This window comes from Dolichospermum sp. FACHB-1091, assembly GCF_014697585.1.
In the GTDB taxonomy this organism is placed as follows: Bacteria; Cyanobacteriota; Cyanobacteriia; order Cyanobacteriales; family Nostocaceae; genus Dolichospermum.
The window spans coordinates 1-113285 of the sequence record NZ_JACJSB010000014.1; the positions used below are offsets into that span (position 1 = coordinate 1).

Below are 113285 nucleotides of genomic sequence, written 5' to 3' on the forward strand. Positions count from 1 at the left end.
ACTGAAACTCCGATTTTTTTAGCAAATTCATGAGGTTTAAACATAAAGTCACTCATAGGTGTGTCTATGAGTGTACAGGTTTGTCTATTAAATTGTCAACTTAGGACAAGCTCACCGATATTATCACTATTTCCTTATTCGCGGCAATAGCAGGCGCAAAGGATTGGGAAGATATTACGGAAGACCTTACCTTATCCTTTTATCCTTTCTGAAATTTCAGCCATGCCTGTTGTAGATAAGCAGGAGCAGGATTAGTGGCATCATAAATGACAATTACATTAGTTAAAGGTCTGCTGGGAGGAACTAAAATAGTATTTTTGGTGGCTAAGGCTCTAGAAGCCCCACCATCTAAATTCATAGCTTCGTAACAGCCTATTGCTTTCATGGCCTCCGCTTCTTCCTGCAAAGAGAGGGCGATTTCAAAGTTAGCTAAAATCAAGTTTTTCCGGTCTTGAGTGAAACCAATGGCCGTTCGGGTGCTATTACCCAACACAGAGGGATCTTTAAAACCTTCAATTTTGGGGTTGAGCCAAATTTCCCCCTGTCGCAGTAATCTCGGTCCACCAGTTAGGGAAAACCAATGTTTATTCCATTCTGGTCTACCTTCTACTCTTGCTGTCACCATTTCCGGACTGTTACCAATTCCTAAGCCCAAGGTAGTACCAAAGTTTTCCCAAGGACGGTATTTCAGAAATTTTCCCCCTGCTACCATGTTACCTATAACTGTTTTTTGGGGATTTTTGGCGGAAAATGTGCCATTGGCCACTACTGTAGCTGCACAACGCAGCACTAATTTATCAAATTCTTCATCACCACTGGTTTTTTGAATTGTATTAGCAAAGCTGGCATTTTTGGCTAAACCCATTGTAATTAAGTTTTTTGGATCTGTGAGGTCAACTATGGTCTGATAAAAAGGGATACCATTAATTTGACTTTTGCTGACCTGTACAACTTGTCCGTAACTGGGTAATGTGATTGTTAATCCCTGTGCTAAGGTTGCTCCACTCAGAAATAAAAAGGATCTACGGCTGATTTTATTAATTGGCATAATTGATTTTTATTAACTCTGATTTCTTCTTTCTTTTTGTTTCTGACTCCTGACTCCTATATTTTATGAATAATTGCTATATCATTTTTCACAAGCCCTATGGAGTCCTGAGCCAATTTACTCAAGAAAGTCCTCAACATATCACTCTCAAACAGTATATAGATATTCCTGACGTTTATCCTGTGGGGCGTTTGGACTGGGATAGTGAAGGATTGCTATTGTTAACAAATGATGGACAGTTCCAGCATCGTCTTGCTCATCCCCGATTTGGTCATCAACGTACCTATTGGGCGCAGGTGGAACGCATTCCTACCTTGGATGCAATTAATCAGTTACAAACTGGCGTAAAAATTCAAGATTATCGCACTGCCCCCGCCCAAGTTAGGTTATTGTTAGAAGAACCATCGGTGACACAACGCATTCCCCCCATTAGATTTCGTAAAAGTGTTCCCACGGCTTGGCTGGAAATTACCCTCACTGAAGGCAAAAACCGCCAAGTTCGTCGTATGACGGCCGCTGTGGGTTTTCCAACTTTACGGTTAATTCGGGTGAGTATTGCTAATATTCAATTACATGATTTAGCACCAGGACAATGGCGAGAACTTACTCCCACAGAACTCACTAGGCTTAATTATGCACCGGAAAAGTAAATTAATCTACTGTCATACTCAATACCTTCGCTATTTTTTTATAAGTTGGGTTGAGCGCAGTAAAATCCAAGGGTTTGTGCCTATAGCACACTACGTTAACATACTTAAACCCAATCTAGGAATCAAGCTTTTGTGAATTTTGCCCTTAGGTAAAATACCAGTATTATCTCATATATTATCAATGCCAATTGATTCCTGAAACAGGAAAATCAAGGAACTTCTATGATGCTGATTTGCCCCCAGTGTACATTTCCCAACTCTGATCATAATAAATTCTGTCAAAATTGTGGCACTTCCCTAACTGATAAAATCCGCCTTGATGCTAATAACGATATTGTATCAGATACAAATCGTTTTTACGATGGCAATATACCGTTAAGAGATATTCAGTCTCAACATATGCAAACTCTGACACAATCAGAAACTACTTATTCTCTGTTGTCTGTGTCAGAAATATATACGGATACGGTGGAAGTATCGTCTGGAGAAAATCCTGATTCTTCACTGACTATCTTGCAATTTGACAATCAAACGGAAGACAGAATTGTCAGTGATGAGATTACAAATATACCGTCATCCCCTCCGTTAATTAGTTGGGAATATGCGGCATATACTGATACTGGTCGTCAAAGAAATCATAACGAAGACTATTTTGCTATTGATAGCAAAGTTCACAAACAAGAATTACCAGAAGGTGCTATTCTCACAAAGACGGGTTTATATATTCTCTGTGATGGTATGGGGGGTCATGCGGGAGGTGAAGTGGCCAGTAAATTGGCTGTGAATACTATCCGTAAATACTTTCAAGAAACCTGGACTAGCGCGGAATTACCTAACCAGGAAAGTATTAAAGAGGCGGTTTATTTAGCTAACCAAGCCATTTATGACCTGAATCAACAACAAGCCCGTTCGGGAATGGGGCGCATGGGTACTACTTTGGTAATGTTGTTACTTCAGGATCAGCAAGCAGCGATCGCTCATGTGGGAGATAGTCGTATTTATTGCCTAACTCACAGGGAAGGACTAGTACAACTAACTATAGATCATGAAGTCGGTCAAAGGGAAATTTCCAGGGGTGTAGAACCAACTATAGCTTATGGCCGTGCCGATGCTTACCAACTCACCCAGGCTCTTGGTCCACGTGATCAAGATTACCTCCATCCCGATGTATCTGTTTTTGATATTCATGAAGATATGCTTCTGCTGTTGGTATCAGATGGTTTATCAGATAATGAATGCTTAGAAACTCATTGGCAAACTCATCTTCAACCTTTATTGAGTTATGATAGTGACTTAGAAATGGGTATTCAAGATTTAATTGAGTTGGGCAATGAATACAATGGTCATGATAACATTACGGCTATACTTTTACGAGTAAAAGTCTACCCATCTTAGTCCGCTTTGTCCTCAATTTAGTTTTTTGTTCTCAGGCTTTAGGTTGTATTGTGATTACTTTGACCCTATTAGAAAAAATCACAAAAACGCCGCTCCAGCAGTGGTACTTTGAGGATTCTACCGTCATTCGCATTGGTCGGGCGGTGGATAATCACGTTGTTTTGACTGATAATTTAGTTTCTCGGTATCATTTGGAACTGAAATTAGTTACCAGCACTAAGGAGGAAAATTGGGAGATCATTAGTCAAGGTACTAATGGAACTTTCCTGAATGGTTGTTTAATCACTAAATCTATAATAACTAATAATTCTCTCCTGCAATTGGCGACAGGTGGCCCTTTAATCCAGGTACAAATTTTGAAATTATCCCCGACATTTGCTCCCCCTTTATCCTCCTCTGCTGGGAAAATTAATCAGGGTATAAAACCAGTGTTTTCCGGTTCTCGTTGTACCCATGAGGGAAATGATCCGGGAAATGTCTTTTGTGTTCATTGTGGCCAACCAATTTTGGTACAAAATACTATTCGCCATTATCAAGTATTACGCACTTTGGGAAAAGGCGGGATGGGTACTACCTATTTAGCTTGGGATTCCACAGGTGAGACTACCAATATACCACAATTACTAGTATTAAAACAAATGAATGCTGATATGGCAAAAATTCCCAAAGCACGAGAGTTATTTGAACGAGAGGCAAGTATTCTCAAGTACCTTACCCATGAGGGAGTTCCTAAGTATTATGACTTCTTTGTGGAAGACGGTAAAAAATACTTGGCCATGGAATTAATTCACGGACAAGATTTAGAAAAACGGATTTTGTTAACTGGACCTGTGATACCTCAACAAGCGATCGCCTGGATGGTACAAACTTGTGATATTCTGGATTATCTTCATGGCCAAGAACCGCCACTAATTCACCGGGATATTAAACCAGCTAATTTAATGGTGCGGAGTGGCAATAATACTATTGTGGTTTTGGATTTTGGCGCTGTCAAGGAAATTGGTACAAAACCGGGAACAAGAATTGGTGCTGAAGGTTATTGCGCTCCTGAACAGGAACGCGGACAACCTCTTACCCAATCTGATTTATATGCTATCGGTCCAACGCTAATTTTTTTATTGACTGGGGAAAATCCTTTAAAATTTTATCGTCAAAAGGGGCGAAATTTTCGCTTTGATGTTAAAGGTATACCCACCATTACTAATCAATTAAGACAGGTGATTGAATGCGTTACTGAACCTTTACCACGAGATCGCTATCGTACCGCACAAGAGTTAGCTCAGGCATTAAAATCAGTCAGCAGATAGAAGAACTTGATGAGCGGTGAGGTTCAATTCGGGGAAAATTAGTGAAATTACTTGCTCATTGTCTCTAAAATGCTTTATTTGATATTCATCACCCGTTAAAGAAAAAACCGATACGGTCGGTTTTTTTTGGTTCACGAACGAATTTAGAAGCGCCAAAAGGTTGATAATCAACAATCCAGTATTCTTTAATCCCCATTTCTTCATAATCACTATATTTTCTATAGTAATCAACTCGCCAATTTGTACTGACAACTTCAATAAGTAATGGTACGGAATCACTTTGGACAACAGTTGACTCTTTCTCCCATAAGGGTTACTAATTTGGCTTTCGGTAAGGCTTGAACCATAATTTATCTGCCTTTATCAAGATGCCTGAGTATGTTACGATACTGAATGATCTATTTTTATTGTGCTAAATCTATAATAGAATTATGGCAGAATTTCACCCACCATTAAAACAATGACAATCAGGCAAAAACCCATTGCCATGTTAACGGTAGGGGCATTTGCGCCAATCTGTACTATATAGAGATAGCTAGTATACAATAAATTTTTAGTCGTCGTCCCATGTTTCTACCGCCAGTAAATCCCCAATTGGATCTTGGGTGCTAAATCCAAAGTCTAACAACTCTTGTTTCCAGTGTTGCCACTCATCGCCATAGAGTAAGGCAATCTTCCAAATTCTATCATTGGGTTTGATAATATTGGATTCTACGAGTGATTGCACGTTACGTTGCAATTTCACCATTGGGTGAATTACTTGCTGAATCATAACCTCGGTGTATTTCAGATTTTTGTGTGTAAATGCTTGATTAAAACAGCTTTCCGTTAGCAATTATTACCTGTGCGTGGAGCAATTGATGGTTTGGCAAAGCTAGTCTTAACTTTTCCAGTATACCATAACTAATGATAGTAAATTGCTTGAGAATTCGGTTTTGTACGGTAATCACCACCACTAAAAGCCATTGATGCCAAACAGTAGTGATAATTATATCCAGCCAGCCTTAAAAAAGGTTTTTAGTCCTGTCATAGTTATCATAACGCAGTTATGATAACTATGACAGGAATTTTTGAATTTTACTTGTGGGATAAATGTTTTGGTGGAAAGATCCTTAACTTATGGTTGTTAATCTCTGTATATTGGTGATAAGTCGGATATATTTTGGCTAATTCTTTCTGATTTACCAATATCTTCATACCAAAGCTGAGGATTAGTTTCAATAAAATTAATCATCATTTGTTCGCATTCGTCTAAACTTAAATCAACTACTTCCACACCATGAGATACCATGAACTCCTTAGCACCAGGAAAAGTTTTTGATTCTCCAGCAATTACCTTTTTGATCCCGAATTGTACCACAGCGCCAGCACATAAATAACAGGGCATGAGTGTTGAATAGAGTGTTGTACCTATATAGCTACCAATTCTCCCGGCATTACGGAGACAATCAATTTCAGCATGAGTGATAGGATCACTATCTTGTACCCTTTTATTGTGTCCTTGACCGATAATTTTGCCATCTTTGACAAGGACAGAACCAATGGGAATTCCTCCTTCTTGTCTACCTTGTTTAGCTTCAGCAATTGCAGCTTGCATAAATTCGTCCATTTGTCAATTCTCCTGAAGAAAAAATAACTGCTTGAGATGCTTCCCCGTAGAAAACTAATTTTTCCTACGTCCTAACACTTACTGATACGGAACAATAATCAGATGATGAAAATCAATAATCATAAATTAGCGGCTAAAAATATTAATACCAGGTTTTTAGAGCAAAACTTGGGCAATAAGGGTAAAGAATGGGTTGCAGCCTGTGGTATAATCGTTTTAATGCTGGGTGGTTGCACCAGTTTGAAGCAAACATCCTCACAAATTCAACCCGATAATGCTCAAACGCAAAAAAACACTGCACCCGCAACAGAAATTGCTCCTCCTCCTATCCTATCCTCCTCTGGAGATCCTAACTTTGTCGTTAAAGTAGTACAAAAAACCGGCAATGCTGTAGTTCGCATTGATTCAACTAGAACCGTCACTACTCAAGTTCCCGACCAATTTTCTGATCCCTTTTTTCGCGGCTTTTTTGGTGATAGAATCCCATCACAACCCAGAGAAAGAGTAGAAAGAGGTAGCGGTTCTGGGTTTATAATTAATTCATCTGGACAAATTCTCACTAATTCTCATGTTGTAGACGGTGCTGATTTAGTTACAGTTACTCTTAAAGATGGCCGAACTTTTAAGGGTAAAGTATTAGGAGAAGACGCGATAACAGATGTCGCAGTTATTCAAATTGATGCGAATAAATTACCCGCCCTAGCTTTAGGTAAATCTGACACTTTACAACCAGGAGAAGCTGTGATTGCTATTGGTAATCCTCTGGGTTTAAATAATACTGTTACCTCTGGAATTATTAGCGCCACAGATCGTTCTAGTAGTGATATTGGTGCGAGTGATAAGCGCGTTGATTATCTACAAACAGATGCAGCAATTAACCCCGGAAACTCCGGTGGACCATTATTAAATGCCCGTGGTGAAGTTATTGGCATGAATACAGCAATTATTCAAGGCGCTCAGGGTTTAGGATTTGCCATTCCTATTAATACTGCCCAAAAAATTGCCGAAGAATTAATTGCTAAGGGTAGAGTTGATCATCCTTATTTGGGAATACAAATGGTAACACTCACACCGGAAGTCAAGGAAAAAATAATTACTAGATTTGGTGATAAAATAAATTTAGCCGCAAATCAAGGAATTTTATTGGTTAGAATTGTTCCTAACTCACCTGCTGCTATTGCTGGACTCCGTCCGGGAGATGTCATTAAAAGTATTAATAATCAACCAGTTTTGAAAGTTGATGAAGTTCAAAAATTAGTAGAAAATAGTAAAATTGGTATTCCTTTACAAGTGCAAGTTGAGCGCAATGGCAAAATTTTTCAAGTTTTAGTGAAACCAGCGCCTTTACCAGTTAACAAGGATAGTTGATATTTGGTTAGTTGCCTGTTGATTTCTTGCCCAGATATATTGTCTTCCTACCCCCTGGGTAAAATTACCACGATTATAAAAAGCGATTCACACTATCATCTGAAACGTCTCCCAATATCTCTGCTAACCTACAGCACCCTGCAAACTTTGGCTCTGACAGCAAAAAATAAGGTGTAGAGGTCTAGATTGCATTGCGTTGTGGATGGTTTAGTGATTTCTCTAATTGTCTGATACCTATACTTATGACTAGATTACCCATATTTATCAACGCACTATTTTGTTACTCTGTCAATGCGTAACTCCTAGTAACAAGAAATTGGTAAACTGAAAGCCAATTATCCCAATTGCTAACCTATAGAATGAGGACTGATGAATTAGTTTTGTTAACGACGGCTAATTTATCGCTAACGTGATAAAAGATCAACTTAACCTTAACTTTTACAATAGGAATATTTCACAAGCATGATTCAAGAGCGCGTATTACCCACATTTAATAACGCCACAGTCCAAATTAGGAAAGAAGAAGGATTGGGCTTATACGAAGATATGACACTAGGTCGTTTATTTGAAGATAAATGTGCCGAAATGTATTATAGAGGAAAGATGTTTGGTTTTGTCCACCTATACAATGGACAAGAGGCGGTTTGTAGTGGCATCATCAAAGGAGCAATGCGTCCTGGTGAAGATTTCGTTTCCAGTACCTACCGTGACCACGTTCATGCTTTAAGTGCTGGAGTACCCGCACGGGAAGTTATGGCGGAATTATTTGGTAAAGCCACAGGTTGCAGTAAAGGGCGCGGTGGTTCTATGCATATGTTTTCTGCCCAACACCGGTTATTAGGGGGTTATGCTTTCGTCGCTGAAGGTATTCCTGTGGCTGCTGGTGCGGCTTTCCAGTCCAAATACCGTCGGGAAGTTCTGGGAGACAAAACCGCAGACCAAGTAACTGCTTGCTTTTTTGGTGACGGTGCTGCTAACAATGGTCAATTTTTTGAAACCTTGAATATGGCAGCTTTATGGAAATTGCCAATTCTCTTTGTGGTAGAAAATAATAAGTGGGCAATTGGTATGGCTCACGAACGAGCAACTTCCCAACCAGAAATTTACAAGAAAGCCAGTGTGTTTAACATGGTGGGTGTGGAAGTGGACGGAATGGACGTTTTAGCAGTCCGTCAAGTTGCTCAAGAAGCTGTAGCCCGCGCTCGTGCTGGTGAAGGTCCAACTTTAATTGAAGCTATGACCTATCGCTTCCGGGGTCACTCTCTGGCGGACCCCGACGAACTCCGCAGTAAGGAAGAAAAAGAATTTTGGTTTGCTCGTGACCCCATTAAAAAGTTAGCTGGTTATTTGCTGGAACAAAATCTAGCCACGGAAGCAGAACTCAAAGATATTGAGAGGAAAATTCAGGGTATTATTGAGGAAGCTGTTAAATTTGCTGAAAGTAGCCCTGAACCTGACCCTAGCGAGTTATATCGCTTCATTTTTGCCGAAGACGAATAAATTAGGGACTGGGAACTAGGGATTAGGTAATGGGTAATGGGTAATGGGTAATTGGAACTATCAACTGTCAACTAACCAAATAAAATCATGTTTACCATTGACATTCAACAAAGACAATACAAAACCTACATCTTGTCGGATAAAACCGCTGGTACACAAATAGAAGTAGTTCCAGAAAGAGGCGGTATCATTACTAGTTGGCTGGTTCAAGGTCAAGAAATTTTCTATATGGACGCTGAACGCTTTACTCATCCTGATTTGAGCGTTAGAGGTGGTAATCCCATTTTGTTTCCTCTTTGCGGTAATTTACCTGATAATACTTATAATGTTGATGGTAAACCGTATACCATTAAACAACATGGTTTTGCGCGGGAATTGCCTTGGACAGCAACGGAGCAAAATACAGAAAACAAAGCCAGTGTTACCGTAGTTCTCAATAGCAATGAAGAAACAAAGGCCGTTTATCCTTTTGATTTTCAATTGGCTTTTACTTACGAACTCCAAGGTAATACTTTAGCAGTCCGTCAGGAATATAAAAATCTGTCATCTACACCCATGCCATTTTCCGCTGGTTTCCACCCTTATTTTCTCTGTGGGGATAAAAATCAGCTAGAGGTGGAACTTCCCTCTGGAGAATATCAAGACAACAAAACCAAGGAATTTCACGCCTTTAATGGCAAATTTAACTTTAGTCAAGATGAAATTGATTTTGCTTTTGGTGGACTAACTGCTAAATCTGCCGCTGTCACAGATAATAGTCGCAAATTCAAGCTCACCCTCAATTATGATGATTTTACCACCTGGTTGGTATTTTGGACTGTAAAGGGCAAAGATTTCTATTGTCTAGAGCCTTGGAGCGCCACCCGCAATGCTTTTAACACTGGTGATAACTTGACTGTTTTAGCGCCAGGAGCTAGTTGTACTGCGGCTTTCCAATTAACAGCAAATTTTTTCTAAAAACCCCTTGACAAAACCATGGCTGTTTATGGTATATTTATAAAGTTGGAAAAACAGCAAAAGGGTCGCTAACTCAACGGTAGAGTACTCGGCTTTTAACCGATTAGTTCCGGGTTCGAATCCCGGGCGACCCATTTTTTAGGTTAAAGTATAATTGCATGGGTTGTACTGTGATTAATAGACATCTGGTGAAAGGAATTGCGGAAAAGTGATTTAGAGGGTGTTTGAAAAGTCATGATTGATGTATCAAATATTTTTGATCCCTCCCTAACCATCCCTTGGTAAGCAGGGGGTTTTCATTTTCTAAATTCTAGCAGAAGAAAGAGCGAAACTTTTACTATTATTCGCTCTTTTTTCCGTTCATAATCTATTGAATTACTATTTAAACTCCAACCTTGTAATGAGTCGGGATTAAAAGGATCATAAACGAAATAGTCTCTAGTTTTAAATGTGTTTTGATAAAGATTCTTTTTGGGTCCTAAGTCTACATTTTTAGTGGAAGGAGACATTAATTCAATGATCACATCTGGATAGCGTCCTTCTTCTTCCCATACTACCCAACCTTGACGGGATCTATTACCATCAACATTCAGGACTGCGAAAAAATCAGGACCTCGAAAATCGTTGTTTTTAGCTTGCTTACTGCTGTAATAAATAAACATATTACCACCAGTAAAGAAATCATTGCGGTCTGACCATGCTTGTTCTAGGGAATCAATTCAAACATTCATGGCTATGCGGTGACGGTTACTTTCCAAGGGAACTCCATCATCAAATATTAAATCAGTTGGGGGTGGAGTGGGTTGCCAATCAGGAACAATTTCTACTGGGGGAGTCTGGTTTTCAGGAATGTTAGTTAACATAAGACAACCTAAGAAAGTTTATTCAATATGGCTATTTGCTGATACAAAAATGTTAACATAAGTCTCAGGTTGTTAAAAAGCTATCTTTTACTTCTGACTGTTAATTTTCATTACCTAACCTATATTCTCCTAAAATATAAAACGATAAGCGTTAATAAATATTATGCGTGTAGTAGCTCTTGTACCTGGTTCAATTGATAACCAAATTCTTTTCTTTGCCACTCTTGATGATCTGAAGCGTTATTATCCTCACGCACAGATAGATGTTGTTGTAGAACCTAAGTCAAAGGCTGCTTATCGGGTAAGCAAGTCTGTTCACGATGTATTAACTTTTGATTACAAAGATCGTAATAGTCTAGCTGATTGGGGTAACTTCGTTGGTATGATACGCGATAGAGAGTATGATGTTGCTATTATCGTCGGACAAAGTTGGTTTGTAGGTTTCTTGATGTGGTTAACAGGAATTACGACGCGCATTGGCTACCAAGGCCAAGGTGCGGTTTTTCTGACTGATCGAATCGTGCCAAATCTATCCCAGTATGTAGCAAAGACGTATCATGATTTACTAAAGGCTTTGAAGATTGATACTGATTGTCCAGGATTATCTGTAAATGTGCCTAAAATAGATATTGAATGGGCGCGAGGTGAACAAAAACGCTTAGGAGTAAGCGAAACAGGTTTTATCCTCATTAATGGTGGTGGAGCTAGTTTAGATACAACTTATCCTGAAGAAAATTGGCAACAAATTATTGAAGCTTGTCAACAAAAACAACCGGATTTACCTATTGTGGTCATTAAAGAAGCCAATAATGAGCCTTTAGTCAAATCACTTTTACAAAGTTGTGACAATATTCAAGTTACTTCCCCCGAAGATATTGGCAAATTAACTGCTATAATTGCTGGTGCTAGTTTAATGTTGTCTGTAGAAAATAGCTACCTGCAACTGGGCGTAGCAGTAGAAACATATACAATTGCCTTGCTTAATTCTACGGAATCATTAAAATTATTACCCACCAGTGAAAAAGTCTTGACTATGACCTCACATACTGGGAAAGTAGCGGATATTTCACCCCAAATAGTATTAGAAAAAATTTGGGGAGGTTGAATATTATCAACTGTGGGTTTTGGATTTGGGATTTTGAATCTCAAATCCCAAATCACCAATTTTATCAAGGAGATGTCTAATAAGTGTTATCAGTGCTGCATAATGGGAGTAGGAATTATATTTCGCACCAAATAGCAAAGGAGCAAAGTTTGAGATTTTGATTTTGTCTTTTTGATTTTGTCTTTAGGAGTTACCTTTTTCAATCATTTCAAAGAAAGCATCATCTAATTCATAACCCAAAACTTGTGCTAAAGATTTCAGTCGAGATGGACTAACAATATCTTGTTTGTGCAACCAATCACTTAAAATAAATATCTTCTGCATCAAGAATATTTCTAAGGCTTCTGGGTTGTATTGGATACCTTCTTTGGAGCTAAACTGATGAGGTACTAACATGGCCGCATAACGAGCTAATTCTCCTGCTTTCCAGTCTAGTAAAAATGGCAACCACGGATATTTAGCATCGAGACGGACAAACCACAGTCTGACCTCTGGAATTTCCGATAGTTCTCGTGGATCATTTGCGACTCGTTCATAATTAATGTCTAAACGCAATTGCTGTTCATAGGAGGAAATTTTTCCCTCTTGGAGTAATGGTTCAATCACCATTAAAGCAGATGACAGATCCAAATTATAAATGGAGTCGTTGTTGAGGATGATTGTGATGGTCATAACCGTTTATTTTCTGGCTCAACAGTGGTGAAAATCCAGATTAGCAGCTTTTTACCCCCTTGAGATGGACATTTACAGGAATTTTCTCCGCAAATTGTCAGGAGAACAATAATCACGCCAAAGATCTTGCCAACTTTGATATTATATGGCCAATGAGCGATCGCCTTTTACAATTGTTATTAATTGATCCCGATCCAATTTTTCGTCTCGGACTAAAGGTAACATTGGAAACTATTCCCAATTTACAAGTCATAGCAGATGTTCCCACAGATACCTCTGCCTTAAAGGTTATAGCGGAAATATTGGCTGTTAATTCTCAGCAAATTCACTTAATAATTTTAGCATTAGATAATCAACAGTTAGGAACGCAATTCTGTAGACAACTAAAAACTTTATACCCTTATATACCTATATTAGTTTTAACTAGCACATCTCAACCGGAACTAATTATATCCGCCAAAGCGATAGGAATAAATGGCTATTGTCCTAAAGGGGTTTCAATTTCTCAATTAGTCCCGATTCTTGAGCAGGTAGCCAATGGAGGTTATTATTGGTTTGAAGATGGAAAAATATCTAATTTTACCTCATTTTCTCTAGCAGGTAAGTTGCGAAATCAGTTACAAAATTCAGGAATTAACTACATTGATGATACTTTATATCAAGTTACAGAACAATTAAAATTACCGGGAATAACGCTATTAAATAAAGCAATTTTAGCAGGACAAAGACGGGAACTTTTAGCGGCTCGTTGGTTTGTTAGCAATTTATTAAAATTACCACACAAAAGGCAGAATTTACCACCAGAAGAACCTATTAATCAAGTAATTATTAAATCAGAGACACAACCTTTAATAGATATACCATCTGGAGTGAGTTCTCAACAATTACAATCTGAATTATTAACATTATGTTTAAATAAACTGAAATTTCCTTTAGAAAATCTCACAGATACACCTTTAGAAATTGATATTCTCCGAGAAGATAAAAAGCGAGAATTACTTGATATTATCCTTCATAAATTTTTTCAGCAGTTGGATGAAATTCGGAATTTTAATTTTAATAAAAATCAAATATTGAATTTAAAAGAGCAGATTTTAGTAGATTTATGGCAATTTAGTATTACAGATTTCTTTAGTAATTACTCCCGTATTAGTTTGGATAAACAAGAGATAAACCTAGTTAAATTCCTATTAGATAAAAACACAGACTTACAAAAAGAGATCATTAAAAAAGTTCCATTATTTGGAGATTTTTTATCTTATCTGCTACTATTCACAGATTTATATATTGATAATGTTTCTTGTCCCTTTGGTAGTAAAGAAGCTCAAGCTCAAGCATTATTAATTTTAGAAAATTTATTGATTCATATAGCTAATAATGTAATTCAACCATTATTAAATAACTTAGCAGACGTTGAAACAATCAAACAAAACTTTTATCACAGACAAATGATTTCGACTAGAGAAATTGAAAGATTTAGAAATAACTTATCTTGGAAATACCGATTAAATCAATATATAAATGAAGCCCAAACAATTTTTGAAAGTCGTTATGAATTATTTGTTTTTGCACCTCGTGGTATTGCTAAAATATCAATTTATGCTCCTCGCAACCAAGAATTAGCGGAACTTTCTGGTATTCCCCTAGGAGTGACATTAATGCTAGAATTTCGAGATGCTATTACTCCCCGTTTACAATCATTATTAGGGTTTTTAGGAACTGGAATTGTTTTTGTACTAACCCAAGTTATTGGCCGGGGTTTAGGTTTGGTTGGAAGGGGTATTTTACAAGGAATTGGTAGTGTGTCTTTGACAGAAAAAGGACAACGGAAAAATAGAGAATAGGGTGAAAAATAAGCTGTACTGCATTTTATTTGTATAATTAAAGCTAGTTTATATAATTATAATTATATTAATAATAATAGCGGGTAGGATGCCCGCACCACATTTAATTTGTATAATTAAAGCTAGTTTATATAATTATATTAATAACAATAGTAGCGGGCAGGATGCCCGCACCACAAGATTTATACATATTACGATTGTACAATTTAGTTGTGTAAAAGCTTATAAATTCCAATCACGACGAAAATTAAAGAAACTTGCTAATAATTCTTGAACAGCATGGTTTTTATTAATTCTCTGTTTATGCCATTCTCGTGCTGTGGCGATGAGAATTTCTGATAAACTGGGATAAATGGGTGATAATTTTGCTAAATGCTGAACTTTGATATTTTGGTTTATTGCTAAACTAATTATATTAATCAATTCTCCTGCTGCTATTCCTAAAATAGAACATCCCAATATTTTACCATTTTTAAAAACTATTAATTTACAAATTCCTGTAATTTGTCCTTGAATTTGTGCGCTTGTAGCTGTTTTAAAATATTGTTTAAAAACTAAAACTTGATTTTGAGGATATTGACTTTTTGCTTGAATTTCTGTTAAACCAATTTGTGCTACTCTCGGATAGGTATAGATTCCCCAAGGAATACAGTGATAATTAACTTTTACTGTCGGAAAAAATAAGGCATTTTTTATGGCAATATTAGCCTCATAATTACTAAGATTCTGAATATTATAACCCCCAATTACATCACCACAAGCATAAATACGATGATTTGTCGTTTGTAATTTTTCATTGACAACTAAGCGGTGTTGATGATATTTTATTCCCACTGCGGACAGGTTGAGATATTCTAAGTTTGGTTGTTGTCCGGTAGCAATGAAAATTTCATCAGTTTCCATGGCTTGATTTCCTGCTTGTACCCATTTTTGATTATCTATATGTCGAACTTGGGTTACTTTTGTTTGTGTTAAAACACGCACACCATTAACTTCTAATTGTGCTATTAGTAATTGATTTATTTCTGGGTCAAGATGAGGAATAATACTGGATTTTTTAACTATTAAGGTAATATTACAACCAAACTGGGCTAAAATTTGGGCAATTTCTATACTTTCGGGAATACCACCAAGAATTACCCAATTTTTAGGTAATGTTGTTTTTTCTAAATAGTCCCAAATATTGGTTAAAGTCAGATATTCAATAGTATCTAATCCAGGAATATTAGGAATTAAAGGACGTGAACCATTAGCGAGTAAGTAAGTGCGACTATACAACCGTCTTTCATTAACTATGAAACTCAAAGGAGAAGATTGAAATTGACCATTACCAACAATAATATCAACTCCTTGGGCTGCTAAATTAGCAAGGGAATTGATTTGAGTGAGATTTTTTGAAACAGAAATAGCATAGAATAAGGACTTTTTCCAGTTCAGAGATATTGTATTTTCGTCAATTCCTAGACTTACTAAATTACGAGATTGTTGGATAATTTTACTAATTTCACTCAGTACATATTGATGATTAAAATAGTAGTTATGGGAAAAATTATCGCTGACAATTAAAGCCACTTTTGCATTTAATCCAGTAGCATTTAAAGCGGCTTGGTATGCAGCAATAGTGTCACCAAGAATAACTATATCATAATCAATATTGGTCATTAGTTAATTGTCCAATCTTTTCAGGGCTGTTAATAAGCGTTGGTGATCAGATTCAGTACGGACAGCGACGCGGAAAAAACGATCACCCAATTCTTGAAAACTTAAACAATCACGAATTAAAATCTGGTGTTGCTGAAGTAATTTTTTTTGTAACTGAGAAGTAGACTGCTGACATTCTACCAATAGGTAGTTAGCAGAGCCTTCTAGGGGGGTGAAACCAGGAATTGAGGCTAACCCTTGGAATAGTTGATTTCTCGCCTCTGGTAGCCATTTCCAGGTGCGATTTTGAAATTCTGTATCTTCGAGAGCCGCGATCGCTGCCTTGGCTGCTAAAATATTTACAGGCCAGGGATCTCGCCATGATTGCCATTTTGCTAGACGCTGGGGGTGAGCGATAGCATAACCTAATCTTAAACCTGCTAGACTGTAGAATTTAGTAAGCGATCGTAAAATCACTAAATTATCATATTCTTGCACCAATTCAATCAGACTTTGTTCCTCATCAGGGGGTAAAAAGTCCATAAAAGCCTCATCCACCACCACCAAAGCAAACCGTTTTAAATAAGGTAGGATAGAGTCCCGTGAAAACAACTTTCCCGTCGGGTTATGAGGATTATTCAGGAGTAACCCATATTCCGAAGTCAGAAATCTGAAATCTGGAAACAGAGAAATATTCTCCTTTGACGGTATAGCCTTTGTCCCCGTTCCCAAATCCAGAGGAAACTCCAGCAATTTAGCATTATAAGCCGCCAGAGTGCGGTAATAATCCCCAAAAGCCGGAGTGAGTATAACGGTTGCTGCTAATTGCGCTAATTCTCTACCAACCAGAGTTAATAATTCTGCTGAACCATTACCTGGCAAAATCCAATCAGCAGCTATTTGATGAAAGTGACCCAGAGCCAGTCTGAGTTCACTATATTCCGGGTCAGGATAATGCCTGAGATTATCCAGTTGGGACATAATTGCTGCAATGACGCTGCTAGGCGGTCCCAACGGGCTGATGCTGGCGGAAAAATCCACAATAGCATCCGGGGAACAGTCAGCTAACGCCGCCGCCCAGGCTAAATTTCCCCCGTGTGCTGGTTGTGGCATCAAAAATACTCTCCCTAGAACAAAACTTACTCTTTTGGGGGTGCTACTCTTTCTCTAAACTGTTTCCCAGCGGAAAAAGCGGGAACTCTGGTAGCGGGAATTTCCATTTTTTCGTTCGTTTTGGGGTTACGTCCCTCACGAGCTTTGCGTTCCCGTGATTCAAAAGAACCAAATCCCACTAATGTCACTTTATCACCAGAAGAAACCGCTTCCACAATGGTTTCTATAGCAGCAGTTAAAACAGCATCAGCCTGTTTCTTCGTAACGTTAGCTTTTTCCGCCACTGCATCAATTAATTCGCCTTTGTTCATATCAAACTCCTAAAGTTTTACCAGATATTCTTTCAAGATGCACCCTTTCGCATCTTTACGTAAATCTCTGCTTGTACAAATACAAAAATCGTTCCTGGAGAGTATTTACACTCAAAACCGCCGTAAATCCCATTGACTCGACTTTTCAATGAATCATTCTAAGGTGTTGTAGCCCGAAGTGGATAGGTGAAACTATTAATTTATATAGATTTCAGGATTTTTTGTGTTTTTTACCTGTTTTTTGTAGTTAAAACACCCTATTTTCATAAATAAATACTTAGTGGTGCCAGTCTTTAGTCCTTGGCTCTTGCGAAACATCTTCTCCCTCTCCTCCTCTTCGTCCCCTACTCCCTTGGTTTTGCTCAACTCTTCCCAGGTTAACTTTTTCTCCTCTATGAGCATAATTCTGCTGGGAATCATCCCAAACCCTTATGTTTACATATTAATATTTTATCAAACTCTTGTGGGGTGGGCATCTTGCCCGCCCTATAACTATTTTATTACCCCAAGTTGCTATTTATTTACAGCAGTTTTCATGTATTTGTACCACAGGCTAATTTTTCTATTCCTTTCTTCCTTTGCGTCTTTGCGCCTTTGCGTGAGATATAAAATGTGGTTCATTTACCCGAAAACTGCTGTAACTTTCGACTGGTCATCATGGCAGATTTTTTGGTGATTTTCAACTTTCACCCTATCTCCTCTTCCTGGAGGTTGTAGTTAAACCTGCAAAAAATTAATATTGATATAGCTTCATGTAGTTACAACGAGAAAAAAGGTTTGGCGCTTTCAACCAAACCTCCATAATTGCTGTGCTTAACAACGTACTTAATTAATTTAGTCCTACTTTCCTGATAGATCATCTTCCTATGGGGTGTGTCCAAATTGTCCTAGAAATGATATAGCATTGTCATCACAGATATTGACAATACAAAGGGTAAAGTATATAAAATTCTACCACGTAAATTAAACATAAAAAAGGCTTGGGTGTTAGCCAAGCCTCTATATATACCAGGTGTTTACCATATATAACTACTTTAAACCGGATGTTATTGCTATTCATCATTCTTTAAGATGTTTACAAAATCGACAAAATATGATAATTAACGAAACTATAGTGTTTTTAGCTGTTTCCCTGTTACTTGATCTGAAATAAAAAAAAGACCCTGAAATTATTTTCAGAGTCCGTATACGTTTTTCAGGCATTAATCAAAGTTAACATTACTCAATTTTCATAAATATTTCTACTACCTAAAGTAGAATTAAAGAAAATATTTGTGCTTTTGGTGAGTAAGAAGTTACAATAAAAAAAGGCTTAGTGATTTACCAAGCCTACATATATACCAATTGTTTATCATAACTACTGAATGTACATTAATTGATGCTGATAGTCATCTATCTCAAGTCTAAAGTATGTATATCAATATTCACGAAATCTGTGATGGGGTGATGAGAAAGAACTAATAATATATAATATTATACTTTTGGGATTTTTTCTCACATAAAGAAAAAGGTCTAGCGTGAAGCTAAACCTCATAAAAAGCAGTTATTCGACACACCAGGATCAATGTAAATCTATTTCTCTTTTTTTGCATCTCTCTATGGAGTGTATTTACTTGTCTAGAAGTATGCTATGAACTGAGCCATTTAAAAAAATCTTAATATTTGTTATCTAAAATTACATAAATTAAATTTATGACAATTATGACCATAAATTCGCAAACACTACCACTAGTTAAAAATCCCGAAAAACTAGAAAATCGTCTAGGGGAAATTCCTCCAGAACCGGGGGTTTATTTAATGAAAGATGGCAGCGATCGCCTAATATATATAGGTAAATCTCGTAAATTGCGTTCTCGTGTCCGTTCCTATTTCCGCGACTCCAGCAATAAAACGGAACGTATCAACACGATGGTCAAATTAGTGACAGAAATTGAATTTATCGTCACTGATAGCGAAGCCGAAGCATTAGCACTAGAAGCGAATTTAATTAAACAACATCAGCCATATTTTAACGTTTTACTCAAAGATGATAAAAAATATCCCTATCTTTGTATTACCTGGTCAGATGAATATCCGCGTATTTTTATAACTCGTAAACGTCAATTAGCAAAACACAAAAAAGATAAATACTACGGACCTTATACAGATTCCGGTTTATTACGGGAAATTGTGCATTTATGTAAACGCATTTTCCCCCTGCGACAAAGACCACAACCCTTGTTTAAAGATCGTCCTTGTTTAAATTATAATATAGGTCGTTGTCCTGGAGTTTGTCAAAAATTAGTTTCTCCAGAAGAATATAGAAAAATTGTCCAAAAAGTGGCGATGGTTTTTCAAGGAAGAACTCAGGAATTAATTGATATTTTAACAGAACAAATGGAAAGGGCTGCGGAAGAATTGGATTTTGAAAATGCGGCGAAAATCCGTGATCAAATAGTTGCTTTAAAATCCCTAAATGCAGACCAAAAAGTATCCTTACCTGATGATACAGTATCACGAGATGCAGTGGCCTTAGCCGCAGATAATCAACACGCCTATATTCAATTATTTCAAATTCGCGCTGGTCAATTAGTTGGTCGGTTGGCCTTTGTTGCTGACTCTCACCCTGAACCTGGAGAAATTTTACAACGAGTTTTAGAAGAACATTACCAAACAGCGGAAAATATAGAAATTCCTAGCGAAATTTTGGTACAACATGATTTACCAGATAGTGAAATTCTGTCCGATATTTTGACAGAACGTAAAGGCAAAAAAGTGACAATTTTAGCCCCTTTGCGACAAACTAAAGCCGAATTAATTGAAATGGTGGAAAAAAATGCCCAATATGAATTACAAAGAATGCAAAAATTGGCAAGTAGTAATCTACAAGCGACTCAAGATCTAGCTACGATTCTCGATTTACCAGATTTACCAAAACGTATTGAAGGTTATGATATTTCCCATATTCAAGGTACTAATACTGTCGCTTCTCAAGTGGTATTTATTGATGGTTTACCAGCCAAACAACATTACCGACATTACAAAATTAAAAACCCTAATATTACAATTGGACATTCAGATGATTTCGCTAGTTTAGCCGAAGTTATTCAGAGAAGATTTCGTAAATATATCGCAAATCCCCAATTAACAAGATTAGGTAATTCTGACTGGCCTGATTTAATTATGATTGATGGTGGTAAGGGTCAATTATCTGCTGTTGTGGGTATTCTAACAGAAATGAATTTATTAGCAGATTTGCAGGTTATTAGTTTAGCTAAAAAGCAAGAAGAAATCTTTTTACCAAATTCATCTCAACCTTTAAAAACTAATCCAGAACAACCAGGAGTACAATTATTAAGAAGATTACGAGACGAAGCCCATAGATTTGCTGTGAGTTTTCATCGTCAACAAAGAAGTGATCAATTAAAACGATCTCGTTTAGATGAAATTCCAGGTTTAGGACAACATAGACAAAAGTTACTATTAGCTCATTTTCGCTCCGTTGATTATATTCGTCAAGCGACATTTACACAATTAACCGAAGTTCCCGGAATTGGTTCCCGGTTAGCGCAAGATATTTATGATTATTTCCATCCTGTTTAAATATCTTTTTTAGGAAATACAAACTAGAGAATCAGGAGAACTTACAAGTGAATTGTCTTGGATGATAGTTAGTTTTGTATTATTGGTTAACTTTGTAAATACTATGGTTTTAAGAGATGAAAATTAGCCTGTGTATGATTGTCAAAAACGAAGAAACTACTCTACCAAGGTGTTTAGGAAGTGTAAAAGGTTTTGTTGATGAAATTGTGGTTCTGGATACGGGTTCAACTGATAAAACTCCTCAAATTGCTGAACAATTTGGAGCTAAGGTTTATTATTTTACTTGGAATAATAATTTTAGTTCGGCTCGAAATCAGGCTTTAAAATATGTGACCGGTGATTGGATTTTGGTTTTAGATGCTGATGAAACTTTAACCTCAGAAATTATTCCTTTACTGAAATTAGTTATGGTTAAGGAAGAATATCTTGTTATTAATTTGGTGCGTCAAGAAGTCGGTTCTACACAATCACCTTATTCTCTGGTTTCTCGACTATTTCGTAATCATCCAAATATATATTTTGATCGTCCTTATCATGCTTTAATTGATGATAGTGTGACGACAATTTTAACTCAAGAACCATCTTGGGAAGTTGGTTATTTACCAGGGGTAGCAATTCTCCATACTGGTTATCAAAAATCTGTGATTAATGCAGTGGATAAATATGCTAAGGCCTCCGCCGCAATGGAGGAATTTTTTGCAAATCATCCCCATGATGCTTATGTTTGTAGTAAATTGGGGGCTTTGTATGTGCATAATCACAAAATTAATCAAGGTATGGATTTATTAAATCGAGGGTTAAATCAATTAATTGCTAATCAAGTTAATGAAGATATAAATTATGATATTTTGTATGAATTACATTATCATTTGGGAATTGGTTATACACATTTACAAGATTTATCCTCAGCTATTCATCATTATCAAGCTGCGGTAAAATTACCTATTTATCCACTTCTAAAATTAGGAGGATATAATAATTTGGGAAATTTATTAAAAAATCTGGGAGATTTACCAGCAGCAAAAATTGCCTATGAAACAGCTATCAAAATTGATCCTAATTTCGTAATTGGTTATTATAATTTGGGGATGGTATGTAAAGCTATGGGATTATTTTCCCTGGCTATTGATTGCTATAATCATGCTATTAATCTCAATCCTGATTATGCGGAAGCTTATCAAAATTTGGGGGTTGTGTTGTTGAAAATTGGTCATGTTCCCGCTAGTTTAGAAGCTTTTGAATATGCTATTTCTCTCCATGAATTGCATAACCCTGATGAAGCACAACGACTTCATCAGGGTTTACAGGAAATGGGTTTGTTCTCATAGCAGAAGTCTCGTCGCCCCTTTAGATACAGCACTTCCCGATGTTATGAGGTACAAGAACCCCACCCCCAACCCCCTCCAATATCAAAAGTTTATCCTTTTCTTCCCCCCGCAGCGGGGGGATTGAGGGGGTGCGAGGAGGGGGCAAATGAAGTATCTCATTCAAGTGCATACCGCTATATGTACCGTTATTATCAGGTCTATTACCAAGATTCCTGTTCCCTGTCCATAACGACAATTTTTAACCCCAACCTACCTATCTTCCTGCATACTTCTGACAATTTTTGTTACCATTTTCCTGGGGATAAAGCGAATACATTTCGCCATTAATTTATTAACAAAACCAGGAATAATAATTGTTTTTCCCTGAATTAAACCATCATAACCAATTTGGGCGACAGTTTCCGCATCCATCATTTTTTTGCGTTTTAGTAGTTTAGAATCTGCCATTCCGGTTCTTTCATGAAATGCAGATGCAGTTGAACCTGGACAAAGAACAGTTACAGTTATACCTGTACCTTCTAACTCATTAGCAATAGCTTCTGAAAAAGATAAAATATAAGCTTTTGTCGCAAAATAAACCGCCATTAATGGACCTGGTTGAAATGCAGCCGCAGAAGCAACATTAAGAATTTTACCATGACGTTGTTTAACCATTTCTCTAAGAAATAATTTGGTTAAATGGGTAAGACAAACCAAATTTACCTGCAACATTTCTAGTTCAGTATTGAGATTGGTTTCATAAAATAATCCATGATTACCAAAACCTGCATTATTGACTAATATATCAACTTTAATACCAACTTGTTGTAATTCTGTAAAAATTTCTTCGGGAGATGTGGATATAGATAAATCTTTGGTAATGGGTTTAACAAAAATCCCAAACTCTTCTGCAAATTCAACAGCTATTATTTTAAGTCTTTCTCCCATCCTATCTACCAAGACAAGATTGTAATTTTCATGAGCAAAAATTCGGGCTAACTGATAGCCAATACCACTAGCTGAACCAGTAATTAAAACAGTTTCCCGACATTTTATGTTCATTTTTAAAAAGTGAATTACATTAATAAAATAGGCACAGTTCAACTGTGCCAAGGGAATTAGACAAGACTTAAAAAGCCAGTTTGCACTAGGTAAGATGTGTAAGTCATCAACAATTGAGAATCAATAGGAGGACAAACAATAGAACTGCCTTTTAATGCTTCTAGAGTTTTTTTACAACTAATAATTGGTCTTCTAGCTTGTAAATACAAATCGGGAATAGTGATTTGTTCATCTGACCAACGTTCTAACAAAAATGGCCGCAAAGTATATAAAGGATTGTCTGGAGATGTGACATTATTAATTAATTCTGCTTGCCATTCTTGGTATGGAATCATCTTTAATGAAAACCCAAAAGAACGCACCCAATCAACCAAAGATTTTAAAGAAGCGGGTTGAGGATGTTGTAAATGGAAAGCTTTACCTACAGATGTTTCTTGTCGAGAAAGATAAACAACAGATTTGCTGACATAATCAACAGGAGACATATCTAACATATAATCTACATCGGGGAAAGAACCCATTTGCAGACAACCTTTAATCATTAAATTGATGAAATCATGGGTATTACAAATTCCGGTTTTGCTATCCCCAGAAATTAAAGGAGGTCTGTGAATAGTAATAGGTAATCCTCGACTACCAGCAATTTTTACTAACTTTTCTGCCACCCATTTAGTTTGGGAATAACCGAGAAAAATACCTTCCCAATCATCAAAATTATCTTCTTCTTTAACTATCTTACCAGCATAAGCACTAGACTCAAAAACAGCAACACTAGAAACATAATGAAATGGTTTAACTTTGGTTTGACAAGCTAAACGCAAAACTTCCTGTGTACCTAAAACATTCGCTGTTTTTAGTGCTGAGTAAGGATAAACATAATTCAGTAAAGCTGCACTATGATAAATAGTATCAATATTAGCAGCTAGATGTTGAAATTGTTCTGGGTTAATACCCAAATGTGGCTGTGATAAATCACCAATAATGGGGATAATGCGGTGAGTATATTTATCCTGCCAAATTCCATATTGTTGCAAATTATTTTCTAATTTGCTTTTCCCCTCTTCCACATTACTAGCACGCACTAAACAATAAAGAATTGCTTCACTAACTTCTAGTAATTCCTTGATAAGGAAAGCACCTAAATAACCTGTTCCTCCGGTTAAAAAGATATTTTTGGGGTGAGAAACAAAAACCGTATTACCTACGGGTTGAATGCTGGGGTCTAGGACAGCTTCCGCAGCTAAATCTAGGAAAGGGGGAGCAAAATTAACAGCAGAATTTGTACCTGAATCTGGATCTTTTCCTGAAGAATCATCACTTGATTCCTCTGACAACCGCTGAGAAAGGGCGGCAATGTTGGGATAATGCCAAAGTAAAATAGGAGAGGGTTTAAAACCTAGTAATTCTTCTAATTTACTAATAATAATCATGGCTTGAGCAGAATCTAAACCATAATTTTCTAAGTTTTCGTGAACATCAATTTCTGCGGTTGTAACTCCAATAACTTCCGCAAGATGAGAAACTAGAAATGCTTGAATACTTTCAGCAGTATAAGACTGTTTTAAATTCATTTTTACTTCTCCAATGTAGAGGAAATTGGTTGATATTGACTGTAATAAGGAGGCATTTGCAAACCCTGAATTTTTAAACTGTGGGTACGATATAAAAATCCAGTTCCCTTCATAATTTGGTTAGCAACATCAACAACATGACGTTGATTAGGTTCTGATAAATATGAACCACGCACCCAGTCATTAAAGCCACCCATAGCTGGTCCGCACCAAATTTGATAATCAACTTCTCGACCTTTTTCCCCAGTGCTAGACCAGCGGGAAGATAACCCTAAATACCATCTAAAAATTAAGGCCATTTTCAGTTTAGGATTATTAACAGCTTTACCCAATTTTTCAGGATTTTTTTGGGATAAATAAGCGGCTGTACCTTCCCAAACTTCGGCGATACTTTTCCGAAAAATTTGTTTTTCTAACTTTTCTTTTTCGGCTTTGGGAATATGTTCAATAGAGTCATAATTGCGGTATAATTCATAAAGTTTTTGCGCTCGCATGGGGAACATTGTCCCCCGTTTGAGAACTTGTAATTTCACTCCCATTTCAAACATATCGGCTGCGGGAGCCATGATCATATCTGCCATTTCTGCTTGTGCTAATAACTTTTTAGTATGTTCACAAGCACCAGATTCAACACAAGATTGATTAATTGAACCAGTCACTATATAAGCCGCACCCATTATAAAACCAGCTAATGCTGATTCTGGTGTGCCAATGCCTCCAGCGACTCCAATTCTAATAGGAACTGAGTAATTATATTGCGCTTGAATTTCATCTCTGAGAGCAATAATTGAAGGTAATAAACATACTAAAGGACGATTATCAGTGTGACCTCCAGAATCAGCTTCAACGGTAATATCATCAGCCATTGGTACTTGGCTGGCCAAATTTGCCTGTAGTTCGGTAATTAATCCTTGCTGAAGTAATTCTTTGATAATTCTCGCGGGTGCTGGTTGCAAAAATTTAGTTGCAACTTCTCGACGGGAAATTTTAGCAATGACCTTATTTCTGATATCAATTTGATTGGCTGCATTCAATCTTAACCCAGCAACTCGATAATAAACAATATTAGGAGTTAAGTCTAAAAATGCAGATGCTTCTACCGTTCTGACACCATATTTTAGATATAAATCTACAGCGCGACGTTCAATAGCTGGTTCATTGGGACTGTGAATTAAATTGAAAGCATAAGGTCCATTTGGTAAGGCTTGTTGAATAGAATTAATGGCAGATTCTAAACGTTCTGGAAGTAAGCCACCGGCACCAAAAGAGCTTAAAATCTTTTCTTTTCCTAATGCAATTACCATCTTTTCAGAAGCAATACCACCAGCCATTGCTCCTGTCATATAGGCATATTTTACACCATAAGCAGTAAGAAAACTAGAATCACCAAGTTGTTGTAAACGTAGAGGTGGCAGTGAGATTAAAAGTTCAGGTTGTCCAGATGAACCATTATCATTAGGTGCTAAATAACCATCATTAGTAACACCAATTCTCCCTGCTATTTTGATAATATGACAAGGTTGATCTAATGTTAATAGTTTATCTTTGATGGCATTTTTTTCAAAGCTAATACAATCTAATGAACCTTTCCAAATTTGGTTTTGATGATGATTCCAGCCGAAAAAACCAAGTCCATTATCATGTTGATTTCGTACCGTCTCGATTGTTTTCACGGTAGTTGTTCCTCAATGTATAAGCAAAGGATTTGAAATGAAGAATTTAGTTCACCCAGAGACGCAGAGGCACAGAGAAAGAGCATTAATCTTTTTACCTCTAGGTGTAATTTTCAGGCTATTTCTGAATACAGTTCAGTTAAGCATTTTTTTATTCCCTCTGTGTCCTCTGTGCCTCTCTGGTTTGTTAAAAAAAGAGCTTTACACTTAACACTAAGTGGATTATTTCTCTTCGTTGAGTAGGTTTTGAGCGCAAGCTAATTGTAATTGGATAATTTCGCTCATTTGCTGACTAAAATCTTGTCTAGCTGCTAAGAAACTTGTGTGCGTTTTAGTTAATTTGGCAGTGTTGTTACTCAGGGCTTGATACTGAGAAATCTTTAAATCATTCATGCTAATTTTTTCAGTAGGTTCTTGGTTTATGTTTGGCTTTAAGATTTTTGTTGACTCAAAGAATTTTAGTTTCTTTGACAATTCTAAACCGTTCTCCATGATAGTTTTCATGGATTTTTTTTCTGGTTTGTGTTTAGGTTTAGGGTAAATCTCTGTGGGTGCTATTTTCTCCGCTGTCTGTAGGGAATTGATGATTTTATACTCTTGATGAGGAGAAATTTTTTGCTTTTGGTTATTAGCAAAAATTTGACTATTTTCTGCATTCAAAATTGCAGAAGTCATGGAATTACCACCTAATGTAACTTTCCTCAGTGTTAATTTATTCTGTTTATTATTCTCTGAGGATAAGTCATATAAAGGAGCTAGATTTAATTTTACTTGATGACTTAATAGTTTAGCTAAGGCTTTAATTAGGGAACTATGATCATCTGTACCACGTCGGTTTAGGGATACGGTAATATGTTCTTGATTACCAAGATTTTTACTTATCCAACGCGAACAAATACCACCAGCACCAGCTTCAATAAAGATTTTTGCTCCGTCTGCATAAACACGATTGACTAAGCGCGGAAAGTCGAGTTGTTGACATAATCCTGTGGCAATATTGTGAGCAATTTGTTGACTCTCAAGTTCAATTGATTGATATTTAGCAGCAGAATAAAACTTAATTCCCGGTATTTTTTGTGCTGGTAAAGTGTATAATTTTTCCAGTTCTTGAGATTCTGATTGCATTGCTTGACAATGAATCACATGATCGAAAGGAGCGGGAAAAGCATGACAACCCAGGGTTTTAATCACTCGGTTACAAGCTGCTGGTTCACCAGCAATTAATACTTCTTCTGCTGTATTAATTTGTGTTAAATAAACGCGAGTTTCATTTTTTAAACATTCTCTAACCTGGGCTGGAGTAGCCATAAGAACGTAGTTATTCCACAAATTATTTTCTGGAGTTGTGAGATTTTTTGGTAGTCCCCAATACTCACGCACAGCATTTTTTGCCCCAGATAATCTATCTCCAAATAAAGCTGAGGAGTTAAATGTGTGACTGACTTCATAAAAATTGCTCCATACTCCTTGAGCAACCATCATACTAGTTTCACCTAAACTATATCCAAAAATATATTTAGGTTTAATTTGAAAATCTTCGGTAATAATTGTCGAGATTAATCTGGTAAAAAGCACTTCTGCTTCAAACATTGCCAAAGAATCATCCAGCAATTTTTTTTCTAGAGTTTCCAATTGTCGAGTTGACAATTTACTCAAACTTCTAGGAAATACCAGTTTTTCAACATCTGCGGCTCGTTCGTAAAGACTTTTGATAATCACATCATCAAAAACTTTAGGAAATAACCGGAAAAGACTACGACCAATGCCAAGATAAGTATTAACAGCAGCAGGATAAATATAGGCTATTTCTCCATTTTTACCCAGTGGTTTTGGTGTGAAATAACTACCTATGGGAGTTTGCCAATCTTTACCATTTGCAAAGGCACTAGTTACACCTTTTTTGGCAGAATTAATTTCTTTAATTAATTCTTTTTGGTTGCGTCCAGTTAGAGATAAAGTGTATTTGCTTTGAGAATGTTGTTGAAATTCAACAAAGGTTTGACTAGCAATCTCTTTGAGAGAATCAGCATTTTCAATTCTTGCTTGCAAATGATCCAATGCTGCTAATAAGCTAGATTGATCATCTGCTGCAATGGGTAATAAATGCAAAGGTCTTGATTCTAAATATGTGCTACTGCGCTCTGGTTGTTGGGTTTCTTCTGATAAAATGATATGGGCAAAAGAGCCGTCACAACCAATACTATTAATGGCTGAAATTCGAGATTTGACCTCTTTTTGCAAAAACCAAGGTCTAGACTCTGTAGCAACATAAAAAGGACTACCTTTCCATACTTGCGGTGTTTTCACTCCAGACCAATTGGGAGTTCCGGGAATATATCTGTGGTAAATACTCAGTGCAGTTTTAATTAAACTGGCAATTCCAGACGCAAGGAAGGTATGACCAATATTAGATTTAACGCTACCTATAGCGCAGTGTAAACCATCTCCAACGGAGGGATAAGCTTGGAGAATACCATTAATTTCGGCCTCGTCTTCGGCAGGAATACCACTAGCGCAGACTTCTAAATAGTTGACTTCTTGAGGTTGGATACCTGCTTGTTGAAACGCTTGTTTGCAGACTTGAGTAATGGTGGTATCATCTATAGCCATAGATGCAGATTGACCAATACTAACAGCATCAATAACTGCATAGATGCGTTCCTGATTTTGCAATGCGACATCATGACGTTTAAGAACTACCGCACCCGCACCTTCTCCCACATTCCAACCGTCGGCTTTTTCGTCAAAACTTAAAGTATTGACTCCTGTATTAATTTTGCCAAATTGACTTCGCAATAAGACGTTTTCTACCCCACCTGCTAAGTCAACAGCACCCACAATTACAGCATCTACTTCATTAGTATCTAGCAGCATTTGCGCTAATTCTAAAGCTTTAAAAGCAGCGGTTTCTACGGCACTAATTGTAAAAGATGGACCTGAGAAATTCCATAGAGAGGAAATGCGACTAGCCATAATATTGGTAACGTAACTGAGATATTCACTAAGTTCAACTTGATTGTGAATACTATCTTGAACAATACTTTCTAATTGCTGAATTTTTTCAGGTGATAAAGTGATTTCTGCGCCATTTAAACCATCCTTAATTTGCCAGGATGAATTCCATCTTTGCTGTAATTGGTGAACAGATAATTCTGTATCTGCTGCAATAATCACGGCTACATTACTATTAGGTGAAATTTTCGCATCTTTGAGAGCGCGGTCAGCAACTCTTAATAATAAGAGTTGTTGAGGGTTGATATTTTCAACCTCATTGGGAGGAATTTTGTAAGCGAAAGTATCAACTTCAAAATTATCAATATAAGCTCCTTGTGGTACTTTTCCAACTTCTAAACCATACGCTTGTAGTAAAGTTTCTTGTTGATTAATACCATGCCATCTTGATTCTGGTAGAGGAATAAAATGCTGTTTTCCGTCATAAATACTGCTCTCGAAGGCATCTAATTCTTGACATTCACCAAAAAAGGCATCCATACCAACAATTGCCATTTTTGCGGTCTTCTGTTGCTGAATATTCATCTGCTTACTTCCCTGCTTCTAGAATGATATGAGAGTTTGTACCACCAAAACCAAAGGCGCTTAAAGCTGCTTTTTTAGTTCCTTGACTTGGCCATTTAGTAGGAGTTCTGACAATGTTTTGTGAAGAGATAACATTATTTTCAGAACCTATAGGTTGGGTCACATTAATAGTAGGAGGAATCACACCATGGGACATACTTAAAATTGTCTTGGTTATGCCTACCATACCCGCAGCAACAAGTAAATGACCAACATTTGTTTTGGTTGAACCTACTAATGGAGTTGCTTTATATGGACTAAAAAAGCTTTCAATTGAGTTAAATTCGGTGGTATCTCCTAATAAAGTACCTGTAGCATGGCACTCTAAATAATCAATAGTTTGGGGGTTAAGTTTAGCTTCAGAATAAGCTCTTTGATATGCTAGAGTTTGACCTTGAGAATTAGGACTAAGAAGATGTTTACCTTTACCATCATTAGATAACCCATTACCACAAATTGTGGCTAAGATATTGTCACCATCTCTAATAGCATCACTGTGTCTTTTAAGCATTACCATTCCTATGCCTTCGGAGGTAATTAACCCACGTGATGACTTATCTAAAGGACGACTAATGCCATTATCTGGATATCCTTGAATACCAGAAAATAACATTCTGACAAACAATGGATCTGCACAACTAATCGCACCAGCTAACATTAAATCAGCTTTGCCAGATTGCAGATAATGGGATGCTAATTTAATGGCATAAAAAGATGATGAACAAGCAGCATCTATACAGAAATGAGTTGCAGATAAAGAAAATGCTTTAGAAACTATAGCAGCAGGTAAACCAGAAACCATAGCATTATATGGCGATTTTTTGATGCCATTATTTGTTCCTGGTAAATGAAAATCCTGATTCTGCAAAAGTTCACTAATTGCAGGTTCAATATTTTGCTGATAAATAGGAGAAAATAAACTATTAGAAGCTTTGGTTGGAAATCCCAAAGTTCCTAAAATTACGCCACATTTTGAGAGTGCAGTTTGATTTTCTAAGTAACCACTATCAATAATTGCCTGTTTAGCGGCATATAGTGACCATTTAAAACTATTGTCCAGACTTTCAACAAATGATGCTGGTAAATTGTACTCACTAGGATCAAATTCAAAATTGCGGATAAAACCGCCTTTAAGGAAGTAGAATTTTTCTGGTGTTCCTTTTTTATTGTCGTAAAATATAGCGGGATCTATTCCCAAATCCGCTACAGTTATAGATGATGTGGAATCTTTTTCTTGTGTAAGATTCTGCCAAAATTCTTCGGGATTATTAGCATCGGGAAATAGGCAAGATAACCCGATGATAGCTATTTTTTCCACTTTTGAAATCCTCCTTGGGGAATGAGGGAAAGAGATATTATTTAATCTTTTCCCTACGTTATTTAGGATTTACGCGATTCCCCAATGTTTACGGATTTATGGACGCAGGAAGATAATTAAGAGAAATGAACTAGGAAGAATGGAAGGAAGATAGAAAATTGTGGTTTGGGTTGATGTAATACCAATTCTGTGTAAAGATGCACCCAATTTAAAGATAAACGAACCACGGAGGCACAGAGGACACAGAGAGAAAAAAGGTTAAAAGTTCGGTGCTGCCTCAGAAAGAAATGGTATCAGGAAACCTAAGATTTTGGTGAATTTGTTGGGTTTCACTGTCGCTTAACCCCATCTACGAGATTTAGGTTTTTACTTTTTATTTAACATTTTCATTGGCCAAATTACGGCTTTTGCTTTTAAGATTCGGGAGTAGATTTTTCCTTGATGATTGTGAATAATGAAGTTGACAGTTACACCTGTGTCGGTTTTTGCTATGATTTCACAGGAAACATAAAAGGGGATGTTGAATGGTACTGCTAAAAACTGTTCACAGTATGTTAATTGTCCTGGTAAACAAACTTCTTGATGGATATGATTTAACCATAACCATAATGTTTGGGTACTTATATCAATGATATAAGGATTGTGCCATTTAACTGGAAATTGTCCTTGTTCTTTGGCTGTGATTTCTTGCCAACAACATTCGGCTGTGAGTTTTTCTGGACTAATATTTAAAACTCTGGTAATTTCTTGGAATGCTGGTCCGTGAAATAGGGATAAATCACCATTTTGATAGAATTCTTTACCAGTGCTAGTGACTATATGATCTTCTCTAAGATCCATTGCTTCATAAATGGGGGCTTCTGGCAGATTTTTTACCAGTTTAATTAGAGAACTAAAGTGATAATGAGTTTTTCCTTCAGGGGTTTTGCTCAATATTTTGGTTTGAAATTCTACAAAATCACCATCAACTTTGGCAACTTCTTGGATTTCTAAAATATGTTCCTCAGCCAAAGTAGAATTAAAGGTAATTCCTTTTAAAACTTTGAAGTCTTGACAACTAAAATATCTATAACCTGGATAAATTTCTTCACAGCCATTAACCATCCATGATTTGGCACAGGTAGCTGGTAAGACTGGTGAACCTGCTATTGTATGATCATGTAAAAATGGATTTTCTGCTAATGTCATTCGTCTGCGAATGCGATAGCTGCGAAGTTCTGAACCTAAAGGACTAGGTGATAGTTTCATCGGACTACCAATGACAACTTGTGTATGATCTTGATAGGCTGGATGTAGTTCATTAACTAACATTTGTGTACCAACTTCCACAGGAATAATATCAATTCCTCTTTCTGCAAATGCTTTTTTTAATTGTGGTGTTACCATCCCACTATCCCACCCTCCCCAATTAATTGCGACTACATGACAATTAGGGTGATGTTGTTTGATTAAATGCGCCGATTTATTCAGAATTTCATTGGCTATAGCATAATCAGTTTGACCAATATTTCCATAAAAACCACTCACGGAAGAAAACAATACTAAATGTTCTAATTGTTGGGAATTAATACAACTGAGCAGATTTTCTAAACCCTGAACTTTAGCTGTATAAACTTTCTCAAAATCATCTTCTGTCTTTTTTTCAATTAATTTATCTGCTAAGTTACCGGCACCGTGAATAATTCCGGTAATTTGACCTACTTTCTGAGAAATTTCTTGCAATTTTACTTTCAAATTTACAGTGTCAGTCACATCAACACTAATATATTCAGCCGTTCCTCCTGTAGCTGCAATAGCCGCTAATGTCTTCTTAATTTCTCGACTAGAATTAATTTGATTAAATATCTTTTGTACCATCATGGGAGTTGGTTTTTCACCCTGAGAAATCAAATTTTCCATAATGCGCTTTTTCAAGGCAGAATCTTCCAAACAATCCCGCGCATATTCTGGTTCTGTAGTGATTTCTGAACGACCTAAAAGAATAAATTTACAACGTTTTTGTTGAGCTAATTTAACAGTACATTGAGCAGTGATTCCCTTTGCTCCACCACTGACAACAAAAACAGAAGATGGAGTAATTTCAACAATTGCAGTCATAAATCCTCACGTAAAAAATCAAATCAAAATATCAAACTCTTACTTTGTGCGACTCTGGGTGAAAAAAGTCATCTCATGGTGGGCAATGCCCACCCTACAAATTATTCAGCCTTAGCAACCAGTGTTACTCGTCCTTGATTACCATAACCAACTTCGCCAATATAGCGATTAGAATCGTGTAATTCAGCGACAATATATTGAGCAGATTCCTGATGATCTAAAGTGGGCTTTAGGTCAATTGCTCTAAAAAATACCTGTGGCCATTCCCACCGCAAACTCTTTGTTAAACCAAATAAACCGGCAGCAATTGCACTGAAATTAGTTTCATGTCCTAACCCAAATTTACCATCAAGATGAGCGACTGTGCAGAAGCTTGTTCTTCCTGCTAATGATGCTGCATTATTCAAAGTTACTTTCAAATGTTTTGCCATTAAAAACACTTGTTTAATAATTGCTTTTTCTGCTTCTGGATAGGAAATATGACCAGGTTTTTCAGGTTGAAATTGAGGATGTAGGTGAATAAATGCCCCAATTGATCCATGTTTAGTAATCACACTTTGCAATAATAATTGCAGATGTTGTTCACTCATGTTTGCCAATGTAATGCGAGTAACACCTGCTGGTAATGGTAATTGTGTAGGAATTAAGGATTGGGGGAAACTCAAAACTACAATTTTCCAACTTTGTGCTACTAGTGCATCAACTAATTTTGTGGTAGTTAAAGAACCATCGTCCGTAATTAAACCAATGTGTCCTGCTGGTAGTTGTGCTTCCAAAAAATCTGGTCTGGGTAAGGTTCTTAGTTGAACTGGACGACGGGGAAGATTAGGGTCTACCATAGGTGGTGGGGTTAAATCCACTGTTATAGTGGACTCCACCCCCGCGCAGCGATTAAGGGGAGTTACCGGGTTAATATCAAACTGCGGCTTTTTTTTTTCACCTCCCACCAGTGATTGGAGGTAGTTAACGATTTGCCCAATTGTCCGTAAATCTCCCAGTTCTTCTATATTAGGTTTGGGTAAATTCGGATATGCTTCCTGCATTGCCCCTAGTATTTCTACTCGTTTAATGGAATCTATACCTAAATCGGCTTCCATGTCCATATCCAGTTCCAACATTTCCACCGGATAACCCGTTTTTTCGCTGGTAATGTTTAACAGAGTTTGGGCTAAATCAGCATATTCGTTACTGTTTTCGTCAGGTTGAGAACTGGGAATTGAAAATTGGGGAATAATAATTGGTTCTGCTGCTAATTCCTCTATTATCTCTGTGGGAATTTGAGGAATAATAATTGATTCGGCTGGGATTTCTGTTGTTAATGGATTCTGTTTTTGCAGATATTCGACAACTTGACCAATGGTGCGCTTTTCTGCTAGTTCTTCAAGGTTTGGTTTGGGCAAATTAGGATATAATTCTTGCAATCCTCCTAAAATTTCTACTTTTTTAATAGAGTCAATTCCTAAGTCTGCTTCCATATCCATATCGAGTTCTAACATTTCGATAGGATAACCTGTTTTTTCGCTGGTTATAGTTAATAAATTGTTGGCTAAATCATCTAGATTAATGTTATTAACTACGGGTACAGTTTCAGGAATTAATGCAATTGGTTCAGGTTCAGATTCAATTATCTCGTTAATTACAGGTTCGATAACTTTATTGACAGTTGAAATAGGTATTTCTAATTCAACTTTTGGCTCAACTTTTGACTCAATTACTGGTACTGGTTGGGGGGGAATAATAGTAACATTAGCAGCAACAGGTGCTTCTTCAGGGGTAGATAGGGGAATAAAAGCCGCCGTTTCTTGAGTTTGAGAAATCAGTTGAGAATATTCTTCTTGAATGAGTTGGAAAAAGTGTTTGGTATATTCTATTTGTTCCCGCAAATACTGTTCATGAATGCGGAGGGTTTCACCTTGTTGAGAATGAAACTGCATCATACTGCGTTCTAAGCTTTCCATGATTACCTGCTTAATTTGAGCAGCTTCAGCAGAAGATCTAACATTAGCAAATAATTTATTTTGCTGCTGCATTAATTGAAAGAATGTTTTGGTGTATTCTATTTGATGGTTAAGATATGTGCTGTGAACTTCTAAATTCTCGCTTTGGTTATATTGAAACTGGCTGAGAAGTTGTTCCAAACTGGTGAGAATTTGTTGGCAATTTACAAGTTGATCTGGTGTTTGCATTTTATCTCTAGATTGCTGTGCGAACAATTCTGCAATGGATCTTTTCTCTGGTTCTTTAATGAGAGTTGCAGTATTCATCTGTGGTTGTAACTGAGTTGCCATGACAGGTTGTTTTTTATGTCCATTACCGTTGCCGTTATGTCCATTCGTTGAAGGAATTTTGATAATTTCTGAATTATCAATTTCTAGACTTTTCAATTCTGGAATTTCTGGACTTTTAACCTCCTGAACTCCTGAAATTTTATCTCCATTCTGCAAGCTTTCAATAAAGGCATTTTTGGTTTTATCGGAAATGTAGTTAATGCCAGTTAATTTGACATTAAGAGTCTTTTTAGCCGCAATAGTAGGTAATACGGGAGGAAGTTGATAAGGGTCAAGATTGCCGAGATTCATGCCGATAACGCGCAACTCAACTACAGCTTCTCGCAAGGAGCGATCGCTATTTTTTTGTGGACTAGGATTCAGAGATATAGTAATATGAGGACGATCTCCTAATATCTCTTTCACCAAATTACTTAAAACTCGTTTTGGTCCAAATTCTACAAAGCAATAACCACCGGCACCATAGATATTTTCAATTTCTTGTTTAAACAGCACTGAACTAGCCAAATGGCTTTCCAAATTCTTTTGAATTGCTGTGGCATCTTGGGGATAATGTTTACCAGTGACATTACTAAAAACGGGAATTTGCGGATTTTTAAAAGTTACTGATTTAGTAGCAATAGCAAAGGATTTTTGTGCGAATGCTATTAATGGAGTATGAAAAGCCGCAGACACAGGTAATAAAACCGCACCATATCCCAATTTTTGGCAAGCATGATGAATTTTATCAATTTCTAACTTTGGACCTGCTAAAACAATTTGGGTGGGAGAATTGAAATTAGCAATACTCACTTTAGGAAATTGCTTCAGTAGCGGTTCAATTTTGCTGATATCTTCCTTCACCGCTAACATACTACCAGGGTCATGATCTGGGTCCTTTGGTGCGGCCATGGCTTGTCCTCTAGACTTCACCAAGAACAAATAATCAGCCTCACTCAATACTCCAGCAGCCCACAAAGCCGTTAATTCACCAAAACTATGGCCTGCGGTGAAATCTGCTTTAAAGCCAGCTTGCTGCAAAATTCCATACAACCCGGCACTGAATACACCAATGGCAGGTTGGGCATATTCGGTTCTTTGTAAAGCTGCAATTTGCGCTTTTTTCTCAGTTTCATCAAAGGTAGAATGAGGAAAAACAACTTCAGAAATCGGTTGCAAATTACTTTGTTTTAACAAATTATCCATCTTGCCATATAACTGCCGCAAGCTGGGGAAATTCATTACCGCTTCTCTTCCCATTTCCAAATATTGAGAACCTTGTCCAGAGAATAAAGCGACAACTTTTCCAGACAATTCCATACCAGAGGAACGGTAATAAATACCTTGAGGATGTTCCCAAGATGTTGCGTCAGGCTTATTTTTTAGTAACTCAATACTAATTTGCAGCAACTTACAAGCTTCTTGTAAATTCTCGGCTATAAACCCAATTCTTACCGCTGTTTTGGGAATAGTTAGCGATTGACACTCTTGCAATAATTGAGAATAATATCTTTCTCCATCATTAGCTTGCAAATTATTAAAAGTTGCCTCTAACTTACTAATTAATTCAGCTTGACTAGCACCAAATAATAGCATTTCACTAGAGTTATTATGTAAACGATAGGCATTTCGTTGTTCTGGTTCATACTCTTCTAAAACAACATGATAATTTGTGCCGCCAAAACCGAAAGAACTCACCCCTGCACGTCTGGGAGTTTCACCTTCTGCCTTAATCCAGGGTCTAGTTTGAGTATTTAGATAAAAGGAGGAATTTTCAATATCTAATTTCGGATTTGGTTCATTAATATTGATTGTCGCTGGTAATATTTTGTGATGCAATGCTAGGGCAGTTTTAATTAAACTAGCTGCACCTGCGGCGGCTTTTGTATGTCCAATTTGCGATTTTACACTTCCTAAAGCAATGTGTTGTTTTTGGGTATCATGCTTCCCAAAATAATCTTTTAAAGAACCAAATTCCGTAGGATCTCCAGCCATTGTTCCCGTACCATGGGCTTCCATTAAACCCACAGTTGCTGGAGAAAAACCAGCATCATCATAAGCCCGTTCTAAAGCCTTAACTTGTCCTTCTTTTCTAGGGGCATAAATACTCTTATAGCGACCATCGCTAGAAGTACCAATTCCCTTAATTACCGCATAGATTTTATCGCCATCTTTTTGGGCATCTTCTAAGCGTTTTAAGAGAATCATGCCAATACCTTCACCTAACATCATTCCGTCAGATTTAGCATCAAATGGTTTAACATTATCGCTAGGACTAACAGCCGGAGTTTTGCTAAAAGAAATGTAGGCCATGATGGTATTATCGGTGTCTACTCCACCCGTTAACATCATATCGCTACGATGTTCAACTAATTCACTAATGGCCATTTTTAATGCCCCGAAAGAACTAGCACAAGCAGCATCAACTACACAATTTGTACCGCCAAAATTAAATCGGTTAGCAATTCTTCCAGCCACAACATTTGCTAACATTCCAGGGAAAGCATTTTCATCCCATTTGACATAGGCAGATTTGATTTTATCAACGATTTTCTTAGTATCTTCGTCAGATAAACCACTGCTTTTGAGAACTTTTTCCCAAATTGGATATTCTAATCTAGCAGCTAAGGGCATTGCTAATTGTTTGCCCATTGCTACACCTAAAATAACTCCAATATTCTCGCGGTTAAATTCACGAGAATCACCATAACCTGCATCTTCCATTGCTTCTTTTGCAACTACTAAACTTAATAGTTGAGAAACATCTGTAACTTCTAAAATGCTGGGGGGAATGCCAAATTCCATGGGGTTAAAATCAACTTCGGGAATGAAACCACCACGTTTACAATAGGTTTTATCTTCTGGTGTTCTTGGATTAGGATCATAGTAATCTTCCACACTCCAATGACTTGAAGGAACATCAGTGATACAGTCAGCTTTATTAACAATATTTTGCCAGTAATCTCTTAAATTTCTCGCTTGAGGCATTAAAGAAGCCATACCAATAATAGCTATTGGATTTGCTTGTAGTTTTCTGTTAATTTCTTTATTTGACATGGAATTTTCTGATAATGTGCCGTTATTCATGTTCATTTTTTTTTCCTTTATAAACCTAAGTAAAGCCTGTTCACAACTATTAATTTCGGCTTCTAATTCCGTCAAGGAAGTATTTATTGTGTCTATCTTTTTTGGGGGGTAAGACATCATGGCATAGACTAATCTTGAGTACCGTAAATTGTGCAGCACAATACGCTATTAACAGGTATTTATTCTATCTATATTAGTGCATTTATCCCAGGTAAGTTTAAAGGCTTGACTTGAGATTAATACTACAGAATATATACGCCATTTTTTTGCGACTGTTGGATTTTTGAACCAGTTTTAGAACCTTTTGTTCATGAATAAATACTAGACAATACTGGATTTTTGATATTGAGAAAGTGAAGATAGAAAATCCCCGACTTCTTTATTTAATCCTGTGAATAAATTATGATTTCTTACCAGAAGTATGAGACCTGAATGCTATGCTGACTCCTTAAATTACAGGTATGAAAACAGAAGGGCTTCTATTTCTTAATCATTGAATGTTTTACCCAGTTGATAATCACATTCTGTATATTGATAAATGCCTTGACCAGTTTTTAAAGTCCAGGATAACCTATTTTAGATGATTAGACTCATAAAAGCTGCCAAAATCGTTACAAAAATAATCAGCACTCTGTGGCAAATTCTCTAAATAGTGAAAAAATACTTAAACAGTTTTTTAAGAATCTAGCAGTTTGTAACTTGGAGAAATACAAAACCCCGATTTATTAAGGAATAGGTTTTGTTTCTTTAGGTAATTCTGCTCTAAAAAACTGAATGAATTTTAGTATTTATTCTGTTTCTTGACATCAAATCAACAGTTTATTTTTCATCTATAAATGTTGAATTAATAAAAAGACTAACATAGTTTAGAGAAAATGAATAGTTCATTTTTGCTAATTTTTGGAGAAAAATATTTATTAATTTACCTCCTTGTACATACAAATTAATTACTTGAGTATAATTGAAAACCGCATTTTTGATAACAAATTCTTGGTAATTACGGTTTTAACATCAATGTTTTCTTGATAATTCAAGAATTATATCTAAATTGTTTCATAAGTAACTAATCCATAAATATACAAGGGAAATATTTGAACATATCCGGGTTTTTTTGAGCAAACTATCATAATTAATCTCTAATTTTTGATGAATTTATAAGATAACTCACCTTTTATAGACAATTGGTTATTTATAAACCAAAGATTAATTTTTGTCTTTGATCATGTCAATAATTGATAACAATACCAGATCAATAAGTTCTAACATTAAATAGGAAAATTCTGCATATATTTAGTAAAGTTTGCTAAAATAAATACAAATTTTTCTATTAATTTATGATTAATCAAAGATTTTGATGAAAACAAAGAAATTTAGTTGACAATATCAAATTTATTTGAGATACTTGCAGGTAAGTTTATTCATTTCTCTAAGTTATGAGCATCATTAATGCTTAGGAATTGAAGATTTTTATTTCTGATCAGGACTATCGTATTTTAGGTTACTTAATTAAATGCCCATCCAAGATAAAATTGATAGCATAACGTGGCATTAATCATCAATTATTTGCAGTAAAATCTACCTTGATTCTAGGTTAATTTGGGTATTTATAACAGCGAGAAATGCTGACAACAATTCATACATAAATAATTAGACATATCGCCTCTATAAAGGCAACAGAGGATAAGTCTATAACCATTACGAGTATTTTCTGAAATAACACCATGGGAATAAAAATATGGCACTAAATAAACCAAGCCAATTATTCAAATTGACTGCGCTAAAGTGGAAAATAATTTTGGCAACTTCTCTAACTTTAGCTACGGGGTTAGTATCTTTATATATTTTCTATCAATTGAAGATCAATTCTCAGATTCTATCTCCTGCGGTGACAACAACTAGTAAATCTCAACCTACTCCTATTAAAATTGCTGTAACTGCATTAGGAAGGTTACAACCAAAAGATAAAATTACTTATTTATCTGCCCCTAATTCTATCAATGGTGTCAGAGTAGAAAAACTGTTGATTAAGGAAGGGGATAATGTAAAAAAAGGACAAGTATTAGCTTATCTAGAAAACTATGCTCGTTCCCAAGCAGCCATACAACAAGCATTTGATAAATTGTTAATTGCTAGAGCTAAACTAGCACAGGTAAAAGCTGGAGCAAAAACTGGAGATATTAATGCTCAAAAAGCCACAATTACTCGGTTAAATTCCCAATTACAAGGAGATATTGCCGCGCAAGTAGCAACAATTAATCGCATTCGGGCTGAAGTTGAAAATGCTCAAAAAGAGAGTAATCGCTATCAGCAATTATTTAAAGATGGTGCTATTTCTGCTTCCATTGTTGATAGTAAAAATTTAACCCTAAAAACTACACAACAGCAGCTAAAAGAGGCTCAGGCTACTCTTAAAAGAACTGAAAATACACTTGAAGATCAACTCAAAGAAGCAAAATCTAAACTTAATAGCATTAAAGAAGTTAGGCCTGTAGATGTAGAATTAGCAGAAAGTGAAGTTAAAAGTGCAGAAACAGCAATTAAACAAGCGAAAGCCGATCATGATTTAACTTACATTTCTTCCACTATAGATGGGACAATTTTACGAATTAATGCTAGAAATGGAGAAATAATTTCTACTGCTGGCTTTACAGAAATTGGTAATACATCACAAATGCAAGTCTTAGCAGAAGTCTATCAAACGGATATTCAAAATATTCGAGTTGGTCAAAAAGCTAAGATCACTAGCACTACATTTCCTGGTGCATTACAGGGAACTGTACGAGAAATTGGCTGGCAAGTTAATCAACAAGGTATCTTTAGTATTAATCCCAATTCTGACGCAGACCGGAGAGTAATTGAGGTCAAAATATCTATTGATAATCCCGCAGATAGTCAAAAGATATCTCGCTTAACTAACTTACAAGTTGACGTTGCCATCCAAATTTAGTTATTAATTACTATTTATTTGTTATTTGTTATTTTCCGCAAATAACAAATATTAACTAATAACTAACAACTAATAACTAACAACTAATATGAATATCAAAATTCCTTTAGCGTGGCTACAGCTTGTCCAGCAGAAACTTCGCTTTGTGATAGCTGTAGCCGGAATTGGCTTTATTGTGCTGCTAATGTTTATCCAGCTAGGTTTTCAAGATGCACTATATTCTAGTGCAACAGCATTACATCAACGATTGAACGGTGATTTGTTTTTAGTTAGTTCTCAATATAAATCTTTGACAGCAATTCAAAGTTTTTCTCGCACTCGATTATATCAAACACTAGGATTTGATGGTGTTGATTCTGTTAGTTCAATTTATTTGCAATTTGCGAAATTAAAAAATCCCATTAGTGGTGAGAAATATTCAATTTATGTCATTGGTTTTGATCCTGGAAAATCCGTGCTAGATATTCCAGAAGTTGAGCAAAATTTAGATAAACTCAAAATTCCTGATGTCATGTTATTTGACAAAGATGCCCGTTCAGAATTTGGACCAATAGCAGAACTATTTAATCAGGGAAATATTCAACAACCAATTGAAATCTTTCCTTTCGATGCAATTAAGGGCTATCGGGTGCGAGTTGGGGGTTTATTCGGTTTAGGACCGTCCTTTGGTGTTGATGGTAATTTAATTGTTAGTGATTCAACTTTTTTAAGAATTAATCCTAATAGTCGTCCAGTGGAAAAAATAGATATGGGAGTGATTAAACTCAAGTCCGGTGCTGATATAAAACGAGTTTTAAATAGTTTAAAGAACAAGCTCCCACAGGATGTAAAAATATTCACTCGTCAAGAATTTATTGATTTTGAGAAACAATATTGGTCTGTAAGAACTCCTATTGGTTTTATTCTGAACTTAATGCTGATTATGGCTTCTGTTGTTGGTGTAGTAATTGTTTACCAAATTTTGTATAGCAACATTGCCACTCAATTTATTGCCTATGCAACTCTAAAAGCTATTGGTTATGCTAATGGATATTTATTAAATGTTGTTTTTCAACAAGCATTAATCTTAGCATTGTTAGGTTATATTCCTGGCTTTATTGTTTCCATTGGTTTATATGATTTTGCCATGAAAGCAACTAAATTACCTATCATGATGACAAGTAATAATGCCTTACTTGTCTTAGTATCTACAGTCTTAATTTGTATCACATCTGGAGCATTAGCTATTAATAAACTCCGTTCTGCTGATCCGGCTGATAGTTTTTAGGGATTTATTGTTCTGTAAATTCAGCAAATTTTACTCAATATTCTCTAAATTAGAACTAACCAAAGATAGAAGTTTAATGTTATTAGCAACAGTAAAATTTTCTTGTCAGTGCAACAGTTCTTAATTGTGGTTTGCCCCAATTATGAAATAAGATTGTATTGCTTATTCAACCTTATCACTACTACAAAACACTTATCTATATTTCAACATGAACTTGCAAAACAAAACTCTCCTGATTACCGGAATTGACGAATTTATTGGTTTACGTGCAGCCGAATTAGCCATAGGTCAAGGGATGAAAGTTAGAGCTATACAAAGTTCCCAAATTAAAGATAAAACAGCGCAAAATTTAGGTATTGAAGTTCTAGTTGGTAATATCACTGATCCTGGAATTTGCTCAAAAGCTTGTCAAGGAATAGATATAGTTTTACATACTGCTCAAATTGCCGAAGAAGCTGGAGACATTAAGCATTTTCGAGAAATAAATGTTAATGGTACTATTAATATCGCCAAAGCTGCTAAACAAGCAGGTGTAAAAACATTTGTCCATCTTTCTAGCACTTTAGTATATGGGTTTGATTACCCTGAGAAAGTTACAGAATTAGGTGTACTTTCCGGTGAAAATAATCCTTATTGTCAGACAAAAATTGAAGCTGAAATCGAAGTTTTAAAACTGAACAATGCCCCTGAATTTGGAGTAATTGTAATTCGGGCTGGTGATGTCTATGGACCGGGAAGTATTCCTTGGATTGTCCGGCCAATTCAGATGATGCGACAAAAATTATTTGCCTATGCTAATGATGGTAAAGGTGTGATGAATCATCTATATGTAGATAACTTAATTGATGCTATCTTTTTAGCCATAGAAAAATCAGCCTATGGGGAAATTTTTAACATTACTGATGGTCAAGAAACTTCCTGGAAAGATTATTTTATTCATCTCGCTTCACTGGAAGGTTTACCAGCGCCAATGTCTTTACCTAAAGAGGAAATGAAGTTATTTTTGCGTGTGCGTCTTCAGGGACAAAAACTATTTCGTAAAAAAGCTGATATTCTCCCGGAATCAGTTGATTTTATGAGTCGTCCTTATGCCTATTCTATTGCAAAGGCACAAAATATTTTAAATTATCAAGCTAAAGTTGATTTAGCAGAAGGAATGGGTCGTACTCGTGAATGGTTGCAAAAAACTGACATTCAAAAACTGATGAAATAGATAAAATTCTCCAAGGGTAAATTTTCACAATTAGGAAGTTTTGACTAATGTTTAAAATTGTAAACCTGTTCATTGCCACTTTGCTAACTATTAGCTTCAACGAAATAGCTCAGGCTGAATCAACAACATCATTAACTGTAGTTGTTAATGGTATTCGTAATCAAACTGGGGAAATTTGCATGAGAGTTTATAACTCTGAAAAAGGATTTCCAAATAATGCTAAAAGTGAAGTTAAAAGTGGTTGTACTAAAATTACTGGAAATTCTATTAAACAGGTATTTTCTGGGTTAAAACCTGGTAATTATGCTGTGGCTGTAGTTGATGATCAAAATGGCGATCGCCAACTCAATAAAGACTTTTTCGGCATTCCTGAAGAGGGTTTTGGTATTTCTAGAAATCCCATTGTTTCTATCAGCACTGGCACACCTAAGTTCAGAAATGCCAGTTTTAAAGTTGATCAGAATACTACAATTAATATTTTTTTGAAGTATTCTCTTGATCCTTAATTTGGAATTTAATACGGTTTAGTTAAGTCTAAAATTCTATTCTTAACTGAACTGTATTGATTGATAATTTCCAATCGGGAGTTAGATATATATTCTAACTTTTTTCCGTGACTTCTAAGTTATATCTGAGACTATAGAGATAATGCCAGATTTGATGATATTTCTATCTAAGTCTTTGTTGGGTTGGCTGGTAATTCAGAGTTGTTTAACGTTAATATTTTTATGGTATTTACGTTCATATAAACCACAATCATTACCAGATGAAAAATTACCAAAAACGGCAGTAATTCTTTGTTTACGAGGTGCTGATCCATTTTTACATAATTGTTTGCGATCGCTCTTACAACAAAATTACCCAAAATATGATCTAAAATTGATCATTGATAGTCAAGAAGATCCAGCTTTTAAAATTGTCACTGAAACAATCAATGAACTAGGTTCAACTAATGTTCAAATTAGCATTTTAAGAGCAGTTCGTCATAATTGTAGTCTTAAATGTAGTTCTCTAATACAAGCTGTTTCTGACTTAGATAACGCTTATCCAGTCATCGCTTTTATTGATGCTGATACTGTAGTTCATCCTAATTGGTTACGAGAATTAGTTACTCCTCTTCTTGATGAAAAAGTTGGTCTAACAACAGGAAACCGTTGGTATGTTCCCACTGGTAATTATTGGGGTTCATTAGTTCGCTACTCCGGTAATGTTTCTACAGTTGTGCAAATGTTTCTCTTTCAAATTCCTTGGGGTGGAACTTTAGCTATCAAAACAGAAGTCTTAAACCGCATCAAACTTTTGGATAAGTGGGGAGAAGTTTTAACAGATGATATGCTTCTGCATAAACTTATCAAACAACAAAAGTTACAAATTAAGTTTATCCCTTCTTTATTAATGCTAAATCAGGAAGAAAGTAGTTTAAGTAACTTACTAGAATCATTAAAACGATTAATAATTAGTTCTAAACTTTATCACCCTGGTTGGTTAGCCATAATTAGTGAAGCATATTCTAGTATTCTCGTACCAAATCTAGTCATTATCATCATTTTCTATCTCTTGCTTCAGTCTCAATGGTACGCTGGATTTTTATTATTTTTCTCTTACATTTCCTATACCATTGGTTTAGTTTTACTCATGCTATTGATGGAAGTATCAATACATCATATCCTGCATAATCAAGGTAGAAAAATACCCAAATTATCGCCTTTAATTATCCTCAAAATGTTAATGTCTATCCCTTTAACACAGTGGATTTATGGTTTAATAATACTATCTTCTTTGTGGACATCAAGTATTACTTGGCGGGGAATTACTTATCGAATCCAAGGACGTGAAAATATTCGGTTAATTGAATACCGTCCTTACCAATGGTTAGATCAACCAATTGATCCAAAAGCCTCTCTCTAGAGAATGGGTAAAATTTTAGATTTTTTATTTTCGCTTCAATATCTAAAATCCCCCAATCCAATAATTATTGGAAAGCATCAGTAATATATTTTATCAGGAAAAATTACCTCATGATCATGAACAAGAAACCCCTTAGAATCGCCTTATTTACAGGATTATACGCTCCATTTTTAACAGGAGTTTCTGTTGCTGTACACCAGCGAGTTCACTGGTTATTAAAACAAGGGCATGAAGTTTTTTTAATTCACCCAGAAATTAATGATCAATACCCTCCACAAGTTGGTAAACGTCCCATGTCAGGAATTGAAGAACTAGAAACATTTATTAATTTTTCTGCTTATTCATTTCCCACAGAACCACTGATTTTTTATAAATCTTTACCCCAACCATTAAGTCATCGTCATTGGAGTGATACAAAATTACTCACTCACTTTCAACCTGATATTATTATTGTCGAAGAAGCCCCACAAATGAGAGGTTTATATTCTGGTTTTTTACAAGGTTATGGCCGTTCTGTGGGAGTAGAATATGCCAGAAAAACAAACACACCTATTGTTTCAGTTTTCCACACAGATATCATTGCCTATATTCAATATTATTTCGGTAATACAGTCTTTAATTTAGTGCGTCCTTTTCTGCCAATCTTGGTTAAACAATTTAGTGAAACTTATGATTTAAGTTTATTTTCTTCCCGTGAACAACTGGCTAAATACCAAAAATTAAAAGCTCAACGCGCCGAATATCTTCCCTATCAAGGAATTGATTGCCAAAAATTTCATCCCCGCAATATTTCTTATGATCCAATTCCTGATGATCAACGTCCAACTATTTTATTTGTAGGGCGTATTACTCCAGAAAAAAATGTTAATCAACTTTTAGATATTTATCCTCTCATTGCTGCTAAAATTCCTGATGTTCATCTAGTAATTGTTGGTAGCGGTCCTTTGGATGCAGAAATTCGTCGTCGCGCTCAAAATTTCCCCCATGGTGTCACTATTTGGGGTGAATCTCATGGTAAGGAACTTTTAGGTTGGTTTGCAAAAGCAGATATATTTGTTAACCCTTCTATCACCGAAAATTTCTGCACGACAACTAACGAAGCTTTAGCTTCTGGAACACCTGTAGTGGCTGTTGTCGCCCCTTCAACTGCTGAACAGGTTATTTCTGGGGTTAATGGTTTTCTAGCAGCACCCAATGACCCTAGAGATTTCGCCCAAAAAGTAATTACAATTCTCGAAAATCCTGACCTCAAAGACCAATTAACCGCACAAGCACGTCCTTCCATTCTGGAATTTGATTGGTCAGCTTGTACCCAAAAGTTTGAAAATAAGCTTTATGAATTAGTGAATATCCGCCGAGAGGTAGATATCTAAATCAACCTCAAAAAAACGCCAATTTGGCTACTGAAATAGAAATACCTCTGCTAGACTGTTTAAGTAGTTGACCTGTGGGCTTTTAGGTTCTTAGCTTGAGATATTAATCAATCTATCTTGTGATCATTCTCAAGATTGCCTACTTCAATTGATCACAAGATTTGTATTATCCTCAATCTTACCTAAAACTCTTTATACCCCAGAAGTTCCCACTTCTGGGGTTTTTGTTATTTTGGTCATTAGTTATTGGTTATTATCATAGGAATAAAAAATCTCAGACAAAACTATCTTAATTATGTCCGCAATTTCTTCGATTTTTTATTGTTAATTAAGCGAGAACTATGTACCTGTAACAATAATTATCAATAAATTCCTTTTTTTCGAGACATAAATACATTAATTATGTCCTAACTATTAGATTGAACCACTTGATTATCTAAAATTAATTAGTAAAAATATAAATAAGTCTAACATCTTGTAGGCTCTCTTGGTGACAACTTAACCTTATCCAATGTCCAAAGTCCGCTCAGTCGGACTTTTTTATTTATCTGGATATCCTCTACATTCTTGTGTCATTTTTTAACTTCTCAATTTGTTTAGTAAAGTATAATTCCTGGTATTTAAGTTGTTGGGCTATTTCTAATCCTTTCTCAAATGCTGTTAATGCTTTTGCGTATTCTCGCTGTTCTAAATATATGTCACCAATTTGATCATAAGCCAACATTAAACCATAAAAATTGTTAGCTAATGTTTCTGTTTCAATCAGAATTAAGCTAGTTTCTAAAGCTGCGGTGATTTGTTTTTGTGAACGGTAAAAAGCAATTAATTTATTTAATGCTTCTCCAGCCCTAGCGTACTGTTCTAATTTCCATGCAATAGTATAAGCTTCTTGATAATTATCAAAAGCCTTTTGCCTGAAATTAGGGTTTTCTTTAGCTAGAAATTCATAATTTGCAGCTATGGCTAATTTCAAAGTTGGAATTTGAGTTAAATTCTGTTCATTAGTGGAAATTTCTACTAATTTATTCAATATATCTATTGCTGCTTGGTTTTGTTTTCCTTGAGTGTAGATATAGGCTAACTGTTTTAAATATTCTAATTCATTAGTTTTATCACCCTGATTAATTGCCAAACTTAATAACTTTTGGTAAACATTAGCAGCTTGTGTATAATCAAACCAACTTAAATGTAATTCACCAATATTCTTTAAAGTGTCTATTTCTGCTAATGAATCTTTTTGCTCTTTTACTAATATTAAAACTTGTTGATATGCCGATATTCCTAATTTATAAAGACGAAGTTTTTGATAAGCATTACCAAGAGATTTCCACAATTGTAAATCTGTGCTTTTTTGTTTGACCATATCGCTTTGAATTACTTGCAACCGCTGACTAATATATTGCACCTCTTCCCTTTCATTTTCATTAACAGCGATTTCTCCTACCCGTGATAAGGCTTCCACTTCGGCAAATGTACCTAAAAATCGTCTTAACCTTAATTCACGGTTCCAAATCTCAAAGGCTTTCTTCTTATCTTCTCCTTGTACTATTGTCCGCGCTTCTTGATTTAACTTATCTAAATCTATCTTCAAGTTTTGTAATTCCACTGGTGTTAATTCCCGTTTATTTGTCAAATTCGGTAACAACGGGTCCGGTATAGTTCTTTCTAGAGGACTAGGAGGAAATTTATCTAAATTTTCAACTTTCTTATCCCTTGCTAGTGTGCCAAGAATACACAAATGCCAGATAATAATAGTGGTAATGATCAAAATAAAACGTTGTAACATACTAAATTTATCTCTCTTGTATTAATTTAAGTCTAGTATTACTGATGTTACCAATTAATGATTAATTCAGTACAAGTCTATACCCTTTTTCTATTTTAAGAGTTCCCTTCCCACACAAATAAATTCAGGAATCAAGCAAGATTCCTATAGATTACAGGCAAATGCCACGTTTTACAACTATTCTGACTCGGTGACTCTTGACTCCTGATTCCTTTTTTTATTAGCATGATTAAAATAATTCCTGCCATTAGTGTCAAAAACTTTAGTTTTTACTACGACAACCAAAAAATTATTGACAATATATCCATGGATATTCCGCAAAATAAAATCATTGCCATTATTGGACCTAGTGGTTGTGGTAAGTCTACATTTTTAAAATCTCTTAATCGCATGAGTGACTTAGAGGGAGAAGTTCAAACCGAAGGAAGAATAGAATTTTTTGGGCAAAATATTTACGAACGACGAATTAATCTCAGTCGTCTCCGTCGTCAAATTACTACAATCTACTCTACCCCTAATCTTTTCCCTATTAGCATTTATGATAATATTGCTTACGGTGTAAAATTAACAGGATGGCAACCAAAACAAGAATTAGATGATATTGTTGAGTTAGCTCTCAAAGCTGCTGATATTTGGGAAGAAGTCAAAAATAAGCTCCATAAATCTGCTTTAGAACTAGGTTATGGACAACAACAACGTCTGTGTATTGCTCGCGCTTTAGCCGTCAAACCCCAAGTTATTCTCATGGATGAACTTTGCGTTAGACTTGATACCATCAATACCATGAAAATTGAAGAACTAATTGAGTGTTTACGTTCTAAACTGACAATTATATTTATCTCTCATAATATGCAGCAAGTCTCTCGCCTCGCAGATTTTACAGCCCTGTTTCAATACAATAAAAATCATGTTGGACAATTAAGAGATTTTGCACCGACTAAAAAAATCTTAACTCAATATATAGATTATCGAGTCCATGATTATGTTGCCAGCTATTCAAGGTAATACGGCGGTTTCTAATTATATGAGGTAAATTGTAGCCCGCTCTCATCTCACCACCCCATCTCACCCCCGCAATGGGGGGAAGAAAAGGATAAACTTTTGATATTGGGGGGTTGGTGTGCATTCATCCTCTAAGAGGATGTTTCTAAAGTCTAAATTAATACCTAACCCGGCGATTAGAAAGATGCTTCCAGCACGCTACCGGAACGCGTCTACATAGACAAAACCCACCTTCATGGGTTAGGAACCTTAATTTTGTGTTAGTCCACGCACCATCTAGAATTAGTTTGTATAGTAGCGTTAGCCTTTGGCGTGCCTAAGCCATATTATATTCGCCCAATACTTTTAAAACATCCTCTAAGAAGCTAAAAATGAACGCAGCAAGAAAAAACTGGCAATAGATTTAGCATCTACAGATTCTCCCGCCAAAATGGCTTTTTCTAATTCTTGAGGAGTGAGTAATACAATTTCAATATCTTCATCTTCATCTTTTTCTGGTGGTGTTTCCAGCTTTTCTAAATCTCTAGCGATAAAAGCATAGATGATTTCATCGGAATAACCAGGAGCAAGAAAAAACTCTCCCAGTTTATCCCACTGATGAGCATGATAGCCAGTTTCTTCTTCAATTTCCCTTTTAACAGTTTCTAAAGGACTTTCATTGGGTTCCACAGTACCAGCAGGAAATTCTAACAATCTTCCCTGCACTGCAAACCGATATTGACGCACAAGTACAAGCTTACCATCTGCGGTTATGGGTATAGCCAAAGCACCGCCAGGATGACGAACACATTCCCATTCTCCTTCTGATTTGTTCGGTAAACGCAAGCGATTAACTTCAAAGTTAAATTTGCGCCCTTTATAAAATAAGCGTTGCTTCAGTAACTGTGGTAATTCTCTACCTAATGGCATAGTCAAATTCTATCAGTTGTTAATACAAAGAACTTATACAAGGCTTTGTTTTGTCCTCAGTTCTTTTTTGGTGGCAAAAATGGTAATTTTTTCACCCCGCACCATAAATGTACACCAGAAATGTCTACCCCCAGTAGCAAATCTTGAATTACTGTTCAAATGTGTATCTAATTTGAAGCAATTTCCGCTAGAGGGACTAACACATTTAAAATTGCTTGGGAGTTATTAAGTTTACCACAGAATCTTAATGTTCCGCAATATTATGCAAAAAATGCATAATTTTATTATTTATCATAGTCATAAAGGGTTTGATAGAAAACGTACTTTAGAACTGAATTAACTGAATAACTTATGGGGTATTATATTAGCACCAAGATATTGCGCTTAGATCAAACAGGAGAAACTGCTATTGCTACTTGGTAATCATGAACAAAATGAAGAGTCCGCATGATGAAAACTTACTACCGAGAATGCAGGTGAAGGCGAAGCAGTTATTAAACCAGGTGAGAACCCTATCATCTAGAATCTTGAGCAGCGATAAACCATTTTATCGTCGTGTTTGGTTTTGGGCGGGTTTAAGTATAGGTGGTGGGATCATCGCTTTACATTACACAATCTTAGAAATAGATAGAAATTTACCAGATCAGTCCGCACTTAAAGCAGTAATTCGGGAGCAAACACTAACGATTAAAGCTGCTGATGGTACTGTGTTACAACAGCAAGGTGAAGCCACTAGAGAGCAGTTGCAACTGGAACAAATACCAGATAATGTCAAAAAGGCTTTTATTGCTGCGGAAGACCGAAGATTTAATCAACACAATGGGGTTGATATCCAGGGGATTTTTAGGGCGGTAATCAATAATTTGCGATCGCAAGATGTGGTAGAAGGTGGTAGTACAATTACCCAACAGGTAGCCCGCATTCTCTTTCTCAAACAAGAAAAAACCTTCTGGCGTAAACTGAAAGAAGTCCGGTTAGCCCAAAAAATAGAGCGACAATTAACTAAAGATCAAATTCTCGAACGTTATCTAAATCTTGTATATTTAGGCTCTGGTGCTTATGGTGTGGGTGATGCAGCTTGGGTTTACTTTAGTAAATCCATAGATCAACTTACCTTATCAGAAATGGCCACCTTGGCTGGTTTAGCTCCTGCACCTAACCTCTATGCACCAGACAAAAACCTAAAAGCAGCCACAGAACGGCGAAATTTGGTGTTGGCGCGGATGGCAGAAGATGGCATAATTACACCAATACAAAAACAAGCCGCTATTCAAGAACCATTAATAGTTAACAGCAACTTACCCAAACGGTGGCAGGTAGATTCTCCCTACTTTACTAGCTATATTCAAAAGGAATTACCAAAGCACGTTTCTCCTGATATCTTAGCTAGTGGTGGTTTGGTAGTAGAAACCAGTTTAAACCCAACTTGGCAAAAAGCCGCAGAAGCCGCAGTCACAAAAATCTTGAAAAATGAAGGACGGTGGCAAAACTTTAAAGAAGCAGCTATGGTGGCCATAGATCCTCGAAATGGGGAAATTCAGGCCATGGTGGGTGGAAAAGACTTCGGTAAAAACCAATTTAATCGCGTTACTCAGGCACAAAGACAACCAGGATCAACCTTTAAAGGATTTGTCTATGCTACAGCGATCGCCACGGGTAAAAGTCCCTATGATAGCTACCTAGATGAACCTTTATCAATAGATGGTTATGAGCCAAAAAACTACCATGACAAATTCTCCGGCTGGTTAAATATGAGGGATGCTCTCACCAAATCCATCAATACAATTGCCGTAAAAGTATTAATAGATACAGGTTTTCAGCCAACCCTTAAACTTGCCCATGATATGGGAATTAAATCAGAACTAAAACCTACCTATTCTTTAGCTCTTGGTTCTAATGAAGTCAACCTATTAGAACTAACTAATGCTTATGGTACATTTGCTACCCAAGGAAATTATATAGAAGCTCACGGTATTCGTCGCATCCTCAACCGCGAAGGTAATGTCATCTGGTCTGCCAAATATGAACCTAAGCAAGTTTTAGACACTGATAGTAGCACCATTATGACTTGGATGTTACGAAATGTCGTCAGGGAGGGAACTGGGGCAGCGGCTCAATTAGATGATAGACAAGTGGCCGGAAAAACAGGAACTTCCGATGAAGCCCGTGATTTATGGTTTATTGGTTATATTCCCCAAGTTGTCACTGGAGTGTGGTTAGGGAATGATAATAATACCCCTACCTATGGTAGTAGTGGTAGCGCCGCTTATGCCTGGCATGAATTTATGAAAAAAGCAGTAGAGGGAATGCCTGTAGAAAAGTTTCCCACCCTGCCCAAACTAGAAAACCGCAAAGGTAGTATTAAAGCCGAACCTATCAAACCTAAAAAATTTATCCGTAGAGTGATTAATGATAATAATCAAAAATCAGATCGGGATAATACTGAAAATTCTGATTCATCAACAAGAAGGAGACGCAGACGACGCTATTCCCAGTCGGAAGATACAACAGAAAACACCCCCAGACGCAGACGACGCTATTCTCAGGAAGAAAACAAGACATCTGCCTCCTCTCGCCGAGAAAGACGATATCGTAGGAAAAAATCACGCTCTGAAAATTCATCTTCCTCAACAGAGAATAATTCTGGAGAATCTTCATCACCACAATCTTCCTGGAGAGAAAGACTTAAACCCAATTCTTCACCAGAAAATTAAGTTAATGTTATGTCTTTTAATACAGAAAAGATTTTTCCTGGGGCAGATGTAGGTGATCCGCTCAGTTTATACTTTATGAAGAAGTGTAACCTACATTAAGCGAATATCCCCATGAGTTATTTATTGCTCCAAGTTCAAGCCGAAGCGACGGGAAATCACTTTCCCTTAGCCTTCACTTTGGTGTATGTAGTCGGTTTTATCGCTGCTGTCACCATTGGTTCAATTGCCTGGTACAACTCCAAACGTCCCCCAGGTTGGGAGAGTAAAGAACGTCCTAACATTGTCCCCAAGGTTGAGAAGGAATCATAGGACTTCAGGGCTTTAGCCCTTATTTTGTTCGCGTAGCGTCTCAAAGAGAGCTAGTCCTCACTACCATTGAGAATATTATGCCAGTTGCGTAAGTCCTGAATAAATTAAGTAGTAGGTGATCCGTAATGGGAAAAGAATATATTACCCATTACCCATTACCCATTACCTAATTCTGTACGTCAACACAACGACGGTAGAGCTTTTGAATTTGCTTCAGCAGTGTAGTGTGTGCTGCTTGGTTAGCACCACTAGACTTACTTAACTCTGTCAATTGGGTGAGGAGTCTTGCTTCTTCAATAGCTATATCACCATCACTATAAATCAAGCCACTAATGGCTTCAATTAAATTCTCATAATCTTCCGTCGTTGGGCGATCGCCTAAATACTCTTTTACCCATTTATAACAGTCCTTCGGCTTCACTGGCACTAATTCATACAACCAAGGCTTTATTTCGGGATCACTAGCTAAACCTTTAGCTTGAGCTATTTCCCGCAAATATTGCCGTTCTTCCGGCTGGATTTTACCATCAATCCAAGCTGCTCCAATCAGGATTTTTACTAGGTTTTTGACATGGGAATTATTAACCATTGCTGCCTCCTCTGGTAGATTCCGGCCTTGATTAGATATTACAATCACTGTTGATATTCACCGAGAATCCTTAGATTTTCTTAAGCGCACCATGAAAAAACCATCCATATCCTGTTGGTGAGGCCAGACTTTCAACCAACCAGAAGTACCGCTATTAAATAACTCAAAAGGGTGCGGCTCTATTTGCCAATGGGGGTTTACCGCTAAAAATTCCGAAATTACCTGCTCATTCTCCTCTGGGTGTAATGTACAAGTTGCATAAACTAAAACGCCTCCAGCCTTGACAAAAGTTGCATTATGTGATAATAATTGTTTCTGTAATTGGCAAAGTTCTTGTACCGAACCAGGAGTTTGTCGCCAACGCGCATCTGCGTGTCTGTGCATAGTTCCCAAACCGGAACAAGGAGCATCAAGTAATACACAGTCAGCAGCTTGATAGAACTGTGGTAAATTGCGGCTATCTCCTATACAAGTATGAATAGATTGTAAATACAGACGTTGGGTATTTTCCTTTAACTTCCGTAAGCGGGAAGCAGTTTGATCACAAGCCCAAATTTTGCCCTTGTCTCCCATTAATTCCGCAATATGGGTGGTTTTTCCCCCCGGTGCTGCACAGGCATCAATTACCACATCACCAGGTGTAGGGTCAAGCAAATAACCAACTAACTGGGCGCTACTATCTTGGACAGTCCACCAACCTGCACAGAAACCGGGTAAATTTTGAATTGGGCCATTATTACCAATTAATCGTAAAGCTTGGGGTAAATTAGGAATAGATTTAACTAAAATACCAGCAGCTTCAAAAGCTGATTTTACCTCTTTTAAGGAACTACGCAGGATATTTATTCTTAAATCAATTGTCGGGGTTTGATTCATCCAGATACACAGTTTTTCTGTTTCTTCAAAACCCAATTGTGATAACCACACTTCAATTATCCAATTGGGAAAACTGTGTAAAATTCCCAATTTTTCTACCGGATTTTCTGGTAAAATTAAAGGTTCTAAAGATTTTTCTAAAAGTCGAAGATATTGACGTAATAAACCATTCACAAAACCAGTTAAACCAGGAAAACCATTTTCCTTGGCTAATTCAACAGTGGTATTTACAGCCGCAGAAACAGGGATTCTTTCCTGATACCGCAGTTGATAAAAACCCAGATGTAAAATTGTGCGGAGGTCTTTTGGTTGTTGTTGGTTTTTCTTGGTAGCAAGTTGGTCAATGATAGCATCTAAAGTGCGTTGTCTTCTCACACTACCATAAACTAATTCTGTCATTAACCGGCGATCGTTGTCCGGTAACTTAAACTTTTGTAATACCCGGTCTAGAGCCACATCAGTATAAGCTCCTTTATGTACTTCTTTGAGAGCGATAAATGCAACTTGTCGGGGGTTAGTCATGGAAGGTAATGAGATTTTTAACTGTAATATATGTATTTATCTATGATAGATAGATAACAGTTCCCATGCTCGTGAGGTACAAAATTCTTTAGTTTTAGGGAGGAGGAAAGAGGGAATAAAGAGGGAAGGGGTTAGGGGTTAGGTTTTTAGAGTGTTTTTGTCAAGATAATACCTATGAACTCAAAATCTCGAATAAAAAAATATTTTTGTATTTTTCCGTTTTTAGAGGTAGAAAGGGGTTGACATTTGATTTTAAATCTGTTATTATCATTTCGATAAGGAAGAATTATCTTGCTATAGATGGCAGATAGTATAGTAGTTATAATTTAGTCTTAACAAACTGGCTTTAACACGAAAGGATTAAGCCTGGCATCTGATATATTGTATATTAATACGGGATTGGTGCGGATCGAACGCACGGCCTAGCGCTTAGGAGGCGCTCGCTCTATCCAACTGAGCTACAACCCCAAGAGTGAACCAAATATTATCATAGCAGTATTTTCATTGAGACTGCCAATAATTATCCCAATCATCGCCACCAATTTCTAAACCGCACAGATTACTACTTGCATTCAGGATAACCTGAGATTTGCGGCCATTAACTTCTCGCAATTCTAAGTTTAGCTCTCCCTGCATGGTATCTCGACAACAGAAAGTTAAACCATTGGTTGTCGGAGCGCGGAGGGGAGTACCTGGTAACTGGGTAGTTCCGGTCAGTGTCACCTCATAATTTAGATTTTTGGCTTGCATTTGCCATCTACCCCAGGGCTGAATTTGCCATTTTACCTCTGAATTCCAGGGGACAAATTCATAAAATTTACCCTGGTAGTGAATACCAATCATAGCAACTGATTCCATCCACCATAATACACCGCGTTTGCCCCCACCAGCAGTTAAAGCTAAATCGGGTTGATTAATGAAAGAATTGCAATTTAGCCAAAACCATTTTTGGGGAAAAGCACCACCCCAGTTCTTTTCTGCGTATGCTGGCGCATTTGTAAATTCATATATTTTACCATGCCAGTCTATCCAACCACTAGCTAAACCATGAGCCATTAAAATTTGCCATCCAGGTTCAAATATCTGCGAAAATGATAACCAACCCGCTGTTGATTGCTGAAAACTATTTTGATTCCCCCAGCCATATATAGGTTTAATTGTATACTCCCATTTGCAATAATTGTCAGTGGCAGGATCTGTAATTATGCCTTGATTTAAAGTAGCTGTGGCTTGATAGCCTTGGGAAATATGCTGTGTAAATTCACTGGGAATAAGATAAAGAGGGGAAACTTGTAAGTTAGTTTTTCCCCAATGTCCTAATCCTAATACATCCCGACTCGCCCAAAATTTATTCACATCGGGAAAAGTGCGACAGAGGTACTCATCATTTATGCCCAGAATTTGGGCTGCACCGCCACTGTAGGGCTGATTACCCTGGGGGTCTTCGATGGAGTACATGAAGGCGATAGTTTGCCTAATTTCGGGTATTGTGACGCGGTAATACCAGCCTTCAAAAAAGCGTCGATTACTACCGTCCCAATGATAGCCGCTGTGGGGGGTTTGGGTGCAATTGAGGAGGTTTGTGGGAATACTGAACATAGATGCTGTTATTTTGCTGATTTTTGAGTATGGACAACGCGGAGACTTTGGATTAAGATCATTAAAGAAGCGATCGCCATTAATAGCCCCCAAAACCAATAAGGTAAAAACAAATACTGCTGCATTTGTCCTGTATCTGATAATCCTAACGGTCCTGCGGTATAACTGAATAAATAATCAAGTTGATGATAGGTACTTACACAAGCTTGCACACCTAGAAATTGAATCGCAAACCCTTGTACCCAAAGAGGTGTTTTTAAGGCGATTCCTAAAATCATAAAACCTAATAAGGGAATTGCGACAAAGCCAAACCAAGAACGCACCCAAATTAATGTAGACAGGAGTAAAAACCCGCCTAAAATTTTTAAACTCAAAGAAGTGGTTTTCAAACTACCAGAGGCGAAAATTAGACCTGCACCAGCAAGAGGTGGACCCATTGGACCAGCAGCAGCGACCAAGCCGATACCAAGATATCCCCATCTATTACCTAGAGTATAATGAGCTACACCAGAACCGTTGCCAAAGATTTCTAATTTTTGAAACTGTCCCCCTAAAATCAAGGCCATTAAACCGTGACCCATTTCATGAAACCAAGTTGCTAAAATAGAAAATGGGTATAAAATATAATTACCCATAGGTATTTGCCACAAAAAGACTGTGACTATACCCGCTGCGACTAACCAAGTTAACCCCATTTTTTCTACTTCTGTGGGAGTAAATAGAGGGTTGAAATTTTTAATGGGTTCTCTCATTATTGACTATCCTGCAAGTAAGTAAAAGTTTTGTACATGAAATCATTCAATTATATATATCGGGGAATACTAACTTTAAATATTGTTCCCTTGTTTAGTTTGCTTTCTAGGGTAATTTCCCCTTGATGTTGTTCAACGCATTTTTTGACTATTGCTAAACCTAAGCCCGTACCAGAAATACTACCAACATTAGAACCACGATAAAAAGAAGCAAATAAATTAACTTGATCTTCTTTAGGAATACCAATACCATAATCTTGAATTATAAAGATTACCTGTTTATCGGTGATATTCAAACTAAAATTAACTTGACTATTTTCAGGAGAATATTTCATTGCATTGGTGAGCAGATTTGTGAGAATTTGACGGATAATTTTTGGATCAAATTCCGTCAATAAGGTATCATCTAAAACTGGCTGGCTGCTATTTAAAGCAAACTCTATTATGTGACTGTAGCTAGTTCCTTGTATTTCTCTTATGAGACGACGACAAAAAGCAATAATATCTAATGTTTCTGGTTTAAATTCTATTTTCTCAGTTTCAACGCTATTGATCATCAGAACATCATCTAGTAGTTGAACAGTATATTTGATAGTTTTTTGGATTGTTTCTAGGTGTCCCTGTTTTTTTTCCGCGCTCAGACGATCGCTAAAAGTTTGTAAAATCCCTGTAGACGAGGAAATAATAGCTAATGGAGTGCGAAATTCATGGGAGGCCATGGAAATAAAACGTGATCGCATTGCGCTGATTTCTTTTTCTTGTGCGAGAGACTTTTGTAATTTCTCAAATAAATCTGCTTGTTGAATAGCTATTGATAATTGATTGGCTATTTGTTGCAATAATTCAGCTTCGGATTCTTCCCAAATACGTTTTTCACTACAAGCATGAACAACCAGCACTCCCCAAAGTTTATTATGAGGATGATTTACCCAGCGCCCGTTTTCATTTTCTACCAAATCCTGCAAAATGGGAGCGACAATTTTAGATTGAATATTTCCCTGTAGAGAATATTCTCTCAAGCAATCTGTCCAAATATCTTCCATCACATCGATAACAATGCGTGGTTTTCCTTGCCAATAGTATTCTAAAATATCTTGTGACCATTTTTCATCTTCCCAATAACTATCTTTAAAAGTCATATAACCGTTAGCAACAGATTCTTCCACAATTTGACTTTTACCATCAGGAAATAGACGGAAGACAATCACCCGATCAGCCTGAATTAATTCTTGCACTTTAGCAGTAATAGTAGTTAAAATATTATCTAAATTTAGGCTAGAGCGAATTTCTTCAGTGATCTCTTGAATGGCTTTTTGTCTTTGTAGTTGCAGGTAAATTTCAACTTCAGCTTGCTTTCTAATTATTAATTCTGAATGTACTTGTTCATATAGCATAGATTGTTGAATGGCGATCGCTAATTGGTTCGCTATTTGTTGGACAAGTTCAATTTCAAAATCTTGCCAGTGACGAGGTTGGGAACATTGATGAATACACAACAACCCCCATAAAGTTTTTCCCTGGATTAATGGTACAACTAAATTTGCTCTCACCTGAAATCGTGCTAAAATATCCCGATGACAATCTGCGAGTCCCGCATTGTCAATATCATCTACTATTTGCATTCTCCCTGCTGCATAGTCGGGAGAAAATCTTTCACCAAAACATTGATCATGCACTTTATTTTCTAGAGCAGATATAAACCCAGAAACTACAGATTCTGAGACAAATTCACCATAATTAAAATTACTGTCTGTATCAAATTTAAAAATTCCCACTCTATCAGCATTAATTAATTGTCGTATTTCTTCCGCAGCCGTATTAAAAATAGTACGTAAATCGAGGGACTGACGAATGCGTTGGGTTGTCTCTCTCAGTAAATATTCTCTTTCTGCTTGCTGCTTAATTTTTTGTTCTGCTTCTTTCAAATTCGTAATATCTCTATTCACCCCAATTACTCGTTCTGCTTTTCCTTGGGAATCACGCTTAATAATGCCGTAAGATTGCAGAACACGAATTTTACCATCTGGTAAAACTATTCTAAAATCCATCTCAAATTCCTCACCATCTTTGAGCTTATTTTTAATAATTTGATTAACTCTAATTGCATCCTCTGGATGTATTGATCTGTGCCAAATTTCCATACAATCCCCATACTCCGATGGTTTGACTCCATAGAGTTCATACATCTTCTTGTCCCAAATTGTATGATTATTGTGGATATCCCATTCCCAAATAGCAATTTTTGCAGCTTTGATTGCTAATTCTAAACGACTGGAGAGATTTTGTAGTTGGCTTGTGCGTTTCTGTACTATGGTCTCTAGTTTTTGATTAAATTGAGACAACTGATTTAAAGTTGCTTGTAATTCCTCTTCTTTTCGCACTAGTTGAGTGATATCAGTATTTGCACCAGATACTCGCAGAGCTTTTCCAGTTTCGTCCCGGAGAATATAACTTTTACAGTTGATGAAAATACAATATCCTTGTTTATGTTGCAGTCGAAACTTTAGCTCAATCAACTCTATATTTTTATCTTTTAATGCTTGATTTAATCTTTGATATATAGCATCTATATCCTCATGATGTATAAAATTATGCCAAAAGCTTTCAGATTTGAGATAAATTTCTTCATGTTTATAACCCAACATGGAAAACCAACGAGCAGAATAATAAATAGTATCTTCTAGAATATCCCAATCCCACCAAGCATCATTTGAACCTTTAAGAACTAGAGATAATCGTTCTTGCAGTTTTTCTGATTTTTGGAATAATTTAGATAATTTTTCCTCTGAATTTTTGCGAACAGTAATATCAACCATAGCTCCAATCACAACGTCAATCTCACCGTGATCATCTAAAACTACTTGATTGCGATCTTCAACCCAAATGTAATTACCATCTTTACGTCGCAGACGATATTCTGTGGACAAACAACTTTTGTGAGCTAGGTTTTTTTGAATCAAAGAATATAGTCTGTCTCGATCTTCTGGATGAACTATATCCATAAATTCAACTAAATTTCTCGGACATTCTGAATATGAGTAACCCAAAACTTCTTCCATATTCGCAGCCCAAACGGGAGCATCATTGAGTAAATTATATTCATACATAATTTGTCCACTAGCTGTACTTGCTAATTCATAGCGATTTTTCCATATTTTCAATTCTGCTAACTGTTGTTTAATTAATTCTTCTGCTTGTTGTCGTTGATGAATTTCAATTTGTGTCTGTTGATAAATATTTGCTTGTTGAATCGCAATTGCGACTCGCAGAGATATTTGTTGTACTAATTCGATTTCCTCAAGTTCCCAATTGTGGGGAATATCGCGGTAACTTGCTAACATTAGTCCCCAGAGTTGATTTTCAACAACTAACGGAGCTAATATTTTAGCGCGAATATCAAGGTCTTTTAACATCTGCTGATGACACTGAGTTATGGATTCACTGTCAATGTCATTAATTACCCGAATTTGCCCTTGACGGTACAGTTCAAGCCATTCTGCACTAATACAGGGATCATGTACTTCTTGATTCAGGACTGATTCTCCAGTAATTATCGCTTCAGCGATAACTTGACCACGAAGATCAGTAGTGAATTGGTAAACAATCACGCGATCGCAGTTTAATAGCGATCGCATTCCTACAACTGTCTTATTGAGAATCTCTTGTAAATCTAGAGATGAGTGAATTTGGGTAGCAATTTGATTAATTAATTTTTCCTGTTCTGCTTTTCTTCTCAGTTTAATAGTGCGCTCTTCTATTTGCTTTTCTAACTCAATAGTACGATTTCCTAGCAGTTGTATTTTCTCTGTTTCTAGTTGTAATACTTTTGCTTGTAACACTGCTGTTAGTTTATATAATTCCCAAGGATTAAGGGCTTCTAAAATACTGCTGTGGGTAACGATACCTACTAGTTCCCCTTGGCTTCCTGTCACTGCTAAACGCTGAATAAATCGCTGTTCCATTATTTGCTGCACATTCCACAGAGATTCATCAACAGTCACGCAGAAAACTGGTGTACTCATGACAGTTTGTGCTAAACAGGTGTCAAAATTCACGTTTAACGCTTTAAGCTGTACAATATCATGCTCTGTCACCATACCCAGAGGAATTGTTAAAGATGCTTGTGTTTCTACAATCATCACCGAACTGACTTGATTTTCTGTCATTAAGCGAGCGATCGCTAATATAGAAACATTAGCAGGCGCACATAAGACATTGGTAGTCATGACCTCATGAACCAACCGCAAGCGCAACAAGTCTACAGGCCGAAGTATCTGCCGTAAACTTTCGTAAGTCAGGAGTCCCACCAGTTGATTTTCCTCATCAACTAGTGGTAAATGACGAATGCGGTGGTGTTGAAGGAGATTTAGGGTAAAAAACAGGTCTGTAAATTTTGACTCCTGCAAGGTGATTACAGGATGAGTCATAACCTCACGGAGGGCTAAATTTTCCAGGTTGGGTTTTTGGGCGCTGATTTCAACCACATCTTGTTCCGTAAAGATGCCTACTGGACGATTATTTTCCACAATTAGGACACAACTGGAACGGGCTTGAATTTGTAAATGTTCTAGATGGTTATCAGTGGTTTGGGGAACAGAACAAACTGCTTGTACGGTCATCAACAGGGGGTTTCCCCCTATTCCACTAATTTGGACTACAGCTTCTCCAACCGTTGTATCGGCAGTTGCGACTAACGGGTTATAAATAATAGCTGACTTTAGTTCCGTCGCACTGATAGCATTTACAGGTATCAACATTCAAGTATATCTATTTTGTATAGTTAAGTTTATCTACTAATTTTACAATACTTTGACAGAAATTAAGTACAAGGAATGAACTAAGCTGTACTGCATTTAATTTGTATAAGTATGGCAGGCAAGATGCCCACCCCACAAGATCTAGCCATTTTATGATTATACAACTTAGGTGCGTAACAGCTTATGATTTACAAAGACCGTTCTATAAAACCTACTCAAATCTACTTTGAGCCTGGTTACAGAAAAATGGTGGGTTCAAAGCCTCTCTTATAATAAAAGCTTTTCCTTTTCCCTCTCCTCTTAAATAGGATAGAAGTATTGAGTATATATTTTGACTCTTTAATTCATCCTCTAACTTCCAAAGGTAAGAAAATTGTTAACACTTCGCCATTTTGAGGCCGTTGACGGACAATTAACTTACCACCAATTGCTTGAAATAAATGCTTAGTTGCAGTCATATTTAAACTGATTGTCCCTGTTTCTGGTTGGAAAATCAATAATTGACCTAAGGACTTACGAATTGGTGGTGTTATTGTGTAACTTTGATCTTGACAATTAAACTGAGGCGATAATTGTAACTTTAGTTGATCACCAGCGGTCATTACTTGAACGTGAATACAACTACCGGGGGGTAGACTGCGGGTAAAATTCTCCATTAAACCCGTGAGTACCCGGTCTAGCATAGCAGGATTACTAACCACCGTTGGCAGTTGCTTGGGTAAAACTACATTTAAAGTTAAATTACGGCGATTTGCCGCTTGTTGCCAACGGGGAATACTTTGATTTAACACCTGATCCAAACACATCGGTGTTAGTTGGCTATGAGCAGCCTTGGAAAATTTTGAACCTAACGGTTGTGATGAATCTTCTAATTCTGCCGCCTTAAATAATAACTCCATGCGGTCAATTTGATCAGTACATTCATGATCAATAACTTCCAAGCGACTGATAACATTTAGAGGTAAATCCTGGCGTTTTAATAGCAACCGCGTCATCATCCGAATTGTTGTTAACGGAGTGCGAACCTCATGGGCAAAGGCTTGTAGTAATTCTACGTCAGGACGAGATGGATCTTTTGTCGGTGGAGTAGGTGAAGGAACAGGCGATAAAGTATGGGTAATTTGTGGATTACTTCCTGGGATAGTTAATTCCTGAAGTAATAACTTGCTAAATTGAAAGATAGTGTGATAGTCCGGTGCAACTAAGGGATAATTTTGCACTTTAGTATCTAAATCAGCAAACAATTCTGGATTAGTTAAAACTACCCTAGCGCCTAAAGATTGCCAAGCCTGTTGCACTACTTCGGGTTCAAAGGAAAATAAAAACTCTTTTTGACCATTTTCATGGTCGGACAAAACCAGTGCCAATCTAAATTTATCTGTGAATACTAAACAAAACTGTTCTGCTGCCAGAGGATCAGCCGGCAATAAAGGTAAAATAGACTCTTGGAAAATGGGAAGATTGGGAGTAATGGTTTCTATATTATTATTTATATTATTTATATTATTTGTATTATTTATATTCTGGGAGATTTCTGAAGGTATGATGAACGGCATCAAAGCCAAAGGGTTAAAGGGTTTTGCTGTAAAAGTTATGGTTTGTAACTGTTGTGTTAGTTCTGCGTGACCAAATAAGGGTGCTGGTGCGGCCAATACTAAACCTGGAGTAGTACAGGGTAAAGTCGTCCCCAAGGACTTGAAAAAACCCAATAGCAGGTTTTCCGTGGCTGCGAGACTGACACGCCATTGCTGTTCGGCCTTAGCCGTGGAACAGTCAGCCATAGAAGACTGACTTGCAGATAAAACTTCATTCAGACTTGGTAAAATCCATTTGTACACAGGTTTTCACCCCCTTGATTGCAGATTAGCTAAAAGTGGTTAAGTAAGGTAGATATTACCGACACCCCATAGTTATGAGGTTATAATTATTAGTGTGAAGAAAAAAGTCGTACAACCGAACAATTAAGGTGGAATTTCCTCAATTTTTAACTTTCAAGCCAAGAAGGAGAGGGATTGTTCAGCCAGCCCTAAGTAGGGCTGGATAAAGCTAAAACCGTTTATTAATAAGGGTTTCACGGATTTTTAGAACGAAAAAGTGCCAGGTTTTGGCTTATGGTATCTCAAAACAGTTACATTTTTCCTTGTCGGATCTGGGAAATCGAGGATATCCAGATAACTGAAACTGTTAAGAGTTCCCTAGCCTCACAGACAACTTTTTCAGCCAGCCCTAAGTAAAAATACTTTGCAGTTTCTAGTTGCCAGGGTAGTGTTAATGAGTGGCTTGTTGGATTAAAGTATCTAATGACTGTTGCATTTTAGTTTTGACCAACTCATAACATTCATTAACATAAGTGCGATCACTTGCTGCTTCTTTTCCATAGCGTGTAAAGACTATAGGCGGACAAACCCTAGTATGGATAGATACGGGTAAAGGAATATTAGGTAACGGACCAAAAGCCAATCCCCAAGGTAGTCCCAGGTAAATAGGGAAAACTAAAGGATCAACGCCAAACAACCAAGGTATCCCCATGTTATGGATTTTCTGCATGATATCATATATATCAGCCAAAACAATCAGGGTATCATGGGACCCCCAAGAAATAGCCGGAACAATAGGAACATTTTCCCGCAGGGCCAATTTAATAAACCCCCGACGTTCAGCAAAGTAAATTTTATCTCGCATTACATGGGGTCGAAAGACATCCTCAGCACCACCAGGATAAACTAAGACACTAGCACCGGACCGCAAAGCCCTATAGGCCATTTTGGGATGCGCTCTGACCGCACCAGCTTTCATGGCCATTTCTGCCGCAGGTGGAAATACATCCCAAACTTTGGGGTGCATTAAACCGTAAATCTGTCTTTCTACACCAAAGCGACGTAACCAGTCATATAACATCATTGATGTATCTGGAGATGCAAGTCCGCCATTATGAGAACCGACAATGAGAATTTTTTCATCTGGGACATTTTCCCAACCGCTGGTTTGGACTCGAAAGTAGAAGTTGTATAACAAGCCCAATATGGGCATCATGGACTCGATGAACTTTGGATCTCGTTGATCCAATGACCACCCTGTATTAGCACTTTGAAGATGTTGCAGTTTTAACATCAGAAAATTTTATCGGGATTTATACGGATGAAACAATCCGTTGTTTTGCAGTTTTATCTAGCCTAACGTAAGTCCCATATTTCACAAAAACAATAAAAATAACAATTTTAGTTTTGCCACCTTGATAACTGCTGTGCAGTAGGTATAACAGACGTACTCCGATTTTTCTCCAGGTCATTTGCAGCAAATATACTCAACGCAAGATTATGAGAGTCTCAAGTTTTGGCAACAAATTGGACTCCTAACATGATATTGGTATTACAGTGACTCAATTTCTATGATAAGTTCACAAATGTTATGGGTTGTCCAACGCTATTAATAGCAGAGATAGCAGCCTACTACAGTCATCCTGTAGAAGGATTGTTTTTTGTCTAACCAACTCTTAATTACCTATGAATAGCATCCGACTCCACTGGAGTTAGACGGTATGAAGGTAATTATGTTTCAACTATTTTCGGTGATGCCAAAATTTTGCCAACAATAATTAATGCTAATAGCTATTAGCAAAGACAAATCACCCATCAGTCATGAACAGTATAGAAATTTAGTATCGCTATCAAAACTTGTGTTAATGATCAAAATCTTGAAGGGGAAATATGTTTAGAAGACTAATTGGGGTTGTTGTGGTTACTATTTTGCTGACATTGCAGGTGCTTGTCGGTAGTGCAACAGCGGTAGAACTAGATGAAGCTACCCGCACAGTACCATTAAATGCCCAAGGCGATACCGTTGTCCTCAGTTTAAAACAGGTCAAAGAAGGCAAACGATTATTTAATTTCGCTTGCGCTCAATGTCATGCGGGTGGAGTTACTAAAACTAATCAAAACGTGGGACTTGAACCAGAAGCTTTAGCAGGTGCCTTACCCAACCGTAATAATATTGAAGGTTTGGTGGACTATATGAAAAATCCCACCACCTATGATGGTGTAACGGAAATTTCTGAAATTCACCCCAGTATCAAGAGTGCGGATACTTTCCCAGTCATGCGAAATCTCACTGATGAAGACTTGAAAGCAATTGCTGGACATATTCTCTTACAACCAAAAGTTGTTGGTATTAAATGGGGCGGTGGTAAGATATATTACTAAATCACTCTAATACAGTTAAATAAAGAATAATACGGCTTGTGTGAATTAGGTGTTAAAACCTTGATAATTACTGAATTATTGTTTTAGGTAGCCCTGGAAACCCTAACAAAATAGCAAGAGTTGTTAAGTCACATAAGGCGTATAATAAAAAGCAAGGGCAAGGTAATTTTGCCCTTATTTTTTGCAAAAATAATCAGAAGATGTTTTAAAACATCCTCTAAAATCCCGCAATTGGATCTGGTTGAGATTTGAGGTAAGTGAGAAAACTCCTTAATTCTTCTTCACTGAGCAGAGAACGTCCTCGTTTACCGTAGGTTTTCACCAGATGATCTTTTCCCTTTTCGGGTGTCCAGCCTAACCGCTCGATTTCTACGTCCGTTTGGGCAATGACATCAGATAAATTTACCGGTTCGTTGTGTCTCTTCCTTTTACCGACTGCAGACTCTACACTAGTATCCTCCTCAGGGATATAATTACGAGGAGTAAAGGGTGTAACATTACCAAAGGAGACTTCTGACAAGGGTTGATACTCTGGTTCTTGGGTCGAAAATATTTCTGGTTTTGCAACTTTAGTATCAATATTTTCTGCTGGTAATGGTGGTGTATGTGTAGGTGTGTTAGTGAAGGAATGAACAGGGCTTGATTCATCTAAACTCGATTTCATTTGTGGTGGAGCAACCGATGATGAGATAGATTTTGTGACTTCTGCCGGTACATTTTTGATCCCCAACACCGTTAAAGCTCGATTCCTGGCTTGGTCTTCTGCTGCTTCTACTGTTTCTGCTCCTGCGATCCCCGTTGCACGGGTAATACCTTCGAGTTGTATACTGACACGGACGATATATTTCCCTTGGAAAATTTCTATTAGTTCTGAGATAATACTGCCGTTGGGATACAAGTTCTGGAATTGCGCCAACATCATACTTTCAACCATTTTTATCTTAACTACCAAAAATAACACACCTTGTCTAGATAGTGATAGGACTTACGCACAAGTCACGGAATAATGAACCACGTTCGCGGAGCGTCCCGTCAGGGATAGGAACGAAGAGAACGAAGAAAAGAGGGTTTGAGAGATATTTTGCGTAAGTCCTGAGTGACTAGCTACATAAATTTCCCTCTACAGTTTCAAACCTTTAAATGCTATACTAATTACCCAACTAGATACAGCCGCTTTCAGACATTAGCAGTAAAACCCTTTAGCCACAAGCCTTTGTGATTCAAACTTGTACCTCATTGACTTGCAATATGCTGTATCTAGAAGTATTTTCTTAAGAAGTGTGATCTAAATCTACAATAAGAAAGATAAGGTTCGCCCTAATTGCTTGTGTTTTGCTGCTTACCTGATTGTTACTGATTCTACATGATGGGAGAATTGGGTTTATCAGCAGTTTCTACTAGTTAATACATGGCTGCCACCCTATGCTGTCCGATACCGATGGCGTGAAATTACCTTACCGTAGGTAAACAGGGGCTTAAAGCCACAAATCACGCCCAGGATCTCAACAATTAACATCTGTGGTTAAGACAGTCTATAGTTTATGGGTGATATGGAGAGTTCTTCAAACTAAGTCTCTCACAAACCCGTTACTTAATTACTGAGTCGTTAATCATGGACTAAAGAGATATTTAACTCAGAAGTTCATGGTAAAAATTGTTGAGATCAAGGCCAAATTGACACAAACAAACTCTGAAATTGTTGTGCTGTGAGAAGTCAGAGCAGGGGATTTCTCCTACCGTAACCGCAACTATGGTTAAGGCCATACTGTGCTATCGGCGGCCTTACTTTCTCTATGAAACACTAAGTGCTAGGGGGTAATTCGTATCCCGCCTTTGGCGGGCAGGCATCAAATTACCCCTACACTGTGAGGGGAGACAGTAAAGAACTCCCCTCCAAATGTTGAATTCGACAAAAAATGATGTTTTGACCAAAGGTCGGTTCACTGCATGGAATTTTCAATCGCTACACTTCTTGCCAATTTCACAGATGATAAATTGGTGGCTCGTAAGGTTCTAGAAAAGAAACTAGGTTGTGAGGATGAAGAAAGTCTAGAAAAACTACAAATTACTTTGGATGTCCTGGAAAAAATCGGGTTGTTGGTTAAGGAACGGGGGAAATACCGCCGCATCACCGAAGAAGGCTTAATTGAAGCAAAACTACGCTGTTCCAGCAAAGGCTTTTGCTTTGCCATCCAAGATAGCGAAGGCTCGGAGGATATTTACATCCGCGAAAGTCATTTGAGTAATGCCTGGAATGGCGACCGTGTTTTAGTTAGGGTTCTCAAGGAAGGTAGTCGTCGGCGCTCACCAGAGGGTGAGGTCAAGTTGATTATGGAACGATCTAATCACACTTTACTAGCCAGAATCAAGCAGGTAGATGACGGTTTTCGGGCTGTTCCTTTAGACGACAGATTGCTGTTTGAATTGAAACTACAACTCAATAGCATGAAGTTAGAAGAAGCGATTGATCACTTAGCTCACGTGGAAATCCTCCGCTATCCCCTAGCACAATATCCCCCCTTGGGGAGAGTGGTGCAAATCCTGGGTAGTGATGCCGAAGCCGCAGCCGATATAGATTTGGTAACTTGTAAACATGATTTATCCCGCACTTTCCCAGATCATGTCCTTGATGCAGCATCCAAGTTACCCAAGAGACTCCTGAAAGCAGACCTGAAAAATCGTCTAGATTTACGTTATGTTTTTACTTTCACCATCAAAACTGTCAACGGTGATGAGTCTGTATTTGAAAATGCCTTCGGTGTGGAAAAAACTAGCCCCGATCATTGGCGATTACTATTTCACATTACGGATGTTTCTCACTATATTCAACCAGATGAAGCCCTAGACAGGGAAGCACTCAAGCGCGGTAAGTCGGTGTATTTGGGAGAATTGTTACTACCAATGTTGCCACCAGTGGTAAAGGAACGGTGTTCTTTAGTCCCTGGTAGCGATCGCCTGAGTATGACTTTCATAATTACCATTAACCCCCAATCGGGAGCAGTGGTAGAATGGGAGATTCACGAGAGTGTGATCAACGTAGACTACGAGCTTAATCAAATAGAATTACATGACATTCTCTCAGGTAAAGTTACTAAAGTATCCGCCCAAGCACAAGAGCAATTACAAGACCTACAAACCTTGGCTGCTGCTATTAAACAGGCGCGTCTAAATCGTGGTAGCTTACAGTTGAATCTCCCACCCGCTCATAATCCTTACTATGATGAAGGGGCATTGGGATCTGTTGTAGTTAATGACTTACCTGAGCGATCGCTAATAACTGAGTTGGTAATATTAGTTAATCAACTGATGGCCGATCACTTGAGCGCTCTGGGAGTTCCTTGTCTTTGGCGAGTCCAAGGCACACCTGACCCGGAAGATGTACAGGAAATGCTCAAACTAGCGGTTAATTTGGGTGTGGAATTAGGACTAGATCCAGAATTGGAAATCCAACCCCTAGATTATCAACACTTAACGGCTGCTTTTGCTGATTCTCCTTCGGAGCAAGTTCTCACCTATTTATTACAGGACACACTCAAACCCTCTGTCTACAGCACTACTAAAAGTTCTCACTTTGGACTGGCTTTGTCCCAATATGTTCACGTTACCGCCCCCTTGCGTCGTTACCCAGATATTCTTCTGCAACGGGTGTATCATAACTTACTGGAATATGGGCGCGATCGTCGGAATACCCGCGTTAAAGAACGGATTAACCTGCGCCATTCTAATTGTCACGAAGAAATTAATTGGAATGTTCTCCCTCCAGAACTACAACAAGAACTTCAAAGTGACTTAACCAGAGTTCTAGTACAGATTAACGACCGGGAAAAAGAAGTTCAAGAAGCTGAAGCCGATTTAGCCGGACTACAAAAAGCCTCATTAATGAAACAACGTATTGGGGAAATATTTCCCGGAGTGATTACTGGTGTTCAATCCTACGGCTTTTTTGTGGAAATTGAAGTACCAACAGAACCGCCCAAAGAAGACAACTTAGCTAATACCTTACGGGTAGAAGGACTGGTTCACGTCAGTTCCCTGAAAGACGATTGGTATGAATATCGCGCTAGACAACAGGCTTTATTTGGGCGGAAAAATCGCGCTTCCTACCGACTGGGCGATAGCTGTATGGTGCAAGTCAAGAGTGTTGATTATTACCGCCAACAAATTGATTTAGTTACCGTTGGTGCTGATGGTTTACCCAAAAGTACGGGCGCAAATACGACCAATGACGATGCAGCAGATATTGATCCACCAAATCAAACGGCATCCTTTGACCCGGAACTTGATGATCAGGAATAGTCCGTTGTCCGTTACCGTAAACTAATGACTACTGACAGATGACCAATGACCACCGACCACTGACTAATGACCAATAACACCAAACCTTTAATCCTGGGCGTAACAGGGGCATCTGGTCTAATTTACGCCGTTCGATCCCTCAAATTCCTCTTAGCAGCAGAATATCAAATTGAATTAGTGGCTTCTAAATCAACTTACACAGTTTGGCAAGCTGAACAGGAAATCCGAATGCCAGGAGAACCAGATAAACAAGAGCAATTCTGGCGAGAACAAGCGGAAGTTCCCCAAAAAGGTAAACTCCGTTGTCATCCTTGGAGTGACGTTGGTGCCAGTATCGCCAGTGGTTCTTTTCGCACTTTGGGCATGATCATTATTCCTTGTAGTATGAGTACAGTTGCCAAACTTGCGGTCGGACTAAGTTCCGACTTACTAGAACGAGCCGCAGACGTACAAATTAAGGAAGGACGTAAACTGGTAATTGTCCCCAGAGAAACTCCTTTTAGCTTAATTCACCTGCGTAACTTAACCACCCTAGCAGAAACAGGCGTGAGAATTGTTCCCGCTATTCCCGCTTGGTATCACAATCCTCAAACTATTGAGGATTTGGTCGATTTTGTGGTTGCTCGTGCCTTAGATCAGTTGGATATTGATTGTATTCCTATACAACGATGGCAAGGTCATTTGTAGTCAGTAAAAATTAAAAATTAAAAATTAAAAATTGAGTTATTCTATTTTTAATTTTTAATTCTGTTTTTAGTAAACTACGGCATATCAACCCAGATCAAGATGGATGAATTTGATCAACTTTATGATTTATTTGCTGTGACTCTAATTCCGCAAATCTATGATTTTTAAGGTGGAAGTGGTTGATGTTCTGCGATTTTCCCCTAAGGTATTTTTAACTCCTACTTGAATTTTAAAATTTTTTATGGATGTAATTCGCTTAATTATCTTGGTGACAACAATCTTATGGCTAATAATCATATTAGTTCAAAATTTTGGGCGATCGCTGCCCCTAGTATTTTTGGGAATGCAAAGTCAATCATTACCATTAGGATTGTGGGTTTTATTGAGTATAATCGCTGGTGTTTTTACATCTTTAGTAATTACTAGGTTATTAAAATTTGCTGCTGATTTGAACTTACAAGAACAACAATCTATACCCAAATCGCCACCGACCACTGCCCAGCGTGTTAAACAAAATACTCCACCCCCCAGCAGTCCCCCCCAACCTCCCGCAAGTCAATTTAATGATCAAGATGATTGGAATACAAATCAAGATCAAGATGATTGGGATGATGGTGAAAATTTAGAATCAACAAGTAATTCCCGAACTAGTTCCGTTTATTCCTACAGTTCCCAAGAACCTAAAAATACTGCTGTCGGTAAAACCGAGGCGATTTATGATGCTGATTATCGGGTAATTATTCCTCCCTATAAAGAACCGAGCAAAAATCAAGCAGATGATGACGATTGGGATTTTTTTGAAGATGATGATTTTGAGGATAAGGACGAAAATAAACCGCCTAAACGCTAATTTACAGCAATTTTAATGTACTTATACCACACTTTTGTTTTTATATTCCTTTCTTCCTTTGCGCCTTTGCGCCTTTGCGTGAGACTTTAAAATGTAGTTTATTTACCTAAAAATCACTGTAAGACTCTTAAAAAGAGATTTCCTTTCTTCCTTCTTCATGCCATGAAGCGTATTTGCGGTTGATTTAATCCTTATATTTATGATGTAGATTACGGCTATAATTACCAAAATTAATCAAAAAAAGCCATAATAATTAATAATTTAACAGGAGAAAAAGACTGGTGACTAATTTATTAAAAGGTGTTAACCTCTACTTAATTGGGATGATGGGAGTTGGGAAAACAACGGTAGGAAAGTTACTCGCACAGGAAATCGGTTATAGATTTGTTGATACAGATGAAATCATAGTTAAAGCAGCGGGTAAATCTATCAATGAAATATTTACCGAAAATGGTGAAGATGATTTTCGTCAATTGGAAAGTGATGTTTTAGCTCAAGTCTGTGCCTATACTAAGTTAATTGTAGCTACTGGTGGCGGTATTGTCATGCAGCAGCAAAACTGGGGTTATCTTCATCATGGTTTGGTAGTTTGGTTAGATGTACCAATACAAATAATATTAGAGCGCTTGGCAGAAGATAATACAAGACCATTGTTACAAAATGCCGATCCTCATGGTAAATTAAGCTTGCTTTTAGAACAACGTCAACATAAGTATTCCCAAGCTGATTTACATATTACCATTACTGCTGACGAAACACCAGCAGAAATTGCCACCCGTATCCTAACAACAATTCCCAGTATTTTGAAAAAGCAATAATTCCTGCTGGAAATAATCACAATTTGTATGTATTTGTACACCCGTATCTGATTCTGGCGATAAAAAGGCAGAGAAAGCGGGTAATTTCTTATCAAAAGAAAGATGTAAAATTGCCATATCAAGAGTTGAATAGAATTTATATTCTCTAGTCATCCTCTGTGGATAAAATCTATGACTATATTTTCTCTTGATGAACTCAAAAATTTAGTCCAAAATCCTCAGTATCCCTGCGTTTCTCTGTATCTACCAATGGAAAGATTGGGAGGAGAAACACGACAAAATCCCATTCGGTTTAAAAATTTAATTCGGGAAGCGGAAAAACGCTTAGATGAAATGGGTTTACGTCCTACGGAGTCGGTAAATTTGCTCAAACCAGCGATGGAATTAGATAATATTGGTTTTTGGGAAAATCAAAATCAGGGATTGGTAATTTTTAGTTCCCCCAATCTATTTCGTTACTATTGTTTACCAATTTCCTTTCCCCAATTGGCAATTGTTGGTAAGAATTTTCATATCAAACCTTTACTAGAACTGATTAATAATGATGGAAAGTTCTATATTTTGGCCTTGAGTCAAAATCATGTTAAATTTTACGCAGGAACGCGCTATAAGCTGGATGAAATAGCAGTAGAAAATATGCCGCAAAATCTAGAAGAAACACTTCTAGAAGATGAATTTCAAAAAGGTGTACAGCACAGAATTGGTACACCTAGAAGTGTAAGTTATGCCGCTCAACAACCGGGTTCTGTCCATGGACAGGGTAGTTCAGATCGGGAAAAACATGAGCGAGAGATTTTAAATTTTTGTTATGCTGTTGATACTGCATTACATGAAACTTTACGAGATGAAAAAGCCCCTTTAATATTAGCAGGAGTAGATTATTTATTACCAATTTACCAAAAGGCTAATACTTATCCACATTTTTTAGAAACAGGTATTACCGGGAATGTGGAATTGATGAAAACCGAAGAATTAAATCGTGCAGCTTGGGAAATTGTTTCTCCTTTATTTCAACAGGAATATGAAGATATAATGGCTGTTTATCTGCAATTAGCAGGGGAAGAAAGTACCAAGATTACCAATGACATAAAAACAATTATTCCGGCTGCATATTATCAAAGAGTTGATACCTTGTTTGTGCCTCTAAAACAACATATATGGGGTAAATTTGATTTACCAAATGCCACAGTTGAGTTACACCCAGAACCAGCGCCAGATGATGAAGATATGTTAGATTTTGCCGCGATTCACACCATATTAAATGGTGGTAGAGTTTATACTCTTGAACCGGAAGCAATGCCTAGCGGAGTCAAAGTAGCGGCTATTTGCCGATATTAATTTAATATTAATCTCTAGTGGTGTGTTTTCTTTAGTAGACAACGCACCTTTTCAAATTCTATATTTTGCATTTAATAAGTATTTGTCAAGATATATTACCAGTGAAAATTATACAAGTTAAATCTACAAAAATTTATCAATATCTTCAAAATAGTGATTAACTACATAAAAACATTTAATATAGTTTTGAGAATTTTTTAGCAAGCTAATAACATGATGGTAATTTAAACTAGCTTAAAATAAAGCAATGCAATTGATAACAGCGATTTTTTTCTAAAAAAAGCTCTAATTCTCCTGATTATGCCAGATTTTAACTATTAAAAAAGTGGGAATTTTCGTGTCTTCAATCAGACGAAGTATGTGATACAAATCAGAGCGTAATGATTTACACCCAAAATTATGACCCTGGAAACAAATCTAGATCAAGTAAAAGACATTGCCAAAAAGGCTGCCATTTGGGCTTACCCCATTGTGGAAAACTACCGAAGTATCTATAAGTTGACAATTGACAGCAATGACCAACCTGGTGCTTACAAAGGACCAATGAACCAAATACATTCATTAGAGAATGTAGCTACTCCGGATGATAAGGTAATTATCACTCCTAACTCGGATACCCCTTATTCATATTTAATTATGGATCTACGTACCGAGCCTTTAGTGGTAACAATGCCTGACATTACTTCTTTTGCTGGAGATAATGGAGAGGATCGTTACTACTCCCTGCAACTTGTTGATCTCTATACCTTCAACTTTGGCTATCTCGGTACTCGGATTGATATAGATACTCAGCGTGACCCAATAAATCGCGGCGGTAAGTACATAATAGCAGGTCCAGACTGGAGCGAAGAAGAATCCGAAAAAATCACTAGCATTTTGAAATCGGAGACAAATCCCGAAGGAATAATAGATGAAATTATTAAATCGGAAACAAATTTGGTTTTCTCGCTATTCCGTACACAGCTTTTCAATCCTGACCCTGTCACAGGTGATATAAAGCTGGTGAACGAAATTCAGAAGAAATATAAGGTTGAAACCTTGAGTGAGTTTATCCAACGAACTACACCGGAGTCTGCACCGAATATCTTGTATCCTTTTATCCCTCATAGCGGTCCTGAGAATGGTGAGAAATTAGACCCGAATTTCTTTCAATATGTGAATTTCTTGCTTCAATTTTGCCCCACGCATCCGACCGAAGTAGAATTACGCGAGCAATTTAAGACAATTGGAGTTGGAGAGGATTTTCCAACATTTCCGCCAGAAGGTGTTAGTGCAGAATGGGTGAACGCGCTCAACGAGGGTTCAGAAGCCGGAATGAAAAAGATTGTCGAAACAGCACACAATATGAACACATCTCTGGGAATATTCGGAACGCGAGAAGCCGTCATGGCCAATGTGGATGGTGAAGAGGAAGGTTATGGTTATCTCAAGCGAGCAATGGGCGCGTTCATGGGTATTTATGGAAACTCAGACGCGGAGGCATTATACCCTGCCTACCTAAAGGACAGTCAAGGGCATCCACTTGATGCTAGTAACCACAATTACGAGTTAGTGCTTCCAGTAGAAATGCCTGTAAAAGCATTCTGGTCTGTTACCATGTACCATGCCGACACGAAATTTTTGGTTGCAAACGAGCCGCTGAATCGTTACTTAATTAATTCATCAATGAAACTCACAACAAATGAGGATCAGGAAACTATCACTCTATACCTACAGAACGAATCACCCGGAGAGGAAAAAGAATCAAATTGGCTACCAGCACCGAACGGATCGATGTTTGTTGTCATGCGTCTCTACCTGCCACAAGATGAGGTAGTCAGTGGCATTTGGAAACCCCCAGTAATAACTGGTTATCCTAAATAAAACATTGAGATAGTCGTATTTTCCTCGTTCCTAGTCTCTGACTGGGAATGTACTTGATGCTTTATAAATCAATAAATTGTTTCCTCGCTGCTGCTAAAATTAATCGTTGTTCAGCACGAGCGATCGCTTTATAAGTCTTTTCTACAGCTTCCAGTTCTACAGAAATAGAAGTAATTCCCCATGCTATTAACTTATCAATTATTTCTGGATAAAGTACGGGAGCTTGACCACAGATAGAACAGGGAATACCCCCATCTTTAGCCATTTGAATTAATTGAGATATTGCTTTCATCACTACTGGATGACTTTCATCAAATATTGTTGCAAATTTTCCCTGTTCTCGATCTACTCCTAATAATAATTGAGTTAAATCATTTGTGCCAATGGAAATACCCATCACACCAGCTTTAATATATTCGGGTAATAGAAACAGTATACTAGGAACTTCTGCCATGATCCATAATTGAAACTGATGGTTTTTCATTAACCCAGATTCGGCAACTTTATGACGACAAAATACAAATTCTTCCACAGTGCGGACAAAAGGTAATAGCAAATTAATATTTCTATAACCAGATGCTTGAACTATCGCTAAAGCTTGTAATTCCAATTCAAAAATCGCCGGATACTGCATATAATTAAAAACACCCCTCTCACTGAGAATTGATGACTGTGATAAGGGGGAATCTGCACTCAATGATGTTAAATTATAGGCTGGTAGATCTAAAGAACGATAAAAAATAGGTCTAGGTAAAAAAGCGCGAGCAAACTCCATAATTTGCTCAGATAATAACTCTAATAATTCCTTTTGTCTGCCTTCTAGTAACCATTCTTGAGGGTGTTTTCCCTTGAGAATATTTAATATCATTAATTCCGAACGTAATAATCCCACACCATCTACAGGTAAACTTTGTACTTGTTTAATTAATTGAGGTTGACTTAAATTTACCATTAACTTAGTGGCAATTATTGGTAAATTTGTAAATTGATGATCTGATATTTTCTCATCATCCATTGTTTTTTCCACCTCCGCAATCGGCAAATTTTCCTCTTCTTCTGTAAGACGATATATTTCTCCTTTGTCACCGTCTAGTAATAATTTTTCACCTGATTGTAAAATATTCGTCGCGCCCGTGGCACTAATCACCGCAGGAATATTTAATTCTCTGGCTAAAATTGCACCATGACTAGTTAACCCACCTTGTTCAGTAACAATACCAGCAACACCTCGTAATAATGGTAAATAATCAGGAGTAATAACTGATGTAATCAGAATTACGCCCTGGGGAACTTGTAGGGATTTTTGTGCTGAATTGAGAATATAAGCATTAGCAATAATTCTGCCCCTAGCTGCCCCAATACCTTGAATAAATTGGATATTCGGTTTTATCGGTTGGGGAACAGTAACCTCTGTAATATAGATTTTAGAAGCTAAATATGAAGGGACAAGTTTCCATTTTATAGTTAAAGTTGTACCCAGTTCACCAACTAGGCGATTTCCTAAAAAAATTAATTCCTGTAAGTATTCTTCAGGTAAAGCATATTCTTGTTGTTGAGATTCTGGCAAAAGATAAGCCGGTAAACAATTATGATTTGATATTTGTAATTCTTCACCGGCTAAATGTGTGCCATGATCAAGACCATAAGCCAAAATTTTATTACCCAATTGTCTTTCTAGTACCACCCCGGTTTGGGGTTCTATGTAGTAAACATCTGGTAATACTTCACCATTACTAATTGCTAAACAATCACCCCAAGTAGCTTCAATATCATAAGCCAAGGGGTTAATATTCAGAACACCAGAGGCAATGCAAGAATCAACTGGTTGTACTAATACTCCTAAATTAATTTGTGGTAAAGTAATACCCATACTCCGCCAATATAGTAAACTTCTAGCACGGAATAATTGACTGTAAAGTAACTTTAAAGCTGCGCCAATTTCCGCTTCTTCACAAGGACAAAATACCGAATCTAATAATCCGGACACATTTTTCATCTCTTGATTAGTTGATATTGCCAGACTGGGACGCAAAATTAAACTCCTTCCTGGCCATTGTTTAGCATCTGCAAAAATTGTCCTTAGCCAATGAGGTGGGACACTGGCCGAGATAATTTCCTGACGCAAACGGCCAGCTACCTGCTGAAGTTGTCGCCAATTGTTTACGTCTAAGTGCAGAGAAGAATGGGGTAAATCAGCAATTAAAGACTCTGAACTGTTGAGATTTTCTAGGAATTGCTTTAAAACATCCGCTGCTACCACAAAACCAGGGAGAACAGGATAACCACGTTGTTGAATTTTGCTTAAGTAAAACGCCTGAACGCCGACTTTAGCGCGGTCTTGCAGTGTGATTTTGTCAAGCCAATAGAGTTTATCCACTCAATTCATTAGGTGTCAGTTTATAAGTACCACGACATAATTAATTACATACTGGTTATTTACCAATTTTTTGCTAGTGAGGGATTTCAACCCAGATTTTTGTGTAATTAATTTTGTCCGATTACTTATGGTAATTCTGTTTTACCTTAAATTTGTTAAATATTATTGATTAAATACTTTTTGTTACTATACTACCAATTACTATGGGAAATGAACTATATTTTGTCTTTCGCTCCGCATATTTCACCGTTGAACTATTTAACACCTACAGAACTTGATAAATCCTTATTATATTACCAGCAGTGATTGGTTGAATACCGGGCTGCGTCTGTGTTTCGCCTTGTTTATTGGGGCTATAATTGGTCTGGAAAGGCAAATTAAAAACAAGCCGGCTGGTTTAAGAACCCATATGCTAGTTAGTTTGGGTTCATCTGTGTTTACTTTAATCGCTATACAAACAGGTGGAACACAACTTAGTGCTGATGCTATTAGTCGTGTAGTTCAAGGTATCGCTGCTGGAGTAGGATTTTTAGGCGCTGGAGAGATTTTGCGTCAATCTTCCCAAACATCAAAATCTCCAGAAGTTCACGGATTAACTTCTGCTGCTGCAATTTGGGTATCCGCTGCTTTGGGAATTGCTGCTGGGTGTGGTTTATGGCAATTAGGATTAATAGGCGCTATTTTAACTGTAATTATTCTACACATTTTTAAAAGACTGGAAAAATTTTATTAGTCAGTGGTCAGTGGTCAGTGGTCAGTTGACAATGACCACTAACTAATAACTAATAACTAAACCAGAGCAATAGGACGACTACCGGCAGCGTGACGGTCAATTACTTGGTCAATTAAGCCATATTCCCTAGCTTCATGGGGAGACATAAAGAAATCACGTTCAGTATCTTCAGAAATCCGCTCATAAGGTTGACCAGTATGTTCAGCGAGATACTGATTCAGTTTTTGCTTGTGATACAAAATTTCTCTAGCTTGAATAGCGATGTCCGTAGCTTGTCCTTGAGCGCCACCCAGAGGTTGGTGAATCATAATCCGTGAATGGGGTAAACTCATGCGCTTACCCTTTGTACCAGCACTGAGGAGAAAAGCGCCCATACTTGCTGCTAATCCAGTACAAATTGTACAGACATCGGGGCGGATATGCTTCATAGTGTCAAAAATGCCCATTCCCGCTGTCACCGAACCACCAGGAGAATTAATGTACATATATATGTCCTTCTCCGCGTCCTCGGAATCTAAAAACAGGAGTTGGGCAACAATCAAGTTAGCCAGATTGCTATCAACCTGTTCTCCCAAAAAAATAATCCGCTCACGCAACAGCCGTGAATAGATATCAAAGGCGCGTTCGCCTCTACCCGATTGTTCAATAACGATAGGAATCATTTAGCGTGTTTTTAGCTATTTTCCATTTATTCTATCCGTGACAAGGGGTGATTGTGTTGAAGTTGTTAAGAGGATGCTCTAAAAGTATTTTTTTGGTAAAAATTAACACCTGAATTTTCAGAATCTCGACCCCGGATTTTTAAGTATATATAAGAGAATATCAGTATTTTTACTTTTTTGATAATTGAGTATTTTTACGGTTTTTACTCATTGAGCAACTAGAGTAAAACAATTAGTTAATGGCTTAAACTTAAATTTAATAAACTTAAACATAAATTTATATTTTTATTATATTTTCAGGACACTTTTTCAGGAAAACAAACGTCTAAGTTGTTAGTTAAATATAAAAAGAGGGCTAGATCACATTTTTCAAGGTTTTTCTCAAATGTTCTCAAATAAGATTTACCTAATCCGATAAATCTAAAATACAAAGTGTATTGAGAATAACAATTCCCCATGGAAATACCATTGATATATCCATATAAATAAACAGAGGTACTATGCTAGAAAAACTTATGCAAGCAGCCTTTATTACATTTTTGTTGCAACTGACAGCAGTATTGGGTAATACTAACCACCTTCCGCGAACCAAAGCCATGTCACATATTTCTCAAAAGCCAGTACCTATAATTAGTTCAACTTTTCAGGGTTCGGACTAGAACCTAAGTAACAGGTAACAGGTAACAGGTAACAGGTAATGGGTAATGGTTAATGGTTAATGGTTAATAATTTTACCTTGTAAAATGCTACTTCTGAGGTCTATTAATTCTTGTGTCATTTGCATTAGCCTCCAATTTAGCTATATTTTTAGCCATATTTTAGTTTTAATTCCGCTCTGGAGTGCTAGTGATGATTTTACTTTTGACATTCTGATTATTTCCACTTGTAATACTGCGGAAATATAGACCACCAATACTGACGAGAAATAGTAAATATCCCACAAATTGAACAATATAAATTTTGTCTCGATAACCAAATAAAGATTTAAGAATGATACCGGGAAAATGTTCATCCGAGAGGATTTTTTCCGTATTCCAGACTATTGGACCTAAGATACAGGAGTGAACTTTAGTAAAGTGTTCGTAATAGAAACAAAGATTTTCTGAAGAACGACTACTCAAAGCTAAATTAGCTATAGCTTCATCAAAATGACGCAATCCAGAAACCACTAAACCCGAAACAATTAATATTAATAAAACGCCCATAATTTGGAAGAATTGGCGGATATTAATTTTCACACCCCATTTAAATAATAAGACACCAATGGCTGCGGCGGCGGCTAAACCTGCAAGTGCGCCTAAAGTTGGTAATAAACCTTGTTGAAAATTAGCTGCAACAAATAAAACAGTTTCAAATCCTTCGCGGACAATGGCGACTAAAATTAAACTAAAAACTCCCCAAGCTGCATTTGAATTTTTACCTAATGCGTCGTTTACTGCTCCCTCAACTTGGGCTTTCATAAATCGGGCTTGTTTTGTCATCCAAATCAGCATCCAACTGAGCATAATTATTGCTAATATGCTAAATACACCTTCTAATGTTGGCTCAACTACAGAGGTATATTCAGGATTAATAGCTGCTAAAAATTTAATGATCCCAGTAAATAAAATACCGATTAAACCACTAAGAATAATACCCACAACCACACCAGCATACACCCAAAAATTGAGTTGAGATTGTTTGGCTTTTTTCAATAATGCGAGGACAATACCCACAACTAGAGCGGCTTCTACACCTTCTCGGAGGGTAATTACAAAAGTAGGTAAGGCGGTACTAAAATCCATTTTATTAGTTAGTTGTTATTTGTTATTTGTTATTTGTCAGTTGTTATTTGTTATTTGTCAGTTGTCATTTGTCATTTGTAGATTTTGCTGCTCCTGACTTCTGACTCCTGACTCCTGCGGTATTAGCTAAAATCCCGTAACATTTTTTTGAGTTCGAGATTGTGCATTTCTTCTTGTCCGATCATACCACGGGTAAATTCTTCTAGATAAATACTAGCATTAGTGACTGTTTCTAGAAGACTTTTGTACATATCCAAAGCTTTCTTTTCATGGGATAAACTTTCTTGTAAGATGTCTTTAACATTATGTTTGAAAGTTTCTTCCATGGGAGCGATTCTTAATGTAGGATGTCCTTCTAAACCTGTAAGAATTTCTCCTACTTGTTGAGCGTGAAGTAAAGATTCTGCGGCTTGAGCTTTGAAAAATGCCACAATAGGAATACGATTAGGTCCTGTCACCATTAAGGAATAATGGGTGTAGCGAACTACCCCTGCTAGTTCAAATTCCATAATGGAATTGAGGATATCAATGGTTTTTTGGTGGTTAAGTTCTTGCATTAGTTGTTAAGTTGAGCAAAATTACATGAGCAGAGTTTTTAGATACTAATTATGAGTGAGAAGTTATATTTTTTTCTGGTTGGGAAAAATAAAAGAAAAATAAAAATATTCTCACTCTTAGCTATCAATTATTTTCTCTCTTATTTATGATTTTAAACTGTTTATTCTGGACTTATAATAGTGTGAAAAACTAACTCATGGTTTGACTGTGAGTTTTTTCTCGCACTTTTCGGGTATTTTCCTCGATGGTTTTTACTAGTTTGGTAACATCTTCTGGAGTTTTGACTGCTTGCGCTGGGGGAATAGCAGCAGGCCAAACTTTGACTAATTCTCCAAAAGCTGTATCTATGGCTTTGTGTGCTTCGGGATTTTCTTGGATCATTTGGCTAGAAATACTTTTATATAGTTCTTGTGAATAGACTACAAAGCCACGAGAATCTTGATATTCAATGGGGGCGGTAATTTTACCTTTTGCTACCGCAGCACCATATTCTGAGTTAGCGGCATCTAATAAACCGTTGATTACTGGTAGAATAAATTCCGGTTGGCTGCGTTGTTCGGTTGGTAAAATAGCGATCGCATTATCAACAGCTTGCACAGCAGTGGTAAAATTAGTTTTTATTTTAGCATCCTTATGATTAGATTTCACTAAATCTGTTAAACTGACTAAGTTGCTTTTAAATTCTTTAACTTTACGTTCATCTAATTGTTCTTCAATATCAATATAAATCTCTTCTACTGGATGTCCAATATGGGGTTGAGCTTGTTTGGGTTGATTTTGATCTAACAGTTCTTGGGCTACTAAAAGATGTCCTTTCATTAATCCCAATTTTGTCATATAGTCAATATCTTTGGCTTCACCTGTTAACACCACTTCTTCCACTGTCACCATATCTTTGATTTGGTCAAACTGTGGTTGAGTAATTACTTTTTTACTGACTAAATCTTCGGAACTAGCGTAGGGACGGTTAGCCTGAATTTTATTTGATAAAGCCGGGATTCCTAATGTAGCCTCTAATTTATCTAACTGCGATAAAATCGCATTATTGATATTAATTTTAGCTTTACCACTATGACCGCTATGGGTGCTAGTTTCTGTCACTTGGGCTACAGTTGGTGTTGATTTAATATCTGATTTTACCGTCTTGTCGGTACAAGAACTCAAGGAAATTAAGGTACAAGCAGCAATAGACAAGAATAAATAACGGAATTTAATCATTTTTGCTCCACAATAGGGGTTTAAGTCAAAGTTTTGGCTATTTTTCTCATATCCAGTCAAAAACTGATAAGTATTTGCAATAGCTGTCTATGGTAATTTACCATAAATAAAAGTTTTTATCAACTATTTTTTTCAGAGATTGAGTATAATTTGAATATTTTATTTTTATTTTTTCTTAATGCTCCGACTTCAAGTTATTAAAGCTTATAATCTAATTGGATACTCATTCCCAGGTGGCCGCCTGGAAATGAGAAATTAAAAACAAGAAAACCTAATTAGACTCCATTGCAAATGCTTGTGTCAAAGCTGCATGGGGTCTTTACTTTGCAGAATCGGAGTAAGATTTGCTTTCAGCGGGTAAAGACTTAACATGAAAGCCTTTAAACTTTTCCTTCTGGCTAACGCGCATCATAGATGTAAGATAAGTAACAGTCAAGAGAGAAAAAACCCCAACTAAAAGCCAGATATATTTGTGTAAATCTCTCCCTAATATCTTTTCTTTGCTAGTATTCTCTGTTGTTTGTGTTTGCATAATTCAGTCCCTTGATTTTTTGCTTGATTTAGGTTAATGGTAAATAGGGAAAAAGAGGATGCCAACTCATTGCTGTAGCAGCAACCATTAAGGCAAACAGCCAGAAAAATATCGTTCTCGATTTAATCTTTTTGTTTTTCCAAAGTAGGGAAAGAATAGCCCAACTCACTAACCAACTAATAAGTAAGATTGTTTCTTTCCCAGAATAACTGCCAATATTACCCCACATTTTACTGGGGTTATGGCTGCCTGGTATCCAACTTCCCAATGACCAAAGCATTGTCTCTATGTTTTTATTAGTATCAGAAAAATGATGTGCCATCATCATTGTAAAACATCCAATTGCTGCACTAATTAAAGCTGCCGCTGCTGGTCCAGAAACCGTTGGTGGATGATTTGAACCTGCTGCTAAAAATCTGGGAAATTGTTTACATGACTGCCAAAATCTACCATATATAGGTTGTGGTTCTGGTGCGATTTCAGAAAGTTGAGATTGTTTATTCATCAAATAATCCTCAAGAATTTAATTACAAAGCTAATTACAAAGCTAATTACAAAGCGTGAATTTTAGCGACACCAATTCCAGTTACTAAACCCCCCATGGCAAAAAACATCATGGCTATTAAAGCCACACAAGTAGCTGTGAGAACGGGACGGTTTTGTTTTTCTAAAATTGAGTCACCATATTGCCATAAAATCCAGCTACAAGCTACCCCTAATGGCAAGGTAAATAAAACGCTAAATTCGTGGTATTCCATAAGTACATATTGGACTAAAGGGGAGTTTTCTTTTAGCCAAGCTCTTGCACCACCAAATTCTATTCCAGCCCGATAACGCATATATGCTAAATTGCCTGTAGCGATACCCAAAAATGCAATTACACTAGACCAAAATGTTAGGGTACGCATCTGCGGTAATATCTTACTTGCACCTCGTAGCAAGGGAAAGGCTAAATGTCCTGTATACACAGCAACAACTGTTGCCAGCAATGCTCCTACGCCGTGAATTGTGCCTATGGAACGCTGCCAAGGACTGGGATGTAAAAGATTAAAAAATGGCAAAAATAGAAACATTCCTGCTGATAAAATACTCAATCCATACACAGCAACTTTGGCGATATCTAGCTGTTTAGGAAAGGTTTCTGAAGTTGAATTAATGCCTGAGTCTAACACTATCAATGCTCCTGTAATGATGTGATCAAAAATCCTCATTCAATTACCAAAATCTCTATTTCACCTATAACTGCTAAATTTACCCCAAATAACTCCTAAGTTAATATTTAGTTGGGAATTGTCTTAGCAAAATTAACTTTTTCAGATGTGCTATTAATTTGATAATGGGATGATATTTTTGTGATTATTAAATCATACATTCTTTTAGCAAAAAAAGAAATATCTTTTGTGATTTTTTTTTATATTTTCCTTGATTTATGATAATTATTACTTATGTATGAAGTTAATAAATTTGTCAGAATATGAAAATTTATAGAACTATAATAAAACTATATTTGATCTGGAAACGGGTTTTTAGATAAAGACTTGATTGCATAAATATTTTAGTCTCAATATATTTTGAAAATACAAAATTCTTAATTTTTTCAATAATCAAAGTTTTAGGAGTCTTTTTCTGAAATTACTGCAAATTGTCCCATACAACCGCTTTCAGCGATCGCATCTTGGTGAGGATGAAACATATACTTACCTGGATACTTAAAAGCAAATTCTAAAATATGTCTTTCTGCTACACCCATGGTTAAAACATCCGTTTTTACACTGGGATTCATTGTCATTCCCGAAGGATAAACATCGAAAAAATTAGCGTGAAGATGAAACGTTACAGCGGGATCAAATTCAATAATATTCAAAACATAGGCACGAATTAACTGATTTTGATAAATTTGAATAGGATGGTGCATATAATGATGTGGCAGGCCATTAAAAGCATAATACTCATTGCGGTTATCATCATTTACATCATACCCAGACATGATTAAAACAATTTCATCAGCAGGGGGACGGGGTTTAGGAGGATCAATAATAAACATTCCATATAATCCCTTAGCAACGTGACGAGTAACCGGAGCAACATGACAGTGATATAAATGAACGCCATAGGGTTCGGCCTCAAATTCATATATAGTTGCCTTACCATTACCTATGGGTTTAATGCCATCCATTTCAGCGGGATGAACTCCATGAAAGTGCAAAGAATGGGAATGTCCAGCATTATTGAGAAAAAGTATTCTTATTTTTTCTCCTTCTTTAGCCCGGAGTGTGGGTCCAGGAATGCGCCCATTTAAGTCCCAAATGTTATAGGAGACAGCGCTATTAAGCTGAATGGTGGAAGTACCAGCAATTAAGCGAAATTCGCGGACTGTGCGCCCATTTTCCTGTTTAATTGTCCCATAATCAAAATCTCGTAACACCTGCATAGGGTTAGTAGCACCATTAGAAGCTGTTATTTTCATGGGTGGTATTTTGACACTGGCATAATTTTTGCTGTTTAACATTTGCCAAATTGTCCCTGTCGTGATCATGAATGCACCGGAAAATCCCAGTTGTAGCAGTTGACGACGATGCCAAATTTTATCTTTACTCTCAGTAAAGTTGTCAGACATAAGACTAATAGGGGAATGGGGGTACGGTAAATTGCAAATAATTGGCAATTAGCTTTATGTATAGTAAAGGAATCAGGAATTATTGTCAATAATTTAGAAAAATAATTTTCAGGACTATTTATGATATGTTGATTTATTTACCCCTAACTAGAGAACAAATGGCACTTGCACCCTAGTAAATTGGGGATTACAGGGAATAAAATGGCGACTGTAGGAAACTTTGGGCAAATTTAGCGGTTGAGGTCAAGGATAGCACTACAGGGGCAGCTATTAAAGATGTAAGATTGCGAGTAAAAGCGATCGCTTTGGAAGATAATTTAACAGTATTTAGACAAGAGGTAGCATCTGGAAAACTACAATTTCTAAATCAGGAAAATCTAAAGGAGATATGTTTTGATGTTCTGTGATAATTTCTCGATTTTGATAACCTTCTGCTGTGGGATTTCTAAATACAATTAGTTCACGTTTCACTACATCTAATACCCAATAATCCTTAATTCCTGCTTGAGAATAAGCTTTAGCTTTGATTTCTGTATCTAGTTTTAAACTACTATCTGCAACTTCGATAATTAAATAAATTTCTGCTGGTGTAGGATGATGATCTGCATAGTCTAAAGGATCTATTTTTACTACAGCAATATCTGGTTCTGGTTCAGACCTTTCATTTAATTTTACAGGGTCTTGAATAGCTATCCAAGCCTGATTTCCTAAACGATTTTGTAATAATTTATTTGTTCTTCCTACTGCTGAACGGTGGGCTGTTCCTTTAGCAATCATCCAGATTATTTTCCCCTCTAATAATTCTACCCGTTCACTTGGTTCAAATATTCCTGCTTCAGCAATTCTGTGGTATTCATCAACAGTCCACAGCCGCAATTGTAAGGGTGATTCTGTGGTTTGCATAGTTAATTAAGGTGACTATTTATTCACTATTATATGATATTTTATTTGTCTGAATCAGGATATCCAGGATTTTAGGATTTACAGGATTTTTGTCTGAATCAGGATATCCAGGATTTCAGGATTTACAGGATTTACAGGATTTTTTATGAGATAATAGAAATAAAGACACTGTGAACATACAATGGCTACTCAATTAATGGTTCAACCTTCGTCTTTAATATCTTCTGGTATGAAGATGAGTGAATTTGGTAATATTTATCTATTTAAATTTACCGAAGAACTACAGATACGTTTTGAAGAACTATTAGCAAAGAAAAAATCTGATACGCTGACTTCTGAAGAGGAAGCGGAATATGTAGGTATCTCGGAGTTACAGCGAATATTTACCTTAATTAATGCTCAACTAGCGGCTAAAAGTAAATGGTGTCCGAACCAACTCGACGACTTATAAGAAAACGAGCTAAATTTCTCTGTGAATATTGCCACTCTCCTGAATATCTGAGTCCCGACCGGTTTACCATTGATCATATTATGCCGCAGTCTTTGGGGGGTTCAGATGAACTGGAGAATTTAGCCTTGGCTTGTCATCGCTGTAATGAGCGTCATTATAATTTTATAGTAGCTACTGATCCTAAAACTCAAGAGCAAGTTGCTTTATTTAACCCTCGTCAGCAAGAATGGTCAGAGAATTTCATTTGGACAAAAGATGGTATAAAAATTGTAGGTACAACGCCTACAGGAAGAGCTACTAGCGATCGCTTTGACTTCAATGATGAAAGACGTGATGAGCCTTCTATTCAAGTTGCTCGGCGTTTTTGGGTAGAAGCGGGTTGGCATCCACCACTATCAGATCCTCGTCAATAATGATACTCTACTATTAAGTCTCCATAAACACAACGCAAAAACCTAGAATTTTTATGAATATTGGCATCTGCAATCTATGTAAAACAGAACAGGAATTAATTAATAAATCTCATATTATACCTAGACAATTTTATCATTATACTACAAAACAAGTAGAAAAAGAAGTTATTGATACAACTAATAACTCCACATATTTATACTCAAAAGAGGGAAAATTAAAGCAAATTCAATGCGGACTTTTTATGGGAGATATTTTATGTAAAAAATGTGAAAATTTAATAGGTAAATGGGATAAATATGGACAAGAATTATTACTCATAGATATTGATAAAGAATCTAAATTTAAAAAACAATATACTAAAATGGAACTTAAATTTGTAGAAAATTTTAATTATAATTCTCTTAAATTGTTTTTTATGTCGGTTTTATGGAGAAGTCACATAGCCAGAAATCATTTTTTTGTTGAAAAGAAAATTAGAGAAGTTGAAGTTAAAAAAGCACAGTTTTTCCAACAAGTTAATTTAGGAGAGGAATGGGAGACTAAATTGAGAACTATGCTTTTATTAGAGAATCCTGGTACAGAAGATGATTTTTCTGTGTTACTTTTCAAGTATACAGGTAAAGAATCATATATACACCTTCCCCCACTCAAAGGAAAAGATCCATATAATGAAGCAGATCTTTATAGATTTATGTCTACTGGATATTCTTGGTTTATAAAAGTGGATAAACGTCCTTTTCATAACCGAATCAGATCGTTGATATTAAAACCAGATCAGCCTTTGTATTTTATAGAACAAGAATATAAAAAAACTTCAGATTTTCCAAATATATCAAAATTTGTTAATAGCTTACCTGAAGATAATTGATTTAATTATTGCTATTATTTAATCTATCTTTACTAATTGAGCGATAATTGGATCAATTACCTTTTGACCTCGTTCATTGAACCTAATTGCTAAAGATACTTTGTTTCCTGATCCAAAAACATGAGTTATTTGACCAGTACCAAATGTTTTGTGCATTACATGATCACCTACATTCCAGAGTTGCTGTAATTGTTTGTGAGATTTATTATTCTCTTGCAGTTCAAGTTCTCTAATTCTATCCAGTGCTTCTTGGTAAAAATCTTGATCTTCTTGTTTATAAAATAAATCAGCAGCTTGTTTAAAATCTGCGTTTGCACCTTGGTTATCTCCTAAAACAGAGTGAACAATCCCTCGTTCATAGTAGGCTATGGCAAAGTTCGGATTAATTTTGATAGCTTCGGTGTAATCATCAATCGCACTTTTTTTGTCTCCCAAAAAATACCGAGATCGTCCCCGTTTTTTGTAAATAAGAGAATCATTAGGTTTCAGTTGTAAGGCTTGATCATAATGAGAAGCAGCACTTTTATAGTCTTGTTTCTCAAAACATTTATCCCCTAAACTGATATATTTGTCAGCATCGTAAGATACTAAACTCTCTAAATAACCACGTAAACCACAAGGATAAAGTAATTCATCTATTCCAACTAAAGTTTTATCACCAATTGATTTAATCATATTGGTTGGTAAAAACCCAGCTATAATAAGACCATATTCTTTTTCCGTGTCACTAAATTCTTCTTGACATAAAATACAAATTAAAACAGCATTTTTTTGAACTTCTTCTCTATCAATTGACCATTGAACCTTATCAAAATTTCCATAACGGGTTTTAACCTGAATACCAATTGATGAATCAGAAGTTAAGATAAAATCAATTTTTCCATTTTTCCATCTCCACCAATGCGTTTTTCATAATCAACCTCAGTGACAAAATCACCTAAACGGATTTTAACAACTTCCTCACCCAGCTTTCCCTTCAAATTATTGACAAAAACATCACGAATAGGAATTGAAGAACTTCGTCTATATTTTTCAGCCATATTCCAGCAAAAATCCCGTAATTGCTGTAACCTCTCTCCAGAAATAACCGTCAACTCACTATGCTGGCCTTCCTTCTCACAATGGAGTAAGTCACCAGATTTCAGTCTTTGAATAAAATCAGTCTGCTGTGCTTTGAGTATAGTTGTCCAGTCCATTTGTCAAAACTCACCTTTATCTAGCAAAAAGTATTTATTCTATTATTCCCTATCAAGCAGCAAAAAGCACTAATCTAGATCACATTGCAGTTTTTTGAGTCCAACCGAAAAGTATTGAATCCTCAAGCCCTCAAAACACAACTCAAGCAAACATCCTGTAAATCCTTAAATCCTGGATATCCTGATATGGCTACGCCACGCTTCGCTATCAGACAATTGAGATTTAATTAACTAACAGCAAAATCTGTATATTTTCGGACAGAAGGCAATTGAAAACCTAAAACAATATCTTCTTTCGGTACACCTAATTCAACCAATTCATTAGCAATTCCCACCTCTGTACCATCCTGCTGAATCCAGATTTTATCATCAATAATATCTAGATGTAAAACAGGTCCATAAATACGAGTTTGATCACGCCAACCTACATAAATTAATTGATAATGGTTATTTTCAAGATCAAAAATTGTCTGTGCTTAAATGCGTTTATCCCAAACCATACTAGCGTGTTGTTTCAGTAAGTTCTGAATATATTGCCGATATTCTTCTAATTTTGCCATTCTGCTATTACCTCTTTTTCAAAATTATAAACTACTAAATAAAGTTGATTCATTTTAATCACTGCTTGAATAAAAGGCAGTATAAAAAATTCATTGTAAACAGTAATAGGAACTGCTAAATATAAAGTCCGTTCTGGTTCTTGTTCTTGTAAAGCAAGACGATAAATTATAAATTGTCCTCATGCAGCATAAAGTTCTGTAATTTTTGAAGGATTAAGAAAACTTTTGATTTCTATAGCTATTTTTTGTCCTTCTTTTTCGGCTGCAATAACTTTTTCTGCTCCTAAATCAATATTGTAAAATTGTCTGCCTAATTCAGACTTAAATTACCAAAGCTGTAGATTCCTAATCTCTTGAAGCAGTTAGAAATCTGAGAAGATGTCATAAATATTTATAAATGTTAATAATTCACAAAATAAATATATAATTTGACGTATTTTTTATTACAAAAATTCTCTAAATAAAATCCCAAAACATCTACCAATAGGGTATTCTCAAGACAGATAAATTTTAGTTTGCTATTAATTTTGTTAATTGTTACATTGCTGAAATTAGTGTAAAGAAAACACAAAAATAGGACCTTTCATGCACATACCTGATGGATTTGTTTCTGTACCAGTTGCCGCAGTGACCAGTTTAGCTAGTGCGGCGGCTTTATTTGTAGCTTTTGAGCGATCGCAAACAGCTTTTGGTATTCGTCGCGCCCCCATATTAGGGTTAACCACAGCCTTTATTTTCGCCGCCCAAATGGTTAATTTTCCCGTAGCGGGGGGGACTAGCGGCCACCTATTAGGAGGGGCTTTAGCCGCCATTATCTTGGGTAGTCCTTGGGCGGGAATGTTATGTATTGCCACGGTTTTAATTATTCAAGCCGTGTTATTTGCTGATGGTGGAATTACTGCTTTAGGAGCAAATATTTTTAACATGGGAGTCATCGGCGTGTGGGTAGCTTGGGGATTAACCCAAACTTTGCAAAGACTCTTTGGCGGTTTTCAAAGACTTTTACCCCTAGCGGCGGGAATAGCAGCGGGAGTTAGCGTAGTTGTTGCCGCTATAGCTTGTGCTATTGAATTAGCCCTTTCTGGGACAGCACCAGCCAACCTAGTTTTACCTACAATGACAGGTATACATATTTTGATCGGTGTTGGGGAAGGGGCGATTACTGGAGGTGTTCTAAATTACCTATCTACAACTCGTCCAGATTTGTTACCAGGTGAAGAACATAAAATTAGAGGTTGGTTAGTTCCCGTTGTCAGTATTTTACTGATTTCTGGTGTATTATCCCTATGCGCTTCCGCTTGGCCTGATGGTTTGGAAAAGGTAGCAGAAAACTTAGGATTTATTGATTTAGCGGAAAACGTGCGGGTAATTGTGCCGACACCTTTAGCTGATTATAATATTCAGGGTTTGGGGAAAATTGGTACTAGTATTGCTGGGTTGGTAGGTGCTACAGCTTGCTTTGCGGTGGCTTTTGGCATTGCCAAAATTATCAGACCGAAAAATGCTTAGTTAATTATGATGCAAATTTCCTTGCCATTACGCTTGCAATTGTCCCTAATTATTGTAATTGGGGCAGCTTTTTTAAAGTATCATAGTTGGTCTAATTTACTTGTCTATGGAGCGATCGCTCTGGTGTGGGTTTATTTGTTACAAGTACCCCTACCCAAATTAGGCGGTCTACTGGGTGCAGAATTAATTTTTTTATCCTTCGTGGCCTTACCATTGGGATGGGAACGAGCTAGTTTTTTGCTTGTGCGTTCCCTAATTTGTTTAATTGTCATGAATGGCTTTTTATTAACCCTACCTCCCCATAGTTTGGGTATTGCTCTCAAAAGCTTACCCATACCTGCACCATTAAAGGAAAATCTGATTCTCGCTGGACAATACTTAGAAATATTACTCTTAGAAGTGACACGAATGCAGCGCAGCGCCCAACTACGTGGTTTAAATGGTACAGCAGGGTGGCTACGTTATGCTAGTGCTGCCATGATTGGAGCGTTGTATCTTCGTACCCTAGACAGAGCCGAAAGAGTTTATGCTGCTATGGTAGCCCGTGGATATAACGGAAAATTACCCCTAGATTCCCCCCTCAAACCCAAAGAACGCTTTACCCTATTAATAGCTGGGGTGATAGCCACTGGTTTAACCCTAAGTTCTTACCTTACTGTTATTTGAGTGGTGAATCTTGACATCATTAACTTCTAATCCCCAAATTTCCCTTTCTCAACCCCATACTGCTGTTGTTGCGGTCCAAAGTCTGGTTTACGCTTATTCACAACAGTACCCTGTATTACAAGAAATCTCTTTTAGCTTACAAACAGGCGATCGCGTCGCTTTAATGGGTGCTACTGGTTCAGGCAAAAGCACCTTACTAGAAAACCTGATTGGCTTAAAACATCCCCAAAGCGGCAAAATTTGGATTAACGGTATACCGATATTGCCAAACACTTTACCGCAAATTAGGCAACAAATTGGTTTTAGTTTTCAAGATCCTAATGACCAATTATTTATGCCCACAATCCTGGAAGATATCACCTTTGGACCCCTTAACTATGGCATTTCCCCCATAGCTGCAAAGGATAAAGCCTATCAACTATTAGCCGACTTTGGATTAGAATCCTACGCCCACCGTTCCGCTCATGAACTTTCTGGAGGACAAAGACGTTTAGCCGCCTTAGCGGCGATTTTAGCCCTAAATCCTGACATTCTCATTTTAGACGAACCCACCAACGGACTAGACCCAGCATGGCGACGACATTTAGCCCAAGTATTATTAAAATTGCCTGTAAAAGTGATGTTAATAGCTTCTCATGATCTCCAGTGGCTAGGAAGAGTCACCCAACGGGCTTTAGTCTTGTCTAATGGTAAAATCCAAATAGATAGCGATATTCAACCACTGTTGCAAGATGGCAAAACCTTAGATAAACTGGGTTTGCCAGTAGATTGGTAAACTGGGGCTAACAGTGATTTTGCTGGCCAATGAATCACGGTTTTTGTTTCGCGCAGAGGCGCGAAGTAGGAAAGGCGCGAAGAAAGAAGGTAATCTGTGGTTTAAATAGATAAAAACTGCTGTCATATCTTTAATCTATGCTCTGCTTCCTATTTTCCTAAATTTGGGGGTTTAAGTCCCCGTTTCCCACTCTCTTGAATTTTAAATTTTTAAATTCTTAAATTCTTAAATGTTGTTTTCTCGTTATCCAGTTATTGCTCCTGTTGCTGTGAGCATTGCTTTATTAATTACTAGTTGTAGTGACAGTAAAACCTCCCAATGTCAGCGACTAATTAAAGCCGTTAATCAGGGTACATCACTGATTGATACCAAAAAAGGTCAGCAAGTATCAACTAGTTTAAAGTTATCTAAAGACTTGAAAAATGTCACTCAAGAACTTCAGAAATTGAACTTAAAAGATCCTAAATTAAAAGAATTTGAAAGCGGTTTTATCAAAGTCTTTGATAATCTCAGTCAAGCCATAGGTAAAGCTGCTAAGGCTCTTGCAAATACTAAAACAGCAGAAGTATCTTCAGATGGTAGAATCAAAATTCAAAAAGCTAGAAGAGAAATTGATTCCGCACTGACAACCGCAGCCAAAACCGCTGGTAAACAATCAGATACTTTAGCTGTTCAGTTAAATAAATATTGTAGCCAGGTAGAACTAACCAAAAATTGAGAATTAAAAATTAAAAATTGTAATATTTTAGGCTCTACCGGAGTTAGTATGTTAGGTTGGAGGAAAATCTTAACAGAAGTAATGTCAGATATTAATGACTTTAAAGACTTAATAATTGGCAAAAACGACGCAATTTCGTTCATACACATAAAATTCAATTTGTACAGTTTGTACAGTGCGTAAGTCCTACAGGGAACTGGCATTGAATCGTGTAAATTTTGTAAAGCACGTCTTCACAGAAATCATAAGCGACTCGTGCCAGTTGCATAAGTCCTGATACAGAGGTACATAGGTACTCCGGGCGCAACGAGAAATCAAGAGTATGATATATTTAATTTAATTTTCTATGATCTTTTAGTTTAATGAAATCATTTTTTTGGGAAATTTATCAATTTAGGCGAGAAGTTTTAGTAGAAGCAATTGGGACTTTTATTTTAGTATTTACTGGTACGGGTGCTGTAATGGTTAATAATATTAGTCAAGGAGCTATTACACATCTGGGAATTAGTTTTGTTTTTGGGGCTGTAGTAGCTGCATTAATTTACAGTCTAGGACATCTCAGCGGCGCACATTTTAACCCGGCGGTAACATTAGCATTTTGTACTAGTGGTTTTTTTCCCAAAAGGCGGGTATTACCCTATATTTTAGCTCAATTATTAGGATCTATTTTGGCTTCTAGTTTACTATTAATTAGTTTAGGAAATGTGGCTAATTTAGGTGCAACTTTACCTTTAAATGGTAATTGGCGGCAATCTTTTATATTAGAAATAGTTCTCACTTTCATTTTAATGTTTGTGATTTTGGGGTCTGGATTAGATCGTCGCGCTCACATTGGTTTTGCTGGTTTAGCTATTGGTTTAACAGTAGCATTGGAAGCGGCTTTTATGGGTCCGATTACTGGTGCAAGTATGAATCCTGCCCGGTCTTTTGGACCAGCTTTAGTAGGCGGAATTTGGCAAGATCATTGGGTTTATTGGGTAGCACCAATTTTAGGTTCACAGTTTGCGGTTCAAGTTTATGGCGTAATTTCTCATAGTTTTCGAGATTTCAAAGAATAAAGGAGTAACAATGACAAATTTCGATCATCCACCCAGAATATTATTTTTATATGGTTCTTTGCGCGAACGTTCTTACAGTCGTCTATTAGCAGAAGAAGCTGCCAGAATTATTCAACAATTCGGTGCAGAAGTTCGGTTTTTTGATCCTCGTGAATTACCAATTTATGGTAGTGTTAGTGATACTCATCCTAAAGTTCAAGAATTGCGAGAATTGAGTACCTGGTCTGAAGGTCAAGTTTGGTCTTCTCCAGAAATGCACGGTAACATTACCGGGATTTTGAAAAACCAAATTGATTGGATTCCTTTGAGTATTGGTGCTGTTAGACCAACTCAAGGTAGGACTTTAGCAGTAATGCAAGTAAGTGGCGGTTCTCAATCCTTCAACGCAGTCAATACAATGCGAATTTTAGGGCGTTGGATGCGAATGTTTACCATTCCTAATCAATCTTCCGTAGCAAAGGCCTATCAAGAATTTCATGAAGATGGCACAATGAAAGATTCTGATTATCGTGACAGAGTAATTGATGTCATGGAGGAATTATATAAGTTTACTTTGCTATTACGTGATCAAGTTGATTATCTCACAGATCGTCACAGTGAACGTAAAGAAAAAGCCGCCAAGGCTTTACAAGTTTCATAAAAGTTTTCCTTTGTCAACCTATTTACAACTACAAAGATTATGAAAAAAGTCATGTTTGTTTGCAAAAAAAATTCCCGTCGTTCCCAAATGGCAGAAGGTTTTGCGAAAACTTTAGGAGAAGGTAAAATTACTGTTGTTAGTTCTGGTTTAGCATCAAGTCATGTTGATCCTATGACTGTGGAAGTTATGGCAGAAATCGGCATTGATATTAGTAATCAAAGTTCTAAATGTTTAAGTGATTTTAATCCTGAAGATTTTGATGCTGTAATTTCTCTTTGTGGTTGTGGAGTCAATTTACCAGAGGCATGGGTATCAAGAGAAGTTTTTGCAGATTGGCAACTTGATGATCCAGAAGGTCATGGTATTGATACTTTTCTCCGTGTCCGGGATGAAGTTAAAGAAAGAGTAATTCAATTGATAAAAGATCTAACCATTTAATAAATTTGGTAATGGGCAATTTGGTGACAGTTTTGCCCCTTGCCTAAATATTAATTTACAATAAATACGCATTTTATCATCACAATAAGATAGCCAAAGTCTCCAAGAGGTCGGATATATAAAACTAAATTTATACAGGTAAATTAAGTGGAGTAATTAAAAAAAAACACCTAAAACGCCTTCCTTTAATGGGATTATAATTAAATACGTTTAATCTACTATTGATTTATTTGAATTTAATGAAAGTTGCTGATTTAATTATCTGGTTTGAAACATGGGCAAATCCCTCTTGGTGCGAAAGTTGGGATAATTGCGGTTGGCAAGTTGAACCCGGTATTTTAGACCAAGAAGCACGGGTTTTAGTCTGTCTAACTCCAACTTTAGCAGTTATCCAAGAAGCGATCGCTCTCCATGCTAATCTTATTTTCGCCCATCATCCCCTGATTTTTCATCCCCCCAAATCTTTCCGCACTGGGGAAGCTTTAACGGAAATCATGCGGTTAGCTTTTACCCACAATATTGGTATTTACACTGCACATACTAATTTTGACCAAGTAGCAGATGGAACTGCTGATGTTTTAGCGCAAATTCTCCAACTTCAACAAGTATCACCCATTATCCCTACTCAATCGGGTTTAGGTTATGGGCGTGTAGGAATGCTAGAATCTACGTTAACATTACAAGAGTTACTTCATCATATTCAAATCAAACTAAATTCACCCCATTTGATTTTTTCACCCACAGCGGATTTAAAACAGAAAATTTCTCGTGTAGCGGTTTTAGGCGGTTCTGGGGCGGGCTTTATTTCAGCAGTGGTAAAAACTAATGCCCAAGTTTACTTAACTTCTGATTGTAAATTTCATCAATTCCAAGAAAGCCGTGATCTGGGTATAATTTTAATTGATGCTGGCCATTATGCCACAGAACGTCCCGCCTGCCATCGCCTAGTCCAGAAATTTCAAGCCCTTAACTTAGATTGGGTGCAATTGAGCGAGCAAGATGAAGATTTCCGGCAGTTTTTAGCCTAAATTAGACAACTGTAAATTATACATACCAGATAGCAAATAATGTTAAAATTCTGCCAAGAAATAGGAAATAATGTTATCATGGGTAAAAATAATGTTTTTGTCGGGAATAGCTAACCTTCTCGCTGGAAACATCAAGTCAAGGAAAAATATCTGTGTTGACAGTTTGTACAACCGTTCTACTAATGCGGTAAACTGAAAATTAAGACCCAAACTTTCATCTAGCACTAATGACTAAAAATAAGTGGTAAAATTGAGTCACTAAACTTACTGGGTTCTGACCGCGAACTTCACCTATATAAAGGTTGATATTCTCGGCATCAAATCCAAATCTGACAGGTTTAACTACGTTGTATAAAAAGGCAGAAGCACTACATGCTACACCGCAAGATTTATCAACTGTGTTGCGACGGGCGGGAGGTATGTGTTTTTTTGCGGGATCAACAGCGCTGGATAGAGCGGGCCCGCATTATTGATATCGAGGGTGATTTAGTGACTTTACGCTATGAAACAGACGAGGAAGATGAAGTTTGTTCTTGGGAGGAAATGGTTCGTCTCGAAAGCATCGGATCTGTCACTCAAAAATTATCTTCAGTCCAACGCGGTAATATAGAACCGCTGACAACTGATGACTGTCCAGAAGCCGAGCGCATTCATAACCCTTATACTGACCTAAATCCAGATTAAACGCTTCTAAATTAAATTCACGTTAAGCGTTCAAAAGCAGGACAGTATCCGTCAAGGGTAACTTTGAAATTGTACAAGGGGGCGGCGGAGTTCCAACAACGTTGTCCCCTTTGATGTCGGCAATTACCGCAGCAGTCAACATCACCAGCATGAGGACGAAGGCTATTTGAGTTTAATAATTCCCGTGGGGATAACCCCCGTAATACCAAATCTTCACCTTGCCAACGGGCTGCTATTAAACCCGTATCAGCAAATTGTCGCCAGCGAGGATCGGTTGTTAAGGTATCTGGAAGCGTAATAGTAATCACAGTTCCCAGTTCCGTCAATTCCCCCCCATAATTAGTTTCTGGAGCATCTGGTTGTAAAAATGTCTCTCCAATCGGTAATTCTACCAAAGTTCCGGCGGCGGGTGAATGGACATGATAGCGGTTTTGTAATTCTTCTAAACAAGTTAAGTCCGCTAGGTAACTAGGAGAACCATGCACAAAAATAACGTGCTGAGGTCGTAAATTATGAATTAGCTGAGTTGTTCCAGGTCCATCACTATGTTGCGCTAACAGGTAGGTTTCAATTTTTGTTGGTGCTAAATATTGCTGATTAACCAGATTAGTCTTTTCCGGGACAAGAATCAGCCAATTACCGCTGTTTGGTTGGGAATACTTGCGTAAATCTGCCGAATAATCTGTAATAACAATACAAGGGGATGTGCCTAAAGTTGCTAAATTTTCCGGCTTTAATCTTCTGACACGGGGTTTTACCCGTTCATCCCAAAATAAAGGTTGATGACGCGCAAAGTTTTGTACTGAAGCGGGAAGATGGGTTAAAATTTCCAAATAAGCATCGCAACCAGTAGCCACCTCACCATCTACCCAAATGTCTAAATCCCTACCTGTAAAGTGGTGATGGGAACGCAACAACATGAGTAATTCTTGACCTAAGCCTAATGCTGGAGTTGGTAAAATTACTGAAGAGTTCTCCCCTAGTCCGCTGGAACTGATAGCGCGATGAATCCTTTCTGCTACTTGATTTTCTTGGTGACGACGATGGGTATGACGAGATGTTCCATAACTACCTTCAATTAACAGCACGTCTAAATTTAAACCTCGTAATTCATCGAGTCGCAATCCTTCGACTAATCGGGAATTAGAGAGGAAAAAATCACCAGTATAAAGTAATTTATAATCTCTGTTGGGGGTGTGGTAAGTTAAGAGAATAGCCACAGCGCCGGGTAAATGTCCTGCAGGGAATAATTCTACTATTAAACCTGCTTTAATTTCTATAGGCGATCGCAATGGTAAGGCTTGACAAAATGAGGGAATGTTCCCTAGTTCTGCTTCTTGCCAATTTAGCGGTAATAACTTCGTTGTCACCTCACTAGCATATATAGGTAACGCTGGGAAAGCTTGATGTAGCGCAAATAAACCTCTAGCATGATCTGGATGAGCATGACTAACTATAACTAAATCCGCCGGTGTAGATCCGATAGCACATTGTGGCGATTTAGTCAAGTCCTTAGTTACAGGTAAAATATTTGCCAGGCCAAAATCCAGCAGAATTCGGTGGGGACCCATTCTGACTAGTAGACACACCCCTTCATTTTGATGCTGAACGCTGTAGGGTAAACATTCTAACTCATTGGCGGTTTCTTCAGCATCAATTGATATATTATTGATCATGATCCTCCCCTCAATCAAACTAATAGCCGAGAAAATTGGCTGTTAGCAATATTTCTCAGTAGAGTTGTGAAAGTTGGAAACGTAAATTATTACTCCTGTTAATGTGCAGAACCATTACCGTGATAGTTTTCGGAATCATAAAAGCCATTTTTCGTACCAAAGAATAAGCACGAGACTGTAAATATAACAGTTAAAACCACTAAAATCAGCTTGACATCCATAGATTTTTGACCGTTGACTCAAGACTTTTATATCTTAATAGAGTGTTTTTGCTTTTGGGCGGAATCAGCAGAAAATCTTTACCATATTGAGAGCGGCTTTCGGATCTGGAGGGAAATGTGCTAAAATTCCACCCGCAGACTATAGTTTGATCAGCAAAGCCAAGTTTTTAGCCTGTTCCTTATTACCTGCTGTAAAAGTGCTATATGACTAACAATTCAGATTTTCGCATTGAAAGAGACTCAATGGGCGATCGCCAAATTGCCAATAACGTTTATTATGGTATTCAAACCCAAAGAGCGATCGAAAACTTCCCCATTAGCGGTATTAAACCTTTACCAACTTATATAGATGCTTGCGTATATATTAAAAAAGCTACAGCTATTGTCAACTCAGAATTAAATTGTATCCCCACCAATATTAGCAAAGCGATCATACAAGCCAGTGATGAAATTTTAGCAGGGAAATTACGAGATCAGTTTGTGGTTGATGTTTATCAAGCTGGTGCGGGAACTTCACACCACATGAATATTAATGAAGTTATCGCAAATCGGTCTTTAGAAATTATGGGTGATCAAAAAGGCAATTATCAACTAGTTAGCCCCAATGATCATGTCAACTATGGACAGTCCACTAATGATGTTATTCCTACTGCGATTCGTATTGGTGGCTTATTGGCGCTTTCTCGCAGATTACAGCCAGCTTTAGAACAGGCAGTTTTGGCATTAGAAGCAAAAGCGGAAGAATTTGAAAATATCATCAAATCTGGGAGAACCCACCTGCAAGACGCTGTACCAGTGCGGTTAGGTGATAATTTCCGGGCTTGGGCTTATATCCTTTCAGAACACCAAAACCGGCTTTATATTGCTTCTTCTGACTTAATGGTATTAGGTTTAGGAGGAAGTGCTGCGGGAACAGGAATGAATACCCACCCGGAATATCGTCAAAAAGTTGTAGATGTCTTGAGTCAATTATTGGAATTTCCCCTAGAACCAGCACCGCATTTAATGGCCGCAATGCAAAGTATGGGGGCTTTTGTCAATGTTTCCGGGGCTTTACGGAATTTAGCCCAGGATTTAGTGAAAATATCTCACGATTTGCGGTTAATGGATTCAGGACCCAAAACCGGATTTAAAGAAATCCAACTTCCTCCAGTACAACCCGGTTCTTCGATTATGCCCGGAAAATATAATCCAGTCATGGCAGAAATGACATCAATGGTATGTTTTCAGGTTATGGGATATGATAATGCGATCGCTTTTGCCGCCCAAGCGGGACAATTAGAATTAAATGTAATGATGCCTCTGATTGCCTATAATTTAATTCACAGTATTGAGATATTAGGTAATACAATTTCTGCTTTAACTACCAACTGTATTCAAGGAATTACTGCTAACAAAGAAAGATGTTTAGTCTATGCTGAAGGTAGTTTAGCATTAGTCACTTCCTTAAATCCCCATATTGGTTATTTGAATGCTGCGGCTGTAGCCAAAGAATCTTTAGAAACTGGTAAATCTTTGCGACAAATAGTTTTAGAAAAAGGTTTAATGACCGAGGAACAATTAGCCACTGTATTAGATCTAGAAAAAATGAGTGCAATTGTTCCTTTAAAATAAGGAGAAGACCCCAAGATCCCGGACTTCTTCAAGAAGTAGGGGATCTGATATAATTAAAATTATCTCCTAGAGTTCATCTGGATTCACCCCCATTTCTCTTAATTTTTCAGCCAATCTTTCTGTTTTCTGTTCAGCTAATTGTCTTTGTTCTTGAGCTAATTGTCGTTGTTCTTCTAACTCAACATACTTGAGAAATTTCTCCCCGTCTGAACGGTAAATTTCTAATTCTCCATTCACTAATTCAAATCTCACTCCCAACCGGGGACTAATAAAACCTTGTATTTCTTCAATTTGCTTTAATTCTGATTCAGAACGAAGATAACCGAATAATTCTCCCGTATCTGGATCATAAATATAATATTCTTCAACTCCATAATTATCATAAAACTTAAATTTTCTGAGCATTTCTGGAAATGTATTTCCTGGAGATAATACTTCAAAAACAACTTGAGGAATAATATTATTTTCTTTCCATTGCTGATAAGAACCTCTATCACCTTTATGTCTACCAAAAACGACCATAATATCTGGCGCTTGGCGGATTTTATTATTACCTTCAACGGGATACCAAAGTAAATCTCCAGCTACAAAGACATCTGGATTATCTCTAAATAAAGCGTCTATTCCGCCTTGAATTGTCACAATCCAACGAAATTGTTTAGTATTATCTGCTATTGGTTTTCCGTCGTTATCTGGATAGATAATTTCTGTTTTCTGTAGGGTTGTCATTTTTTTGTACCTCTACAAAAATTATCCTAGTTTTTTAGAAAGTATTCATATCCCCGACTTATTCAAGAAGTCGGGGATATTGTTATTTATTAACTGGCTTACCTTTATTCTATCTCAATCTGGTGTATATTATAATCATATCCACCAATTATTACCTCCACCAATTATTACCCATGGAAACCCCAAAACCATCTGTTAGTCTGATTCGGGCTAAATCCTACGAACACGAAGCTTTAAAAGAATCTTTGGAAATCCTGCTAGAACCTTTAGGAGGAATGGCGGCTTTTGTCAAACCAGGAAACCGGGTTTTACTCAAACCTAACCTCCTGACAGGTTCTCGGCCTACAAAAGAATGTACCACAAGACCAGAATTAGTCCGTGCCGTTGCCGAAATGGTAATTGCAGTTGGTGGAAACCCATTTTTAGGAGATAGTCCCGCTTTTGGAAGTGCTAAAGGTGTAGCAATAGCCAATGGTTTACTACCAATTTTAGAAGAACTGAACTTGCCACTTGTTGAATTTCATGGTAAACGTTATCAAATAGTAAACGACAATTTTAATCATCTACTTTTATCAAAAGAAGCAATGTCAGCAGACGTGATTATTAATCTCCCCAAAGTAAAATCCCATCTGCAATTAACCCTAACTTTGGGCGTAAAAAATCTCTTTGGTTGTGTTCCTGGTAAAATGAAAGCTTGGTGGCATTTAGAAGCTGGTAAAGATGCTAATAAATTCGGGGAGATGTTAGTAGAAACTGCTAGAGCAATTAATCCCACCTTAACAATTTTAGATGGTATTATTGGTCATGAAGGTAATGGACCTAGTGCCGGAGAACCTCGGAATTTGGAAATTTTAGCAGCTTCCAGTAATGTATTTGCTTTAGATAGAGCAATGTTAGAAGTTCTCAACGTTGCACCCGCACAAGTTCCCACAGTTGCAGCTTCTCAAAGATTAGGAATATGTCCAGAATTAAATGATATTCACTTTCCTAATTTATCACCGGATTTACTACAAATTACAGATTGGCAATTACCCGAAAAATTAATGCCTATAGATTTTGCCATGCCCCGTGTCATTAAATCTACCTTTAGACATCTTTACATCCGATTTATCAAAGAACCCATCAGTGCTTATATAAAAACTCCCTAGTATCATTAAATTGAAATTTGACACTGAGAGTATTTAAAAGTGAGTGGACTTTTGGATGATTTTTGGTTGGAACACTAATGTTGATAATTATCAAGACTAGTGTAAAAGTCCGATCAGATGCAGTAAGCCTTTACCAGTGACTAACTCAATCATCAACCCAATAAATCCTAACATGGCGATCCGACCATTCCAAACTTCGGCGCTGGTGGTTATTCCCCATTCCCAACGTTCTTGAGGATACATTTTCACCTTTTTTTTCATTTGGGTAACTTGAGAGAGTTTTAAGTCGGGTTGTTTAAGGGCATCAATAATCAAGTCAGATAAAGCTTGAATAAACACCGGATTGGTATTGGGTGCTGGAACCCGTCCAAAGTTGTGTATTCCTGCTTCTTCAGCTATTTCTCGGTATTCAATGTCAATTTCTTGTAGTGTTTCGATGTGTTCGGAAACAAAACTAATGGGGACAACTACGAGATTTTTCACCCCTTTTGCACCAAGTTCTTTCAGTGCATCTTCTGTATAAGGTTGTAGCCATTCTACAGGACCAACACGACTTTGATAAGCCAGAGTGTGGGGGTTAGGACGATTGAGGGTTTGCATAATCAAGTAAGTGCATTCTTCAATCTCCTGCTGGTATGGATCACCTGCTTCCTTGACGTAGCTTTTAGGGACACCGTGGGCGCTGAAGAATATATGCACGTGATCAGGATCAGGAAACTTCTCCAGTTCCCCAATGATCAGTTCTGACATGGCTTGCAAATAACCTGATGCTTTGTACCAAGAAGGGATAACCGTATATTCAAGACTTTGGAGTTTGGGGTTTTCCTGCCATAATTGTTCTAATAACCGAAAACTAGAACCACTAGTGCTGATGGAAAATTGCGGATAAAGCGGGAGAATTACCAACTTATCAATATTATCCTGGGTAAGTTGGGCGATAGCCTCTTCTGTGTACGGATGCCAATAACGCATTCCTACATAGATATTAGCCTCCTGTCCTAATTCACTTAGCTGACATTTAATAGCCTCTCCCTGTTCTTCTGTAATCCGTCGCAATGGAGAACCGCCACCAATTTGCTTATAATTTTCTTGAGATGTTTCCTGTCTGCGGGTAGCAATAAACCAAGCTAGGGGTTTTTGCATCCAGCGAAACGGTAGACGGATAATTTCTGGATCTGAAAACAGGTTATACAAAAAAGGTCCGACATCTTCCAGTTTATCTGGACCACCGAGATTAAGTAATAATACCCCTATACGACCCATAGCAATTACTGTCCCCCAATCTTCACAGATTTTTTACTAAAGTTGTTAACAATATATCTTTAATTAAATATAAAGCTTTATCGGCAGGAAAAATACAATGGCGACAATTTTTCGAGATTTGAGTTACAGATACCAGTGGTTATATGATAGCATCTCCCGGTTAGCGGCTGTCACTGTCGGTGGTGAAGCCCGGTTTCGTCGTCTAGCTTTACAAAATTTAAAACTAGAAGCAGATACCCAGATTTTAGATTTATGTTGTGGTAGTGGTCATGTTACCAGATTTTTGGTAGACTTTTCGGATCATGTCACAGGTTTAGATGCTTCTCCATTATCTATACAGCGATCGCAGAAAAATGTACCAACGGCTACATATATCCAAGCTTTTGCGGAGGATATGCCTTTTGCAGATAATTTATTTGATGTAGTACATACTAGCGCGGCTTTACACGAAATGCAGCCGGAACAACTGCGAAAAATCATTACAGAGGTTTATCGGGTATTAAAACCGGGGGGAGTTTTTACTTTGGTAGATTTTCACCCGCCGACAAATCTCCTATTTTGGCCGGGGTTAGCGGTATTTTTCTGGTTGTTTGAAACTGAGACAGCTTGGGAATTATTGAAAACAGATTTACCTGGTTTGTTAAGAGATTATGGTTTTGATGTGGGTAAACCTAGTTTATATGCAGGTGGAAGTTTGCAGGTAATTCAAGGGAGCAAGAAGGTTGATATCTAATCAATGGCGAACTTCCCTTACCCCAGATATCGCCCAAAAATCCCCAAAAAATCCGGTTAAAATTCCCAAAACCCATACTTCATATTTGTTAGATTCTATGAATGCGTGAGTCCTAATATCATATAAACTGTTTTTTCAACTCAACAATCATCAAAGCACTCTAAACTAAACAAATGGAAACAAATACTAGGTCAACCGTAATCATTACAGGTGCTTCTTCAGGAGTAGGTTTACAAGCAGCAAAGGCTCTCGCTAATAGAGGACAATGGCACATCATCATGGCTTGCAGAGATCTAATCAAAGCCGAAAAAGCTGCTAAAAGCGTGGGAATTCCTACAAATAGCTACACACTCATGCACATTGATTTAGGCTCTTTAGAAAGCGTTCGGCAATTTGTTAACAATTTTAGAGCTACTGGTAGAAGTGTAGAAGCTTTAGTTTGCAATGCTGCTATTTATATGCCTTTAATTAAAGAGCCTTTATTTTCTCCCGAAGGTTATGAATTAACTGTCACTACTAATCATCTAGGACATTTCCTACTGTGTAATCTGATGTTACCAGATTTGCAAAAGTCATCTGCTACTGATAAGAGATTAGTCATTCTAGGAACTGTTACCCATAACCCAGATGAATTGGGTGGGAAAATTCCCCCTCGTCCAGATTTGGGTAATTTTGAGGGTTTTGCAGCAGGTTTTCAAAACCCAATTACAATGATTAACGGTAAGAAGTTTGAACCGGTTAAGGCTTATAAAGATAGTAAGGTATGTAATGTTCTCACTATGCGCGAACTACATAACCGTTTTCATGAATCTACTGGAATTACCTTTAGTTCTCTCTATCCTGGTTGTGTAGCTACAACGGCTTTATTCCGTAATCATTACCCTCAGTTTCAAAAACTTTTCCCTCTGTTCCAAAAATATATTACTGGGGGATTTGTCTCTGAGGAATTATCAGGAGAGCGTGTTGCTATGGTAGTTGCTGACCCTGAATACAAACAATCTGGTATTTATTGGAGTTGGGGAAATCGTCAAAAGAAGGATAGAACATCTTTTGTACAAAAAGTTTCTCCCCAAGCACGAGATGACGAAAAAGGTAAACTGATGTGGGAACTTAGCGCTCGGTTGGTTGGCTTAGGAAAAGAGTCTGAAAAAGCAAAATCTCTCATTTAATTAGGGCTTGCTGAATAAGTTGTCTGTGAGAGCAGGGAACAGGGAACAGGGAACAGGGAACAAGGAACAGTTTTAACTGTTTGGATATCCTCAATTTTCCAAATCCGACAAGGAAAAATGCAACTATTTTGAGATACCATTAGCCAAAACCTGGCACTTTTTTGTGGTAAAAATCCGCGAAAACCTTTGTTAATAAATAGTTTCAGGTTTCTTCAACAAGCCCTAATTACTAATTGATAGTTGATAATTGATAATTTAAAGTTGTCAATTGTCAACTATTTATTATCTATTACTAATTGTTGGTTTTACATTACTGTTTGATTGCCTTACATTACTAATTGTTGGCTTTACATTACTGTTTGATTGCCTTACATTACTAATCGTTTGCCTTACATTCCCTCTTTTTATATTGAATAATAAAGAGGAAAGGATTTAGCATCTTTAGGCTTGACATAAACTTTTTCTTGTGGTTCTAGCTTTAATTCATCAAATCGTTCTCGTGTTAAATGGGCTGTCATCATTTGTCCATCATCTAAAGTTAATTCTACTTGAATTTCCCACCCTAAATGAATGATTCTACTGACTGTAGCTGGTACTGTTGTGCCATTAGCAACTGTTTCAATGATAATATCTTGAGGACGCAAAAATGTTTCTGGATGTGTTGACTCAAATCCACTACTTTGGAAAATTTTAGCAGAACTAGGTAATATATTTACAGGACCGATAAAACTCATCACAAACGCTGATGCAGGATGATCATAAATTTCTGCGGGTGTTCCTACCTGTTCAACTTGACCTTTATTCATAACTACAATTTCATCAGCAACTTCCATTGCTTCTTCTTGGTCATGAGTAACAAAAACTGTGGTAACATGAACTTCATCATGCAGACGACGCAACCAAGCTCGTAAGTCTTTACGGACTTTAGCATCAAGTGCGCCAAAAGGTTCATCTAATAATAGTACATTGGGTTCTACAGCCAATGCTCTAGCTAAAGCTACCCGTTGTCTTTGTCCCCCAGACAATTGTGAAGGATAGCGATCGCCTAATCCGCTTAATTGTACTAGTTCTAGTAGTTGTTCTACCTTACCTTGAATTTTCTTTTGCGGAGCTTTGCGAATTTCCAAACCAAAGGCGATATTTTTACGAACAGTTAAATGTTTAAATAGAGCATAGTGTTGAAAGACAAAGCCAATATTTCGTTCTTGCACACTTTGATAAGTAGCGTCTTTCCCTGTCAGAATGATTTTACCTGTATCCGGCATTTCTAAACCAGAGATTAACCGTAATAAAGTAGATTTACCAGATCCAGATGGACCGAGTAAAGCTACGAGAGAACCACTTTGAATTTCCAGATTTACCTGTGCAACGGCCTGGAAACTACCAAATTGTTTAGAGACGTTTTCTACTACTATACCCACTGATGCTACACCTCTGCAAATAATCTACGGTTTTTAAGTAGGAATACCGTACTTTACTTATATCATAAATATTTGCTGTGTTGTGATTAAGATTTGTAAATGAAAGGCTAATTAGGTTTTGCGTAAGTTCCATATTGTGTTAAAAAACTTTTAAAATGTATTTGTTGTCACAAAAATATCCAAATTGTGAGGGGATCAAGATATAAATCGCTCAGTATTAATAAAAACTTATATAAATCAAGATAGCGATATAAAGTAGAAGTCAGGAGTCACCGAGTCACCGAGCCAAGAGTAAAACCCTTATTTGGCATAGCTTCGTGAGCAAATTTTGTACCTCATATAACTGCAATATGCCGTATATGCTATACGAAAACGACTAATCAGAAATCCTGATTAAAAAATATTGCAATCACTTGATTTTGTTGCTAATGTGTGTGGGTACGACAGCACAGGTGAATGCTCAGATCATTAGAGAGGTAAATTAATGAGCTTTATCCATCCTGCCAAAAGTCTTTTATTTGGTTATTGGTCACGAGTCATGGTAAAAATTCTTGTTCAACAATGGACAGATGAGCAGAAAAAGTATCTCCGATAGCGCAATTTCTGTCACTTTAGGTTTGATTTTTATTTACCACTCATGAATCGTCTTACCTATTGATTGCAAAGAACGCAAAAGACGAAGAATGAAGAATTTGGAGATGAAAAGCGATGAACATTCAAGGAAAAGTTGCACTAATTACTGGAGCTTCTCGTGGTATTGGACGAGCGATCGCCTTAGAATTAGCCAAACAAGGGATGAAAAGGCTAATATTGGTAGCACGCGATCGGCAAAAATTAGCTGTAGTAGCCCAAGAAATCGAAGCTTTGGGTGTAGAAACCACAATCATGGCCTTAGACTTAACCCAATCAATTTATGTTAATATAGCCGTAGCCCAACTTTGGCAAAGTTATGGTCCAATTCATCTACTCGTAAATTGTGCCGGAGTCGCCCATCAGAACTCATTTCTGCAATCAAAACCCTCCCAACTGCAAGAAGAACTATCCGTTAATTTGTTGGGAATGTATACCCTGACGAGCTTAATAGCCAAACGTATGGTTAGTCAAAAAAAGGGGATCATCGTCAATGTCTCCAGTTTAATGGGGAAAGTTGCCGCGCCGACAATGGCCACCTATTCCGCCACTAAATTTGCTATTGTCGGATTTACCCAAGCCTTACGTCAAGAACTTGCCGAACACAATATCCGCGTTATTGCTTTACTCCCTTCCCTCACCGAAACAGACATGGTACGCGACTTGAAATCATTTCGGGGAGTGATCCCCATGACACCCGAACAAGTCGCCCAGGCACTAGTGATTGGACTAGAAAAAAACACACCCGAAATCCTAGTAGGCTGGCAATCTCACTTAGCGGTATTATGTCAACGTCTCGCTCCTTGGTTGCTAGATATCATCTTACAACTGGCAACACCCAAAAAACCATTACCTGATGGTGTGGGATAAAACTTACACATCTTTCAACTACACTCCTAATTTCTCTTTGCGTCTGGAGTGCCTCTGGGTGAGAAAAAATCATTCATTTACTTGTGTAAATGTGATCTCTTTGGTAAATTAATTACGCGGGGGGATCATTTTCTGCTATATAAAACCCACCTTATGCACTCCAAATGTCACAAAAGGCAAGCAAGAATAAAAACAGACATATTTAGTTTAGATCCGACATTTTGCACTTCACAATGTGGTATGGGCTTTTTCAAGAATTATTTTTAATAAGGGTAAGAGAAGTTTAGACCAATGGGAGGTCATATCCCTCAAAAAGAAACTGTTATCAAAATACTTGGCAAATAAAATATTATCTGCTATATTAACTCCATACCCAAAAACCTAATCCCCTAATCCCCTGTCCCTACGGGGATGTAGAGACGTTCCTCGGATCGTCTCTACTCTTTTATATTGATGTTGCAGGTTTCTGAAATTTTAGATATTAGATCTTCAACCTAAAACCCAAGAGTTCTATCTAATCAGCATTAAGAATTTTAGGAACTCGGAAAAAATCACCTTCCTGTTGAGGTGCGCTGTTGAGGATTGCTTCTCTTTCAGGATAAGGGTGGAGAATGTCATCTCTGGTGACATTGCTAACATCAATAGCTCTGGTTGTTGGTGCGACATTAGTAACATCCAGTTGATTTAGTTGTTCAATATAATCCAGAATATTACCTAATTGAGTGGTAAATTGTGTTTCTTCATCTGCTGTCAATTCTAAACGAGCGAGATTAGCAACTTTACGAACTAGTTGACTATCAATCATAATTTATCAGTTGTTAGTGGTCAGTTGTCAGTTGTCAGTTGTTAGTTGTCAGTTGTCAGTTGTCAGTTGTTATAAAATTAACAACCGACTCATGGCTAACTTAAAAGAATACGTCAATTTGCGATCGCCCGGTAGTTTTTAGCCAGTTTTGAGCTTCAATGTAATTATTGGGAGCCATGCGAATTGCTCGAATCCAATAATCCGCTGCTTGATCAAACAATGCCTCACCACCGTCATGATCCCCGCTTTCCTTAGCTCTTTCACCTTGAAAATGATAAATGACGGCGATATTATTTAAAGCTTGGGGTAATTGTGGATTTAACTCAATAGCCTGATGATAAAACTCTAAAGCCTTATTATGATCGCCGTTGCTGGCATAAATCAACCCCATATTATAGAGAATATAACCGCGATCATTGGGATCCTCTTCCATTTCCAAGGCTTCTGTATAATAGTCTAGTGCTTCAGCATACTCACCTTCTGCCTGTGCGGACATTCCATCTCGATAATAAACAAATGCCTCTTTAGCTTTTTTGTTGGTTGGCAATATCTTGAGGATGATATCTGCCATAACGGTAAAGGATTTGTCAACAAAGTTATCGTTTTTCTGTGTTCTTGGCATATTAACCTTTTTGGTTACTCAATTGCAGCATAAACCTAATACCGCTAATTTAACTGATTTGTGGGGGTTTGAGTGAGGGTAAGAGGGAGTTTAGCTAGTTAAATATTTGCCAACTAATACTAACTAATGCTATGCTTTTCTTATGGCATACATACCACTTAGAAAAGCGGTCGAATTTCTGGGATTGCATCCAAACACCTTGAGGAGATATGCAGATGAGGGGAAAATCAAAAGCATTAAAAACCCGGCAGGACAAAGATTATACGATGTCGAATCATACATCACGGGCGATTCAATTAGAACTCCCACTATTTGCTACTGCCGGGTTAGTTCCTCAAAACAGCGAGATGACCTTGATAGACAAATCGCCTATATGCAATCCCTCTACCCAGACGCAGAAATCATCAAAGATATTGGCTCAGGACTCAACTTCAAAAGAAAAGGTCTGCGCTCCAAACTGGACAGACTTTTGCAAGGAAATAAATTCATCCTTGTTGT

General features: G+C 37.1%; 88 protein-coding genes, 2 tRNA genes and 6 pseudogenes. 48 read left to right on the plus strand and 48 right to left on the minus strand.

Annotated features, from left to right (window positions below):
• Positions 1-199: 199 nt before the first annotated feature.
• The gene (locus tag H6G25_RS10635) at positions 200-1048 is read right to left on the minus strand and encodes a phosphodiester glycosidase family protein (RefSeq protein WP_190392454.1); all 849 of its coding nucleotides are present in this window, start codon (positions 1046-1048) and stop codon (positions 200-202) included.
• Between the two features lie 65 nt (positions 1049-1113).
• Here H6G25_RS10635 and H6G25_RS10640 point away from each other — a divergent pair, with 65 nt between their 5' ends.
• The 4 genes and pseudogenes from H6G25_RS10640 (at position 1114) to H6G25_RS10655 (ending at position 4400) form a co-directional block, all read left to right on the plus strand.
• On the plus strand, positions 1114-1698 hold the full coding sequence (locus H6G25_RS10640) for an rRNA large subunit pseudouridine synthase E (protein ID WP_190392455.1): 585 nt from the start codon (positions 1114-1116) through the stop codon (positions 1696-1698).
• 225 nt (positions 1699-1923) lie between these two features.
• Positions 1924-1968: pseudogene (locus tag H6G25_RS21640) on the plus strand (hypothetical protein); the annotation flags it as partial.
• 105 nt (positions 1969-2073) lie between these two features.
• Positions 2074-3093, plus strand: a pseudogene (locus tag H6G25_RS10650) (serine/threonine phosphatase); the annotation flags it as partial.
• Between the two features lie 50 nt (positions 3094-3143).
• A complete protein-coding gene (locus H6G25_RS10655; RefSeq protein ID WP_190392456.1) occupies positions 3144-4400 on the plus strand; it encodes a protein kinase in 1257 nt (418 codons plus the stop codon).
• Here the strand turns inward: H6G25_RS10655 and H6G25_RS10660 are convergent.
• From H6G25_RS10660 to H6G25_RS10670, 3 genes and pseudogenes are all read right to left on the minus strand, one after another.
• Positions 4386-4713: pseudogene (locus tag H6G25_RS10660) on the minus strand (Uma2 family endonuclease); the annotation flags it as partial. The gene H6G25_RS10655 and the pseudogene H6G25_RS10660 overlap by 15 nt on opposite strands.
• Before the next feature lie 240 nt (positions 4714-4953).
• On the minus strand, positions 4954-5172 hold the full coding sequence (locus tag H6G25_RS10665) for a DUF4327 family protein (protein WP_168359743.1): 219 nt from the start codon (positions 5170-5172) through the stop codon (positions 4954-4956).
• 354 nt (positions 5173-5526) lie between these two features.
• Positions 5527-6009, minus strand: a complete 483-nt coding sequence (locus H6G25_RS10670; protein ID WP_190392457.1) for a nucleoside deaminase — start codon at positions 6007-6009, stop codon at positions 5527-5529.
• Positions 6010-6114: 105 nt separating this feature from the next.
• Between H6G25_RS10670 and H6G25_RS10675 the strand changes: the two genes are divergently transcribed.
• The 4 genes from H6G25_RS10675 to H6G25_RS10690 all read left to right on the plus strand — a co-directional run bounded on the left by H6G25_RS10675 (position 6115) and on the right by H6G25_RS10690 (position 9968).
• Complete coding sequence (locus H6G25_RS10675; RefSeq protein ID WP_190392526.1) at positions 6115-7377, plus strand: HhoA/HhoB/HtrA family serine endopeptidase; 1263 nt, start codon at positions 6115-6117, stop codon at positions 7375-7377.
• A 462-nt stretch (positions 7378-7839) separates the two neighbouring features.
• The gene (pdhA, locus tag H6G25_RS10680) at positions 7840-8877 is read left to right on the plus strand and encodes a pyruvate dehydrogenase (acetyl-transferring) E1 component subunit alpha (protein ID WP_190392458.1); all 1038 of its coding nucleotides are present in this window, start codon (positions 7840-7842) and stop codon (positions 8875-8877) included.
• Positions 8878-8964: 87 nt separating this feature from the next.
• On the plus strand, positions 8965-9834 hold the full coding sequence (locus tag H6G25_RS10685) for an aldose epimerase (protein ID WP_190392459.1): 870 nt from the start codon (positions 8965-8967) through the stop codon (positions 9832-9834).
• A gap of 62 nt (positions 9835-9896) precedes the next feature.
• Positions 9897-9968: transfer RNA gene (locus H6G25_RS10690), tRNA-Lys, on the plus strand.
• A gap of 240 nt (positions 9969-10208) precedes the next feature.
• On the opposite strand, the pseudogene H6G25_RS10695 reads toward H6G25_RS10690, so the two are convergent.
• Positions 10209-10697, minus strand: a pseudogene (locus H6G25_RS10695) (Uma2 family endonuclease); the annotation flags it as partial.
• Between the two features lie 163 nt (positions 10698-10860).
• On the opposite strand from H6G25_RS10695, the gene H6G25_RS10700 reads away from it, so the two are divergent.
• Entirely contained in the window at positions 10861-11802 is a 942-nt protein-coding gene (locus H6G25_RS10700; RefSeq protein WP_190392460.1) for a glycosyltransferase family 9 protein, read from the plus strand.
• Between the two features lie 183 nt (positions 11803-11985).
• Here H6G25_RS10700 and H6G25_RS10705 read toward each other — a convergent pair whose 3' ends face one another.
• Positions 11986-12474 (minus strand): CRR6 family NdhI maturation factor, encoded by a 489-nt coding sequence (locus tag H6G25_RS10705; protein WP_190392461.1) that lies wholly within the window; start codon positions 12472-12474, stop codon positions 11986-11988.
• A gap of 152 nt (positions 12475-12626) precedes the next feature.
• On the opposite strand from H6G25_RS10705, the gene H6G25_RS10710 reads away from it, so the two are divergent.
• On the plus strand, positions 12627-14318 hold the full coding sequence (locus H6G25_RS10710) for a DUF3685 domain-containing protein (RefSeq protein ID WP_190392527.1): 1692 nt from the start codon (positions 12627-12629) through the stop codon (positions 14316-14318).
• A 222-nt stretch (positions 14319-14540) separates the two neighbouring features.
• Here H6G25_RS10710 and H6G25_RS10715 read toward each other — a convergent pair whose 3' ends face one another.
• The 4 genes from H6G25_RS10715 to H6G25_RS10730 form a co-directional block, all read right to left on the minus strand.
• Positions 14541-15980: an NAD(P)/FAD-dependent oxidoreductase gene (locus H6G25_RS10715; protein ID WP_190392462.1), complete on the minus strand. Its 1440-nt coding sequence runs from the start codon at positions 15978-15980 to the stop codon at positions 14541-14543.
• A 3-nt stretch (positions 15981-15983) separates the two neighbouring features.
• Positions 15984-17072, minus strand: coding sequence for a threonine-phosphate decarboxylase CobD (gene cobD, locus H6G25_RS10720; RefSeq protein WP_190392463.1), 1089 nt, complete (start codon positions 17070-17072; stop codon positions 15984-15986).
• A gap of 26 nt (positions 17073-17098) precedes the next feature.
• Entirely contained in the window at positions 17099-17383 is a 285-nt protein-coding gene (locus H6G25_RS10725; RefSeq protein WP_137908773.1) for an HU family DNA-binding protein, read from the minus strand.
• 195 nt (positions 17384-17578) lie between these two features.
• Positions 17579-17785, minus strand: coding sequence for a hypothetical protein (locus tag H6G25_RS10730; protein ID WP_190392464.1), 207 nt, complete (start codon positions 17783-17785; stop codon positions 17579-17581).
• Between the two features lie 1299 nt (positions 17786-19084).
• On the opposite strand from H6G25_RS10730, the gene uvrC reads away from it, so the two are divergent.
• Together uvrC and H6G25_RS10740 are read left to right on the plus strand one after the other, a co-directional pair.
• The gene (gene uvrC / locus H6G25_RS10735) at positions 19085-20965 is read left to right on the plus strand and encodes an excinuclease ABC subunit UvrC (RefSeq protein ID WP_190392465.1); all 1881 of its coding nucleotides are present in this window, start codon (positions 19085-19087) and stop codon (positions 20963-20965) included.
• A 134-nt stretch (positions 20966-21099) separates the two neighbouring features.
• A complete protein-coding gene (locus tag H6G25_RS10740; RefSeq protein WP_242034936.1) occupies positions 21100-22293 on the plus strand; it encodes a glycosyltransferase in 1194 nt (397 codons plus the stop codon).
• A 249-nt stretch (positions 22294-22542) separates the two neighbouring features.
• Here the strand turns inward: H6G25_RS10740 and H6G25_RS10745 are convergent, their stop codons facing one another.
• The 7 genes from H6G25_RS10745 to H6G25_RS10775 all read right to left on the minus strand — a co-directional run bounded on the left by H6G25_RS10745 (position 22543) and on the right by H6G25_RS10775 (position 39040).
• Positions 22543-23334, minus strand: coding sequence for an SDR family oxidoreductase (locus tag H6G25_RS10745; RefSeq protein WP_190392467.1), 792 nt, complete (start codon positions 23332-23334; stop codon positions 22543-22545).
• A gap of 56 nt (positions 23335-23390) precedes the next feature.
• A complete protein-coding gene (locus H6G25_RS10750; protein WP_190392468.1) occupies positions 23391-24905 on the minus strand; it encodes a thioester reductase domain-containing protein in 1515 nt (504 codons plus the stop codon).
• 2 nt (positions 24906-24907) lie between these two features.
• Complete coding sequence (locus tag H6G25_RS10755) at positions 24908-26578, minus strand: PfaD family polyunsaturated fatty acid/polyketide biosynthesis protein (protein WP_190392469.1); 1671 nt, start codon at positions 26576-26578, stop codon at positions 24908-24910.
• A gap of 222 nt (positions 26579-26800) precedes the next feature.
• On the minus strand, positions 26801-30115 hold the full coding sequence (locus H6G25_RS10760; RefSeq protein WP_190392470.1) for a type I polyketide synthase: 3315 nt from the start codon (positions 30113-30115) through the stop codon (positions 26801-26803).
• A gap of 4 nt (positions 30116-30119) precedes the next feature.
• Positions 30120-31472 (minus strand): polyketide synthase, encoded by a 1353-nt coding sequence (locus tag H6G25_RS10765; protein ID WP_190392471.1) that lies wholly within the window; start codon positions 31470-31472, stop codon positions 30120-30122.
• Between the two features lie 366 nt (positions 31473-31838).
• Entirely contained in the window at positions 31839-33569 is a 1731-nt protein-coding gene (locus tag H6G25_RS10770; protein WP_190392472.1) for an SDR family NAD(P)-dependent oxidoreductase, read from the minus strand.
• Between the two features lie 101 nt (positions 33570-33670).
• Positions 33671-39040, minus strand: coding sequence for a type I polyketide synthase (locus tag H6G25_RS10775; protein WP_190392528.1), 5370 nt, complete (start codon positions 39038-39040; stop codon positions 33671-33673).
• Between the two features lie 1618 nt (positions 39041-40658).
• On the opposite strand from H6G25_RS10775, the gene H6G25_RS10780 reads away from it, so the two are divergent.
• The 6 genes from H6G25_RS10780 to H6G25_RS10805 all read left to right on the plus strand — a co-directional run bounded on the left by H6G25_RS10780 (position 40659) and on the right by H6G25_RS10805 (position 47631).
• Positions 40659-41870 carry an ABC exporter membrane fusion protein gene (locus tag H6G25_RS10780; RefSeq protein ID WP_190392473.1) on the plus strand — a complete coding sequence of 404 codons (1212 nt, stop codon included), beginning with the start codon at positions 40659-40661 and terminating at the stop codon, positions 41868-41870.
• 88 nt (positions 41871-41958) lie between these two features.
• Positions 41959-43137, plus strand: coding sequence for an ABC transporter permease DevC (gene devC, locus H6G25_RS10785; RefSeq protein WP_190392474.1), 1179 nt, complete (start codon positions 41959-41961; stop codon positions 43135-43137).
• Positions 43138-43345: 208 nt separating this feature from the next.
• Positions 43346-44350: an NAD-dependent epimerase/dehydratase family protein gene (locus H6G25_RS10790; RefSeq protein ID WP_190392475.1), complete on the plus strand. Its 1005-nt coding sequence runs from the start codon at positions 43346-43348 to the stop codon at positions 44348-44350.
• A 47-nt stretch (positions 44351-44397) separates the two neighbouring features.
• Positions 44398-44856 (plus strand): DUF2141 domain-containing protein, encoded by a 459-nt coding sequence (locus tag H6G25_RS10795; protein WP_190392476.1) that lies wholly within the window; start codon positions 44398-44400, stop codon positions 44854-44856.
• Between the two features lie 142 nt (positions 44857-44998).
• Entirely contained in the window at positions 44999-46258 is a 1260-nt protein-coding gene (locus H6G25_RS10800) for a glycosyltransferase family 2 protein (RefSeq protein WP_190392477.1), read from the plus strand.
• Between the two features lie 116 nt (positions 46259-46374).
• On the plus strand, positions 46375-47631 hold the full coding sequence (locus H6G25_RS10805) for a glycosyltransferase (protein WP_190392478.1): 1257 nt from the start codon (positions 46375-46377) through the stop codon (positions 47629-47631).
• Between the two features lie 559 nt (positions 47632-48190).
• Here the strand turns inward: H6G25_RS10805 and H6G25_RS10810 are convergent.
• Positions 48191-49417 (minus strand): tetratricopeptide repeat protein, encoded by a 1227-nt coding sequence (locus tag H6G25_RS10810; RefSeq protein WP_190392479.1) that lies wholly within the window; start codon positions 49415-49417, stop codon positions 48191-48193.
• A 225-nt stretch (positions 49418-49642) separates the two neighbouring features.
• On the opposite strand from H6G25_RS10810, the gene H6G25_RS10815 reads away from it, so the two are divergent.
• Complete coding sequence (locus H6G25_RS10815) at positions 49643-50422, plus strand: ATP-binding cassette domain-containing protein (protein ID WP_190392480.1); 780 nt, start codon at positions 49643-49645, stop codon at positions 50420-50422.
• A gap of 354 nt (positions 50423-50776) precedes the next feature.
• On the opposite strand, the gene H6G25_RS10820 is transcribed toward H6G25_RS10815, so the two are convergent.
• Positions 50777-51328, minus strand: coding sequence for an NUDIX hydrolase (locus tag H6G25_RS10820; RefSeq protein ID WP_190392481.1), 552 nt, complete (start codon positions 51326-51328; stop codon positions 50777-50779).
• Between the two features lie 425 nt (positions 51329-51753).
• Here H6G25_RS10820 and H6G25_RS10825 point away from each other — a divergent pair, with 425 nt between their 5' ends.
• The gene (locus H6G25_RS10825; protein WP_242034937.1) at positions 51754-54042 is read left to right on the plus strand and encodes a penicillin-binding protein 1A; all 2289 of its coding nucleotides are present in this window, start codon (positions 51754-51756) and stop codon (positions 54040-54042) included.
• Between the two features lie 111 nt (positions 54043-54153).
• Positions 54154-54351 carry a hypothetical protein gene (locus tag H6G25_RS10830; RefSeq protein WP_137908247.1) on the plus strand — a complete coding sequence of 66 codons (198 nt, stop codon included), beginning with the start codon at positions 54154-54156 and terminating at the stop codon, positions 54349-54351.
• 166 nt (positions 54352-54517) lie between these two features.
• Here the strand turns inward: H6G25_RS10830 and H6G25_RS10835 are convergent, their stop codons facing one another.
• The 8 genes from H6G25_RS10835 to H6G25_RS10870 form a co-directional block, all read right to left on the minus strand.
• Positions 54518-54940 (minus strand): TerB family tellurite resistance protein, encoded by a 423-nt coding sequence (locus tag H6G25_RS10835; RefSeq protein WP_190392530.1) that lies wholly within the window; start codon positions 54938-54940, stop codon positions 54518-54520.
• Between the two features lie 57 nt (positions 54941-54997).
• Positions 54998-56338 carry a 16S rRNA (cytosine(967)-C(5))-methyltransferase gene (locus tag H6G25_RS10840; RefSeq protein WP_190392482.1) on the minus strand — a complete coding sequence of 447 codons (1341 nt, stop codon included), beginning with the start codon at positions 56336-56338 and terminating at the stop codon, positions 54998-55000.
• Between the two features lie 394 nt (positions 56339-56732).
• Positions 56733-56806 (minus strand) — tRNA-Arg (locus H6G25_RS10845).
• A 33-nt stretch (positions 56807-56839) separates the two neighbouring features.
• Positions 56840-57937 carry a tocopherol cyclase family protein gene (locus tag H6G25_RS10850; protein WP_190392483.1) on the minus strand — a complete coding sequence of 366 codons (1098 nt, stop codon included), beginning with the start codon at positions 57935-57937 and terminating at the stop codon, positions 56840-56842.
• An 8-nt stretch (positions 57938-57945) separates the two neighbouring features.
• Positions 57946-58689: a M50 family metallopeptidase gene (locus H6G25_RS10855; RefSeq protein WP_190392484.1), complete on the minus strand. Its 744-nt coding sequence runs from the start codon at positions 58687-58689 to the stop codon at positions 57946-57948.
• 50 nt (positions 58690-58739) lie between these two features.
• Positions 58740-63446: a GAF domain-containing protein gene (locus H6G25_RS10860; RefSeq protein ID WP_190392485.1), complete on the minus strand. Its 4707-nt coding sequence runs from the start codon at positions 63444-63446 to the stop codon at positions 58740-58742.
• Between the two features lie 344 nt (positions 63447-63790).
• Positions 63791-65284, minus strand: a complete 1494-nt coding sequence (locus H6G25_RS10865) for a HAMP domain-containing histidine kinase (RefSeq protein WP_190392486.1) — start codon at positions 65282-65284, stop codon at positions 63791-63793.
• Between the two features lie 430 nt (positions 65285-65714).
• Positions 65715-66557 carry a lysophospholipid acyltransferase family protein gene (locus tag H6G25_RS10870; RefSeq protein WP_190392487.1) on the minus strand — a complete coding sequence of 281 codons (843 nt, stop codon included), beginning with the start codon at positions 66555-66557 and terminating at the stop codon, positions 65715-65717.
• Between the two features lie 596 nt (positions 66558-67153).
• Here H6G25_RS10870 and psbV point away from each other — a divergent pair.
• Positions 67154-67645: a photosystem II cytochrome c-550 gene (gene psbV / locus H6G25_RS10875; protein ID WP_190392488.1), complete on the plus strand. Its 492-nt coding sequence runs from the start codon at positions 67154-67156 to the stop codon at positions 67643-67645.
• A gap of 217 nt (positions 67646-67862) precedes the next feature.
• Here psbV and H6G25_RS10880 read toward each other — a convergent pair whose 3' ends face one another.
• Positions 67863-68564: a hypothetical protein gene (locus H6G25_RS10880; RefSeq protein WP_190392531.1), complete on the minus strand. Its 702-nt coding sequence runs from the start codon at positions 68562-68564 to the stop codon at positions 67863-67865.
• Positions 68565-69592: 1028 nt separating this feature from the next.
• Between H6G25_RS10880 and H6G25_RS10885 the strand changes: the two genes are divergently transcribed.
• The 6 genes from H6G25_RS10885 to H6G25_RS10910 all read left to right on the plus strand — a co-directional run bounded on the left by H6G25_RS10885 (position 69593) and on the right by H6G25_RS10910 (position 77497).
• Positions 69593-71941 carry a ribonuclease R family protein gene (locus tag H6G25_RS10885; protein ID WP_190392489.1) on the plus strand — a complete coding sequence of 783 codons (2349 nt, stop codon included), beginning with the start codon at positions 69593-69595 and terminating at the stop codon, positions 71939-71941.
• Positions 71942-72007: 66 nt separating this feature from the next.
• On the plus strand, positions 72008-72628 hold the full coding sequence (locus H6G25_RS10890; protein ID WP_190392490.1) for a flavin prenyltransferase UbiX: 621 nt from the start codon (positions 72008-72010) through the stop codon (positions 72626-72628).
• A gap of 241 nt (positions 72629-72869) precedes the next feature.
• Positions 72870-73478 (plus strand): LapA family protein, encoded by a 609-nt coding sequence (locus H6G25_RS10895; protein WP_190392491.1) that lies wholly within the window; start codon positions 72870-72872, stop codon positions 73476-73478.
• Positions 73479-73759: 281 nt separating this feature from the next.
• The gene (locus tag H6G25_RS10900) at positions 73760-74296 is read left to right on the plus strand and encodes a shikimate kinase (protein ID WP_190392492.1); all 537 of its coding nucleotides are present in this window, start codon (positions 73760-73762) and stop codon (positions 74294-74296) included.
• A gap of 171 nt (positions 74297-74467) precedes the next feature.
• Positions 74468-75634 carry a hypothetical protein gene (locus tag H6G25_RS10905; protein ID WP_190392493.1) on the plus strand — a complete coding sequence of 389 codons (1167 nt, stop codon included), beginning with the start codon at positions 74468-74470 and terminating at the stop codon, positions 75632-75634.
• Positions 75635-76033: 399 nt separating this feature from the next.
• Complete coding sequence (locus H6G25_RS10910) at positions 76034-77497, plus strand: DUF1254 domain-containing protein (protein ID WP_190392494.1); 1464 nt, start codon at positions 76034-76036, stop codon at positions 77495-77497.
• A gap of 61 nt (positions 77498-77558) precedes the next feature.
• Here the strand turns inward: H6G25_RS10910 and H6G25_RS10915 are convergent, their stop codons facing one another.
• Positions 77559-79874, minus strand: coding sequence for a putative PEP-binding protein (locus tag H6G25_RS10915; RefSeq protein WP_190392495.1), 2316 nt, complete (start codon positions 79872-79874; stop codon positions 77559-77561).
• Positions 79875-80148: 274 nt separating this feature from the next.
• Here H6G25_RS10915 and H6G25_RS10920 point away from each other — a divergent pair, with 274 nt between their 5' ends.
• Positions 80149-80607, plus strand: a complete 459-nt coding sequence (locus H6G25_RS10920) for an MgtC/SapB family protein (RefSeq protein ID WP_190392496.1) — start codon at positions 80149-80151, stop codon at positions 80605-80607.
• 56 nt (positions 80608-80663) lie between these two features.
• Here the strand turns inward: H6G25_RS10920 and clpP are convergent, their stop codons facing one another.
• The gene (gene clpP / locus H6G25_RS10925; protein WP_190392497.1) at positions 80664-81269 is read right to left on the minus strand and encodes an ATP-dependent Clp endopeptidase proteolytic subunit ClpP; all 606 of its coding nucleotides are present in this window, start codon (positions 81267-81269) and stop codon (positions 80664-80666) included.
• A 500-nt stretch (positions 81270-81769) separates the two neighbouring features.
• Between clpP and H6G25_RS10930 the strand changes: the two genes are divergently transcribed.
• A complete protein-coding gene (locus tag H6G25_RS10930; RefSeq protein WP_190392498.1) occupies positions 81770-81928 on the plus strand; it encodes a hypothetical protein in 159 nt (52 codons plus the stop codon).
• 165 nt (positions 81929-82093) lie between these two features.
• On the opposite strand, the gene H6G25_RS10935 is transcribed toward H6G25_RS10930, so the two are convergent.
• From H6G25_RS10935 to H6G25_RS10970, 8 genes are all read right to left on the minus strand, one after another.
• Positions 82094-83053, minus strand: coding sequence for an FTR1 family protein (locus H6G25_RS10935; RefSeq protein WP_190392499.1), 960 nt, complete (start codon positions 83051-83053; stop codon positions 82094-82096).
• Between the two features lie 122 nt (positions 83054-83175).
• Positions 83176-83610 (minus strand): ferritin-like domain-containing protein, encoded by a 435-nt coding sequence (locus H6G25_RS10940; RefSeq protein ID WP_190392500.1) that lies wholly within the window; start codon positions 83608-83610, stop codon positions 83176-83178.
• A 190-nt stretch (positions 83611-83800) separates the two neighbouring features.
• Entirely contained in the window at positions 83801-84829 is a 1029-nt protein-coding gene (locus H6G25_RS10945) for a helix-hairpin-helix domain-containing protein (RefSeq protein ID WP_190392501.1), read from the minus strand.
• Between the two features lie 319 nt (positions 84830-85148).
• The gene (locus tag H6G25_RS10950) at positions 85149-85361 is read right to left on the minus strand and encodes a hypothetical protein (RefSeq protein ID WP_190392502.1); all 213 of its coding nucleotides are present in this window, start codon (positions 85359-85361) and stop codon (positions 85149-85151) included.
• A 28-nt stretch (positions 85362-85389) separates the two neighbouring features.
• Entirely contained in the window at positions 85390-85866 is a 477-nt protein-coding gene (locus tag H6G25_RS10955; RefSeq protein WP_190392503.1) for a hypothetical protein, read from the minus strand.
• 46 nt (positions 85867-85912) lie between these two features.
• Entirely contained in the window at positions 85913-86533 is a 621-nt protein-coding gene (locus H6G25_RS10960; RefSeq protein WP_155963742.1) for a hypothetical protein, read from the minus strand.
• 440 nt (positions 86534-86973) lie between these two features.
• Positions 86974-87978 (minus strand): multicopper oxidase domain-containing protein, encoded by a 1005-nt coding sequence (locus tag H6G25_RS10965; RefSeq protein WP_190392504.1) that lies wholly within the window; start codon positions 87976-87978, stop codon positions 86974-86976.
• Positions 87979-88305: 327 nt separating this feature from the next.
• Positions 88306-88881, minus strand: a complete 576-nt coding sequence (locus tag H6G25_RS10970) for a Uma2 family endonuclease (protein ID WP_190392505.1) — start codon at positions 88879-88881, stop codon at positions 88306-88308.
• Positions 88882-89062: 181 nt separating this feature from the next.
• On the opposite strand from H6G25_RS10970, the gene H6G25_RS10975 reads away from it, so the two are divergent.
• The 3 genes from H6G25_RS10975 to H6G25_RS10985 are packed head-to-tail and all read left to right on the plus strand — an operon-like array spanning position 89063 to position 90614.
• Entirely contained in the window at positions 89063-89332 is a 270-nt protein-coding gene (locus tag H6G25_RS10975) for a hypothetical protein (protein WP_190387489.1), read from the plus strand.
• On the plus strand, positions 89302-89745 hold the full coding sequence (locus H6G25_RS10980; protein ID WP_190392506.1) for an HNH endonuclease signature motif containing protein: 444 nt from the start codon (positions 89302-89304) through the stop codon (positions 89743-89745). Before H6G25_RS10975 ends, H6G25_RS10980 begins: the two co-directional genes overlap by 31 nt.
• 53 nt (positions 89746-89798) lie before the next feature.
• On the plus strand, positions 89799-90614 hold the full coding sequence (locus H6G25_RS10985) for a hypothetical protein (protein WP_190392507.1): 816 nt from the start codon (positions 89799-89801) through the stop codon (positions 90612-90614).
• A gap of 18 nt (positions 90615-90632) precedes the next feature.
• On the opposite strand, the gene H6G25_RS21165 is transcribed toward H6G25_RS10985, so the two are convergent.
• From H6G25_RS21165 to H6G25_RS11000, 4 genes and pseudogenes are all read right to left on the minus strand, one after another.
• Entirely contained in the window at positions 90633-91289 is a 657-nt protein-coding gene (locus H6G25_RS21165; protein ID WP_242034938.1) for a tetratricopeptide repeat protein, read from the minus strand.
• A 185-nt stretch (positions 91290-91474) separates the two neighbouring features.
• Positions 91475-91810: a hypothetical protein gene (locus H6G25_RS21170; protein WP_242034939.1), complete on the minus strand. Its 336-nt coding sequence runs from the start codon at positions 91808-91810 to the stop codon at positions 91475-91477.
• Between the two features lie 227 nt (positions 91811-92037).
• Positions 92038-92370 (minus strand): annotated as a pseudogene (locus H6G25_RS10995) (XisI protein).
• Positions 92358-92672 (minus strand): annotated as a pseudogene (locus H6G25_RS11000) (element excision factor XisH family protein); the annotation flags it as partial. The pseudogenes H6G25_RS10995 and H6G25_RS11000, both read right to left, overlap by 13 nt.
• Before the next feature lie 283 nt (positions 92673-92955).
• Here H6G25_RS11000 and H6G25_RS11005 point away from each other — a divergent pair.
• From H6G25_RS11005 to H6G25_RS11045, 9 genes are all read left to right on the plus strand, one after another.
• Positions 92956-93879, plus strand: a complete 924-nt coding sequence (locus tag H6G25_RS11005; RefSeq protein ID WP_190392508.1) for an energy-coupling factor ABC transporter permease — start codon at positions 92956-92958, stop codon at positions 93877-93879.
• A gap of 6 nt (positions 93880-93885) precedes the next feature.
• Positions 93886-94545: an energy-coupling factor transporter transmembrane protein EcfT gene (locus H6G25_RS11010; RefSeq protein WP_190392509.1), complete on the plus strand. Its 660-nt coding sequence runs from the start codon at positions 93886-93888 to the stop codon at positions 94543-94545.
• A 10-nt stretch (positions 94546-94555) separates the two neighbouring features.
• On the plus strand, positions 94556-95320 hold the full coding sequence (locus H6G25_RS11015; RefSeq protein ID WP_190392510.1) for an energy-coupling factor ABC transporter ATP-binding protein: 765 nt from the start codon (positions 94556-94558) through the stop codon (positions 95318-95320).
• Between the two features lie 229 nt (positions 95321-95549).
• Positions 95550-96038 (plus strand): hypothetical protein, encoded by a 489-nt coding sequence (locus H6G25_RS11020; protein ID WP_190392511.1) that lies wholly within the window; start codon positions 95550-95552, stop codon positions 96036-96038.
• Between the two features lie 362 nt (positions 96039-96400).
• Positions 96401-97096 carry an MIP family channel protein gene (locus H6G25_RS11025; protein ID WP_190392512.1) on the plus strand — a complete coding sequence of 232 codons (696 nt, stop codon included), beginning with the start codon at positions 96401-96403 and terminating at the stop codon, positions 97094-97096.
• Positions 97097-97106: 10 nt separating this feature from the next.
• Positions 97107-97736: an arsenical resistance protein ArsH gene (arsH, locus tag H6G25_RS11030; protein ID WP_190392513.1), complete on the plus strand. Its 630-nt coding sequence runs from the start codon at positions 97107-97109 to the stop codon at positions 97734-97736.
• 39 nt (positions 97737-97775) lie between these two features.
• Positions 97776-98174, plus strand: a complete 399-nt coding sequence (gene arsC / locus H6G25_RS11035) for an arsenate reductase, glutathione/glutaredoxin type (protein ID WP_190392514.1) — start codon at positions 97776-97778, stop codon at positions 98172-98174.
• Between the two features lie 239 nt (positions 98175-98413).
• Entirely contained in the window at positions 98414-99202 is a 789-nt protein-coding gene (locus H6G25_RS11040; protein WP_190392515.1) for a Nif3-like dinuclear metal center hexameric protein, read from the plus strand.
• A 372-nt stretch (positions 99203-99574) separates the two neighbouring features.
• Complete coding sequence (locus H6G25_RS11045) at positions 99575-99886, plus strand: DUF6679 family protein (protein ID WP_028084636.1); 312 nt, start codon at positions 99575-99577, stop codon at positions 99884-99886.
• A 17-nt stretch (positions 99887-99903) separates the two neighbouring features.
• Here H6G25_RS11045 and H6G25_RS11050 read toward each other — a convergent pair whose 3' ends face one another.
• Positions 99904-101562 (minus strand): MBL fold metallo-hydrolase, encoded by a 1659-nt coding sequence (locus H6G25_RS11050; RefSeq protein ID WP_190392516.1) that lies wholly within the window; start codon positions 101560-101562, stop codon positions 99904-99906.
• Positions 101563-101987: 425 nt separating this feature from the next.
• On the opposite strand from H6G25_RS11050, the gene H6G25_RS11055 reads away from it, so the two are divergent.
• Entirely contained in the window at positions 101988-103397 is a 1410-nt protein-coding gene (locus H6G25_RS11055; protein WP_190392517.1) for an aspartate ammonia-lyase, read from the plus strand.
• A gap of 66 nt (positions 103398-103463) precedes the next feature.
• Here the strand turns inward: H6G25_RS11055 and H6G25_RS11060 are convergent, their stop codons facing one another.
• Positions 103464-104126: a Uma2 family endonuclease gene (locus tag H6G25_RS11060; protein WP_190392518.1), complete on the minus strand. Its 663-nt coding sequence runs from the start codon at positions 104124-104126 to the stop codon at positions 103464-103466.
• A 173-nt stretch (positions 104127-104299) separates the two neighbouring features.
• On the opposite strand from H6G25_RS11060, the gene H6G25_RS11065 reads away from it, so the two are divergent.
• Complete coding sequence (locus tag H6G25_RS11065; RefSeq protein ID WP_190392519.1) at positions 104300-105274, plus strand: DUF362 domain-containing protein; 975 nt, start codon at positions 104300-104302, stop codon at positions 105272-105274.
• Between the two features lie 96 nt (positions 105275-105370).
• Here the strand turns inward: H6G25_RS11065 and hemH are convergent, their stop codons facing one another.
• Positions 105371-106537, minus strand: coding sequence for a ferrochelatase (gene hemH, locus H6G25_RS11070; RefSeq protein ID WP_190392520.1), 1167 nt, complete (start codon positions 106535-106537; stop codon positions 105371-105373).
• Positions 106538-106634: 97 nt separating this feature from the next.
• Here hemH and H6G25_RS11075 point away from each other — a divergent pair, with 97 nt between their 5' ends.
• Positions 106635-107270 (plus strand): class I SAM-dependent methyltransferase, encoded by a 636-nt coding sequence (locus H6G25_RS11075; RefSeq protein ID WP_190392521.1) that lies wholly within the window; start codon positions 106635-106637, stop codon positions 107268-107270.
• Positions 107271-107443: 173 nt separating this feature from the next.
• Positions 107444-108439 carry a protochlorophyllide reductase gene (locus tag H6G25_RS11080; RefSeq protein WP_190392522.1) on the plus strand — a complete coding sequence of 332 codons (996 nt, stop codon included), beginning with the start codon at positions 107444-107446 and terminating at the stop codon, positions 108437-108439.
• A gap of 404 nt (positions 108440-108843) precedes the next feature.
• Here H6G25_RS11080 and H6G25_RS11085 read toward each other — a convergent pair whose 3' ends face one another.
• On the minus strand, positions 108844-109860 hold the full coding sequence (locus H6G25_RS11085; protein ID WP_190392523.1) for a TOBE-like domain-containing protein: 1017 nt from the start codon (positions 109858-109860) through the stop codon (positions 108844-108846).
• Positions 109861-110568: 708 nt separating this feature from the next.
• On the opposite strand from H6G25_RS11085, the gene H6G25_RS11090 reads away from it, so the two are divergent.
• Positions 110569-111360 carry an SDR family NAD(P)-dependent oxidoreductase gene (locus H6G25_RS11090; RefSeq protein WP_190392524.1) on the plus strand — a complete coding sequence of 264 codons (792 nt, stop codon included), beginning with the start codon at positions 110569-110571 and terminating at the stop codon, positions 111358-111360.
• 514 nt (positions 111361-111874) lie between these two features.
• Here the strand turns inward: H6G25_RS11090 and gatC are convergent.
• Together gatC and H6G25_RS11100 are read right to left on the minus strand one after the other, a co-directional pair.
• The gene (gene gatC / locus H6G25_RS11095) at positions 111875-112165 is read right to left on the minus strand and encodes an Asp-tRNA(Asn)/Glu-tRNA(Gln) amidotransferase subunit GatC (RefSeq protein ID WP_028088959.1); all 291 of its coding nucleotides are present in this window, start codon (positions 112163-112165) and stop codon (positions 111875-111877) included.
• A gap of 100 nt (positions 112166-112265) precedes the next feature.
• Complete coding sequence (locus H6G25_RS11100) at positions 112266-112787, minus strand: photosystem I assembly protein Ycf3 (protein WP_028084678.1); 522 nt, start codon at positions 112785-112787, stop codon at positions 112266-112268.
• Positions 112788-112929: 142 nt separating this feature from the next.
• On the opposite strand from H6G25_RS11100, the gene H6G25_RS11105 reads away from it, so the two are divergent.
• Positions 112930-113285, plus strand: a 356-nt coding sequence (locus tag H6G25_RS11105) for a recombinase family protein (protein ID WP_190391419.1), incomplete at its 3' end; no start/stop codon positions are given.

Coding starts and splice junctions, on each gene's coding strand:
- H6G25_RS11025 (WP_190392512.1), top strand. CDS start 96,401: ATGAAATCATTTTTTTGGGAAATTTATCAATTTAGGCGAGAAGTTTTA.
- H6G25_RS10820 (WP_190392481.1), bottom strand. CDS start 51,328: ATGCCATTAGGTAGAGAATTACCACAGTTACTGAAGCAACGCTTATTT.
- H6G25_RS10700 (WP_190392460.1), top strand. CDS start 10,861: ATGCGTGTAGTAGCTCTTGTACCTGGTTCAATTGATAACCAAATTCTT.
- H6G25_RS11090 (WP_190392524.1), top strand. CDS start 110,569: ATGAACATTCAAGGAAAAGTTGCACTAATTACTGGAGCTTCTCGTGGT.
- H6G25_RS11005 (WP_190392508.1), top strand. CDS start 92,956: ATGCACATACCTGATGGATTTGTTTCTGTACCAGTTGCCGCAGTGACC.
- H6G25_RS10790 (WP_190392475.1), top strand. CDS start 43,346: ATGAACTTGCAAAACAAAACTCTCCTGATTACCGGAATTGACGAATTT.
- H6G25_RS10935 (WP_190392499.1), bottom strand. CDS start 83,053: ATGGATTTTAGTACCGCCTTACCTACTTTTGTAATTACCCTCCGAGAA.
- H6G25_RS10805 (WP_190392478.1), top strand. CDS start 46,375: ATGAACAAGAAACCCCTTAGAATCGCCTTATTTACAGGATTATACGCT.
- H6G25_RS10770 (WP_190392472.1), bottom strand. CDS start 33,569: ATGACTGCAATTGTTGAAATTACTCCATCTTCTGTTTTTGTTGTCAGT.
- H6G25_RS10715 (WP_190392462.1), bottom strand. CDS start 15,980: ATGACCAATATTGATTATGATATAGTTATTCTTGGTGACACTATTGCT.
- H6G25_RS10745 (WP_190392467.1), bottom strand. CDS start 23,334: ATGAACATAAAATGTCGGGAAACTGTTTTAATTACTGGTTCAGCTAGT.
- H6G25_RS10725 (WP_137908773.1), bottom strand. CDS start 17,383: ATGAACAAAGGCGAATTAATTGATGCAGTGGCGGAAAAAGCTAACGTT.
- H6G25_RS10895 (WP_190392491.1), top strand. CDS start 72,870: ATGGATGTAATTCGCTTAATTATCTTGGTGACAACAATCTTATGGCTA.
- H6G25_RS10940 (WP_190392500.1), bottom strand. CDS start 83,610: ATGCAAGAACTTAACCACCAAAAAACCATTGATATCCTCAATTCCATT.
- H6G25_RS10860 (WP_190392485.1), bottom strand. CDS start 63,446: ATGTTGATACCTGTAAATGCTATCAGTGCGACGGAACTAAAGTCAGCT.
- H6G25_RS10980 (WP_190392506.1), top strand. CDS start 89,302: ATGGTGTCCGAACCAACTCGACGACTTATAAGAAAACGAGCTAAATTT.
- H6G25_RS10930 (WP_190392498.1), top strand. CDS start 81,770: ATGCTAGAAAAACTTATGCAAGCAGCCTTTATTACATTTTTGTTGCAA.
- H6G25_RS10730 (WP_190392464.1), bottom strand. CDS start 17,785: ATGCTCATAGAGGAGAAAAAGTTAACCTGGGAAGAGTTGAGCAAAACC.
- H6G25_RS11065 (WP_190392519.1), top strand. CDS start 104,300: ATGGAAACCCCAAAACCATCTGTTAGTCTGATTCGGGCTAAATCCTAC.
- H6G25_RS11080 (WP_190392522.1), top strand. CDS start 107,444: ATGGAAACAAATACTAGGTCAACCGTAATCATTACAGGTGCTTCTTCA.
- H6G25_RS11010 (WP_190392509.1), top strand. CDS start 93,886: ATGATGCAAATTTCCTTGCCATTACGCTTGCAATTGTCCCTAATTATT.
- H6G25_RS10640 (WP_190392455.1), top strand. CDS start 1,114: ATGAATAATTGCTATATCATTTTTCACAAGCCCTATGGAGTCCTGAGC.
- H6G25_RS10815 (WP_190392480.1), top strand. CDS start 49,643: ATGATTAAAATAATTCCTGCCATTAGTGTCAAAAACTTTAGTTTTTAC.
- H6G25_RS10835 (WP_190392530.1), bottom strand. CDS start 54,940: ATGGTTAATAATTCCCATGTCAAAAACCTAGTAAAAATCCTGATTGGA.
- H6G25_RS10905 (WP_190392493.1), top strand. CDS start 74,468: ATGACTATATTTTCTCTTGATGAACTCAAAAATTTAGTCCAAAATCCT.
- H6G25_RS11060 (WP_190392518.1), bottom strand. CDS start 104,126: ATGACAACCCTACAGAAAACAGAAATTATCTATCCAGATAACGACGGA.
- H6G25_RS10840 (WP_190392482.1), bottom strand. CDS start 56,338: ATGACTAACCCCCGACAAGTTGCATTTATCGCTCTCAAAGAAGTACAT.
- H6G25_RS10985 (WP_190392507.1), top strand. CDS start 89,799: ATGAATATTGGCATCTGCAATCTATGTAAAACAGAACAGGAATTAATT.
- H6G25_RS11020 (WP_190392511.1), top strand. CDS start 95,550: ATGTTGTTTTCTCGTTATCCAGTTATTGCTCCTGTTGCTGTGAGCATT.
- H6G25_RS10945 (WP_190392501.1), bottom strand. CDS start 84,829: ATGATTAAATTCCGTTATTTATTCTTGTCTATTGCTGCTTGTACCTTA.
- H6G25_RS10910 (WP_190392494.1), top strand. CDS start 76,034: ATGACCCTGGAAACAAATCTAGATCAAGTAAAAGACATTGCCAAAAAG.
- H6G25_RS10780 (WP_190392473.1), top strand. CDS start 40,659: ATGGCACTAAATAAACCAAGCCAATTATTCAAATTGACTGCGCTAAAG.
- H6G25_RS21165 (WP_242034938.1), bottom strand. CDS start 91,289: ATGATTAAATCAATTGGTGATAAAACTTTAGTTGGAATAGATGAATTA.
- H6G25_RS11045 (WP_028084636.1), top strand. CDS start 99,575: ATGCTACACCGCAAGATTTATCAACTGTGTTGCGACGGGCGGGAGGTA.
- arsC (WP_190392514.1), top strand. CDS start 97,776: ATGAAAAAAGTCATGTTTGTTTGCAAAAAAAATTCCCGTCGTTCCCAA.
- cobD (WP_190392463.1), bottom strand. CDS start 17,072: ATGCCACAACCAGCACACGGGGGAAATTTAGCCTGGGCGGCGGCGTTA.
- H6G25_RS10775 (WP_190392528.1), bottom strand. CDS start 39,040: ATGTCTTACCCCCCAAAAAAGATAGACACAATAAATACTTCCTTGACG.
- H6G25_RS10890 (WP_190392490.1), top strand. CDS start 72,008: ATGACCAATAACACCAAACCTTTAATCCTGGGCGTAACAGGGGCATCT.
- H6G25_RS11040 (WP_190392515.1), top strand. CDS start 98,414: ATGAAAGTTGCTGATTTAATTATCTGGTTTGAAACATGGGCAAATCCC.
- H6G25_RS10685 (WP_190392459.1), top strand. CDS start 8,965: ATGTTTACCATTGACATTCAACAAAGACAATACAAAACCTACATCTTG.
- H6G25_RS10750 (WP_190392468.1), bottom strand. CDS start 24,905: ATGAATTTAAAACAGTCTTATACTGCTGAAAGTATTCAAGCATTTCTA.
- pdhA (WP_190392458.1), top strand. CDS start 7,840: ATGATTCAAGAGCGCGTATTACCCACATTTAATAACGCCACAGTCCAA.
- H6G25_RS10810 (WP_190392479.1), bottom strand. CDS start 49,417: ATGTTACAACGTTTTATTTTGATCATTACCACTATTATTATCTGGCAT.
- H6G25_RS10950 (WP_190392502.1), bottom strand. CDS start 85,361: ATGCAAACACAAACAACAGAGAATACTAGCAAAGAAAAGATATTAGGG.
- H6G25_RS10870 (WP_190392487.1), bottom strand. CDS start 66,557: ATGTTAAAACTGCAACATCTTCAAAGTGCTAATACAGGGTGGTCATTG.
- H6G25_RS10825 (WP_242034937.1), top strand. CDS start 51,754: ATGAACAAAATGAAGAGTCCGCATGATGAAAACTTACTACCGAGAATG.
- clpP (WP_190392497.1), bottom strand. CDS start 81,269: ATGATTCCTATCGTTATTGAACAATCGGGTAGAGGCGAACGCGCCTTT.
- H6G25_RS10955 (WP_190392503.1), bottom strand. CDS start 85,866: ATGAATAAACAATCTCAACTTTCTGAAATCGCACCAGAACCACAACCT.
- H6G25_RS10975 (WP_190387489.1), top strand. CDS start 89,063: ATGGCTACTCAATTAATGGTTCAACCTTCGTCTTTAATATCTTCTGGT.
- H6G25_RS10740 (WP_242034936.1), top strand. CDS start 21,100: ATGATTGTCAAAAACGAAGAAACTACTCTACCAAGGTGTTTAGGAAGT.
- H6G25_RS10760 (WP_190392470.1), bottom strand. CDS start 30,115: ATGAATATTCAGCAACAGAAGACCGCAAAAATGGCAATTGTTGGTATG.
- psbV (WP_190392488.1), top strand. CDS start 67,154: ATGTTTAGAAGACTAATTGGGGTTGTTGTGGTTACTATTTTGCTGACA.
- H6G25_RS10880 (WP_190392531.1), bottom strand. CDS start 68,564: ATGTTGGCGCAATTCCAGAACTTGTATCCCAACGGCAGTATTATCTCA.
- arsH (WP_190392513.1), top strand. CDS start 97,107: ATGACAAATTTCGATCATCCACCCAGAATATTATTTTTATATGGTTCT.
- H6G25_RS10665 (WP_168359743.1), bottom strand. CDS start 5,172: ATGATTCAGCAAGTAATTCACCCAATGGTGAAATTGCAACGTAACGTG.
- H6G25_RS10710 (WP_190392527.1), top strand. CDS start 12,627: ATGAGCGATCGCCTTTTACAATTGTTATTAATTGATCCCGATCCAATT.
- H6G25_RS11050 (WP_190392516.1), bottom strand. CDS start 101,562: ATGATCAATAATATATCAATTGATGCTGAAGAAACCGCCAATGAGTTA.
- H6G25_RS10635 (WP_190392454.1), bottom strand. CDS start 1,048: ATGCCAATTAATAAAATCAGCCGTAGATCCTTTTTATTTCTGAGTGGA.
- H6G25_RS21170 (WP_242034939.1), bottom strand. CDS start 91,810: ATGGACTGGACAACTATACTCAAAGCACAGCAGACTGATTTTATTCAA.
- H6G25_RS11100 (WP_028084678.1), bottom strand. CDS start 112,787: ATGCCAAGAACACAGAAAAACGATAACTTTGTTGACAAATCCTTTACC.
- H6G25_RS11055 (WP_190392517.1), top strand. CDS start 101,988: ATGACTAACAATTCAGATTTTCGCATTGAAAGAGACTCAATGGGCGAT.
- H6G25_RS11075 (WP_190392521.1), top strand. CDS start 106,635: ATGGCGACAATTTTTCGAGATTTGAGTTACAGATACCAGTGGTTATAT.
- H6G25_RS10795 (WP_190392476.1), top strand. CDS start 44,398: ATGTTTAAAATTGTAAACCTGTTCATTGCCACTTTGCTAACTATTAGC.
- H6G25_RS10675 (WP_190392526.1), top strand. CDS start 6,115: ATGAAAATCAATAATCATAAATTAGCGGCTAAAAATATTAATACCAGG.
- H6G25_RS10705 (WP_190392461.1), bottom strand. CDS start 12,474: ATGACCATCACAATCATCCTCAACAACGACTCCATTTATAATTTGGAT.
- devC (WP_190392474.1), top strand. CDS start 41,959: ATGAATATCAAAATTCCTTTAGCGTGGCTACAGCTTGTCCAGCAGAAA.
- H6G25_RS10830 (WP_137908247.1), top strand. CDS start 54,154: ATGAGTTATTTATTGCTCCAAGTTCAAGCCGAAGCGACGGGAAATCAC.
- H6G25_RS10965 (WP_190392504.1), bottom strand. CDS start 87,978: ATGTCTGACAACTTTACTGAGAGTAAAGATAAAATTTGGCATCGTCGT.
- H6G25_RS10850 (WP_190392483.1), bottom strand. CDS start 57,937: ATGTTCAGTATTCCCACAAACCTCCTCAATTGCACCCAAACCCCCCAC.
- gatC (WP_028088959.1), bottom strand. CDS start 112,165: ATGATTGATAGTCAACTAGTTCGTAAAGTTGCTAATCTCGCTCGTTTA.
- H6G25_RS10885 (WP_190392489.1), top strand. CDS start 69,593: ATGGAATTTTCAATCGCTACACTTCTTGCCAATTTCACAGATGATAAA.
- H6G25_RS10800 (WP_190392477.1), top strand. CDS start 44,999: ATGCCAGATTTGATGATATTTCTATCTAAGTCTTTGTTGGGTTGGCTG.
- H6G25_RS10670 (WP_190392457.1), bottom strand. CDS start 6,009: ATGGACGAATTTATGCAAGCTGCAATTGCTGAAGCTAAACAAGGTAGA.
- H6G25_RS10970 (WP_190392505.1), bottom strand. CDS start 88,881: ATGCAAACCACAGAATCACCCTTACAATTGCGGCTGTGGACTGTTGAT.
- hemH (WP_190392520.1), bottom strand. CDS start 106,537: ATGGGTCGTATAGGGGTATTATTACTTAATCTCGGTGGTCCAGATAAA.
- H6G25_RS10855 (WP_190392484.1), bottom strand. CDS start 58,689: ATGAGAGAACCCATTAAAAATTTCAACCCTCTATTTACTCCCACAGAA.
- uvrC (WP_190392465.1), top strand. CDS start 19,085: ATGACCATAAATTCGCAAACACTACCACTAGTTAAAAATCCCGAAAAA.